This is a genomic window from Rathayibacter sp. VKM Ac-2856 (assembly GCF_013205055.1).
Lineage (GTDB): Bacteria > Actinomycetota > Actinomycetes > Actinomycetales > Microbacteriaceae > Rathayibacter.
Genome location: NZ_JABMLF010000004.1, coordinates 1 through 112,301, shown reverse-complemented (window position 1 = coordinate 112,301; position 112,301 = coordinate 1). Strand labels below are relative to the sequence as shown.

Below are 112,301 nucleotides of genomic sequence, written 5' to 3'. Positions count from 1 at the left end.
GTCGAGCGCGTCAGTAAATTGACTTCGGAATCGCGACTCGGCAGCTAACGCGCTAATCCATCGGTCGGCGTTCACTCTTCGCCAAAGGCCCCAGGATAGATCCCCCGCTTGCAGAAGAAGCAGGATTTCACTATCAGACGTTTCGGATATTGGCACGCCGACCAAAGCTGCCACGCCAACTCGCTCGAGTGTGCCCCGCAAGACCATCGAGTGATCGATGAAGTTTTCTCGATTCACGTCGGATGACAGAACACGCAATAGCCGCCACCATCGTGACGTGTCAGAAGCGATCAGAGCTGAAAGCGCATCAATCGACTTAGCGGCGGCGAGCGAAACTATAACCTCGATTTGATCCACTTCCGACTGTGCGGAAAAAAGGCTCACTAGCATTTCGGGTTCTAGTCCTGCCCAGACTTCCGTATAGCGCAGAAGTGTAGGGCGCCTTGAGACAATCAACAACCCTAGGTCGTCGTGCCCGACCGCCGCGACCACTGCGTGCTTATCCTCGAGCCCGCTAACCAGACCGTCCACGATCGAGTGAATCTGGTCGTCGGACATTGCTTCGACCTTGGCAGAATCGATTACGCCGCGCCCCTCTTGTCCATCGGCGATAAGCGTCGCAAGACGTGGCCCGACTTCAAGGTCGCCGTAGTCGAGGCATTCGGGATTTGCCAAGGCGACAGTCAGTCGTGTCGATTCCGGCCATTTCTGAGTTGTGAGTTCTCGCCCGGAGGCTCCGCGGCCAAATACTTCGCGCTTTAGCGACCGCATATCTCGCGCCAACGGATAGCGGCTTTTAATCAACTCGCCAACCAGTTCAGGCGCAGGCGGGTTGGCATGAAGCATCAGATGAAGCTCGGTAAGGACCCTCATTTCATTTCGGCCGCCCGGCGATTCGGCCCCAACTCGTGCAAGATAATCGCGGAACCCTGCATCGGGAATTCGTAAGTCACGAGCTAAAAATCGTGACCAATCTGTTGCCCGCTTCGGCGCACGTGGGATTCCCGATTCTACAATTTCGAGGTCGAACGGCAAGCTTGTCTCTTCAGATCGCTCACGTGAGCGAAAGGCAAAGCTTCTGCGAAGGCGGGCCCACTGTTGTTCGTATATTGCTGCGAGGGTTTCTTCGTATGCTTGCGATCCAGACGTGGGCCAGACGACGCGATGTGTCGAGCTATAAAGGTCAGCTAAAAGCGCAGCGTCCTCTATAAGGGACGTCGTCAACGGAGCCACAACCCGCGAGTCCTGGTCGAGTTCCAAACGGTCCGAATATTCGCTTGATGCTCTTCCGAGAGAGAAGTCCTTCGCTGAGGGGCGACGAAATGAGCGAATTATGCCGCTGAAGTTGCGTAAAGACCCAAGAGTAACAAAGTCTACGAGAAGGACATGCGACCATACGCTCCCCGGACGTGTCCATTCAGGCGCTAGCCAAGTGCGGGCTATCGCATATGCGCTGTCGTCTGGCAGCGGCAGGGCGGTTATGTAGCTGGCACGCTGATCTCGAAAGCTTACGTCTGTCGCTGCGCGCAGCCGCCTCACCGACCCTGGAGCCAAACCGATGGACGACGCAAGAAGACGATGACCATCTTTATATCCAAAAAGGGCCTGATTGACTGAGAAAGTCCTTCCCATCAGATCTCACCTAGCGCCCATAGCATAGGAGATTCAATGGCACAGGAGACCCCGTTGTCATCTTTGGCCCAGGCTCTCTCTGCGGGATTAACTGCTTCGAGCGCCTTACGAGTTACCGGATTGACCAGGCTTCCCCCCTGCGCGCTGACGCCGAAAACTCTCGAATGAAGTGTCGCGACATTCGACCGCAAGTACTGGTCAAGTAGAGGGATATTATCAGCTAGCCACCTGGCTGGTCCATGCGCGTCGACTGAGTCAAAGGCGGAGAGTACAATACTAATCCGAAACGTACTCGGATAACGCTTCGAAGCCAGTAGCTGCACCATCTCAGTAATCTTCACCTGCTCTGGATGCACTTTGTCGTCGACAATCGCGTTCGTCGAATCAGCTGAAGGGAACACATCCGATACTTGCGTTATATCAACGATCAGGGGATCATGCCTATAGGTCTCCGTATTGATGAAGACACAAATGCCCTCCGCTTCCGAGAGCATGTCGCTGATAGACGCCTCCAACGTGCGATCAATTACCAGCTGTTCCCAAATCTCGCCTGAACGATCGGGAACCACCAGGCGACCAGTCCTATGGCTTGGAGTCTCGACTGCGAGCGATAAAGACAAGTTGCGGTCTGCGCGCGTACGCTCGACTGGGGCAAGCGCAAAAACCTTATCGCTCAGATCATTCATGTACTCGCGATCGTCTGAATATCCACTCCGTGTCAACTTGGACTCGCCAGCCATCATTGACATATAGAGAGCGACAAGGTAAGTCGTTTTTCCTGCTGCCGGAAGCCCCGCCATCACGACGTTGAAGGTTTCCGTCACGATCTTGCATCTCCCGATCTAGGCTGCCAAAAATATCGATCCGATTGCTCGCCCCGTAGCAGCGGTGGGTCGGTGCGCTTCGGCTTCCCGACTTCCGCGAGCCACTCGACCGTCCCGTCTAAGCCGAAAAACGGTCCCGTTTTTGGTCGGGCGCCAATCAACTGTGTCGTTAGCGACACTCTTGACCCAAATTCGTATTCTAAAGCGTCGAGCATCTTTAGAGATTCCTCGCGGTCATTAACTTGGATGTGGTCGGCTTTGCTCCAAGCAAGTAGGACGGGTATGCCCTGTCTCAAGCCGCCGTCCACGGTGAGACCACCGAGTAATTGACGAACTCTAGTAATTGCACGGGCGCGGGCGCCAGTGTTGCCGAAACCCTCACTACTCATTAAGATGATGCAGCAATCTGCGCGACTCACAAGGGGAATGCTATCGCCAAGGAGCTGTCCGTTGATGACCGGCTCAAAGTATTCGCCGCGGACATCCGAGAAGAGAAATTCAACGTGCTGTGCGTCGTTTTCAACCGCTAAATGGATGAACTGCGGCTCTTCTGCTTGCGTCCTTGCTGTCTCCGGATCGGTTCGCCCAGATGATGACCTTGCCGTTGCGTGGAGGCTACTTAGGGCAAGGAGCGTGCGGGACGACGCAAATCTCCAGCCAGCGAATTCTCCCTGAAGAAACTGCGCCCAGATCTCAACGAACAATGTCGTCTTCCCCGCGTTGGCCTCACCCGCGACAAGAATGACGCTGCAATTTTGCTCCGACAAAAGCCGATTGGCTTCCTCCGCCCTTAACGGCTTGTCGCCAGCCAGGTACTCGTCGCTCGGTAGGTAGGCAGGCTCGGAGTTCTCTAGTCTACTATCGTTTCCTATGGTTTCATCGTTTGTTGGATGTGTCACCGCTGTGGAAGTGCTTGTGCTTGTGGCTAATATTGTGTCGCCTGTTACAACTTCCGCATGTGGGCAGTCGTTCGGCGGCAAAATGCCTTCTAGGCACCGACCATCGATCAGTAACGGACATCCTGACTGATCGCAGGTGAGCGTGGAACTCATTTGGAGAGGTGGCTGTAGGCGTATTCGCGCAAAAGTTGATCCGCCAAGTCTTTTGGTGAGACGAGGCGCGAAATATCGACCCCCTCCTTCGCAAGAATAGCTTGTGCAACGTCGGGCTGACCCTGGAAGGACCTTCCAACCTCGAGAATCTTGAGTATTGGGGTGGCCCCTGAGCTCGCGAGTGGAATGGCTTCTACAATAGAAGGGTCTACTGCTAGCAATGAAGAGAGCTCTACTTCAGCATCGCTGCCGGCGGAGATCTCATCGTGAAGGACCCGGCGAGTGACTGTCGTGATTGGCCAGCGATGAATAATATTGGAGAGATCTAGAGCGGCGGCGACGACGCGTTCTACTCCATCAGATTCTGTCCAACTCGGTTCGTCTTGGCGGGCCCACCATAGAACGTCGATCTCTTCGTCCATTAGGAGGATCCTCGTATCGAAGACTGCGATAACTTCCTCCAGGCGGCGGGCAAGCGATCGGACGCTCGTCGAGAGGTGAGCATTATCGTATTCGCCAGATTGAGTAACGAGAGTCTTGACGTTGTTCGAGGGAAGCTTAGTGCTCGGCCGAGCGCGGTTGTGCTTAGCATCGGAATGTGCCAAAAACTGAGCTTTGGTGATGATTTCAGGCCGAAGGATACGGTCGCCCATGAAGTCAGCGGTGAGCGCCCGTAGGGCACTAATGGTGATCTTGCGGTCGATCTGAGTCTCGAGTGCGATCGTTGCCACCAGGCGAGCGGTCTCGCCGCTTCGACCTCGAGCGTATGTCGGATCGTGTTTCACTATCAGGGACTCAACTTGCGAGACGTCAGTTTTCCGATTCCCCCCAAACGCGACAGATGAAAGCTCGTCAATATCCAACGTCTCTTCCGCCTCGACGACAGTTAGCTTCCGCGCCAGGAGTGTATCTGCGGAGAGGGTCAGGCTCGTGGACGCAAATGCGGTGGCCAAGTCGTTCAAGACTTCAATCATTTAGCAAGCTCCTTCATGAGATCTGAGATTGATCCTCGCTCGGCGATGCGACGAAGCAAAATTGGATATAGCTCGGTTGGGGGAATCGTAAGGTCTTCGTCATCTAGCGCCCCGATTCCGCGTGCTATTGAGATTCGACGATTTGTGGGTAGTGCCATGTACTGAATTGCAACTTTTCGTAGGTCGAGATTGTTCTCCGCAGGGGTGCTGGCTATGTCGGTACCTCCATCCTGCGGTTCGGCCGACAGGGATAGGGGGGAAGCCGACATTGATTCGTCGGAGGCGCTAGTTGAATCGGAAGCGACTATGTTTGTCTGGCCAAGTGGATCCAAACTTATTTCGTACAGGAGTGCATCCCTTGCGAGGAATCTAGTTCGCTCAATGTCCCAGACTCGGGCTTTAACGGTAACGCCGAGATGATCATCAACGCGGTGTAGATCGATGAAATTGAAGGCTGGTAAATATGGTGCGGATTCGCCGTGGGTATCGCGCTCTGGGGCGACGGCGCCTGCTCGAATTTCGACTGTGCCGTTTGCGGTGTCTTGGCGTGCACCGAAGGCGTGCTCGTGGCCGAACAGCCACAGGTGAGCCCGAGACAGGTGTGGACGCACTCTGTGCCAATCGCGAATCCACTCCGGCGGATGATGCATCATGACTATTGTGACATCCGCTTCATCTCGAGGCATCCGGCATTGTTGAGTCCCGAGTACAAGACTCTGTTGGCCCGGTTCTGCGGTCTCGTTTTCGGGACCACAATTTATAACAGATGTTAAGCCGACGAGGCGTACTCTCCATCCGTCGAGGGTGAAATCCGGGAAGGACCACGCTGGTTTGTTCGGTGTTACTCCACATACGAATTGTTCCGCAAAGGTGTTGTACGCTGCGAGGTGCGCAAATACAGGTGCGGCAGCGGGATCGGATGACATTCGAGTTCGGAGTGCCTCGTCGAGGGCCGGAGTTTTTGCGCTAGCGAGTGCTGTCCGAAAGTCTTGCAGCGATTGGCTCGCACGTATTATCTTGCGATCGACATCATGGTTGCCGGGCACTGTGAATACGCGGTGCCTGCCTTCTAGACCGCCTGCAGCAACAAGCTGGTCGAGCCATTGCGTTGCAAGTGAATACTCTTCTGGCAAAGCGCTGAAGGCAATGTCTCCGCCAAACAACAGAGCATCGAAGGCTCCGTTTGCTTCTGAGTCAGCCCGGACGTCCGCAACGAGTTGCGCTCGTTGATCGGCGTCCTCGTCCCACCCGTGGTCTGCAGCGTGAAAGTGTACGTCGCTTATGTGCAGGAGTCGCACGGTACCTCCGATCTCGACGAGGCCTCGACCGCGAGTCCTTGCTCACCCACCAACTTACTGGACCGAACGTAGCGTCGGTCGCCGGACCCGCGTGCATTTGACCATCACCGCAGGTTGTTTGCCCACGTCGTCGTTTCTCGTTGTGCATGCTTGCCGTCCTCAACTAGAGGGTTTGGGCTCACCTCCTCTTAGGAGCGCTTCGAGGCGTCACGCCAGTAGTCGAGTAACTCGAGATAGTTCTGCGGTTTGCACCCGTCGCCTCAGCAAGGCAGCAAGGACTGGGCGGATACCTCAGCCTGGGCATATGGCTCCGCTACCGGTGGCGGGAGGTCGGCGTTAGTTCTGGATGACCGACGGCGACCACGCGTGTTCGAGGTATAGCTCGGGGTCGCCCGCTCCGTCTCCCGCGACCGACCAGACGTCTGTATCGCCGGCCGCGCCTTCACGGGGGAGACCGTAGAGCAGGGTGCCGTCATCCAGCCACACCACCTGGTCGTCCACACTCCGCTCCTCCGGCAGCACCGTCTCCACCCCCGACGCCAGATCCAGCACCGCGATCCGCCAGTCCGGCACCCCGTCCCCGACATCCTTCTTGTACGCGACCCGCGTCTCGTCCGGCGACAGCGACGGGCACTCCGCCGTGTCGTGGATCGCCGTCATCGTCCGCGCCGACATGCTCCCGCGCACCAGCCACGTCCGCGACCCCGACGCCGCGGTCGCGTAGAACGTGTCCCCGTCGTCCGCGAAGGTGACTCCCCACAGATTCCGGTCCGCAGCCGTCAGCGGCGCCCCCGCGACGCTCAGCGCGAAGGACTCCAGATCCCCCGGGTCCGGAACGGCCGGGTCGAGCGAGCGGATGACGGTCTGCGTGGAGAAGGTGGTCGGCGCATACGAGTGCCCGGTGACGAACGCGGTGGTGCTCAGCATCCCGTCGCCGATCCGCGCGCGGCTGGGGATGCCCGGCAGCGGCCACGTCTGCAAAGTCTCGCCGTCGGCGCCGGTCAGCACCGCCTCGAAGGTGGTCAGCACGCCGCGGTCGGTGCGCAGGCAGAGCTCCATCGACTCGGTGGCGGCGACGCGGTCGCAGGCGCGGTCGGTGAGGATGCGTGCGGCGCCCGGGTCGGCCAGCGGCACGGAGGCGACCAGCCCGTAGCCCTGGCCGCTCGCGGTGTTGCGGAAGACGATCCGGTCGCCGTCCGCGGGGTCGCCGGTCGAGACGGCGACGGCGGAGTCGGCGGAGGCGCGCGCCTGGTACCGCGCCCAGGCGCCGGCTCCATAAACAGCCGCGCCGCCGAGCAGGGCGACGGCGGCCACGATGGCGATGATCCAGCGTGCGCGGTCCGAGAGGCGGCCCGCCTGCCCGGCCGTCATCCCTTCTTCTCCGCGAAGCGCTCGCGCAGCAGCAGCACCGCGACGGGGAGGGCCGCGGCGAGACCGACGGCGACGGCGATCATCGCGCCCTCGCGGCCGAGCCACAGCCACAGCGCTCCGAAGCCGACCGAGGCGAACAGCCGCGCGACCGCGACGACCGTCTGGGCCGCGGCGATCCCGCTCGCCCGGATCTCGGCGGGCACGCTCGCCCCGGCGACGGCCGCGAGCACTCCGTCGGTCGCGGCGTAGAAGGCGCCGAGCAGCAGCAGGCAGGCGATGGTCACCGCGAGGCCCGCGGCGGGTGACGCGGCGAGGACGTAGACGGCGAGCAGCAGCACGTGGCCGGCGGCGAACATCCGGGCGCGGCCCCAGCGGTCGGCGAGGCGGCCGAAAGGGATCGCGAGGGCGAGGTAGGCGGCGTTCGTCCCGACGTACAGCAGCGGGAACCACTGCGCCGCGAAGCCGCTGCGGCTCTGCAGCACCAGATACACGAAGCCGTCGCCGACCGTGAGGAGCCCGAGCAGGCCGGCGGCGAGCAGGAGGCGGCGCGGACGCCGGTCCCAGAGGCGGCGCCACGGGAGCCGCGGGCGGGCGGCGCCGCGGGCCGCGCCTCCGGTCAGCCGCGTCCGCACGTCGGGCACGAACAGCAGCAGCACGACCACGCCGAGCGTCGCGAAGGCGGCCGACAGCACGAAGACCGTCGAGTAGCCGTCCGGCACGAGCAGCAGGACGACGAACGCCAGGAGCGGGCCGATCGTCGCGCCGATGGTGTCGAGCATCCGGTGCACGCCGAACGAGCGGGCGAGCGACGCGGGCTCGGACGAGGCGGAGATCATCGCGTCGCGGGGCGCGGTGCGGATGCCCTTGCCGAGGCGGTCGACGGTGACGACCGCGGTGAGCGCACCGGCGCCGCTGCTCGCCAGCAGGCCCAGGCGGGCGAGCATCGACAGGCCGTAGCCGGCGAGGGCGACGAGCTTGGGGCGGTCGGTGCGGTCGGCGGTCCAGCCGGCGCCGATGCGGACGAAGGCGCTGACGCCCTGGTAGAGGCCGTCGAGGACGCCGTACGCGAGCGTCGACATGCCCAGCGCGGCGGTGATGTAGAAGGGGAGGATCGCGGCGGTCGACTCGGAGGAGACGTCGGTGAAGAGGCTGACGATGCCGAGCGCGATGACGGCCGGGGCGATGCGCGCGGGGCCGGTGGCGCGGGACGGCTGCTCGGCCGCGCCCTCGGGCCGGTCGGAGAGGGAGATGTACACGTCAGCCGCCGCTCGGGTGCAGGACGGCGATCAGCGAGTAGCTCATCCGCGGGGTGCCGGTGGGGGTGACGGAGAGGCTCACGGTGTCCTCGCCGGCGGTGAAGACCATCGCTGCGCCGTCGGCGGGGGCGTCGACGGCGGCGGAGGTGAAGCCCTGCGCGGCGAGCGAGCGGCGGTAGCTCTCGGTGATCTGCTCGGCGTCGAGGGCGACGGTCGCGGTGAGGCCCGAGCGCAGCGCGCCGCCGGCGGGCTCGACCGAGCTCGAGGCGACGATCGAGTCGGGCAGCGGAGCGACGACGGCGGAGGGGTAGCCCGCGACCAGCGCGCGGGTGGCGCTCGCGGCGGCCGGCAGCGGAAGGGCGATGAGGGCGGGGCGCGGGGTCGAGTCGGGGAGTCCGGTGTCGACGGGGGCGGGGCCGGAGACCTCGAGGGGGGCTGAGGGGTCGGCGACGGGGGCGGGATTCGACGGGTCCGGCGGCGTGACGGTGGCGGTGGAGGTGGCGCCGGGGGTCGCGGTGCCGGGGGATGTGGCGCCGGGGGTGGTGGTGCCGGGGGTCGCGGCGGTCGTGGTCGTTCCGGGGGAGGAGGTGCCCGCGGCTCCGGTCGTGCCGCTCGGGGTGCCTGGGCCAGCGGTGGCGTCGAGCACCAGGGCCCCCGCGACCAGCAGCAGTGCGGCCGCTCCGGCCACCACCAGCAGGCGTCGTCGAGCGTCCAAGGGGTCTCCGGATCCGGGCGCACCGACGATCGTGGTCGGCCAGGATCCGTCCATCCGCGTCGGGTCGCGTCTCGCGAACCTTAGCCCGCGCGGGCGCGGAGTGCACCTGTGACTACGGTGGACCGGTGGGATCGAGGCGGGCGCGGGTGGTCGCGGGCGTCGTGCTCCTCGGGCTGCTGACCGGTTGCGCGTCGGGGCCGACGGCGGGGATCGACGAGCAGATCCTCGCGGCGGAGGAGCTCGGTGACACTGCGGTGGCCGCCGCGGAGTCGCTGCACCCGGTGCTGATCGGCGCGGAGCTGCTCGTGTCGGCGCGGGGCGGCAAGCCGTCGGCGCGGCACGACGATGAGCGCTCGGTCGACCTGCTCCTGCGCCTGGTGCCGCAGGGGGCGGGTGCCGAGGCGAGCCGGGAGATCCAGGAGGCGATCGGCAGCGAGCTGCTGGGCGACGGCTGGGTCGCGGACGAGCTGACGCGGGACGCCGCGGAGACCGGCGAGGGCGCCGAGCTGTGGTTCACTCGGCCGGGCGCCGAGGGCACCGCGACCTGGGACGGCGACGCGCCCGGCGACTGGCACGTCTCGGTGTGGGACCGCCTCGACCACGTGCAGCTCGACGTCCGGAGCCCGTTCGCGCTCACCACTGCAACGCAGTACGAGACGACCGACGCCGTCGAGGCGCGGCACCCGGAGTGGCGGAGTGCGGCGGGGGTGCTGCCCTCCATGCTGATCGAGTAGCCCGCCTCGCGGGCGTATCGAGATCCACCGGTCTGCAGTGGTCGGGTTCAGACGCGCCCCCGCCCTGCCGAGGTCGATCGACCGCCCCGGACGCGTCCGTCAGCTCGCGCGACGCGCGATTCTCGAGCGGCGTTCCTCGCCCGACTCGCGGGAGACGTCGTCTTCGGTGACGACGGCGCCTCCGCCATGCGGGCCGACGACATACCGCCCGGTCACAGCGTCCTGGACGACGGACCGTCCGGAGCGCCGCAGATTGTCGGCCGCCTTCTCGGCGAGCTGTCGGGCGAGTCGTTGCGACTGCTCGCTGTAGCCACTCACTTCTGCCACCACCTCTTCTCGGGTGCCATCGCTTCAGTGATCACGGTGAAGACGTCGATCGCCACACGATCATGCTCGGCCCTCGCCCATGGTGCAGGCGCATGGCGCGGGAGCGCTGCGGCCCGCCTCCTTCTGGCGCGCCCAGCGACGGCAGAGCGAGTCGTGTCACTCCCCGATGGGGCTGCTCGAGGAGCAGGGCGTCCATGTTGATCGAGTAGCCCGCCTTGCGGCGTATCGAGATCCACCGTTCTGCAGGGGTGGGGTCTCGATACGCCCCTCCGGGGCTACTCGACCAGCATGGAGGGGGTGGCCCCATGGAGAGCATCGAGCGACGCGCTCGTCGATTCATGCTGATCGAATAGCGAGTAGCGCGGGCGCATCGGGATCCGCCGTCCGGCCGCTAGGTCAGGCGCTCGGTGAGGTGGACGGCGACCTCGTCGCCGAGGGCCTTGCCGAGCTTCCTGCGGAGCTTGGCGCTGATCGAGAGCATGTGGCCGCCGGCGCCGGTCGGCATCAGGCCCGCGGTCAGCGGCTCGCCGTCGACGGTCGCGACGACCTTCACGGCCTTGCCTGTGCCGAACAGCTCGACCGAGCCCGGCACCTCCACGCACGACCAGAGGTCGCCCTTCACGGTGACGCCGATCGGCGCGGTGAAGGCGACGTCGATCGGGCCGACGCCGGTCATGCGCGGTGCTCCGCTCGGCGGCTCGCGGGCTCGGGCGTTCGACTCGCTGCGGTCATGACGCAACGGAACCACACCTCGGCGCGCCTGTCAGCCCAGAACGGCTGCGACCGCGAGGCCGTTCACGATCGAGAGCGGGACGCGCGTGGTGGCGAGGCGCGCCGGCTGCGGACGAGGAGGGCGAGCACGGCGGCCAGCGAGACCGCGGGGCCGGTGACGAGCAGTGCGAGCGCCGTGTTCACGGCCACCAGGACACCGGGGGAGGGGGACTCGGGGCCGACCGCACCGCCCGCCTCGTGGAGGTTGTACTCGATGACCGACCAGGCGGTCGCGGCGCAGAAGGCGAGCACTCCGAGGACGAGGACGGCGAGGCCCGCGAGCGCGGTGCACCGGATCAGCCGGTCGGTCCGTGTCGCTGCCATGTGCTCGACGGTAGCCGTCGTCGTTCACCCGCTGCTGGTCGGGCGGCCCGGGGGCTGCGTCACGAGCGGCCCGCTGCAGAGTGGTCGACCGGCCTCCGGCCCGCCGGTCGAGCAGTCTCCAGCCTGGTGGTCGAGCAGCTTCCAGCCTCTGGTCGACCAGCTCCCGGCATGCTGGCCGAGTGGTCCCTGCCTCGCAGGTCGAGCGGCCCCCGCGCATGCTGGTCGAGTAGCCCGAAGGGCGTATCGAGACCCACCGGCGCCGGGCTTCCGGCTCCGTTCCTCCTCCACAGCCCCGATTCGACCCCCGATCGTCCCGTCGAGGCCGTGTGCCCGGTCGGGTGTCGGCCGTCCCTGATTCAATACGCGTATGACTGAGGACGGAACGGCTGACGCGGCACTCGCCGAGCTGCAGGGGCACGGCGATCGCGCCGCGGCCTTCGCTCGCGCGGCCGCTCAGCTGCGCCTCGCCGAGGCGGAGGAGCTCCACTCCTACTGCCGCAAGGCCCTCGCCCGCCCGGAGGCCTTCGCCCGCGGCGTGTCCCGGAGCGAGACCCGAGACCTCGTCGAGCGCTCGATCCGCGCCGATCTCGCCGTCGCCGAAGGCCTGCCGGAGCGGATGATCGCGCGCCGCGTCGAGAACGCGGAGCTGCTGATGGAGCACCTGCCGCTCACGCGCGCCCTGCTCGCCTCGGCGCGGATCCACTGGGAGGCCGGCGAGGCGATCTGCGCCGTCGCGGGCAGCCTGCCCGAGGACTCCCGCGCTCTCCTCGACCAGCGCGCGGCCGACGCGGCGCCCTCGATGGCGCTCACGCAGCTGCGCCGCGCCCTGCGCCGGTGGCGGGAGGAGCTGCACGAGCAGCCCCGCGCCGAGCGGCACGCCCGCGCCCGCGAGGACCGCGCGGTGTGGGTCACGCCCGACGTCGACGGGATGGCCACGCTCTGCCTCCACGCCGCGGCGCCGGTCGTGCTCGGCGCCTACGACCGCCTGCGCCGCATCGCCCGCACCCTCCGCGACGAGGGCGACCCGCGCACCCTGCAGCAGCTGAGCGCCGACGCCGCGGCCGACCTGCTCTGCGACGGCGACATCACCGGGACGACTCCGGCCGTGGACGGCGAGCGGCCGGACCCGACCTTCGTCCCCGGCGTCCGAGCGGAGGTGCGGCTCACCCTCGCGGCGTCCACGGCGGTCGGCCTCGACGACGCGCCCGCGGACGTCGACGGCTACGGCCCGGTCCCGGCGGAGATCGCCCGCGAGCTGATCCGCACCGCCGCCTCCTTCACCCGCGTGCTCACCGATCCGGACACCGGGGTCGTCGTCTCCGTCGGCCGCACCCAGCGCGTGCCTCCGGCGCGGATGCGCCTGCACCTCCAGCTGCGCGACCAGACCTGCCGCTTCCCCGGCTGCACCCGCAGTGCCGCCACCAGCGAGGCCGATCACACCCTCGAGTGGCGTCACGGCGGCGAGACGTCCCTCGAGAACCTCGTCTCCCTCTGCACCGCGCACCACCACGTCCGGCACGGGGACCGCTGGACCTACCGCCGGGAGGACGACGGGACGATCGCGTGGACCACGCCGACCGGGAGGCGCGTCAGCAGTCGGCCGCCGGTGCTCCCGGGGCGGCCGCCGGATCCGCCGCCGGGGCCGCGGTTCGTGGACGGGGCGGCGCCGCCGTTCTGAGGCGGGGGCCCTGCGTCGACGCGCGGGGATCTCGATGCGTCCGCTGTGCGGGCTGCTCGGTCAGCATGGTCGGGTGCGGTGCGCGCGCGGGGTCTCGGCGCGGCGCTCGCGGCCCTCGTTCGGGGTGCAGGATGGCGCAACGTGACGGGTCAGCGGGCCTTCGCGGCGCGGAAGTGATGGGCGGGTGCGGGGGTCGTCGCGGCTCCTCGGCGCGACTCCGGGCGCACGAGGGAGAGGTAGGCGTCCTGCAGCTGCTCGCGCTGGCGGGCGGGGATATGGGAGGCGAGGGCGGCGCGGGCCAGGTCGACGTTCCGCCGGCGGAGGTCGCAGTCCTCGAGGAGGAGGGCGATGCGGCCGGCGAGCTCGTGCTCCTCGACGAGCAGCTCGTCGGGGAGGGTCGCGGCGTAGGGGCGGCGGAGGACGACGATCGGCACTCCGATGGCCACGGCCTCGAGGAGGGAGACCGGGAAGCCCTCCCAGCGGGCCGTGTGCACGTAGACATCCGCGTCAGCCAGGGCATTGAGTCCGACTTCTTTGGGAAGCCATCCCGTGACCTCCACTCCCGAGTCCTCAAGATCTCTCGTGAGCTCTTCCGAGTTTCCGCGACCGATCCAGCGGAATCGCGCCAGAACTCCCTCGGCTATCAGAGTGCGCACGGCTTCCGAGAAGATGTCGGTGCCTTTCTGTGGAGCCACTCTGCCCACTCCCACGACCCGCGGAGGAGCATTCAGGTCCTTTATCGCAGTTATCGCGGAATAGCCGTTGCTGTCGCGGATGAACTGCTCCGGGACGTGATTCGCAGTGTTCACCACCCAGGCGGCCGGAGCGGCGCCCAGGTCGTGCGCGCGGGCCAGCTCGTTCTCCGAGCAGGTGACGAACAGCGAGGTGTTGCGCGCCAGGATCCACTCGATCAGGTGGAACGCGCGGAGCGTCGACGGGCCGCGATCGGCCCGCTCGAAGGGGAAGCAGTGCGGTGAGTGCACCTGGGCCGCGGAGTGCCGGGAGAGCGCGAGCCGCGCGTACAGACCCGCGAATGCGGAGTGCGAGTGCAGGATCGGGGCGCGTGTGCGGTGAACGGCGGCGCGCACCGCGAGCACGCGCGCGAGGTGGCCGGCGGGCAGCTCGATGATCTCGTCGAAGATCTCCTGCGCCGATGTCGGCAGCGGGACCTCGGGACTGGCCGCGTAGAGCAGCACGTGGCGGATGCCGGAGTCGGCCGCGGCGAAGCTCGAGATCGCGTCGGCGAGACCGCCGCCGAAGCGCTCGCAGACGTGCAGCACGGTCACGCGATCGGTCACCGGGTCAGTCACCGGTCTCTGGTCGGAATAGGTCGTCATGGTCGCCCGTCTCCTTCGAGGAAACATCTCCTGGCTCTTCATCGCCGGAGGGGACGGCGTAGTGAGCAATGGCGATGTTAGGCGCGGGAAAGGCCGCCGACTACAGTGATGCCGAAGTCGTCGTCGACAGCGAGAAACAGACATTCCGTCGGTGCGATCGGCGCGCCGAGAATGTCTTCCCGACCCCTATCGAGAATTCAGAGGTGCACGGTGAGCAGTCCCTCCGGCACCCCCCGTCGACCGGGTGGCTCGTCGTACAGAGCAGATCTCGAAGGACTCCGCGCGCCCGCGCTCCTGCTGATCCTCGCGACGCATCTCGTGGAGTACCCGGCCGGCGGCTACGTCGCACTCGACGCGTTCTTCGTGCTCTCCGGATTCCTCATCACGGGGATCCTGGTGAAGGAGTACACGCGCACCCGCCGCCTCTCGCTGCCGGCCTTCTACGTCCGGCGGCTGCGCCGTCTCGCCCCGGCGGCGACGGTCGTGATCGCGGTGACGGTGCTCGCCGGGTTCCTGGTCTTCGGGCGGGCCCGGGCGGAGTCGATCCTCGTCGACGGCGTGTGGGCCGCGCTGCTCAGCGCGAACTGGAACTTCATCCTCACCGGCACCGACTACTTCGCGACGTGGGCGCCGCAGTCGCCGCTGCTGCACTACTGGTCCCTCGCCGTCGAGGAGCAGTTCTACCTCGTCTGGCCGCTGCTGATCCTGCTGGGCTTCTCGATCGCGCGGTCCGTCGCGCGCCGCAGACGGGGCCCGACGGACCCGCGGATCTGGCCGCCGTCGACGCGGTGGGTCGTCGCGCTGGTCGCGCTCGTCCTGACCGTCTCGTTCAGCTGGGGCGTCGTGCAGGCGGCGCTCTCCCCCGGCGTCGCGTATCTGTCCACGCTCACCCGCGCGTGGGAGCTGGCACTCGGCGCGCTCCTCTTCCTCGGGTCGGCGCACTGGCGCCGGATCCCGGACGCGCTCCGACCGGTGCTGGGCTGGCTGGGCCTCGCGGTGCTCGTCGCGGGAGCGTTCGTGCTCACTCCGCAGACCCCCTATCCGGGCGTCGCGGCGCTGATCCCCACCCTCGCCACGGCGGCGATCATCGTCGCGGGGGAGGGCGGCCCGTCCCACCTCGTCCTGCTGACGAACCCCGTCGCGCGGTTCCTCGGGCGCATCTCCTACTCGGTCTACCTCTGGCACTGGCCGGTCTTCGTCTTCCTCGCGGCGCTGGTCGGGCACGACTCGCCCTGGTACCTCGTCGGAGCGATCCCGCTCGCCCTCGCCCTCGGCACCGCGAGCCACTACGGCATCGAGGAGCCCTTCCGCCGCAGCCGCCGGCTCGAGTTCCGCCCGCGCGGCGCGGACCGGCGCGGGAGCGAGGGCTGGCCCCGCTGGATCGCGCTCGGTCTCGGCGCCGCGGCGATCGTGACGACCGCGATCGTGGTGGTCGTGCCCCGCGAGAGCACGGCCGTCACCGGGGTCTCGGCGGCGGCCGTGTCCGAGGCCGGCTCGGACGCCGCGGTGCCCGAGGAGCTGCAGGGGCTGGACCGGCTCACCGCGGCGCTCGGCGACGCCTCGTCCGCGACGTCGTGGCCGGAGCCCGTCGCGGCGACGATCGACACGGGGGACGCGGCCTTCGGCGGCGGCCTCGCCGAGACGTGCCTGCCCGTCACCGCGGCGAACGAGGACGACTGCGTGATCGGCGACGCGTCGCTCCCGCGGACGGCCGTGCTCGTGGGCGACTCGGTCTCCCTCGCCTGGGCGCCCGCGCTCTCGGGCTCCCTCAACGAGCAGGGCTACCGCGTGCACCTGCTCACACGGGGGGTGTGCCCCTTCGCCGATGTGCCGGTCACCGGCAACCTCACCTCCGAGCCCGCCCCCGGCTGGCCGCAGACCTGCGACGACCACCGCCGCTGGACCATGGAGCGGATCGCGGCGCTGGAGCCCGCCGCCGTGATCGTCTCGGACGCCGAGGTGGAGCTGCTCCAGATGGTCCCGGAGGAGGGCGCCACCGCGGAGTCCCGCTGGACCGAGGGGCTGGAGCGGAGCCTCGCCGAGGTCGCCGACACGCGGACCGTCGTGCTCATGACGCCGCCGCGCGGGAAGGCGATGTCCTCCTGCTACACGCGCCTCTCCTCCCCGTCCGACTGCGCGGGGCCGGTGAACGACGCGTGGTTCTCCATGCTCGACGCCGTGACCGACGCCGTCGCCGCCTCCCCCTCCGCCCGCCTGGTGGAGACCCGCGACCTGTTCTGCGCCAGCGCCGAGCTGTGCCCCGCCTTCGCCGGCGGCACCCTCATCCGCGCCGACGAGCAGCACCTCACGAACGACTACGCCACTGTCATCGCACCGATCGTCTCCGAGCGCGTCCGCGCCGCTCTCGAGGGCTGACGCGCGTGCTCCGGGACACGACGAGAGAGACCACGAGAGAAGCCCCATGAACCTCCGAGAACTCGTGCAGATCTGGCAGCGCTACTGGGCCCTCGTGGTGAGCATGCTCGCCGTCGGGCTGCTCACCGGCTGCGGGGCGCTGCTGCTGACGGCGCCCGAGTACACGGCCACCGCGCGGCTGTTCGTGTCGAACCAGGCCTCGGGCTCGGCGACCGATCTGCTGCAGGGCTCGACCTACACGCAGAGCCGGGTGGAGTCGTACGCCGCGGTGGCGACGCTCCCGATCGTGCTCGACGCGGTCATCGAGGACCTCGATCTCGACACCACGTCGGCGGAGCTGGCGACGCGGGTGTCGTCGACGGTCGAGCTCGACAGCCTGATCATCAACCTCTCGGCGGAGGCGCCCTCGGCGGAGGAGTCGGCCGACCTCGTCAACGCGGTCGCGACCTCGCTCTCCAGCACGATCACGGGGACGCTCGAGCGGCCGCTGGCCGGGCGCGACCCGGTCGTGACCGTCACTCCGCTCGAGGAGGCCGCGCCGCCGGCGGCGCCGTCGTGGCCGTCGATCCCGCTCGTCCTCGTCGCGGGCGGCTTCGCGGGCATCCTGCTCGGCGTCGGGCTGGCGCTGATCCTCAACGCGCTCGATCAGCGGGTGCGGCAGGCGAGCCAGGCGGAGGCGCTGCTCGGGGTGCCGCTGCTCGGGACGATCCCGCGCACCCGCAACCTCGGCACCGTGCCGCTGATCGAGGAGGCGGCGCTGCGCTCGTCCTTCGGCGAGGCCGTGCGGGCGCTGCGCACCAACCTCACCTTCGTCGACATCGGCGGGTCGCCGCGGCGGATCATCCTGGTCACCTCCTCCGTGCCCGGGGAGGGGAAGTCGACGATCTCGCTGAGCCTCGCCGCGAGCCTCGCCGCGGCCGGCAAGTCCGTGATCCTCGTCGACGCGGACCTGCGCGTCTCGCGGCTGTCGGAGCGGCTGGGGCTCGAGACCGGCGTCGGCCTGACCGACGCGCTGCTCGGCCGGGCCGCCGCGAAGGACCTGCTGCAGCCGATCGGCGAGAGCGGCGCCCTGCGCGTGCTGGCGTCCGGGCGCACCCCGCCGAACCCGGCGGAACTGCTCGCCTCGCCCACCTTCGATCGGATCCTCCAGGAGCTGCACGCCGAGGCGGACTACGTCGTCCTCGACGCCCCGCCCGTGCTGCCCGTCGCGGACTCGCTCGTCCTGGCCCGGGCCGCCGACGCCGTGCTCTTCGTCGTCGGCTCGGCGCTGGTCAAGCGCCCGCAGCTGACGAACGCGAAGGACGCCCTGCTGCGCGTGCATGCGCCGCTGGTGGGAGTGGTGGTCAACCTGCTCGCCGCCTCCGACGACCGCGGGCGCGCGTACGGCTACGAGAGCCGGGCGTACGTCGAGGCGGTCGCGAAGACCGGGCCGGCGGAGCCGCTGGCGGAGGCACCTGCGGGGCCCGACGACGCGAAGCGGGAGCTGATGCGCTCGTGAGCGGGATCCTCGGCCGGGCGTGGCGCCAGCTCGGCATCGCCGCCTTCAACATCGTCGCGACCCACGTCCCCTCCCACCTGGTGCGCCTGGGGGTCCTGCGGCTGTGGGGCGCGCGGATCGGCGCGGGCACCTCGATCGGCCGCGGCACGTCGATCCTCGATATCGACCGCCTGGTGATCGGCGAGAACTGCTCGATCGGCTTCCGCTGCTTCTTCGATGCGCGCGGCGGGATCACCATCGGCGACGACGTCGCGATCGCGAGCGACACCCACATCATCACGGCGTACCACCTGCCGCAGTCCGACACCTTCGAGGCCGTCGAGGAGCCGGTGACCATCGGCGACCACGCCTGGCTGGCCTCGCGCACGACCGTGGTGGCGGGGGTCTCGATCGGGCGCGGCGCGGTCGTCGGCGCCTGCTCGCTGGTGCGGACGGACGTCGAGGAGATGACGATCGTCGCGGGCGTGCCCGCCGTCGTCCGCGGGCAGCGCACCTCCGCGCTGGACTACTCCACCCGCTTCCGCCGGCTGTTCTACTGATGCGGGAGGAGACGGCCGTGATCCGCGAGCCCGACAGCCACACCGGGACCTGGACCGACGTCACCCTGGTCTACGTGGCGCCGCGCTCCGGTTCGAGCGGAGTGAGCGACTACGCCGACGACCTGATCGCGCGGGCCCGCGAGGTCGCCGGCACCGTCGTCGAGGTGCGCCACGGCGGGGCCGGAGCGGACGGCGTCGCCGAGCTGCTCCGCGCACGCCGCGAGACGCTGCGCGCGATCGACGCGGCTCCGGGGCCCGTGATCGTGCACACCGAGCACAGCGGCGGCGTGATCGTGCCGTTCTGGCTGCTGGCCAGCCGGCGGCTGCGCTCGCGGGCGACCGTCGTCACCGCGACCCTGCACGACGCGCCGCTGGCGGTCTGGACCCCGTTCCGCACCGCGCTCGTCGGCCGCAGCCACTTCGCGACGCACGCGATCCACTACCCGCTGATGCGGCTGCACCGGCTGCTGGAGCGGCGCGTGCTGCGCGGCGTCTCGCTCTTCGCGCTGACCGCCTCGGGCGCGCAGGCGATCCGGGAGGAGCTGCGCGTCGGCGGGGTCGACGTCGCGTTCCTGCCCGCCCCGGTCCGCCCGGCCGTCGCGCCGGCGCCCGAGCGGCCGCTCGCGATCGGCCTCTTCGGCTACGTCTACCGCGGCAAGGGCTTCGATCAGCTCGCGGCGCTGCGGGACGCCGTCGACCCCGCGATCGAGATCGTGGTCGCCGGTCGCGGCACCGAGGCGCTGGAGCCGGTGCCCGGCGTGCGGGTGCTGGGCGGCGTCGAGGGCGAGGACGAGGACCGCTTCTTCGCGAGTGTCCGGGCGATCGTGCTGCCCTACAGCCGGCGCGGCGCGTACGGCCCGACGATCCACGTGGCGTCGAGCGTCGTCGCGCGGGCCCTCGCCTACCGCACGCCGATCATCGCCCTCAGCCACCCCGGTCTCAGCGACGAGGCGGACGTGGTCGAGGGCGGCGTGCGCGAGCTGGCCGACCGGATCAACGCCGTCGTCCCGGACGACGCGGCGATCGGCCGCCTCGCGGAGCACTCCTCCGCGCTCGCCGAGCGGCTGACCAGCGCGGAGGCGTTCGCGGTCTTCGCCCGCCGCTGGCGCGCACTGCTCGACGGAGCCCGGCTGTGACCGGGACTGCTGAGGCCCTGCTGCAGCGGCGTCGGCGGATCCTCGCCCTGGCCGGGGCGAGCGGCTGGATGGTGCTCGGCCGCGGCTCCGGACTCGCCTGGATGCTGTTCCTGGTGGCGAGCGTCGGCCTCGGCGACTACGGCCTCTACGCGATGGCCTTCGCGGCGGCGGCCCTGCTCGCGGCTCCGTCCGAGAACATCTTCCTGGTGCGCAGCGTCCGCGTGGACGCGGCGACCTACGCGGCCGAGCGCAGCGCCCGCACCCTGCTCGGACTCGCCCTGGTCGCGGTGGGCGCGGCGGTCTACGCCTGGTCGTTCGTCGCGGGCCTCGCCCTGCTGATCGCGGGCGGCGAGATGCTGTTCAACGCGGTGAAGAGCCGCGCGCTGCGGGCCGGCGAGCCGATGCTGCCGATGCGCTGGGACGCCGTCCGGCAGGTGAGCTCGATCGCCGCGGCCGTCGGCCTGTGGTTCCTCGCGGGGGAGCGGCTGCCGCTCGAGCTGCTGATGCTCGCCTACGTCCTGCCCTACCTCGTGGTCGCCGTCGTCGCCGTCCGCGGGATCCGCGGGGTCCGGCCGCGCTGGCCGCGGGGCGCCCGCGGGCAGCTGCTGCTCGTCGGCGACGCGGTGATCACCGCGCTCTACCTGCAGGGCGACATCCTCCTGCTGGGCCTGCTGCTGGGCGACGAGGTCGTCGGCGCCTACGCGATCGCCTCGCAGCTGGTGCTCGCGGCCTCGATCGTCGGGCAGCTGCTCGGCCAGCAGTACACGGCGTCGCTGCGCGAGGCGGGCGGACGTCGGCACGGCGGTCCGCCGCTGGGGCTCACGGTCGCGCTCGGCGCGGTGATGACCTCCGGGACCGCCGGCGTCGGCGGCGTCCTGCTGCTCGACCCCGGCACGGCGCAGGTCGGCGTGCTGCTGCTCATCCTCGCTCCCTTCGCCGGGCTGCGGTCGGTGTCGAACGCGTGGGTCACCGCGCTCTACGTGCTCGGCGTCGACCGGCGCCGCGTGCTCGGTGCGGGGGCGGCGCTGCTCCTGCGCGCCGTGTGCCTGGCGGTCGTGATCCTCGCGGGGGTCGCCGGAGGCCTGGCCGCGGCGATCGCGGCCGTGGCCGGCGAGGTGCTGCTCGTGGTGCTCTTCGCGGCGGTCCTGCGCGGCGCCTACGCCTCGGCCGGCACCACAGCCGATCACCCGGCCGGCACCGCGCCGGACGCCCTCGACGACGCGCCGGTGCCCGCACCGCTCCGCGGCACCGCGGGGGAGGGGCAGGCATGAGCGGCGTCACCGAGTTCCTCGTGGCCAAGGACCCCGAGCTCGACCGCACCGGCGACATGATGATGTTCTCGCTCGTCTACTCCCTCGCCCAGCAGCTCGGGCCGGTGCGCTACATCGCCCTCTCCCGCGAGGCGGGCGTCCGCGGCGGCAACACGCTGGTGAAGAAGTCGCCGCCCTCGCCGATGCGCCTGGTCGCCGGCGCGCTCGCGCACGGACGCAGCCTCGTGCACGAGCGGTTCGACCTGCCCGCCCTGCGCGCCGCGATCACGGCGAGCGACGCCGACCGGGTGGTCGCCGACCACACCTACCTCGCCGAGCCGTTCTTCCGCTCCGGCGTGCAGAAGAAGCTGTACATCAACACGGTCGTGTCGGAGTCGCTGGTCTGGGGCGCCGCGCGCGGCAGCCTCGGGCGCCTGCAGAGCGGCATGATCCTCCGCGACGAGCTCCGGGCGGTGCGCGAGGCGGTCGCGGTGGCGACCTACGACGCGGACGAGGCGGACGACTTCGCGCGCCGCGGCGCCCGGCGCACGCGCTGGCTCGACGTCACCCTCCCGCCCGTGCCGCCGCGCGAGCGCGATCTCGCCGCGCCCCGGGTCGCCTTCGTGGGCGACCGCCGCTGGCCGCCGAACGAGGAGGGCGCGCGCCTGCTGCTGCAGTGGTGGCCCGCGATCAGCGCCGGTGTCCCCGGCGCCGAGCTGCTCATCATCGGGCACGGCGATCGGCCGCTGCCGGTGGTGGCGGGCGTCCGCGAGCTCGGCTTCGTCGAGGACCTGGACGGCACCCTCGCGACCTGCCGCGGCATCCTCGCCTCGATCGCGACGGGCGGCGGCGTGCGGGTGAAGATCCTCGACGCCGTCGCGCGCGGCATGCCGGTCATCGGCACGCCCGCGGCGGTCGGCAGCCTCGACTCGCTCTTCGACCTGCCCGTCGAGACGTCGAAGGAGGGCTTCATCGACCAGGCGCGCCGCCTCCTCCTCGACGCCGACCGGGCCCGCCGGCTCGGCGAGGACGTCTACGAGCAGAACGTCGAGCACTGGCGGCAGGAGCGCCCCCTGCGGGCGGTCCAGGACTGGCTGGCGCCGTGAACCGGCGCTCGGCGCTCGTCGCCGCGGCCGTCGGCTACGGGCTCGTCGCTCTGGCGGCCCTGCTCGTCGCCGTCGTCCGCGGCGGCGTCGCGACGACCGCGGCGGCGATCCTGCTCTGCGCCGCCCCGCTGCTCCTGCACCTCGCCGTCCGCGTCCCCGCGCTCTCGGCCGTCGTGCTCGGCGGCGTGCTCGGCGCGGCTCCGTTCGCCACGATCCCCGGCACCGGCACCTACGCGGTGCTGGCGCTCGCCGTCTGGTTCGCCGTCACCGTGCTCTGCCTGCGGCCCCGCTCGAGCCGGCAGAACACCGCCGTGCTCGGGATGCTCGCGGCCTTCCTGATCGTCTCGGCCTTCTCGATGGTCGTGACCTTCGACGGGATCGGCGCCCTGCTCACCTACCTGCGCTGGGCGCTCGCCGCGGGGATCACGGTCCTCGCGCTGGTCGCCGACGAGCGGATGCGGCGGGCGGTGCTCCGCGCGTTCGTCGCGGGGGCGGTGCTCGGCGCGGCGACCGCGCTGGTGATGGTGCTGCTCGATCCGGACGGGCAGCTGCTCAACTCGCTCACCCTCTTCGGCTACGGCGACACCTCCGCGGTCGGCAACCTGCGGACCGTGTCGGTGGACGGCGCCTCGCTCACCCGCGCCAGCGGGCTGTACGTCGATCCGAACGTCGCCGGCCTCTTCTTCCTCTTCGCCTTCGGGATCGCCGGCGCGCAGCTGCGCGGCCGGCGGCGGCTGCTGGTGCTCGCCCTGCTCGCGGTGGCGATCGTCGGCACCTTCTCCCGCGGCGCGATGGGCGCGCTGGTGATCGGGCTCGCCGTGACGCTCGTCGTCTCGCGCAGCTCGGCCGGTGCCCGCGCGGCGTCGGTGGTGGCGGGGATCCTCGCGCTCGGCAGCCTCTACTGGGTGCCGGCGCTGCGCGACCGCTTCGTCGACTCCTTCGACAGCCGCACCGCGGGCGTCTCCGACCGGGTCGACGCGCTGGCGAACTACCCGGCGCAGATGGCCGGGCACTGGTGGTTCGGCCGGGGCTGGGATCTCCGCGAGTTCACCGACGCGGCCTACGGCTACTCGCTCAACCACGTCGCGAACACGCCGCTGCTGATCGTCTGGCGGGCCGGGATCCTCTCGGGGCTGCTGTTCGTCGCGCTGCTGCTGGTCGTGCTCGTGGTCGCGATCCGCCGGTCGCGGCGGGGCGCCGCCTCGGGCCGCTCCGGCGGCGGCTCGGCGAACCTGGCCCTCGCGGTCTACGCCGGCACGATCCTCTTCGCCTTCCAGGTCGACTTCCCGGTGGTCACGATGACGCCGCTCACGCTCGCCTTCGGGCTGCTGCTCGCCCAGCTGTGCAGCGTCGACGCCTCGCCGACCGACCCGGCGGGCTCGGCGGTCGGCGAGCGGGCCGCCGCCCCCGCCGCTGCCCTCGCCGCCTCCGCGACTCCACCGTCCTCCCCCCGACAGGAGCGTCAGCCATGACCGCCACCACCCAGCGGACCCCCGTCCGCCGCCCGCTGCGCGTCATCGGCCTCGACGGCTTCCGCGGCGCCCTGGCGATCTGCATCATCGTCGCCCACGTCGGCTCGCACTGGGCGCCCGGGGCCCTCCGCGGCACGGGACTCGAGGTCACCGCGCAGGCGGTCGTGTCCTTCTTCGTCCTCTCCGGCTTCCTCATCTACTGGCCGTTCGCCCGCGCGGTGATCGCGGGGACGAGCATGCGCGGCAAGCTCGCCGACTACGCGCTCTCCCGCGTCCTGCGCGTCTTCCCCGGGGCGACCGTCGCCTTCGTCCTCGCCTGGCTGAGCGGCACGCTCTACCTCGTCAACGCCTACGACGCCGAGGGCGCGGGCTCAGTCGGGGGCACAGCCGGGGGCGCCGGCGACTCGGCGATCGGCCGCTTCGGCGACCCGTGGCGGGTGCTGCTGCACCTCACCCTCCAGCAGTCCTACCTCCCCTCGCAGCTGCAGACCGGCATCGCGCCGGCCTGGACGCTGACGATCGAGCTCGCCTACTACCTGCTGCTGCCGCCGCTGGTCGCCGTCTGCGTGCTGGTGCTCGGCCGCGTCGCTCCGTCCCTCGGGCGCTACGCCGTCGCGGCGGCTCCGGGCGCGGTCCTCATCGCGGTGGGCCTGGCCTCGAAGACGGCCGGCACGCTCTGGCAGCAGGCCTCGGGGCTCGAGTACGGGTCGTCGGAGTGGGGGCCGAACACTCTCGCGGTGTTCAGCCGGAGCCTGCCGGTCTGGGCCGACGGGTTCGGCTGGGGGATGATCGCGATCGTCGTCTGGATCGCCGTCGAGCGCGAGGCGGTCGGGCCCCGCGGGCTGCGGACGGCCCGGCTCGCGGGCTGGATCGCGATGGCGGTCGGACTCGTCGCGGTCGTCGCCGCCTTCGTCCTGGTGCCGCGCTTCATCAGCGCGGGCGTGGCGATCGCGTCGCTCGGGGTGATCCTGCTGCTCGCGCTGCCGGTGAAGGACGGCCACTCCGTCTGGCGCGTCTCGCACCTGGTCGACAACCCGGTGCTGCTCTGGCTCGGCAAGACCTCGCTCAGCATCTACCTGCTGCACATGCCGGTGATCCTCTTCCTCGACCGCGCCGGGATCGACTGCCCGGACACCCCGCTCGGCCTGCTGACCGGCGCCGCCGTCGTCCTCGGCACGACGGTCGTGCTGGCGTCGGCGGTGTTCCTGGCGGTCGAGCGACCGGCGCTGCGGCTGCGGACCCTCGTCAAGCGCCGGTCGGCGTGAGCGCCGCGCGGAGGGCCTGGGCGGCGCGCTCGACGGCGCTGCGGATCGCGGCGGCCGACTGCTCGTAGGCGGGCTGCGACCGGCGGTACGGATCGGCGACGTCCTCCTCGGCGGCGGGCACCCGCTGCAGGGGTCGCCGGGCCTGCACGCTGCCGAGCAGCTGCCGCAGCCGGGCGCCCGGCTCGGCCGCGTCGCTCGGCGGCGCTCCGTCGGCCAGGCGGGCCAGCTCACCGAGGGTGAAGGCGCGGGACAGGAGCGACGGGGCGAGGCGCACGACGTCCGTGCGCTGCTCCCGGGTCATGGTGAGCACGAGATCGGCCCGCTCGAGCAGGTCGGGCGTGAGCGGACGGGCGCGGTGCTGGTCGACGGCGCGCGCGTCGAGGCCCCACGGCGCGATCGCCGCGCGCATCTCCTCGGGCATCGGCCGGCCGGTCGCGGCGCCGAGCCCGGCGCTCTCGATCCGCACGGGCACGCCGTCGAGCAGCGCGTCGAGCAGGAGCTCGGCGGCGGGCGAGCGGCAGAGATTCCCCTCGCACACCAGCAGGATCAGCGGGGAGCGTCGGCGGCGGGCCGGGGGCGCTGCGTCGGTCATGCGACGACTCCGGGACGTGCGCGGGCGACAGTGCGGCGCCGGAACCCGCCATTCTCGGCGGCCGCTGCGGGCTCTCCGGGGAGCGGGGAGGAGGAGTGCGGGGCGCGGTCTGCGGCGATTCCGGGGGTCCCTCTGCTGATTTCCGGTCCCTCGACGGTGATTCCCGGTCTCTCGGACACGGAACCTCCTCGCTTCGGGCCCGGTGAGGGTCCGCCCGCGTCGACCCGGATCGATGCTACCCACGCGGCCGCCCCTCGCCGGACGGCGCGCGGCCCGCGGCGAGCGGGGATGATCGGGGGTCACGGCCGGGGGAGAGCCCTCGGCGACCGGTGGAGGGGCCCCGACATGGCAGCGAGCAGCGACCCGGCATCGAGCAGCGACCCGGCATCGAGCAGCGACCCGGCATCGAGCAGCGACCCGGCATCGAGCAGCGACACAGCGGCGAGCAGACCGTCCGACGCACCGCGCTTCTCCCGTCGCGGGCTGATCTCCGCCGCGGGTCTGTCCTCGCTCGCCCTCGCGGCCGGCTCGCAGCCGAGCGCCGCGGTCGCCGCCGCCGCCCGGGTCGCCCCGCGCGCGGGAGCGGGCTTCTCGGTCAACTCCGGGATCCTCTGGGAGACGCCCGAGTCGCGCGCCCGCAGCCTCGACTGGATGGTGGCGGTCGGTGCGACCTCCCTCCGCTTCGACCTCTCCTGGTTCTGGGCGGAGCAGAAGAGCGGGACCTTCGACTGGTCGCTGTTCGACCCGATCATCGACGGAGCCCGGGCCCGCGGCCTGACGGTGCTGGCCGTGCTCGTCAGCGCCCCCTACTGGGCCGCGGCGCAGCGCACGGAGGGCCAGCCGCACAACCGGCCCGCGTCGCTCACCACCTGGCGCCGCTTCGTCCGAGCGGCGGCGACCCGCTACAAGGGCAAGGTCTTCGCCTACGAGATCTGGAACGAGCCCAACGGCAAGAGCTACTTCTGGCCGGCGCCCGATCCGGTGTTCTTCACCGCCCTCGTGAAGGCGGCTGTGGAGGAGATCCGCGCCGTCGCGCCCGGGACCCTCACCGTCTGCGGCGGGCTCGGCCCGGGCTCGACGGCCGCGGGCGACATGCTCGCGCCGGAGTTCGTCCGCCGGATGATCGCCGCCGGCATCGTGGCGACCAAGGTCGACCACTACGCCTTCCACCCCTACGACATGGACGGCACCCTCGCCGAGAGCGCCCGCTGGGACCTCACCCCCGTGCGCCAGGTGATCAACTTCGCCGCGTCGCTGCGGGCGGCGGGCGCCGGGTCGGCGCAGATCTGGGCGAGCGAGTACGGCTATCCGAGCGTCCTGGGCGTCGATGCGCAGGCGAGGTTCCTCTCCTCGGGCGTGACGCAGTGGGCCGAGGCGTCCTTCGCCGGGCCGATGTACCTGCACGAGCTCAAGGACCAGGGGCCCTCGGACACCTTCGGCGTCTTCGACACGGCGAACGCGCCCAAGCAGGCGGCCTTCGCGGTGCAGTGGATGCTGCAGAACGGCATCCCCGCGCGCGAGGAGGTCGTCCGCTTCGATGCGCACCCCGACTCCACCCTGGGCGCCGCGGTGAGCCCGGTCTTCGCCGTCGGCGCGACCGCGCTCGGGCGCGACCACGTGTCGGGGACGCGCTTCGAGACGCCGACCGGCTGGTGGAGCTCGCCGGTTGCCGCGGGCGCGCTCTGGCGGCAGGTGGCGCTGCCGCCGTCGGGTCCGTTCGCCGACGGGATGCAGAACGGCCCGACGGGCGTGCGCGTCTTCTCGAACGCCTCGACCGGGACCTGGCTGGTGCTCGGCGACATCCTCACCGCCTGGCGGCCGGCCTACGGCTTCCCGCTCGGAGGCCAGTACGTGAACGCCGCGGGGACGACGGTGCAGGACTTCCAGTACGGGACGATCTCGTGGAAGGCCGGACTCGTGTCGGGATCCCTCGGCGCGTGAGGCGGGGCCGCGCGGTCGGGGCGGTCGCGGTCGGGACGCTCCTGGCCTGCGCGGGCTGCGTGCCGGAGGCGCCGTCGCCCGTCGCGTCGCCCGGTCCCGACGCTCCGGGGACCGTCGTCGAGGTCCAGCCGTGGACCGGTGCGGCGCCGGCCGGGTCGGTCGTGCAGAGCGTCGCCTTCCTGACGCTTGACGTCCGGGAGCGTCCGGTCTCGTCGCGCGCGCTCGTGATCAGCCCGACGGCCGCGGCGAACGGGCGGATCCTGGTGTGGGAGCACGGGACGACCGGCGTGCGGTCGGCCTGCTCGCCGAGCGAGGTGCCCGGCTGGCTGACCGGCGGGGCGATCCCCGCGCTCGACGAGCTGGTGGGCGCGGGCTGGACCGTCGTCGCCCCGGACCTCGCCGATCCGAGCACCGACCGGCCGATGCCGTACCTCGTCGGCGAGGGCGAGGCGCGCGCGTCGCTGGACGCGGTGCGCGCCGCGCGGCAGCTGTCCGGCGGCGCCCTCGAGCCGGGCGTCGCCGTCTGGGGCCACTCGCAGGGCGGGCACGCGGCGCTCTGGACGGCGAGCACCGCCCCCTCGTACGCGCCGGAGCTGACGGTGCGCGCCGTGGCCGCCTTCGCCCCCGCGGTCGATCCGGGCGAGCTGATCGCGCCGACCGCGCCCCCGGTGCCGGCCGTGCTGCTCGGCGGCTGGATCGCCGCCGGCTACGACGCCTGGTACGGCGACGACGCCGCGACCGAGGGCTTCGGGCCGGCGCTCGCGCCCACGCTGGCGGCGGTGGCGGAGGGATGCCTCGGCGACGCGCCGACAGCCGAGCTCACCGCGGGCCTCGAGCAGGTGGCGTCCGGAGCGGTCCCGGTCGAGCTCGGCGACTCGGCCGACGTCCTGCGGGAGCGCCTCGCGGACAACACGGCGGCGACGGCGCCGGGCGTCCCGACGCTCGTCGTCTGGGGGGAGGGGGACGCGGTGATCGCGCCCGCGTCGCTCGAGCGCTGGGCCGCCGCGGTCGCGGACGACGACCTGCAGGCGCGGGCGTACCCGGGGCTCGACCACGGCACGGTCGTCGGGGCCGGCTCCGCCGCCGTCGCGGACGCGCTCGCCTGGACGAGCGCGGCCGTCGACTGAGCGGCCGGGCGCGCACTTCGTCGACGGGGCCCCTTTCGTCGACTGGACCCCTTTCGTCGACTGGACCCCTGCTGGGCCCTGACCCCGCCCCAGCGCCCGCTGCGCGTCCACTCGCGGCCGTCGTCCCCCGCGAGTGGACGCGAACGGGGGTCTGCGAGGCGTCCGGAGCCCGATGCGGGTCCAGTGGGCGAGTCAGCAGCTGCCGTCGCGCGGGCTGCGGTCGTGCGGGCTGCCGTCGCGGGCCTCGGCCTCGCGTCGGCTCAGCCAGCCCGGACCGTCGCGGCGCAGGCGCTCCATGTCGGGGCTCGGGGGAGGGGTCCGCCGCCGCTCCCGCCCGAGCCGGATCTGCTTCACCACGCCCACCACGACTCCGGTGCCGAAGAACGGCAGCCCGATCCCCGCCACCAGCCACAGCGGCGCGTGCCGGCGACCCCCGCCGACGACCGCCGCCGGATCCCAGCCCGCGTCCGCCGCGAGCACGAGGATCATCGCCACGAACACGCCGCTCAGCACCGCCAGCGTCCACGGCCGCCGCAGCAGCGCCGCCTGCGCCCGCTCCGTCACCCTCCGCCCCACCACCCCGCGAGCCTAAGCGCCCCCTCCCCATGCTGGTCGAGTAGCCCCGGAGGGGCGTATCGAGACCCACGTGTCCGTGCGTCGGGTGGATCTCGATACGCGCGCTGCGCGCGCTACTCGATCAGCATGAAGGGGGAGCAGCGCGCTCCCTGATCGGCACTAAGAGCGCGCAGCCCGCCCTGCGAGTGCTGCCGCCTGCGCCGCCGCTCCCTCTTGCATGCCGGTCGAGTAGCCCCGGAGGGGCGTATCGAGACCCAGGTGTCCGTGCGTCGGGAGGATCTCGATACGCGCGCTGCGCGCGCTACTCGATCAGCATGAAGAGCGTGCAGCGCGCTCCCTGATCGGCATGGAGGGCGTGCAGCGCGCTCCCTGATCGGCATGAGGGGCGCGCAACGCGCTCCGCGAGTGCTGCCGGCGGCGCCCCGCCAGCCCCGCGGTGAGCCGGGCTCGCCCCCAGGGGCCTCGAACGTGGCGCGAGACGACGGCTCGGGCCGGTTGTCGCGCGCGGGAGCCGGTGCCAGGGTCGGCACAGGGCCACCAGTGCAGGCGCCCGCCTCGCGCCGCCCCGAGAGGAACCCGCTGATGCGTTCCACGTTCGTCCGCAGTCTCGCCGTCGCCGTTCTGGCGCTGGCCCTCATCGTGTCCGGCGCTCCGGCCCCCGCGGCGCAGGCGGCGGTCGCGGCCGGCGCCCCGATCACCGGGGTCGCGTCGAAGCGGTGCCTCGACGTGCCGAACGGGTCGACCGCGAACCGCACGATCGTGGTCCTCTACGACTGCAACGGCGGCGCCAACCAGAGCTGGACGGTCGCGGCGAGCGGCGAGATCGCCGTCTACGGCGGCGCGAAGTGCCTGGAGGTGCGCGGTCGCGCGACGACGGCCGGCGCCGATGTGCAGATCTCCGACTGCATCGGCGGCGACTGGCAGAAGTGGCGGCTCGAGACCGACGGCACGATCCGCGGTGTCGCGTCCGGCCTCTGCCTGAGCGTCAAGGACCGGAAGACCGCGAACCGCTCCTCCGTGCAGATCGCCACCTGCGCCGGCGGCGACTGGCAGAAGTGGCGCACCACCGCCTCCGTCGCGGACACCACCGCCCCCACCGCTCCGACGAGCCCGCGCATCGCGAACCTCGCCTGCCGCACCGCCACGCTCTCCTGGGGCGCGTCCACCGACTCCATCGGAGTGACCGGCTACGACGTCTACCACGACGGCCAGTTCATGACGTCGGTCGCCGGCACCGTCCTCGCCACCGGCATCGACGTCGTCCCCGGCGCGCAGTGGGGGATCTACGTGAACGCCCGCGACGCCGCCGGCAACGTCTCGCAGGCCAGCCCCACCGTGGCCGTCACCGTGCCGCAGTGCTCCGTCGACACCCAGGCGCCCACCCGGCCGACCGGCCTCACCGCGCGGGCGTCCGGCACCGCCGTCACCCTCACCTGGACCGCGAGCACCGACGATGTCGGAGTGCGCAGCTACACCGTGTTCGGCGGCTCCAGCCAGGTCGGCACCGTCGCCGGCAGCGGCACGACCGCACCGGCCACCACCTTCACCGAGAGCGGCCTCGCCGCGAGCACCGCCTACTCCTACACCGTCGCGGCCGTCGACGCCCAGGGCAACACGTCCAGCCGCAGCGCCGCGGCCGCCGTGACCACCGGCGCCGCCTGCAGCACCGCCTTCTGCTCCGTCACGCAGACCGCCACCGACACCGACATCCCCTGGGGCCTCACCGCCGTCCCCGACGGGAGCGTCCTCTACTCCCGCCGCGACGCGCAGGACGTCCTCCGCCTGAACCCCGCCACCGGCGCCACGACCTCCCTCGGCACCGTCCCGAACGTGCAGAGCACGGACGGCGAGGGCGGCCTCCTCGGCATCGCGGTCTCGCCCGCCTTCGCGACCGACCAGTGGCTCTACGTCATGCACACCTCGCCCACCGACAACCGGGTGATCCGCCTCAAGCTCGTCGGCGATCGCCTCGACACGAGCACCGTGCAGGTCCTCGTCTCCGGGATCCTGCGGAACAAGTACCACAACGGCGGACGCCTGCGCTTCGGCCCCGACGGCAAGCTCTACATCAGCACCGGCGACGGCCAGAACACCGCCACCGCGCAGAACCTGAGCTCGCTGAGCGGCAAGATCCTGCGGATCAACGCCGACGGGTCGATCCCCGCCGACAACCCCTTCGGCACCGCCGTCTGGAGCTACGGGCACCGCAACCCGCAGGGCCTCGCCTTCGACTCGCAGGGCAGGCTCTGGGAGCAGGAGTTCGGCAACAGCGTGATGGACGAGACGAACCTCATCGTCCGCGGCGGCAACTACGGCTGGCCCGCCTGCGAGGGCACCTCGGGCAGCTGCGGCACCCCCGGCTTCATCGCCCCGAAGCAGACCTACCCGACCAGCGCGGGCTCCTGCTCCGGTCTCGCCGTGGTCCGCGACGTCGTCTACATCGCCTGCCTCCGCGGCGCCCGCCTCTACCGCGCGCCCATCGTCGGCGACGCGCTCGCGACCCCCACCGCGAACTTCGTCGGCACCTACGGCCGGCTGCGCACGGTCGAGCCCGACGGCCGCGGCGGCCTCTGGCTCACCACCTCGAACACCGGCGACAAGGACAGCATCCCGAACAACAGCAGCGAGAAGATCCTCCGGGTCGTCCTCGGCGGCTGACGGGCCGGGCGCAGCCGGCTCAGCTGTGCGTCGTGTTCTCGCGCATCTCCTCGATGCTCAGCTCCGGCGCACCGCCGGCCGCCGCGGCCGGGTCCATCCAGACGAAGTCCCAGTGGTGGCCGTCTGGGTCGTCGAAGCTCTTCGAGTACATGAAGCCGTGGTCCTGGGTGCCGGCGTCGACCGCGCCCGCGGCGAGGGCCTTCGCGTGCACGGCGTCGACCTCCTCCTTGCTCTCGGCGCTGAGGGCGAGCTGCACCTCGGTCGAGGTGGCGGCGTCGATGATCGTCTTGCTGGTGAACTCGGCGAAGAACTCGCGGGTGAGCAGCATCGCGGTGATCGTGTCGCTGATCACCACGCTGACGGCGTTGTCGTCGCTGAACCCCTCGTTGATGGAGTAGCCGAGCGACTCGAAGAACGCGCGCGACCGCCCGAGATCGCTGACGGCCAGGTTGACGAAGATCGTGGTGGGCATCGCTGCGCCCTCTCATCCGGGTGCCGACGGCCCGCGCCGCCGATCGTCCCTGAATGATGAGGAGCCCCGCCGCCCCTGTCAAGAGACCGGGTGCGGCGCCGGGACGAGCACCCGCGGTGCGCCCTGCCGATGATCAGCGCGGTGATCGACGTCGACGCCTGAATGCGCGAAACCCGAGCGCCGCGTCCCTTCCGGACGGGTCTCGGGTTCACTTCCCGGGGCTCAGCGACCCGGGCTGCCAGGAGTATACATCTCCGCGAAGGGCTACTCCGCGTCGGCCTGGTAGACCTTCCGGAACGCGTCCTTGCGGGCGATCCTGCCGCCGCGGAACTCGTAGATGTCGCAGCCCCGGGTGACCTGGGGCGCTCCGTCCGGGCCGGTGCCGGTGAAGGACCAGGTGGCGGCGCCGCGCGAGCCGGAGATGAGGGGCTGCCCCTCCTCGTGCCGCTCCTGGCCGGTGTCGAAGGCGAGCATGAGCGCGAAGCCCTCTCGGACCTGCTCCTTCCCGGTCCAGGTGCGGCCGGGCTCGGGGCCGACGGACGCGCCGTAGACGCAGTCGTCGGTGACGTGGCTCATCAGCGCCTCGAGGTCGTGCCGTGACCAGGCGTCGCTGAACGCGGCCAGCACCTCGGGCGTCATCTCGGAGTGGGGATCGTTCATGGGCGCACCGCGGTCCTTCGAATCGGCGGACCGTCGTCGGTCGCCCTGCGACCGTGGCAGCCGGCGGGGCGCGGGGCAACGCCCGCTAGCGGTCATGTCCGGAAGCGGGCGTCCGGCGGCGCTCGCCGGGGGCGGCTCCTACCCGCGGGTGCGCGTGAGCGCGAGGACCGTCGCGAGCCCGTCGTCGCTGCCGGTCCAGTGCCGGCGGACGGCCTCGGTGCCGGCGCGGCGGACGACGTAGCGCAGGACGAGGGCGACGAGGATCACGTCGTCCGCGAACCCGAGGACGGGGATGACGTCGGGAACGAGGTCGAGGGGGAGGAGCAGGTAGCCGAGCAGCGCCACGAGCGACCAGCGGGCGGCCCGCGGGACGTCCGGGTCGCGCAGGAGCGCGCGGATCAGGCGGACGAGGTCGGGCACGAGCCGGAGCGCCTCGCGCCAGTCGACGGCGCGCCCGGTGCGGCGCTGCTCGATCCAGAGGGCGGCGAGGAGCGCGCACCAGAGGAGGAGGAGCCCGCCGAGGACCGCGAGGGGCGGCCCCCACCACTCCGCGTTCATTCGGGGACGGTCGGCTCGGCGGGGAGGTTCACGGCGTAGACGCGCTCGGAGTAGCCCGCCAGCTTCTCCGCGCTCACCGCCAGGCGCTCGGTCGCCCGCTGCGCCTCCGGCTGGGCGAAGGCGTCCCGCCGCAGGAGGTCGCGGTGCCAGCGGCGCAGGCGGTCCAGGCTCTGCTCCTCCTCCTCCAGCTCGCCGAAGGTGAACTTCTCCTTCGCGAACTCGCGGTCGATCTCGGCGTCGAACTTCCCGCAGTCCGCGACGAACTCGTTCCACTCGTCCACGCGGGTGCTCGTGAAGGCGTCACGCAGCTCGGTCGCGTCGGCGTCGCCGTGCCCGGTCGCCCGGAACACGCTGAGGCCGCCGTCGCCGCGCTCGGCCAGCTCGCGGACGGCGGTCAGCCCCTCCGCGAACGCGGGCAGGTCGGGGACGGCCCACATCCCCGCGGCGGCCGGGACCGCTCCGAGGCGGCGCAGCTCCCGCCAGACGGCGACGCGGTGCCGCGAGGGCTGAGCGGGAACGCGCGGGACGACGAGGAGCCAAGTGGTTTCGGTCACTCGGAGAATGTAACACTTGTTACATCTTCACGCCGCCTCGACGGCTGCCGCAGCGCTTCCGCGCTCCGTCGGGCCGCCGCGTCAGCAGCAGCTGCAGGAGCGCGGGCTCTCGCTCGTGAGCGCGGAGATCGGCTGCGTGCAGGCGTCGCCGCGCCAGGCCTCCAGGCCCTCGCGGACGGCGACCGCGGCGATGACGAGGCCGGCGATCGGGTCGGCCCAGGTCCAGCCGAGGGTGCTGTTCAGCAGCAGGCCGACGAGGACGGCGGCGGAGAGGTAGGAGCAGATCAGGGTCTGCTTCGAGTCGGCCACCGCCGATGCGGAGCCGAGCTCCTGGCCGGTGCGGCGCTCGAGGAGCGAGAACGCCGGCATCACCAGCAGGCTGACGGCCGCGAGGGCGATCCCGACGGGGGAGTGCTGCGCCTCCGAGAAGCCGAGCAGCGCGCGGGCCGAGTCGACCGTGACGAACGCGGCCAGGCCGAAGAAGGACAGCGCGATCACCCGCAGCGCGACGCGCTCGCGCGCCTCCGGGTCGCGGCCGGCGAACTGCCACGCCACGGCCGCCGCGGACAGCACCTCCACGAGGGAGTCGAGCCCGAAGCCGATCAGGGCGCTGGAGGACGCGACCGTACCCGCCGCGAGGGCGACGACCGCCTCGATCGCGTTGTAGGCGATCGTCGCGGCGACGATCCAGCGGATGCGCCGCTGCAGCACGCGGCGGCGCGCCGGGTCGAGCGGGGCGCGGAGGGTGAGGGCGCTCATGCGCAGTGGCACTCCTCGCCCGAGCAGCAGTCCGGATCGACCACGAGGACCAGCCGCAGCAGGTCGTCGAGCGCGCCGGCGAGCCGCGTCTCTGCCAGGCGGTACCAGGTGTACCGGCCGTCCTTCACGGCCTCGACCAGCCCGCAGCCGCGCAGGCAGGCGAGCTGGTTCGACATCACCTGCCGCGACACCCCGAGCGCGTCGGCGAGATCGGACGGGACTGCCGGCGCCTCGCGCAGCGCGAGCAGGATCCGCGCCCGGGTCTCGTCCGCCAGGGAGGAGCCGAGGCGCGCGAGCGCGGCGGAGTGGGTCAGGGTCACGGTGTCGGCCACGCGCGCCACGGTACACGGGCGGCTGTATCGACGCCAGAGGCGGCGGGGCTCGCCGTTGTGCGGCCGGCGCGGGCGCTGTCACGATGGCCGGAGGCTCCCGGCCCCCGGGAGGCGCAGACGGAGGGACGGGCAGGCATGGCTCACGTGTACGACGAGATCGACGAGAGCCTGACCGCCTGGATCCGCGAGCAGCCGATGTGGTTCGTCGCCACCGCGCCCCTCGCCGCGGACGGGCACGTGAACATGTCGCCGCGCGGGCACGACTCGTTCTCGATCCTGGGCCCGCGCCGCGTCGGCTGGGTCGACTACACCGGCAGCGGAGTCGAGACGATCGCGCACCTGCGCGAGAACGGGCGCGTCTGCCTGATGTTCGCGTCGTTCGGTCCCCGTCCGCGCATCGTCCGGCTGCACGGCACGGGCGCGGTTCACCTGCCGGGGACGGACGCCTTCGCCGAGGTCGTGCAGCAGCACCCCGAGCACCCGAGCACCCGCGCGGTGGTCACCGTCGAGCTCACCCGCATCAGCGACGCCTGCGGCTGGGGCGTGCCCGTGATGGAGCCGGTCGGCGAGCGCGACCTGCTCCTCCTGCAGGCCGAGAAGAAGGGCCCGGACGGCATGGCCGAGTACCGCGCCGAGCGCAACGCGGTCAGCATCGACGGGCTGCCGGGCTACCCGCAGGCCTGAGTCCCGCCGCACCGCGCGGGCAGGGGGTCGCGCCCCCGGCCGCGTTCCCCCTCGACGACCGGGGGCACTCGGCACCGACGTCACTGTCGATCCACTTCACGGCGTCGTGGGAGCCCCCTGCTCCTCGACCGCCCCTCCACAGTAGGCACTTATGGCGATAATGGCCATTTGTCGGTTTACGCGCCGTCCGAGGGTGCGGTGCCGTCCCGCGGAGTGGGGACGGGGCGCCGCCGGGCGATGACGTCGCGGGCGAGGGCGGCGAGCTCGACGTCCGTGGCGCGGGCCTCGTCGAGGAGGACCGCCAGCGCGGCGTCGACCGGGACGTGGAGGGCGGCGCTGACGAAGCCGGCCGCCTGGTAGACCACGTTGGACTGCGAGGTCAGCTCGGTGAGCGACCCGCTGGTCGCGGGCGGTTCGCGGTGCTCGTCGTCACGACCAGTCATGGGGCTCCTCGTAGGTGAAGGGGGTCGGGTCGTCCTCGATCGCGGGGCGCTCGACGGGGCCGGCGGCGGCGGCGATCCGGCCGCGGAGGGCGGCGACCGCGTCGGTGGACGCCGCTGCGGTGGCGTCCTCGTCCGCGATCCGGGGCGCGTCGGCCGTCGCGACGGAGGCCAGCTCGGTGCCCGGGTGCAGGATCAGCCGCGCGTGCAGCAGCCGGCCGTCGTGGTCCAGGACCGGGATCGACACCGGCTCCGGCCGCTGCCCGGGCCGGAGCGCCGCCACCAGGTCGAACAGCGCATCGCTGACCGCGTCCGGCGTGAGAAGGCACCGGCACGCGTAGGACAACCGCTGCATGCCCTCCATGCTGACGGGCCCGCGAGCCGGGGGAGGAGGGGGTTGCCGGGGGGAGGGAGGAGAAGTTAGTGATCCGCGCTTCTGCGCCATCTGCTCTCAATCACCACCGAGACGACGGGTCTTTCCTACCGGTTCACCGCCGCTTTCCGCCAGCAGGACTTCAGCGGCGCTCTGGCGGCACCGCCTCCTCCGCCACCGGGAGGGGTGCCCGCAGAGACGTCCTGCACATCGGGAGACCCCGCCCGCTCCGAAGCACCCGGGACCAGGAAGGGAGAGCACATGATCTTCGCCAGCCCCCGATGGGACGTCAGCACGATCATCGCCCGGGTGCGCGCCTCGAACGCGATCCGCGCATCGCACGCCGACGCCGCCGAGCTCCGCCGCCGCGCCCGCGAGCTCCGCCACATCGCCCGAGCCGTCGACCGCGGCCGCCTCAGCAACCCCCGAGCCGCCGCCGCCTTCACCCGCATCGCCGACGACCTCGGCCCCCACGACCCCGCCCCCTGACCCGCCGCGCCCACCGCTCACCATGCTGGTCGGGCACCCGCGAAACCATGCTGGTCAGGGACCGGCGCTCACCATGCTGGTCGAGCCCCCGCGAAAGCATGCTGGTCGAGTAGCCGCGAAGCGGCGTATCGAGACCCACGCGTTCGTACTCGCGCACAACATCAGCTGAGAGGGGTGCCCCTCCCCTGACAGAGGAGGCCCACCACTCTCAGCTGATGTTGTGCGGCAGCGTTCGCCCCCGCCCCGCCGCGGCAGCCCTCACCCCTGCCCCTGCGGAGGCCGACCAGCCCCACCACCGCCCTCGCGCTTCTCGCGCCGGAGCTGCGCCCCGCCGCCCGCGATCAGCGCCAGCGCGAGGACGAGCGTCCCCACGCGCACCGGCCAGGGCATCTCCGGGAACATGATCATCGGGATGGCGGCGACGAACGTCGCCCCCACGAAGTACCAGACCGCGCCCGGCGCGGCGGATTTCTCATTCGAAGCCATCCCTCCACGCTAGGTGCGCCCCGCGGCCACGGCCTCCCCCTCGAGACGCACGCCCCTCGGTGGACCCCCGCGGCCGAGACCGTCACGATCCTCCCGGCCCCGCTGTCCCGTCGTCGACGACGAACAGGCAGAACGAATGCCCGGCCGGATCGGCGAGGACGTACAGCGCCTCCTCCGGGTCGCCGCTCCGATCGTCGAGGACCGTGGCGCCCGGCCGCACCCGCGGCACCCGGGCGAGCGGAACGGCCGTTTCGTAGAGTGCAGGCATGAGTGGGACGAGGGGGACCGGAGCCGTGCGACGGACGGGGCGACGGTGGACGCAGGCCGCGTTCGTGCTGGGCGTTCTCGCCGTTGCGGCGTACGGGGTGGGGTTCGCGGTGGTGAGCCGCGTCTGGCCGGGTGATCCGCTGGCGATCGGGATCGCGACGGCGCTGCAGTACCTCCTCCCCCTGGCCGGTGTCGTCGCCGGCCACCTGGCGCGCCGGCGCGAGGGTCCCCGACGGGAGTCGACCGTGGGGCTCGTGCTGTCCTACCTCTGCCTTGCCGCCGCCGTGATCCCCGTCCTCATCGGGACGACCGAGCTGCTGATGGGGCGCTGACGCCCCTCCACAGGTCGAGGCCCGCACGTCGACCGGCTGTGACGACTGCCGCTCTTCGCCCGCCGGCGGCCGGGTCGGGGAGACTGTCGGGATGAGAGCTCGTCCGGTGGTGCCGCTGTCCGCCCTCGCACTCGTGCTCGCGGGGTGCTCCTCCGCAGGGTCCGTCGCCGGCGCCGAGCCCGTCTTCGTGGCCGAGTTCAGCGAGCCGGCGTGCCTGGACTGGCGGGCGTACGACTCCCTGGAGGAGGTCGCCGGCTCGCACGACTTCATCGTGCGGGCGGAGCTCGAGCCGACCGGGACGACGGTGACGATGTACGGCGAGGAGGCGTCGCTCCATCGCGCGACCGTCACCGAGGTCTTCGGCGGCGAGGCGGAGGTGGGCGACGTCCTCGACGTGGTGTCGACGCCCGCGAGCTGCACCACCGGAGCGCCCTACCCGGACGGAGACCCGATGCTGCGGGACGAGGCGACCCTCGCGCTGAGCCCCGGCGGTCAGGCGCGCGGGAGCGCCGAGTTCGTGAAGACCATCACCCCCTACGACGGCGTGTTGGACGAGCGACCCGCGAGCTGATCGACGCCGTCACCAGTGGCAAGGTCGAGCGTCAGCCGGTCTGGAGCAGATCGCGGTCGGACGCCTCATCGATCGCATCGATGTAGCGGGAGATTGCGTCGCGGTTCTGGATCAGGAAGTCGATCTTCTCGCTCATCCGGTCGCGCTCGGTCGTGAGCAGCTCCCGCAGCCCCGGCTCCGCGTTCTCGACCACGATCGTCTGCGGCTTGTCGAGGCAGGGGAGGATGTCGACGATGATCCGGGTCGGGATCCCGGAGTCGACGAGGCCGCGGATCTTCTTCACCCGGTCGACCAGGTAGTCGTCGTAGTCGCGGTAGCCGTTCTCGAGCCGGGTGGGCCGGATCAGGTCGTGCTCCTCGTAGTAGCGGAGCATCCGCGCCGCGACGCCCGTCCTCTTCGACAGCTCACCGATCCGCACGACGCGTCCTCCCTCTCGTTCGACCTCCTTGCCGGTCGAGTGCAGGAGGTCCCGCACCCTCCGATCGAGGCGATGCTTGACATTACCACTAATGTCATGGTTGAGCATGGGTGCCATGACCACCTCCACCCGTGCGCTCGCGCAGCCCCCGCAGTCCGACCGCCTCCGGAAGGGGGACGGGCTCGTCATCGGCCTGCTGATGGCGTCCACGTTCCTCGTGCTGCTCAACGAGATGCTCCTCGGCGTCGCCCTGCCGACCCTCATCGCCGATCTCGCCATCAGCCCGGCGGCCGGCCAGTGGCTGACGACCGGCTACCTGCTCACCCTGGCGGTCCTCATCCCGGCGACCGGCTTCGTCATGCGGCGCTTCCCCCTCCGCACGATCTTCCTCACCGCGCTATCGGTCTTCATCGTCGGGACGGCTCTCGCCGCCGCCGCTCCGGGCTTCGAGCTCCTGCTCGTCGGACGCATCGTGCAGGCCGTCGGGACGGCGGTCTTCGTGCCCCTGCTGATGACCACCGCCATCCGGCTCATCCCCGAAGCGCGACGCGGCCGCATCATGGCGATCGTGACGGCGGTCCCGGCCATCGCCCCGGCCGTCGGCCCCGCCGTCTCGGGCCTCGTGCTGACCTACCTGCCCTGGCGCTGGCTCTTCCTCCTGGTGCTCCCGCTCGCGGTGCTCGCCCTCGTCGCGGGGGCGCTGAAGCTGCGGAACATCACGACTCCCGAGCGCGCCTCGCTGGATCTCCTGTCGCTGGCGCTGTCCGCGTTCGGCTTCGGCGGACTCGTGCTCGGGCTGTCCCTGATCGGCGAATCCGTCTCCGGTCACGCCCCGATGCCTCCGCTCGTCCCCCTCGTGATCGGCGTCGTCGGAGTCGCCGCCTTCGTCCTGCGCCAGGTGGCGCTCCGCCGGCGCGGGAACGCGCTCCTGGACATGCGCATCTTCCGCAGCAGGACCTTCGTGGTCGCGGTGGTGATCATGCTGTTCGTCGCGATGAACGGCTTCGGCGTCGCCCTCGTCCTCCCGTTCGTCCTCACCGGAGCGCTCGGGCTGAGCACCCTGTCGATCGGCCTGTTCCTCCTCCCGGGAGGCGTCATCATCTCGGTCGTGTCCGCGCTCGGCGGCCGCGTCTACGACCGCTTCGGCCCTCTGCCCCTGGCGATCCCCGGCGCGGTGATCTGGACGGCGAGCATCTGGTTCCTCAGCACCCTCAGCGACGCCGACAGCGTGTGGACGTACCTCGCGGGATACCTCGTGATGACGGCCGGGCAGGCGATGATCTGGGCACCGGTCACCACCCTCGCCCTGTCCTCCCTCCGCTCGGAGCTCTACCCGCACGGCAGCGCCGCCTTCACCACCGTGCAGCAGCTCGCCGGCGCCGCAGGGGGCGCGGTCCTGATCTCCGCCTACACGATCGGCGCGAACGCGGCGGATGCCGGCCAGCTGAGCGTCGCCGAGACGGTCTCGGCCGGCCAGGCCGCCTTCACGACGGGCGGGATCCTCGCGATCGCCGGACTCGTCGGGACGCTGTTCATCGGACGCCGACGCCGCGCCCTCGAGTCCGAGACGGCCTGACGCTCCGAAGCGGCGTCGCCCACGGGACGTGAGGAAGGTCGCATCCACCGACACTCCATGGCATGTCACGGATGCAGGCGGTCACTTCTCAAGGGGCTCCGCTCCTTCGAGCGGAGTCAGGGTGCTCCAGTGGTCCTCGTCGGGGTTCAGGTAGAGCCGGAGGTGCTGGCCGGCATCCATCGGGTCGCCCATCGGGTAGAGATCGTCCTCGTCGCAGGGGTCGGGCATCGAGACCACGCGGAGGGACTGTCCCGCCGCCGGCGAGCCCTTCTCCGTCCGGTCCACGACGACCGTGTAGGCGGACGCGGCGACGCCGAACACCTCCTGGGTGCCGGCGGGTGTCACGGAGGTGGTCGTGACGACCGCCTCCGCTCCCTCGGCGCGGGCCTCGGGTGACCCGAAGGACACCCAGCTCGGGCAGGCGTGCCCCTGAGTCGAGGACGCGCAGCCCGCGGTCGTGAGAGCGGCGGCGCCGATCGCGAGCACGGCGATGAGGCGGATGCGCCGGGGCGAGGCAGTGCTCATGACGCAGGACCCTACCGGCGGAGGCGCGACCCGTGATCGAGGTCGCGCCCCCGGCGCCGGCGTGGTGGTGCGGGATGCCGCGGTCAGCTGCAGAGCGCGGCGCGGACCTGACCGATCTGGGTCACGGAGACGCGGACGCCGAGGCGCTCGAGTCGGCGCTGCAGCGACGGGTCGGTCGTCGAGGCGCAGGCGGCGGCGATCCGGGGGTCGTCGGCGTCGAGGCCGAGGCGGTCGAGGAGCGCGGCGAGGCGCGGCGGGAGCGTCGGCGCCGGGGCGCCGGCGGCGCGGAGGGTGAAGTCGATGCCGCCGGTCGTCTGCTCGTCCACGGCGCTGACCGGGACGGCGCGCGCCTCGGTGTCCGCGTTCCGGTACCACTGGGGCTCGGTCAGCGCGGTGTCGGAGTCGTCGCGGAGGCCGGGGACGCTGAGGATGTACTCGCCCGGCGTGAGGTAGGGGATCGAGTACGAGCCGTCCGCGCCGATGAAGCCGCTGGTGATCGTGTCCGCCGTCGGGGGCGACCCGACGGGTGTCGCGGTCACCTGCAGCGTGAAGGGCTGCTGCGGGAGGGCCCCGCCGACGGTCCCGCTGATCGTCGCGCCGGGCAGTGCCGTGAAGTCGATGCCGCTCGTGGCGACGCCCGACTCGACGTGCAGGGGGACGGCTCCGGCGCGCGTCGGCGCGTCCGGGTACCACTGGTCGCGCGAGCCGGAGCTCGCGTCGAACCGCACGAGGTAGTCGCCCTCGGGGACGGCCGGCACGGTGTAGCCCTCGTCGTCGCTCACGGGCGTGCTCGCGACGACCAGGTCGGGCGCGCCCACCTCGTAGACGCTCACCTGGCCGTAGGTGCGCACGCCGGCGGAGGCGATGCTGCCGGTGATCGAGCCGCCGAGCTCGAGGTCGGCGTCGATGCCGTCGGTGCTCCCGTCGGCGCTCACCGGCACGCGGGTCGGCTCACCGCTGAGGGCGACGTCGTCCCAGAACTCGCCGATGCAGTCGCCGGAGCCGGAGAAGGCGACCTCGTACAGGCCGGGCACCAGTCCGGTGGCGCGGTAGGTGCCGTCCTCGGCCGTCGTCACCGTGTGGCCGCCCGCGTAGCCGCGCAGGATCGGGTCGACGAGGGCCCCGCCGAGGGGCTCGCCGCCGCAGGTCACCCGACCCGTGAGCGTGCCGCCGCCGATCAGCGCGGCGTCGGCGGTCGTCGAGGAGCCGGCCGACACGACGATCGGGGTGGCGTCGGAGCGCTTCACCGCGTCCTCCCACAGCTCGGCCGCCCAGGGGCTGCCCGCCGCCGGGGCGAACTCGACCGTGTAGCTGCCGGGCGCGAGGTCGAGCCGGTAGTCGCCCGCGGCGTCCGTGGTCACCCGCGTGTCCTCGTAGCCCCCGTCGCCGAAGGCGATCACGTCGACGGCGTCGAGCGGACCCGCGCCCTCCGCGGTGACCGTGCCCTCGATCGTGCCGAGCGCCGCGGCGGCGGGCGCCGGAGCGGCGGCTGCCGGAGCGGCGGAAGCGGGAGCGGCGGCGGTGAAGGCCAGCGGCACCGCTAGGAGCGCCGCCCCCGCGACCGCGACGCAGCGTCGGAACCGGATGGCTGTGCGATGGATCATGATTTCCCCCCAGAGAATCTGCGCGGCGCCCACGAGCCGCGTCCTCGCGAACAGTAGCGCGGGGCGGTGACATCGCGGGGGTCGCTCGTCACGGTCGCCGGTCGCGCGTCATTCCGTCGGACTCGCAACCGCGCTGCTCGTGACGAGCGGCGTCAGGCAGAACGGATGCCCCGCGGGATCCAGCAGGACCACCCAGCGGGCGTCCGGCTGGTCGTCGGCGAGCACCGCCCCGCACTCCAGGGCGTGCGCGCGGAACGCGTCCAGATCCTCCGGCTCGCAGGTCAGGTCCAGATGGACGACGGAGGTGCCCGGCCACTGGGGCCGCTCGTACGGCGACACGCGCTGAGCCACGAGGTGGTAGCCCGCGGCGGAGACACCGGCCGCGCCGTCGGTCGTCCAGATGACGCGGCCGCCGAGCAGCCGGGCGTAGAACTCCGAGAGGACGCGGTGGTCCTCGCAGTCGATCGAGACTCCCGCGACACGTGCGTTCCGGATGCGACCCGTCATGGGTCGAAGCGTACGAGGATCCGCGTGAGACGATTCCCCCGGATCCCTCCTCCTCCGCCGCATTCCCGACAGGACTCCCGCGATGACGCACCTCCCCTTCGGCCGCACGCTCGCCGCCTCCCTGGTCGCGGTCGTCGCGACCGGCGCCCTCCTGACGGGCTCGCTGCCCGCCGTCGCGGTCGAGACCGCGCTCTCCACCTCCTCGGTCGCGGCGGTCGCGGCCTCGGCGCGCGGCGTCCTCGCCCCCGGCGAGCAGCTCGGCCGCGGCGAGCGGCTCGACTCGCCCGACGGCGCCTCCTCGCTGGTGATGCAGACCGACGGCAACGCCGTGGTCTACGCGGCGGACGGGCGCCCCACCTGGGCCTCGGGCACCGAGGGGCGCGGCGCGACTCTGCGGATGCAGGCGGACGGCAACATCGTCGTCTACACCGCCGAGGGCGGCCCGGTCTGGGCCAGCGACACGTCCGGCACCCCCGGCGCCGAGCTGCGCATGCAGGACGACGGCAACCTCGTCCTCTACCGCCGCAGCGGCTCGCCGGCCTGGGCGAGCAGCGTCGGCGGGCGCATCGAGCAGCCGCGCATCGACACCCTCCGCCGCGGGAGCACCCTCTACCCGGGTGACCGGCTCATCTCGACCACCGGGCGGACGACGGCCGTCATGCAGATCGACGGCAACTTCGTCGTCTACGGGGCGGGCGGTCCGCTCTGGGCGAGCGGGACCCGCGGGGACGGCAACGTCCTCCGCCTGCAGGAGGACGGCAACGCGGTGGTCTCCAGCCCGACCGGCGCGCCGCTCTGGGCCTCCGACACCGCCGGCAAGCCGGGAGCGACGATGGTGCTGCGCGAGGGCGACCTCGTGATCGCCGACGACTACGGGGTGCTCTGGAGCAGCGCCGCCATCAGCCCGCGCGACTCCCTCTCGCCGAGCGGCTTCGTCCCCTCCGGCGGGCAGCTGCTGTCCGCGGACCGCCGCTGGCGCGCCGTGATGCAGCGCGACGGCAACTTCGTCGTCTACGGACCCGGCGGAGCCGACTGGGCGACGAACACCTCCTCGGCCTCCGGCGCCACGTTCTCGATGAGCGTCGAGGGCCGGCTCACCGTGGCCGACTCCCTCACCCTCTGGTCCCGGGGGCCGAAGCCGTACTTCGGTATCGGCCAGCCCGGCATCGTCACCCCCTACCGCCTCGTGCTGCAGAACGACGGCAACCTCGTCGAGTACGACGGCCTCGGCCGCCCCGTCTGGGCGAGCCGCGGCTGACGCGACCAGCTGCGTCGCGACCCGCTGCGGTCCGCTCCTTCGCGACTCCCGTCGAGCGGCAGGTCAGGGGACGAGTCGCTGGGTGATCGTGGCGGTCTCCGTGCTCAGCACGACGTCGGCGAGTGCGCCGTTCACGAGGGGCATCTGCGGGGGCTGGTGCCCGGTGTCGACGTCGAGGATCACGGGGACGTCGAGATCGCCGAGAGCGCGCCGCACCGCGTCGTCCTGGCTCAGTCCGGGGACGGCGCTGCCCTCGGTCCGCCCTATCAGGACGCCGTTCGCGTCGTCGAACCAGCCGGCCAGGCGGAGCGACGTGAGCATCCGGAGCACGGTGGCCGCGTCCGCCTCGGCCGCCTCGAGGTAGACGATCGTGCCCTCCGGTGCGTGGCGCTCTGCGAAGCCCGGGACGTCCCCGTACGGCGTGCCGGCCAGCAGGGAGACGGTCTCGAGGCAGCCGCCGATGAGCCGTCCGCGGATCGAGACGTCGGTCACCGCGTGCAGGGGCCGCCAGCGGGTGGGCGCCTCATAGGCCCGGTCGCGATCCAGCGGCTCGTCGGGCCAGGCTCCCCAGGGGCGGCTGCGGCGGTGCGGTGCGGCCCGCTGCGTGAACGCGCTTCCCGGAGCGAGGGCCGCGACGTCCGTCCAGCGGGTGAACTCGACCGGGAGCTCCCAGGGCTCGTCCATCAGGTTCGCGCCGTGCATGGTCGCGAGCCCGGTGAGGGTCGTCAGCGGCAGGAGCAGGGTCGAGACGTCCGACCAGCCGACGAACCAGGAGCGGGCGTCGGCCAGGGCCTGCCAGTCGATAGTGTCGAGCAGCTCGACGGCCAGCTCGCCGCCCCACGGCGGGAGGACCGCGTCGCCGGTCCGGAAGGCGTCGTGCAGATCGGCGACGCGCTCCGCCGCGGACGCCGGGACGAGACCGCCGATCCTCGCGTGCGGCCTGACGTGGACGTCGAAGCCGAGCGCGGCGAGCTGCCGGACGCCCGCGTGCAGCCGCTCGTGCAGGTGCTCGGGAACCCCCATCGACGGCGCGGGCACGTCGATGCGCCCGCCGGCGGGAAGCGGCGCGGGGTAGAGGATGCTCGCCATCCCTCGACGCTAGCAACGCGGCGGGCGGCCGCCCGGCGGGGTAGCCTCGCCCAGCGGTCCGCATCAGTCACTCGGCGTGAAGACCATCTCTCCCCAGGAGTTGCGGAAGGTCAGGTCTGCTCCCGATCGCGTGACGGTGAGCGGGTCGCTGAGGATGCTCCCGACCCACCCGTCGAGCGTGTCGCCGGGCGGCAGGCAGCCCACCAGCGTGGTCGCGACGTCGCTGATGGTCACGACGCTGTCGGAGAGGTCGAACGGGCCGCCCATCGTGTTGCAGGGGGCGTCGATGTACAGGCGGTCGCCGGCCTCGTCGTCGATCCACAGCGTGAGGGAGTCGCTCGGGTCGGTGAACTCGAACTCGGAGGTGCTCGTGAGGGAGGTGCTGCGGTATGTGCCGAGGTCCAGCTCCTGGACCGGGGTGGCGGTGGGGAGCGGCTTGTTCTCCTCGGCGGTGCAGGCGGCCAGGCCGACGGCGACCGCGGGGGCGAGCAGCAGCACGGCGAGGCGGCGACGATGAGACATGCGGGCTCCTCTGAGAGGGCGGCGCTCACCCTGTTGAACCGAGTGAAGCAGGAAGCTCGGGGCGATGCGACGTCCGCGGGCGGCGCGACCGCTGCCCGCGGACGTGGTCAGGACTGCGGGTAGGGCGCGGACTCCTGCTCGGTGTAGTGGATGTCGAAGGCCTTGTTGGTGATGAAGAGGAAGGTCGTGTCGGACTCGGCGGCGCCGTGCTCCATCCAGCCGCCCTCGGGGAACCAGACCCAGCTGCCGGGGCCGAAGTCGCCCTGGTGGGTCCGCAGCACGCCGTCGAGCACGTACATCCCGTGCGCCGCGGAGTGGGTGTGCCAGCGGTTCGTGAAGCCCGCGGGGTAGCGGATGAGCTGCACCGTCATTCCGGTGTCGGGATCCGAGAGCAGGGGCTTCACGGGGAGCCGGGCGTCGATCTGCTCGACGTGCAGCTCCTCCCACGGCAGGGTGCTCGCATCGATGGCGAGGACGTCGACGATGTTGCTCAGGCCTGCGGGACGTTCGGTCATCTCGGTGACTCTCTCTCGGCGGTGCACGGTGACGCTCGGTCCTCCGCACCGTAGCCGCGGAGCTGTTTCCGAGTGGTTTCGGCGGGATGACGTTCTCGCGGGGGCGCTGAAGGCCGGGGCGCTCGGCGCCTCAGTGCACCTGCGTATAGAGCAGGATCCGATCGGGGTGCCGCTTCCGCTCCCACTCCTCCGCGAGGATCGCGTAGACCGCGGAGTCGATCCAGGTGTCGCCGCGCTTCTCGCTCTGCAGGAACAGGGCCTCCTGCCGCGGCTCCCTGTCTCGTCCGCGAGGGGCTGCCGCAGCTCGGTCCGGTCCTGCTCGCGGTGTGAGGATCCGCTGCTCGCTTCAAAAATGTTCGCGGACGCGGCCCCGAGACGGACGAGGTGCCGCGCTCCTCACCCTCCCTGGGTGAGGCTGGTGATCAGGTTGATGGCGACGGCGACGACGAAGGTGCCGAAGAAGTAGGACAGCAGGGCGTGGGCCAGGGCGATGCGGCGTGAGGGCGTGGAGAACCGGGTGATGTTGCTCGCGCTGTACGCCATGCCGATCGAGAACGCGGTGTAGGCGAAGTCGCTGTAGGACGGGTCCTCGTCCTGGTCGAAGTCGAAGCGGTGGCGGTCGTCGAGGTAGTACATGCGCGCGTACTTGAGCTCATCCGGGGCGGGCTCATCCGGGGCGGGCTCATCCGGACCGGGCTCGCGAGAGGGGGACGTAGAGGCCGGCGCGCGCGGCGCGGACGGCCGCGAGCGTGCGCGACGTGGCGTCCAGCTTGACCAGGATGTGCTCGAGGTGAGTGGCGACCGTGCGGGGAGCGACTCTCAGCGCCCGGGCGATCTCGAGATTGGAGCACCCCTCGATCACGTGGCCCAGCACCTCGAGCTCCCGCGGTGTCAGGCCCCGCAGGCGCGTCGCGGGGGAGAGCACGACGACTCCGCGGGTCACCGCGGCGAGTTCTCGCTCGCAGGCCAGCACCGTCACCCGCACGTAGCCGTCCGGCGACTGCCGGGGTCCGCGGGGCCACAGGAACGAGGCGTGGTTCTGCCCCTCGGCGATGACGTTCCTCGCGGCGTCGATCAGGGCCGAATCGGCGGTGAGCAGCTCGTCCGCGGAGAGACCCGGGAGGGACGCGACGCCGTGGTCCGGGAGGAGGACCACGCCTGCCCCGGCTCCGCCGACGACCGAGGCCGACGCGGCGAGCGAGCGGACGGGGTCGATGCCCGAGGTGAGCGTCGGCACGAGTCGAGCGAGACGTCGGCGGACCGCAGGCGACGGCGGTTCCGCGCTTCGGAACAGCACCGTCATGAAGCCCACGTGCCGGCCCCCGTCCTCGAACAGGGCGACGGACAGGGTCTCGTGGAATCCCGCGGGGAGCAGGCACTCCGCCCAGGTCCGCAGGTCCCTCGGGGAGTGGGGGACGTCCGACAGGCTGATCGGGGGCCGTTCGCGATCCGCACCGGTCCTCTCGATGTCGAGCGCCATCTGCGGACCGCTGAGGTAGCGGACGCAGGACTCGTCGAGGTCGGTGCTCGCGACCGAGCGGTATCCCGTGCCGTTCGGCTCGGCCAGCGCCATCCACGCGCCGTCGAAGGGGATGTGGTGCTGCAGCTCGTCCAGCATCGCCTGCGCCCGCTCGCGGACCGGGCCCGGGCGCGCGGCCGTCTCGGCGAGGTGGAGCGCAGCAGTGCGTGACACGGGACTCGACCACCTCAGGACCGGGGGCAGGGGATGCGAAGGAAAGGGATTGTCCGAAGACCGGTGCTTACCGGGATAGCACTGCGAGCCCCGTCGGAGGGACCCCCTCGACGGCGGACCGCATCGGCAGTTCTGCCGATGGTGCCTCCCGTCCCGCGGGCGTGAGATCGACCTAGCGCCGGGTCGACCGACCCGCGGTGGCGTCGACCGAACGTCGCGCACGGAGGGGAACGAGCATGAGAGCAGTGGTGTACGAGGGGCCGCGCACAGTCGCGGTGAGAGACGTCCCGGATGCGCGGATCGAGCGCTCCACCGACGTGCTGGTGCGCATCACGACCACGAACATCTGCGGGTCCGACCTGCACATGTACGAGGGGCGCACCAGCTTCGAGACCGGGCGGTGGTTCGGTCACGAGAACATGGGCGAGGTGATCGAGGTCGGCGACGGCGTCGACAAGATCGCGGTGGGGGATCACGTCGTCCTGCCGTTCAACGTGGCGTGCGGGCACTGCAAGAACTGCGAGCGCGGGCTGACCAACTACTGCCTCACCGCTCAGCCCGTCCCCGAGTGGGCCGGTGCGGCGTACGGGTTCGCCGACATGGGACCGTGGGCCGGCGGCCAGGCCGAGCTGCTGCGGGTGCCGTGGGGCGATTTCAACTGCCTTCGGCTGGGAGAGGACGCGGAGGAGAAGTCCGCCGACTACGTGATGCTCGCCGACATCTTCCCGACCGGCTATCACGCGACGGAGATGGCGGGGGTGAAGCCCGGGGACCAGACCGTCATCTACGGTGCCGGCCCCGTCGGACTGATGGCCGCGCTGTCGGCCACCATCAAGGGTGCGAGCCGGGTGATGGTCGTCGATCGGCATCCGGATCGACTTCGACTGGCGGAGTCCATCGGTGCGATCGCGATCGACGACTCGAAGGTCGACCCCGTGCAGGCCGTGCTGGAGCACACCATGGGGCTCGGCGCCGACAACGGCTGCGAGTGCGTCGGCTATCAGGCGCACGACCCCGCCGGCGACGAGCAGCCGAACCTCACGCTGAACCGCCTGGTCCAGTCGGTGCGCTTCACCGGGCGGATCGGCACCGTCGGCGTCTTCGTGCCGCAGGACCCCGGTGGTGCCGACGAGCTCGCGAAGCAGGGGCGGATCGCCTTCGACATGGGCCTGCACTGGTTCAAGGGCCAGACCATGGGGACCGGGCAGGCGCCCGTCAAGAAGTACAACCGCCGGCTCCGCGACCTGATCGCCGCGGGAAAGGCGACTCCGTCGTTCCTCGTCAGTCACGAGCTGCCGCTCGAGCAGGCGCCGAACGCCTACGAGCACTTCGACAACCGGGACGACGGGTGGACCAAGGTCGTCCTCAAGCCGGGAAAGGCGGCGTGATCATGGCTGGAAGAGCGGCTGCGGCAGTCGGAGTCGGCATCGCAGGGGTCGCGGTGGGGCTCGTCGCCCGCTCCCTCGTCAAGAAGGAACGGGAGTCCGACGGGGACGGGGCGCACCCGGAAGGGTGGAAGGCGGTCACCGTCCTGGGCGAGGCCCGGGACTTCGAGAGCGGCGGGTATCCCGAGCCGCTGGCGCGTCTGGCGGAGTCGCTCGAGATCCGTATCGATCCGGCCCCCGGCGACAAGGGCTTCGAGGTCCACGCTCGGGTCCGCGAGGGTGCCGATGCCGGGTTGGGCGACGATCCCGGGAAGGCGCTGCGTGAGGCTCTGCGCGACGCCAAGCAGATCTTCGAGACGGGTGAGGTCCTGCGGGCGACCCCGAGACCGCACGGAGAGCGACCGCGCACCCTGCTCGGTGGCGCGGTGGACGAAGCAGAGGACGAGGCGAAAGGCGGAGGTGTGCTGTGAAGGCTCTGTGCTGGACCGGAGTGAACGAGCTCTCTGTGGAGACCGTCGAGGATCCCGGGATCCTCAATGCCCATGACGCGATCGTCAAGGTGACCCTGACCACGAGCTGCGGCTCGGATCTGCACCTCCTCGGCGGGTACGTCCCGACCATGCGAGCGGGCGACGTGCTCGGGCACGAGTTCATCGGCGAGATCGTCGAGGTCGGCTCGGCCGTCACGAAGCACAAGGTCGGCGACCGCGTGGTGGTCTGCTCGTTCATCAGCTGCGGGAAGTGCTGGTACTGCCGCAACGAGCTCTACTCCCTGTGCGACAACGGCAACCCGAACGCGGGGATCCCCGAGATGCTCTGGGGCCAGGCGCCCGGCGGCTGCTACGGCTACTCCCACGCGCTGGGCGGGTGGGCCGGCAGTCACGCCGAGTACATCCGCGTGCCGTACGCCGACCAGGGCGCCTTCGCCGTTCCCGAGGGGCTCAGCGACGAGCGGGCGCTCTTCGCCTCCGACGCCGCTCCGACCGGATGGATGGGAGCGGACCTCGGCGGGGTCCGGCCCGGAGACACCGTCGCGGTCTGGGGCGCCGGCGGTGTCGGCCAGATGGCGGCGCGCGCGTCGCTGCTGCTCGGCGCCGAGCGCGTCATCGTGATCGACCGCTTCCAGGAGCGGCTGGCCCAGGTCGAGCAGGTCATCGGCGCGGAGACCATGAACTACGAGACGAGCGAGGTGACGGCCGAGCTCCGCGAGCTGACGGGCGGACGCGGCCCCGACGTGTGCATCGAGGCGGTCGGCATGGAGGCGCACCGCGACGGACCCGACTTCGCCTACGACCAGGTGAAGCAGCAGCTGCGGCTGCAGACGGACAGGCCCACCGCCGTCCGCGAGGCGATCTTCGCCGCGCGCAAGGGCGGCAGCCTCTTCGTGCTGGGAGTCTTCGGCGGCTTCGTCGACAAGTTCCCCCTGGGGGCGGTGATGAACAAGGGCCTCACGCTCCGGTCCGCCCAGCAGCACGGGCACCGGTACATCCCGATGCTCCTCGAGAGGATGGCGCGAGACGAGATCGTCACCGAGCACCTCGCCACGCACGTGATGCCGCTCGAGGACGGCCCCGCCGGCTACGCCATGTTCAAGGAGAAGACCGACGGGTGCGTGCGGGCGGTCTTCCGACCCTGACCGTCGAGGGAGCCGCTCCTCCTCCGTCCCCACGGCCGGTGGTGGAGCGGCTCCTTCGAGCGGGGGCTCCGCCGCGTCCCGTGAGGTGCCCGGGCTCAGCCCGGTGCAGGGCTCCGATCGCGGCTGGTCGAGGGCTTCGTCGCCTCGATGTATTCCGGAGCATCATGTCGACGAGGTGAGCCGGAACACGGCGCATCGAGGGGCGGCCGCTGCGAAGTCGTCGGGGCCGGCGTTCTCTCCGGCCTCGAAGATGCGCGCGGCGACTCTGCGTCCCTGGCTGTGCTGGTGCCAGTAGGCGCGCAGCACGGGGCCGCGCTGCTCCTCGGGGAGCTCGGTGAACGTCACCCTCTCTCGTCGCCGGCCGTGCTGGATCTCGCCCTCGCCCGCCGCGCGGACGTTCTTCACCCACTCCATCCGCCGCCCGGCGACGACGTAGCGGGCGCCTTCGAGGGTGACGATCGAGACGGGCGTGGAACGGGCTTGCCCGCTGACGCGTCCGCGGACGGTGAGGATCCTCGGGGGCCCGGCCGGCACGCCGAGTCGATTGAGGAGTTTCACCGCCGCGTTGCCGTACTTCAGCAGGGGCGGGAGGTCCGGTCGGTCGTTCATTCGGTGTCCTTCGGGCGTGAGTCGGTGTCGTGGGCGTGGACCGCGGTGCCGATCGCGTGGAGCACGCGACGGGCGGTGTCGACGTCGGCCGGATCGAGCCCTGCGGCGGCGTTCTGTGCCCAGGGTGCTGCGCGGGCCGCCGCTGCGGCGAGCACGGTCTCGCCGTCCGATGTCAGGGTGACGAGCTGCGCGCGTCGGTGGTGCGGGTTCGGCTCAAAGGTCACGAAGCCGTCGCGCTCGAGGTCGTTCACGATCCGCTGGACGTTCTGCCGGGAGACGTCGAGGTCACGGGCGAGCCAGGCGACCGGTCGCGGCGCACCCGCGGCGAGGGCTCCGAGGATCTGCCAGCGCGCCGAGGTCAACCCGAGATCCGCGACGAGGCGATCCCCGGATGCGGAGAGGACGTTGCTGAGATGGAGGACGCTGAGCACCAGATCCTGAAAGGGCGGGTCGTGCTCAGCGAGCTGCGGAGGGTGCACCTGATCACGATATGTCATCATGCTGTCACAGCGTCACGGTAGTGACCGACAGGGGCTTCGTGCCCGTGCCGTAGAGGGATCGGCAAGCGCGCGTCGCGCTGAGGAATCGTCCCCGCCAGGTGCTCGCTGGGCTCGCAAATGCGTCGCGTGCCGGTGGCAGACCGTGTCAGGCATGGAGGCGCGGAACCGAAGGACCGCGGATGCGCGCATCCTCCTCCCTCGCGGTGCTCAGTGCCTCCGACGGCTTCCGCTCCTGATCGGCATGAGGTGCGTCGGGGTGTTTCACGACCTGCGGTCGCTGGACAGGCGCCTCGCCGTAGGAGAAGCTGACGTGCCGACCCGGACCCCGTTGGCGACAGGTCGGCCGTAGCGCTGCGGTGGGCCTGCTCGCAGGAACGCCCACGGGCGGTCGTCGGACTGCGGCTGCATCACAGCGCCGCGTTCGGGTCGCCGTGCGGTGATGCAGCCGCACGGACGACGTCGCCTCGTCGTCTCGGCATCCTCTGTCGGCCTCGCTGGAAGCGCGCGTCGGCCTGTGAGAGCTGCTGCCGATCTCCCTTCTGCGTTTCTCGGAGTCGTCCGCGGGCCGCTGTCCGTCACCCACGGCGTTCCGATAGGCGATCGTCCACCGCTGCACCGCCAGGCCCGAGCCCGGCCCGCGATGCGCCGCGGACGCCGGTGGTCCGTACGACCCGCCCGAGGAGATGCCCGATGGCGGGGCGCTCATCGGGACGGTGGAGGATGCGATCGCAGGGGCCGTTCGGCCGCGCGTCACACCGCCGCGAGCACCGCCCGGGCCGTCACGGCGTCCGTCACCAGTGCGTTGATCAGGGAGCCGCGGACCGCGCCGAGGATGCTCGGGGCCTTGTCGACGCCGACGGCGACGCCGACCGCGTGGGGGAGGGCGGCGAGGTCGGCGCGGGAGACGCGGACCATGCGCTCGCTGCCGGGGAACTCGACGGCCGAGCCGTCGGCGCGGAAGAAGTTGAGGCAGACGTCGCCGGCGGCCTCGTCGAAGAGGTGCTCGTCGCTGGGCAGGCCGGCGGAGAGCTCGTGGCGGGTGGCGGTCGGGGCGCCGATGCCGAGCAGGGCGCCCTTGGCGCTGCTCCAGAGGGCCCGCACCTGGAGGAACGCGGGATCGGCCTCGAGGCCGGAGCGCATGGCGGGGCTGGGGAGGGCCTGCGCGAAGAGGAAGCTGGAGCGGGCGCCGGTGGCCGCGGCGGCCATCCGGGTGATCTCGTTGGTCTGGAACCAGGACTGCGGCTCGGCCTGGCCGCCGACAGCGGGGACGATCGTCACGCCGGGGAGCGGGGGGAGCATGCCCGAGCTGGCGAGGTCGTGCACGGTGCGGCCGAGCGACATGAGGAGGGCGTCGCCGACGCCGAGCTGCATGTCGGCGATGGCGGCGGCGACCGGGACGGCGAGGTCGCGGCCGAGGGTGGCGGAGTGGGTCACGGGGGCGAGGTGCACGGCGTTCAGGCCGAGGGCCTCGCGGAGGGCGTCGGCGAGGCCGGTGTTCTCGTCGACGAAGGGGTCGATCACGCTGATCTGCACGAGGCCCAGGCGCCGCGCCTCGGCGATGAGGCGGCTGACGGTGGGGCGGGAGACGTCGAGCCGAGCGGCGATCTCGACCTGGGTGGCGTCCTCGAGGTAGTACATCCGCGCCGCCTGGTAGACGACGTCGAGGGGGAACCTGACGGTGTCGGAGCGCCGGGGGGCACTGGGCGGCGGAGTCACGTGCGTCATTGTGCCCTCTTCCTCGGCATCGTGCAGGTCCCTTCCCCTCCCGCGAGATGCCACTTATGAGCGCGACACGCCGTGGAAAGCGTGCGCAAGTGGCATCTCGCGGGGGAGGGGAGAGGGGGAGGGTCACTCGGAGAGAGTGAAGGGCTCCGTCATCTTGTCGACGTTGTCCTTGGTGATGAGGATGCAGTCGAACGCCTGCTTCTCCTCCGAGGCGCCGGTCTCGCCGGTGCGGATGAAGGAGTCGGCCTGCTTGACGGCCTCCTTCGCGAAGGTCGCGACGGGCTGGAGCACGGTGTACTGCAGCTCGCCGGCCTTGATGGCGTCGACCGCGTCGGGCGAGCCGTCGAAGCCGCCGACCTTGACCTGCTCGAGCTTGCCGGCCTCCTTCAGCGCCGCGATCGCGCCGAGCGCCATCTCGTCGTTGCCGGAGATCACGCCGGTGACGTCGGGGTTGGCCTGGAGGATCGACTGCATCTTGTCGTGGCCCTCCGTGCGGTCCCAGTTGCCGACCTGGTTCGCGACCTCGACGAGGCCGGGGTACTGCGAGATGACGGTCGCGTAGCCGTTGGAGCGGGTCTGCGCGTTGTTGTCGGAGGGGGATCCGAACAGCTCCGCGTAGTTCGCCGTGTCGCCGACGTCGGCGACCCACTGCTGCGCGCCGAGCGCCGCGCCCTGGGCGTTGTTCGAGACGAGCTGCGCCTTGGCGAGGCCGGTCTCGTTGATCTCGGCGTTGACGAGGATCACGGGGATGCCCGCCGCGTCGGCCTTCTTGACGGCGCCGACCGAGCCGGAGGCGTTGGCCGGGTCGAGGATGATCGCGACCGACTTGTTGGTGATGGCGGTGTCGATCAGGTTGCTCTCGGTGTTCGTGTCGCCCTTCGAGGCGCCCACGTTGGCCGTGTAGCCGAGCGACTCGGCCTCGGCCGCCGCGACGTCGCCCTCCGTCTGCCAGTAGGGGTTGGCCGGGTCGTTGACGATGATCGAGATGAGGCCGCCCTCGGAGGCGCCGGGGGTGCCGGCGGCCTCTCCTGCGGTCCCTGCATCGGAGGAGCATCCGGACAGGACGAGGGTGAGCCCCGCGCCCGCGGCGAGCACCGTTGCCAGCTTGCGGTTCATTGGTCGTTCCTTTCACTGTGGACCGGTCGGCGGTGGCCGACCGAGGTGTTCTCTCGGGTGGACCGGCCTAGGCGGCCGGGGTGCCCGATGTCTGGGGGACGGGGAGCGGCGCTCCCGAGTCGGAGGCGGGCCGCGGGCCGGAGCCGGCGCCGCCCTTGCGCGGCTTGCCGCGGTACTGCACCGCGTTCAGCAGGACCGCGAAGACGATCACCGCGCCGGTGAAGACGGTCTGCCAGTACGACGAGACGCCGATGATGACGAGGCCGTCGGAGAGGAAGCCGATGACGAACGCGCCGAGCAGCGTGCCGCGGACGGTGCCGACTCCGCCGGTGAGGGCCGCGCCGCCGATGACGACGGCGGCGATCGCGGTGAGCTCGTAGGAGTTTCCGGCGGTGGGGCTGGCGCTGGTGAGCTCGGAGGAGAGGATCAGGCCGGCGATCGCGGCGAACAGGCCCGAGAGCACGTAGACGCGGACCTTGACCCGCTTCACCGGCACGCCCGACAGCTCCGAGGCGCGCTCGTTGCCGCCCGAGGCGTAGAGCCAGCGGCCGAAGACCGTGCGGTTGAGCAGCAGGCTGACCGCGACGGCGACGACGATCATGATCACGACGCCGATCGGCAGGCCGAGCAGGCGGTTGAAGCCGAGCCAGTCGAAGCCGGTGTTGCCGAGCTCGGGCTGCCCGGCGAGGTCGTTGTAGGTGAGGCCGTTGGTCATCAGCAGGCCGACGCCGCGGACGACGTAGAGCATGCCGAGGGTGGCGACGAACGGGGCGACCTTGAAGCGCGCGACCAGGATGCCGTTGATCAGGCCGATCAGCGCGCCGGCGCCGCAGGAGAGCACGACGACCACCCAGAGCGCGGGGTAGAGGGTGACTCCGCCGATCTGCACGCCCTGCATCAGGAAGCCGGCGACGACGCCCGAGAAGCCCAGCGTGGAGCCGACCGAGAGGTCGATGCCGCCGTTGAGGATGACCAGCAGCATGCCGATCGCGAGGATCGCGTAGACCGCCACGTGCGAGGACATCGTGAGGATGTTGCCGACGGTGAAGTAGTTGGGCGAGAGGATCGAGAACACGACGATGATCGCGATCAGCGCGAAGAACGCGCGCCCCTGCAGCAGCAGGCGGCCGAGGTCGAAACCGTCCTTGAAGAGCGCGGGGCGTCGCTGCCCGGTCGCGGTGGAGGTCATTGAGGGCTTCCGTTCCGTAGTGGTCACGAGATCACGGCCTCACCGGAGGCGGCCATGATGTCTTCTTTGGAGACGTCCGAGCCGAACTCGGCCGCGATCCGGCCTCGGCTCATCACGATGATGCGGTGGGCGATGCTGAGGCACTCGCCGACCTCGGAGGTCGTGTAGACGACGGCGAGGCCGTCGCGGGCGCGCTCGGCGAGGAGCCGGAACACCTCGGCCTTGGCGCCGATGTCGATGCCGCGGCTGGGCTCGTCGAGGAGGATCACGTCGGGCTGCGTGGCCAGCATCTTGCCGATGACGACCTTCTGCTGGTTGCCGCCGGAGAGCGAGCCGATCATCGCCTCGCCGCCCGCGGTCTTCACGTGCACGGTGCGGATCGAGTCGGTGACGAGGTCGACCTCGCGGCGGGGGGAGAGGAACAGCCCCTTCACGAAGGAGCCGATGCTCGCGAGCGAGAGGTTCCGGCCGACGGTCATCGTCTGCACCAGGCCGTCGCGCTGGCGGTCCTCGGGGACGAGGCCGAGACCCGCGCCGATCCGCTGGGCGATCGACATCCCGGCCATGTCGCGGCCGTTCTTCGAGATCGTGCCGGCGGTGACGGCGTTGCGGCCGGCGATCGCCTCGAGCAGCTCGGTGCGACCGGCGCCCATCAGCCCGTAGAGGCAGACGATCTCGCCCTTCCGGACGTCGAGGTCGATGCGGTCGACCACGTCGCGGCCGGGGATGGCCGGGTCCGCGACGCTCACTCCGCGCACCGAGAGCGCGACGTCGCCGAACGCGTAGCCGGTGGGCGGGGAGCCGAGGTCGAAGCCCTCGCCGACCATCGCGCGGACGACCCAGGCGAGGTCGATGTCGGCGGCGACGGCGGTCGCGGTGACCGAGCCGTCGCGGAGGACGACGGCGTGGTCGGTGATCTCCAGCGCCTCCTCCAGGTGGTGCGAGATGTAGACGATGGAGACGCCGCGGGCGGTGAGGTCGTGGATGACGGTGAAGAGCACCTCGACTTCGGCGGCGCTGAGGGCGCTGGTCGGCTCGTCCATGATCAGGATCCGCGCGTCGACGGAGAGGGCGCGGGCGATCTCGATCAGCTGCTGCTGGCCGAGCCGCAGATCGGCGACGAGGGTGAGCGGATCGATGTCCTCGCCCAGCTCGTCGAGGACCGCCTTCGCCTGACGCGCCTCCTCGGCGTAGTCGACCCCGGACGGGCCGGTGATCTCGCGGCCGAGGAAGATGTTGTCGCGCACCGAGAGATTGGGGGCGAGGCTCAGCTCCTGGTGGATGATCGAGATGCCGTGCTCGCGGGCGTCGACCGTGTCCTCGAAGGCGACCGGGGTGCCGTTCAGGACGATCTCACCCGAGGTGGGCTGCTCGACGCCGGACAGGATCTTCATCAGCGTCGACTTGCCGGCGCCGTTCTCACCGAAGAGCGTGGTGACCTGGCCGCGGTGCGCCGAGAAGCCGACGCCCTTGAGCGCGCGGGTCGCGCCGTAGGTCTTGACCACGTCGACGGCCTCGAGGACGACCTCGCCGATGCCGGCGACCGGGGCGGCGGCGGCGGTGCTCACTGCACCACCAGCTCGGACGGCGTGACGAGCCATCCGGCGGGGTTGATCAGCTGGAACGCGCCGGTGACCTGGACCGTCTTCCCCTCGAGCGCCGTGGTGTCGAGCGCGCCGAGCACGTCGGTCTTCAGCTGCTCGTTGAGGGCGCTCGCCGCGTCCTGGTAGTCGATCTGGTTGGTGAACTGGCCGAACTGGACGGTGCCGGTGGCGTCGCGGAGGTCGGTGCCGTTGATCGCGGGGCCGGTCTGCACGCGGATGAGGACGTCGCCGGGGACGCCGTCGACCGTGACGGGGTAGATGCCGTTCTGGCCGGCGCCGACCGTGCCGGTGAAGGTGGTGGAGAACTCGGGGCCGGTGCCGCCGGGGACGCCGTACTCGGTGGCGGCGGCGGCGCTGTCGGCGGCGATCGCGGCGGCGAGGGTGGGGGCGTCGACGGCGCGCTCGGCGATGCCCTCCTGGATCACCGGGAAGTTCTCGGCGGCCCAAGACTCGGCGGAGAACTCGGCGGGGCCGGCGCCCAGGTCGGAGTCGGCGCCGACGACCTTGGTGCTGAACGCCATCGCGGCGACGACGACCACGACGACCGCGGCGAGGATCAGCCGGCGGCGGGACGTCGGGAGACGGCTCGAGGTGGGAGGGAGTGCACGCGTCATCGCGGGGTTCCGTTCACTGGGGGTGGAGTGCTTCGTGGAGCTGGTCTGGATCGCTCGGCCGACGGCGTCCCCCGGGGGCGGCTCCGTCGCTGCGGGAGGCCGGCGAACCCGCCTCCGAAGAAGAAATTATGTTCACCACAGAATTTCCGCAAGGCCTGAGACCGAATCGACACCGGATCGGCCGCGCGGCATCGGGTCGCCACCCTCTCTTCCGCGAGAACAGAAATTCTGTTCTTGACATATGTTCTGGAGGAGGTAGGTTCGGGAAGGGCCGCGATGAAGCGGCCCCGCGAACCGACGGAGGCTCCCCTCATGACCACCACCACCCCTTCCCCGCAGGCCGCCCCGCAGGCGCAGGCCACCGGCTCCGACGTGCCCGAGTCGATGCGCGCCGTCGTCGTGCACGGCCCGGAGGACTACCGCCTCGAGACCGTGCCCGTGCCGGTGCCCGCCGCCGGCGAGCTGCTGCTGCGCGTCGACGCGGTCGGCGTCTGCGCGAGCGACCTGAAGTGCTACCACGGCGCCGCCAAGTTCTGGGGCGACGAGAACCGCCCCGCCTGGGCCGAGCGCGACCGCATCGCGGGCCACGAGTTCGTCGGCACCGTCGTGGCCGGCGACGACGCGGCGCTGGCCAAGCGCGGCGTCGCCCTCGGCGACCGCATCGCCTGCGAGCAGATCGTGCCGTGCTGGGAGTGCCGCTACTGCCTGATGGGCGCCTACTGGATGTGCGGACCGCACGACATGTTCGGCTTCAAGGGCTTCGACGGCGCGATGGCCGAGTACGTGCTGGTGCCGACCCGCGCCCTCACCCACCCGGTCAGCCGCGACCTCGCCCCGCAGGTCGCCGCGTTCAGCGAGCCGCTGTCCTGCGCCATGCACGCGGTCGAGCGCGGCAGCATCCAGTTCGACGACGTCGTCGTCATCGCCGGTGCCGGCCCGATCGGCCTCGGCGCGATCGCGGGCACCCGCCAGAAGAACCCGAAGATGGTCATCGCGCTCGACATGAGCGACGAGAAGCTCGCGCTCGCCACCAAGGCCGGCGCCGACCTCGTCATCAACGTCACCAAGCAGGACGCGGTCGCCGTCGTCAAGGAGCTCACCGGCGGCTACGGCGCCGACGTCTACATCGAGGCCACCGGGCACCCCTCGGCCGTCTCGCAGGGCCTCAACATCCTGCGCAAGCTCGGCACCTACGTCGAGTACTCCGTCTTCGGCTCGAACGCGTCGGTCGACTGGTCGATCATCAGCGACGACAAGGAGCTCAACGTGCTCGGCGCCCACCTCGGCCCGAACTGCTGGCCCGCCGCCATCAAGCTGCTCGAGAGCGGCATCCTCCCGATGGACGAGATCTGCACGCACCAGTTCCCGCTCGAGCAGTTCCAGGAGGCGCTCGACCTCGTCGCCGACAGCCAGGGCGGCTCGGTCAAGGTCTCGATCGTCCCGTCGCTGACCGAGGCGGTCGTCGCGGCCGACGCCCGGAGCTGACCCGCATGACGACGATCTACGACGATCCCGACGAGTTCGCCGAGGACCAGCTCGCCGGCTTCCTCTCCCTCTACGCCGACCGCCTGCGCGGCGTGCCGGGCGGAGTGGTCGCGCACCGCACCGCCGGCGCCGAGCCGCAGGTCGCGGTCGTCATCGGCGGCGGCTCCGGGCACTACCCGGCGTTCAGCGGCACGGTCGGCCCGGGGCTGGCGACGGGAGCGGTGGTGGGCAACATCTTCACCTCGCCCTCGGCGGCGCAGGCCTACTCGGTCGCGAAGGCGGCCGATCAGGGGCGCGGAGTGGTGTTCAGCTTCGGCAACTACGCCGGCGACACGATGAACTTCGGCATCGCGGCCGAGCGGCTGCGCAAGGAGGGGATCGACACCCGGATCGTCGTCGTCACGGACGACATCGCCTCGGCCGAGGAGATCGGCAAGCGGCGCGGCATCGCGGGCGACTTCCCGGTGTTCAAGGCGATGGGGGCCGCGGCCGCCGAGGGCGCGTCCCTCGACGAGGTCGAGCGGGTGGGGAACGCGAGCAACGCGGCGACCCGCACGCTCGGCGTCGCGTTCTCGGGCTGCACGATGCCCGGCGCGAGCGAGCCGCTGTTCAGCGTGCCGGAGGGGCACCTCGGACTCGGGCTCGGGATCCACGGCGAGCCCGGCATCCGCGACATCGAGCTGATGCGGGCGGCCGAGCTGGCCGACCTCTTCGCCGACCGGCTGCTGGCCGACCGGCCCTCGGGCGCCGGCACGCGCGTCGCGCCGATCCTGAACGGGCTCGGCACCACGAAGTACGAGGAGCTCTTCCTGCTCTGGCGCCACCTCGCGCGCCGGCTCGAGGAGGCGGGGCTGCAGACGGTCGAGCCCGAGGTCGGCGAGCTGGTCACCAGCCTCGACATGGGCGGCGTCTCGCTGACGCTGCAGTGGCTCGACGACGAGCTCGAGCGCTACTGGCGCGCCGACGCCTACACGCCGGCCTACCGGCGGGTCGCGGCTCCGGTCGCGGCGCTGCTCGCGCCCTCGGGCGAGGACGCCGCGGCGGGCGTCGACGAGTCGGCACCGGCCGCCAGCGATGCGGCCGTGGCGCTCGGCGAGACGGTCCGCACCGCGCTCGGGCGGATGCACGAGCTGCTGACGCGCGAGGAGGAGGCGCTCGGGCGCATCGACGCGGTCGCCGGCGACGGCGATCACGGCCGCGGGATGCTCAAGGGCATCGGCGCGGCGACGCGGCGCCTCGACCGGATCGAGGAGCGCGCCGGCGGCGCCTGGCTGCTGTCCCGCGCGGGGCAGTCCTGGGCGGAGCAGGCGGGCGGCACCTCCGGGGTGCTCTGGGGCGCGGCGCTCGAGGCGCTCGGCGCCTCGCTGACCGACGGGCGCGACGAGTACTCGGCGGCGGACGTCGTGGACGGCGTCGACGCCTTCGCGGAGTCGATCGTCGACCTCGGGCGCGCGAGCGAGGGCGACAAGACCATGCTCGACGCGCTGCTGCCGTTCGCACGGGTGCTGCGCGAGCGGGTGTCCGGCGGGGCGCCGCTCGTCGAGGCGTGGCGGGAGGCGGCGGGTGTCGGCGTCGAGCGCGCCGCGGCGACCGCGGAGCTGCGGCCGAAGGTCGGCCGGGCGCGGCCGCTGGCCGAGAAGAGCCTCGGCACGCCGGACGCGGGCGCGACGTCGATGGGGATGATCCTGACCGCGGTCGGGGACGTCCTCGCGGAGCGGAGCGCGGCGGAGACCACCATCACGGACGCCACTGCAGAAGGAGGAGCGGAATGACCACCACCTATCGGGTCGTCGTCGGATCGGACGACGCGGGCTTCGAGTACAAGGAGGCGCTGAAGGCCGACCTGATGAAGGACGACCGCGTCTCGCTGGTGACGGACGTCGGCGTCGACGCCGACACGCACACCGACTACCCGGACGTCGCGGTCACGGCCGCGCGGATGATCGCCGACGGGTCCGCGGACCGCGCGATCCTGATCTGCGGCACGGGCCTCGGCGTCGCGATCGCGGCGAACAAGGTGCCGGGGGTGCGCGCGGTCACGGCGCACGACTCCTTCTCCATCGAGCGCTCGGTGCTCTCGAACAACGCGCAGGTGCTCTGCATGGGCCAGCGCGTGGTCGGGCTCGAGGTGGCGCGGCGGATGGCGCGGGAGTGGCTCGGCTACGAGTTCGACCCGTCGAGCGCGTCGGCCGGCAAGGTCGCGGCGATCTGCGGCTACGACGGCAGCGCGCCGAAGGGCGTGGACGCTCAGGCGTAGTTATCGGCCCCGCGGCTCCGCTGCGCCAGTCGGTGCACGGTGTCGCGGGTCTCGGGGTAGAGCCGGCGGTAGTCGTCGTACAGCTCGTCGTAGAGCGCGGCGACGGCCGGATCGGGCACGAGGGTCGTCGCGGCGGGGTTCCACTCCTCGATGTCGACCTCGGTGACCAGGCCCGCCGCGAGCACGGCCGAGCCGTAGGCCGCGCCGACCGAGACCGTGGGGATCACCTGCTCCAGGCCGCAGACGTCGCTGACGATCTGCGGCCAGAGCTCGGCCGCGACCCCGCCGCCGGCGCCGACCAGCGCGTCGACCGGGACGCCGTGCTCGCGCAGCACCTCGAGGTGGTGCCGCACGGCGAAGGCCGTGGCCTCGAGGACCGCGCGGTAGAGGTCGCCGCGGGTGGAGCCGACGCCGAGCCCGGCGATCACGCCGCGCGCGTCGGGGTCGGCGATCGGCGAGCGCTCGCCGGCGAAGTAGGGCAGCACGAGGAGTCCGCCGGCGCCCGGTCCGGAGCGCGCGGCCTCGTCGAGCAGCTCGGCCCAGCTGGCGCCGGTGAGTCGGCGCAGCCAGTCGGTGACCGCGCCCGAGGTGGCCATGCCGCCGGCCGCGGTCGGCTCGCCCGGGGCGGCGCCGACCGTCGTCCACATCCCGCCGAGCGGGGTCGGGGCGGCCATCGGCGCGACGAGGAACATGGTGGTGCCGTACTGGAGGAAGACCCGGCCGGGCCGGCGGCGGCCGGCGCTGAGGCTCTCGGCCCAGGCGTCGATGGTGCCGAAGATCACGGGGACGCCGCTCGGGAGTCCCGTCGCGGCGGCGGCCTCGGGGGTGATGCGGCCCGCGGTCTCGCCCGGCCAGCCGAGGCGGGGGAGTGCGAGGCCGGGGGCGAGGAGCGCGGCCCACTCGTCGATCCACTCGGCGCGGACCACGTCGTAGAGCGGGGTGCACTGGCTGGCGGAGTGGTGGTCGAGGACGTACTCGCCGGTGAGCAGCTCGACGAGCCGCGAGGACGGCATGGTGAAGCGCTCGGCGCGGCGCCAGAGCTCGGGCTCGTGGCGGGCGACCCAGGCGAGCTTGACGCCCGCGGCCTGCGCCGAGAGTCCGGAGCCGGTGCGGGCGCGCATCGCGTCCTCGCCGCCGAGGAGGGCGGTCACCTCGTCGAGCATGCCGACGCTGCGGGTGTCGACGCCGTAGAGGATCGCCGGGCGCAGCGGCTCGCCGGCCGCGTCGGTGAGGAGCACGCACGGGCCCATGCCGCTGACGCCGACCGCGACGACGACGCCGTGCGGGACGGCGGCGGTGAGCTCGGCGACGAGGCTGCGGAACTCGTCCCACCAGACCCCGGAGTCCATCTCGACCCAGCCCTGCCGCGGGCGGTCGACGACGTGCGCGCGGGCCGCCTCGGCGAGCACCCGGCCGTCGAGGCCGACGAGGATCGCCTTGGTGCTCGACGTGCCGATGTCGACTCCGAGAACCACGTCCACGTCTCGTCCTCCTGCTGGGCTGCACCGACCACCGGCGCCCTCGAGCTTAGGGCGGCGGCCTGCGGCCCCCGCATGCTGGTCGAGCAGCCCGGAGACGGCCGCCCCATGCTGGTCGAGTAGCCCGCAGGGCGTATCGAGACCGACGTGATCGTGCGGTGGATCTCGATACGCCCGCTGCGCGGGCTGCTCGATCAGCATGGAGTGCGCGCGTCCCGCGCGCACAAGGAGTGCATGGGCCTCTCGATGGGCGGGCCTGCGGCCCCGCCCCATGCTGGTCGAGCAGCCCGGAGGGCGTATCGAGACCGACGTGATCGTGCGAGGGATCTCTCGATACGCCCGCTGCGCGGGCTACTCGATCAGGATGGACGTGGGCCGCGCCGCCGAGGCGTCCTCGAGACGTCGAGGCGTCCCGCTGCTCCTGGACGTCTCGACCGTCCGGGGATGTCTCGGCCGGCCGGCCCGCAGGGTCGCCCCATGCTGGTCGAGTAGCCCGCAGGGCGTATCGAGACCGACGTGATCGTGCGGTGGATCTCGATACGCCCGCTCTGCGGGCTACTCGATCAGCATGGAGTGCGGACGGTCCCGCGGCCCCGCCTGCCGGGGGGCGCCGCGTCAGCGGGGGCGGCACTCCAGGCTGAGCCAGAGCTCGAAGCAGGCGCTGCGGGAGAGGGCGGTGGCGCCGATGGAGGCGCGGCCCATCCGGCCGGCGTCGGGGCCGAAGACGTCGAGGAGGAGGTCGCTCGCCGCGTTCGAGACCTCGTTGAGGCGCTCGAAGCCGGGTGGGCAGAGCACGAAGCAGAGCCCGCGGGAGAGGGCGACGACCTCGTCGAGCGAGCCGAGGGCCGCGCGGATCATCCCGAGCGCGTTCACCGCGGTGTAGCGCGCCGCCTCCCGCGCCTGCTCGAGCGTGATGTCGACGCCGACGGCCCCCGGATGCAGCAGGGCGCCGTCGCGCGACTCCGGGGTGATGCCGCTGAGCTCGAGCAGGTCGCCGGTGCGGTGGGACGCGCGCAGCGTGCTGCCGCCGTAGCGCCCGCCGTAGGGCGGGTCGAGGTAGTCGGGGATCGCGAGACCGAGCTCGCGGGCGCGCCGTTCTGCGGAATGCCCGTCGGCGGAGTGCGTGTCGGCGGAGTGGCTCATGCCGCCAGCGTATCCGGCGGTAGCCAGAATGGATACAACCTGCGTACGATGGGATCCATTCAGGGGTCGGCGGTACGGCGACCGCGAGAAGGGACCTGCAGATGACGATCGGCCTCACCGGTGGCGCCCCCGCCCGGACGTCCATCGATGTGGCCGCCGAGCGCGCGCGCACCGCGGGAACGGCCGGCCGGCACTACTTCAACGCCGCCGGCGCCGGCCTGATGAGCGACTCCGTCCTCGAGACCGTGATCGCGCACCTCCGCCTCGAGCAGCGGGTCGGCGGCTACGAGGCCGCGAACCTCGTCGTCGACCGGGTCGACGCCGCCTACGCCGCGGCGGCCGCTCTGCTCCGCGCCGACGCCGACGAGATCGCCTTCTTCGACAGCGCGACCACCGGCCTCCGCGCCGTCTTCGACGCGCTCCGCCTCGGCCCCGGCGACACCGTGCTCGCCCCGCGCTCGAGCTACGTCAGCCAGGCGCTGCGACTGCTCGCGCTCGAGCGCTACGACGGCGTCCGGCTGATCCTCCTCCCCAACGACTCCAGCGGCGGCCTCGACGTCGAGGCGCTCGAGAGCGCCCTCGCCACCGCGAGCGGCCGCACCGTGATCAGCGCCGTGCACGTGCCCACCTCCTCCGGACTCGTCGAGCCGGTCGCCGCGATCGGCGCCCTCGCCCGCCGCTACGGCGCGACCACCGTGCTCGACGCGACCCAGTCGGTCGGCCAGCTCGACATCGACGTGCGCGCGATCGGCTGCGACGCCCTCGTCACGACCGGCCGCAAGTTCCTCCGCGGGCCGCGCGGCACCGGGCTGGTCTTCCTCCGCCGCGGTCTGCTCGACGGCCTCGGGGCCTGGGCGCCCGACGTGCGAGGCTCGCAGTGGACGAGCGAGCAGGAGTGGACCATGGACGGGACGGCGAGAGCCCTCGAGACCTGGGAGTCGTCGGTGTCGCTGCGGCTCGGGCTCGGCGAGGCGCTGCGCGAGGCGCTCGAGCGCGGCACGGCGGCGACCGAGGCGCACCTGGTGGCGCTCGGCGCGCGGCTGCGCACCCGGCTGTCCGCGATCGGCGGCGTCACCGTGGCGGATCCGCCCGCGTCGCCCTCCGGCATCGTCACCTTCGTGCTCGACGGCGTGCCCGGCAAGGCGGTCTCGGCGCGGCTGCGGGAGGCGGGCGTCGACTCGCTCGCGGTGCCCGCCTCGCACGCGCAGTGGGACCTCGGTGCGCGCGGGCTCGCGAGCGTCGTCCGGGTGTCGCCGCACGTCTACACGGACGAGTCGGACGTCGAGGCGCTGCTCGCGGCGGTCGCGGGAGTCGCCGAGGGGGCGGACGCGTGACGGCGCCCGGCGCCGTGCCCGACGGCACCGTGCCCGACGGCACCGTGCACGACGCGATCGTCGTCGGCCTCGGCATCCACGGCTCCGCCGCCGTCCTCGAGCTCGCGCGGCGCGGGCGCGACGTGGTGGGGATCGAGCAGTTCGGCCCCGGGCACGTCCGCGGCTCGTCGCACGGCGCGACCCGGATGATCCGCCGCGCCTATCCGAGCCCCGTCTGGAACGACCTGGTCGACCGCGCCTTCCGCGGCTGGGACCGCTGGGCCGATCTGGCCGGCGCGCCGTTCGTGCACCCCACCGGCGGCCTCTACGCGCACCGCGGCGAGGCGGCGCTGCAGGGCGGGCGCAGCCGGCCGGTCGCCGTGCCCGACACGTCCTTCGCTCCGCCCGCCGACTACGGGGTCGTGCACGATCCCGACGCGGGAGTCGTCGAGGCCGCCCGCGCGCTGGCCTTCGCGCAGTCCGCCGCGACGGCCGCGGGCGCCGAGCTGCGCTTCGACGAGGAGGTGCTCGACTGGAGCGTCGACCGCGGGAGCCACGGGGCCGACAGCGCCGCCGACAGCACCGGCAGTGGCGCCGCCGGGATCGTCACCGTCCGCACCTCCGCCGGCGAGCTGCGCGCCCGCCGGCTCGTCGTCACCGGCGGCGCCTGGGTCGAGCGGCTGCTGCCCGAGACCGCGGGCTTCTTCGAGGTGCAGCGGATCCTGACCCTCACCGTCCCGGCCGGGCAGAGCGTCGCGCAGCCGCCGGCGCTCGGCTGCTTCTCGGTCGACCTGCCGGACGGGCTCGTCTTCGGCCTGCCCGAGGCGGCCGGCTCCGGCGCCAAGATCGGCGTCGACGCCGGACCGGTCTGGGACCCGGCGGTGCCCGTCGCCCCGCCGACCGAGGCCGAGATCGCGCACCTGGCCGGCCTGCTGCGCCGATTCGTCCCCGGGATCGAGACCGACGGCGGCGAGGCCACCGCCTGCCTCTACACGATGACCCCCGACAAGCGCTTCGTCGTCGGCGCGCTGCCCGGCCGCCCCGAGGTGCTGATCGGCGCGGCCTGCTCGGGCCACGGCTTCAAGTTCGGCCCGGCGATCGGCGAGGCGCTGGCCGACCTCGTCGACGGCGTCGCCCGCCCCGACCTCGACTTCCTCAGCCCGGACCGGACGGTGACCGCATGACCCTCTCCCCGCCTCCCGCCCGCGTCGCCGTCGCGGCGCCGCACCCCGCCGCCCTCGACGCGGCGGCCCGCGCCATCGCCGACGGCGGCGACGCGATCGACGCCGCCCTGGCCGCGGCCACCGCGCTCACCGTCGTCTACCCGCACCAGTGCGGTCTCGGCGGCGACCTGATCGCCCTCGTCCGCCGCCCCGGCGAGGACGTCGTCGCGGTGGTCTCGGCCGGAGCGGCGCCCGCCGGCATCGACGTCGCGGCGCTCGCTCGCGAGGAGCGGATGCCGCGCCAGGGCGCGCAGACCGTCACGATCCCCGGAGCGGTCGCCGGCTGGCGCGCGATCGCCGGTCTCGGCGGTCGCCTGGGCCTGGACACGCCGCTGCGCCGCGCTGCCGAGCTGGCCGCCGAGGGCGTCCCGGTCTCCGCGGGGCTCGGACGCGCCATCGCGCTCCGCCGCGAGGAGCTGCTGGCCGACGAGGGCATGCGCGGCGTCTTCGGCGACGGGGCCGGCGGGCTCCTCGGCGAGGGCGACCTGCTGGTGCAGCCGGCGCTCGCCGCCTCGCTGGCCGAGCTCGTCGACGATCCCGGAGCGTTCTACCGCGGCCGGATCGCCGACTCCCTCGCCGCGCGCCTGGCCGCGCTCGGCGGCGCGCACACTCCCGCCGACTTCGCCGCGCACGAGGCCGAGCTCGTCGAGCCGGCCGTCTCGCGCGAGGGCGGCGTGCGCTGGTGGGTCGCTCCGCCGCCGAGCCAGGGCGTGGTGCTGCTCGGCGTCCTGCCCGAGGCGCTCTCGGGCGACACGGCGGCGCTCGTCGGAGCCGTCCGCGACGCGGCGCTCGTGCGGCAGGCCGAGCTCGGCGACCCGCGCGGCGGCGCGATCGACGTCGAGGCGATGCTCGACCCGCGCCGGCTCTCGCGCGGCGCGCTGCCGCGGGCCGGCCGCGCGCTCGGCGACACGGTCGCGGTCACGGCCGCCGACACCGACGGCACCGTCGTCACGCTGATCCAGAGCGTGTACCAGCTCTTCGGCTCGGGCATCCTCGACCCCGGGACCGGCATCGTGCTGCACAACCGCGGCTCCGCCTTCAGCACCGACCCCGCGCACCCCGGCCGGGTGGGCCCGGGGCTGCGGCCGCCGCACACGCTGCTGCCGGTGATCGCGGAGCGCGCCGGGAGCGCCGATCGTTCCGGGAGCGCCGCAGATGCCGGGCTCGTGCTCGGGCTCGGCTGCCAGGGCGGCAGCGCCCAGCCGTGGATCCTCGCGCAGCTCGTCCGCGATCTGCTCGACCCCGCCGCGGACCCCGCCGCCGTACTCGAGCGCCCGCGCTTCGTCGTCGGAGCGCGCGACCTCGGCCACGAGGAGCTGACGCTCGTCGCCGAGCCGGGAGTGCCCGACGCGGTCGCGGCGGCGGAGGCGCTCGGACTGCCGGTCGCCGCGGTGTCCGGGCCGGTCGACGAGGCCGGCCACGTCCAGCTCGTGCGGCTGCACGCCGACGGCCGCCTCGACGCGGCCAGCGATCCGCGGGCCGACGGTCGCGCGCTCGTCGCGGGCGCGGGCTGACCCTCGCCCGGCGTCGCGGCTGTGAGCCGTGACCGCCTCGAGGAGCCGGCCCCGTCGCTCCGCTCCTCTCTCCTCTCTTATGAAGTCCCACGCCTGACGCCCCGAACCGAAGGACCGCCGCCGCCATGAGCGCCACCAGCACCGCCTCCGCCAGCACCAGCACCGCCGCCGCCACCGCCCACGTGCTCGACCCGCTCGCCGCCGCCGAGATCGCCTCCTTCGTCGCCGCCGTCCGCGCGAGCGATCGGATCGGCGCGCGCCCGCGGTTCTGGGGCATCAGCCTCGACGAGGAGAAGGCCCGCGGCGTCGAGCCCGGCGGCGCCCGCCCGGTGCGACTGGTCGTGCTCGACCCGGACGCCCGCGCGGCCTGGGAGGTGCGCGGCTGGACCGCCGGCCCCGACAGCCCCGCGATCGTCGAGGTCTGGACCGACGTCGACCACCGCCGCCCCGGCGTCTCCAGCGACGAGGCGCGGCTGATCGCGCAGGCCGCCCGCACCTCGCCGCTGCTGAAGGAGGCGCTCGCCCTCCGCGGCATCACCGACACCTCGCTGGTCTGGGTCGACCCGGAGTCGATCACCGGCTTCGTCCCCGAGGACCTCGCCGACCGCAGGCTCAGCTGGGGCACGGTCTGGTACCGCGAGTTCCCCGAGGACAACGGCTACGCCCGCCCGGTCGCCGGTCTCGTGCCGATCCTGGACCTCGACACGCTCGAGGTGATCCGGATCGAGGACCACGGCGTGATCCCGATGGCGAGCGAGACCGGCGTCTACACCGCGGGCACCTGGGGCCCCGACCGCGAGGTGTCGAAGCTCGACATCGTCCAGGCCGACGGCCCGGGCTTCGCGATCGAGGGGCACCGGGTGCAGTGGCAGAACTGGTCGTTCCGGGTCGGCTTCAGCCACCGCGAGGGGCTCGTGCTGCACGAGCTGACGTACCGCGACGGCGATGTCGAGCGCCCGGTGCTGGCGCGCGCCGCCGTCAACGAGATGTACGTGCCGTACCTCGACAGCGACCCCACCGCCTACCGCAAGAACTTCTTCGACTGGGGCGAGTACGGCGCCGGCCCGCTCACCGCGAGCCTCGAGCTCGGCTGCGACTGCCTCGGCGAGATCCGCTACTTCGACGTCGACTACCTCGACGGCCACGGCGAGCCGCAGACCATCGCGAACGGCATCTGCCTGCACGAGGAGGACGACTCGATCCTCTGGAAGCACGTGAACACCCGCACCGGCAGCGCCGAGGTGCGCCGCAGCCGCCGCCTGGTGATCTCGAGCTTCGCGACCGTCGCGAACTACGACTACGGCTTCTACTGGTCGCTCTACCAGGACGGCTCGGTCGAGCTCGAGGTGAAGCTGACCGGGCTGATGTCGGTGAGCGGCATCGCCGACGGCGAGGTGCCGCGCTCGGGGCGGAGGGTCGCGCCGAACGTGCAGGCGCCGATCCACCAGCACTACTTCGCGGTCCGCCTCGACACGGCGATCGACGGACCGCTGAACCGCCTGGTCGAGGTGCACGCCGAGGCCGACCCCGACGAGACGACCAACCCGCACGGCAACGCCTGCCTCGCGATCGAGACGCCGCTGGCCTCGGAGTCGGTGGCCGCCCGCCGCGCCGATCCGTCGCGGGCCCTGCACTGGCGGATCGAGAGCGAGTCCGCGCAGAACCGCTACGGCGAGGCGACCGCCTACCGCCTGGCGCTGCAGAACACCGCGCAGCTCTACGCCCGCCCGGGCAGCGTCGTCGAGCGGAAGGCGCCCTTCGTCGGGCAGCACCTCTGGGCCAGCGCCTTCGACCCGGAGGAGCGCTTCATCGCCGGCGAGTACCCCAACCAGGGCGAGCTCGGCGACGACGGCGTGCACGTCTGGCAGCGCGCCGACCGCTCGCTGGACAACGAGCGCCTCGTGCTCTGGCCGGTGCTCGGCGTGCACCACTTCCCGCGGCCGGAGCAGTGGCCGATCATGCCGGTCGACCGGATCAGCCTGCGGCTGGAGCCGGACGGGTTCTTCGACCGGAACCCGTCGCTCGACGTGCCGGCGTCTGAGTCGGCGCACTGCGCGCCGGGGATGCCGGCCGAGGCGCACGCGTGCCACCCTGCCGCCGCCGATGCCTCCGACGCCTCCGACGCTCACGCCGGGCACGAGCACGCCGAGCAGCAGCACGGCCACGAGGGCGGCCGCTGATGGCGGCGCCGCTCGCCGCCCACCTCGCCGACAGCTCGGCGGGGGCGCTCGCCGCGGCCGTCGCCTCCGGCGAGGTCTCGGCCGTCGAGGTGATGCGCGCGCACCTGGAGCGGATCGAGGAGCGGAACCCGTCGATCCGCGCCGTCGTCTCGCAGCAGCCCGACTCCGTGTCGCTCGCCGCCGCGTCGGACGCCGACCGCCGCACCGCCGAGGCCCGCGCGGCCGGCGAGCCGCTGCCGCCGCTGCACGGTCTGCCGACCGCGGTGAAGGACCTGATGGACGTCGCCGGCTTCCCGACGACGAACGGCTCCGCCGCCTTCGCCGACGCCGCGCCCGCCGCGCACGACAGCGTCCTCGCGACGCTGCTGCGCGAGTCCGGCGCCCTGATCATCGGCAAGACGAACACCCCCGAGATGGGCCAGGGCGTGCTGACCTTCAACCCGGTCTTCGGCACCACCGTGAACCCGTGGGACGTCTCGCGCCACGCGGGCGGGTCGAGCGGAGGCGCGGCCGCCGCCCTCGCCGCGCGGATGCTGCCGATCGCCGACGGCTCCGACAGCGGCGGGAGCCTGCGCTACCCGGCCGCGTTCTGCAACGTCGTCGGCGTGCGCCCGAGCCCCGGCCGCGTGGCGAGCGGGCGCACCGGCAACGCGTGGACCCCGCACGGCGTGACCGGGCCGATGGCGCGCGACTCCGCCGACGCCGCGCTCTTCCTCGACGCGCTCTCGGTCGAGAAGAGCGTCTGGCCGCTGTCGTCGCTGCCCGTGCACGCGGCGCGGCCCATCACCGTCGAGGGCCTGCGGATCGCCTGGAGCGACGATGCCGGCGGGCTGCCGATCGATCCCGACGTGCGCGCCGTGCACGCCGCGTTCGCCGCGCAGCTGGCCGGGCTCGGCGCCGTGCTCGAGGCCGACGAGCCCGACTTCGCGGGCGCCGACGAGGCGTGGGAGACCATCGAGACCTTCGAGTTCTTCCTCGGCGGCCGGCACGCCGTCGACGCGGGCGCCACCGGATTCCGCCCCGACTACGTCCGCAACGTCGAGCAGGGCCGCGCGACGACCGCGACGCAGCTCGCCGACGCCTACGAGCGCCGCACCCGCCTCTTCCGCGACACCGCCCGCGTCCTCGAGACGCACGACGTGCTGATCCTGCCCGCGACCCCCGTCGTCGCCCCGCCCGCCGACCTCGAGTGGGTGCCGTCCGTCGACGGCCACGACTTCGACCGCTACTTCACCTGGCAGATGCTCGCCAACCGCCTGACCCTGACGGCCCACCCCGTCGTCGTCACCTCCGCCGGCTTCACCCCCGAGGGCCTGCCCGTCGGCGTCCAGGTCGTCGGCCGCCACGGCCGCGAGGCCCAGCTGCTCGCCGTCACCCGCGCCCTGGAGGAGGCCACGGGCTGGATCGCCCGCACCCCGTCGCTCTGACGCGCGCGGCCGGCGTCGGCTTCCCGCTCGCCCCTCGCCCCCCTGCCTCCCCACCCTCCAAAAGTTGCGGTAGTCGCGCCCCACTACCGCAACTTCCGAAGACTCGCGGCGGTGCGCGGAGGCCGGTCCGGGCGGGTCGGCTCTCCACTCCTCAAAAGTTGCGGTAGTCGCGCCCGACTACCGCAACTTTCGAAGACTCGCTGCGGTGCCGGACGGTGCGCGACGGCCGATCCGGGCGGGTCGGCCCCCACCCTCCAGAAGTTGCGGTAGTCGTGCCCAAGTACCGCAACTTTTGGAGAGTGGAGGCGGTGCGCGGGGGCCGACCGGGACGGGGCGCGGGAGTGATCGCGCAGAACATCAGCCGGGAGGCGTGCTCATCGCCCATCGGCGATGAGCGGCACTCCTGGCTGATGTTCTGCATCGGTTGCCGGGCCGGCGCCGCCCGGGATGCCCCCGCCGGGGCCGATCCGGGGCGTGAGCCGCGCCCAACGTCAGCCAGGAGGCACCGGCCTCCTCTGACGGAGGAGGCCCCCCACTCTCCGCTGACGTTGTGCGGGCGCGGGGCCGAGCAGCGTTGCTCCCGCCGCCCGCCGCGCCCGTGATCGAATGGGAGGCGACCGAAGGAGGTGCCGTGCGCCAGATCCCCCGCATCCGGCTCGACCCTCGCATCCCCGCGCCGCCGTTCGCCGACGCGGAGGCGTCGGCCGCGTTCCACCGGTCCCTCGCGATCCACGTGGCCGAGCTCGGCCGCGCCGCGGGCGGGCCGTTCGTGGAGACGCTCGCGGTGTGCGCCCTCGTGGAATCCGGGCGTGGGCAGGCGACTCCGCTGCCGACCCAGCCCGTGCTCGCCACGGCGCTGCGCACCTTCTTCCCCGCCGCCTGGACGCCCGCCTCCCTCGTCACCGTCGCGCGCGAGGTGCTGCCGTCGCGGGACGCCCCCGGCTGGCAGGCGGGCGCGGACCGCCTCTCCCACGACGGCGATCCGCTGTGGCGGGCCCGGCGCGACTCCGCCGGCCGCTGGAGCGCGCAGTGGATCGAGCGCGGAGTCGCCCGCCCCGACGTGACCGCCGAGGACGACGACGAGATGGTGCTCCACCTGATGGCGCACCTCACCGATCCGTTCCCCTATCCCTACGCCTGGTCGGGCACGGAGGAGGAGTCGGCCCGGCGCCGCGCCGACGCGGCTGAGATCGCGCGGGTCTTCGCGCTCGAGCGTCGGCTGCCGTACCTCGAGCGCTGGTCGCAGCACTGAACTAGGCGATCGGCCGCCGCGCCGCGATGTCCGCCGCCTGCGCGACTCCCGACCGCCACGGCACCCCGTGCCCCGGAAGCAGCACCGCCGCCCCGGTCGCCGCCAGCACCTCGAGCGACGCGAGCGACACCCGGGTGTCCGCGGTCGCCGCACGGGCCACGAGATGAGGGCCGGTCCGGGCGGAGTACGGATCGAGCGTCACCAGGGCGTCCCCGCCGATCACCGCGCCGCGCTCGGGCAGGTGCAGCGAGACGTGCCCGTCGGTGTGACCGGGCGTCGCCAGCACGACGGGGGAGCCGGGCACGTCGAGCACGGCGCCCGGCTCGAGGGCGGTCGTGCCGGTGAGCGGCGGCACCCGCAGCGCTCCCGCCCGCGCCATCGCGCCCAGCACGGGGATCGCCGACGGGTGGCGCAGCGGGTACAGCAGCGGCGTGCGCTGACGGCGGTAGGAGTAGGGGTGCGCGGCGAGCCGGGCGTCGGCGGCGTGCAGCCACACCGGCACACCGCGCTCGCGCAGCCGCCCGGCGAAGCCGAGGTGGTCGAAGTGCGCGTGCGTGAGGACGAGCGCGTCGATGTCGGCGAGCCCTCGGCCGAGGACGTGAAGGGCGCGCAGCAGGTGCGGCCAGGTCCCCGGCAGCCCCGCGTCGACGACGGTCAGCCGCCCGCCTTCCTCGACGATCAGCACGTTGGTGTATGCGTGCTCGATCCGGTGCACCCCCTCGACCTCGTGCCGGTGGAGACTCGCGCCCCCGCGCCGCCGCCCGCCCGTGTCCGCGCTCATGCCGCCTCCTGCTCGTCCCGCCGGGCGCTCACCCGGGTCCGACGACGCTAGGCCGCCCCGCCCGGCCCGCGTCAGGGCGTTGACAGTCCCTGCTGATCGAGTAGCCCGCCGCAGCGGGCGTATCGAGATCGCCCCCGTCGGAAACGGGGTCTGCAGGACTGGGGTTCGGGCGGTCCTCTTGCGCCGTGTAGATGCTTCGCCCGCGTGCTGGCGCACGCAACGGGTTCCGGCGACGGGGGCAGGGACCGCCGGGACGGCTGATGAGCGTTCCGAGCTTCTGACGCGCCGCGTCCTCGGGAGTCCGGAGCCGGGTAGCGTGACCGCGTGACCGCCGTGTGGGACTCGATCGACATCGAGCGGCCGCTCGATGTCTCCGATGAGCCGCTCGGCACGAAGGAGAAGTTCTGGCTGGTCTCCGAGGGCGACCTGTGGCTGTTCAAACTGGCCCGTCAGCGCGGTGGAGTGACCCGGGGCGAGGACTGGGCGGAGTGGATCTCGTGCCACCTCGCGAAGGAGCTCTCGATTCCGTGCGCCGAGATCCGACCCGCTCGCGTGGGAGGACGGCGGGGCATCATGTCGCGCACTGTTGTCGAGAGAGAGCTCAGCCAGCAGCTCGAGCACGGCAACAGTCTGCTCGTGGAGAAGGACCGCTTCTACGAGCTGTCTCGAACGCGCTACAACGAGCGCTACACCGTACCCGCGGTGCACACCGCCCTGGACGGTGTCGACGCGCCGTCGACGTTCTCCGGGCCTGCCAACCTCTCGGGATTCGATGTCTGGGCGGGGTACCTGCTCTTCGACGCTTGGATCGCGGGACGAGACCGTCATCACGAGAACTGGGCGGTGATCAGCGGCAGAGGTCACAGCAGGCTGGCCCCGTCGTACGACCACGGCAACGCCCTCGGTTTCCAGGAGACGGATGCGAAGCGGCTGGCGTGCCTCGCCGACCCGCAGGCGCTCGACCGGTGGGCGCGACGGGGACGGAGCCACCACTTCGCGGACCGGCCCCTGCTCTCCGAGCTGGCACGAGAGGCGCTCAATCACGCGAGCCCCGCTGCGCGTGCTTTCTGGATCGAGCGGCTCGCGGCGGTGCGGCCGGATCAGGTGAGGGCGATCATCGCGGCGGTGCCCTCGGACCTGATGTCAGCGGCGTGCGCTAGTTTCACAGAAGAGTTGCTCGCGGCGAATCGGAGGAGGCTGCTCGATGACCTTGCTCACTGATCGACCGTCGGCCGCTGTCGAGCACTCGAGTCGCGAACTGCTTCTCATCTGGCAGAACCCGGGAACGCGGCGGTTCGTGAAGGCGGGTCTTCTGTCGGTCGCGGCCGAGGGCTATCGCTTCTGCTATGCGGAGGAGGCGAGAGCGGATCCGGAGTTCTTCCCGCTGGGCGAGTTCCCGCAGCTGGAGGGCGAGTACCGGTCGTCGTCCCTGCCGCCGTTCTTCGCCAACCGTGTCATGTCCTCGGCGAGGACCTCCTACGACGACTACCTCCGGTGGCTGGGCCTCGAGGCCGAGTCTCCGGATCTCCCTGTCGAGATCCTCGTCCGGACCGGCGCCTCGCGAGCGACCGACACCTTCCACGTCGTCGAGAAGCCGACGCGGGGCGCGCGGAGCTTCGTCAGTCGCTTCTTCGTCTCAGGTATCGGCCATGTGCCTACTTCTGCGGGCCCCGACGGAGCGCTCGGAACCGGCGATCGCGTGCTCCTCGAACAGGAGGGCGACAACGTCGTCAACGCGGACGCTCACCGCGTCGTGTCGCTGCGAGGCGTGCAGATCGGCTGGGTGCCGGACTGGCTCTGCGGAGAGGTCGCCGAGCTGGCGGACGCCGGATGGCGCTTCGAGGCGATCGCCGAGAAGGTCAGTCCTGAAGCGCCTTCACACGTGCGAGTCCTCTGTCGCGTGACGGCTCACCGCGACGCCTGAGAGCGGAGGCGCGGACCTGCCCTGGTGGGTCTCGATACGCCCCTCCGGGGCTCCTCGACCAGCATGCAGGTGGGCCGCGGACGGCGCTGATCGACCAGCAGGGGAGCGGGGTGCTCGACCGGCGGGGAGGGGGTGTGGTCGACTCGGGGAGGTGGCGCGCTGGGTGGCGGGTGCTCAGGAGGGGGAGCGGTGGCGGAGTCGAGGCGAGGCGGGGGTGCGCCGGGGACGGTGCTGCTGCTGCGGGGGGACGGGCGGTACGCCGATCCGTGGCATCCGTTCGGGGAGACAGCGGCGGCGCTCGCCGGGGTGCTGGCGGCGCGCGGGCTCGAGGTGGAGGTGCGCGGGGACGTGGACCGGGCGCTCGCCGAGCTCGGGGCGGGGCGGGTGGCGCTGCCGGGGCTGCTCGTCGTCGACGTCGGGCAGCCGCGGGACGGCGGGGCGAGTCCGCTGACCGAGGGGGCAGCGGCGCTCGCGCTGATCGACCGGGCGGCGGTGCCGGTGCTCGGCGTGCACGTCAGCTCGACGAGCTTCGGCGACTCGCCGGAGTGGGCGGCGCTGCTCGGCGGCCGCTGGGTGCGGGGGAGGACCATGCATCCGGAGTACGGAACCGCGCGCATCGCGATCGAGGTCGGGCATCCGATCACCGACGGGCTGGACGACGCCGACGGGCTGGACGACACCGGCGGGCTGGACGACACCGGCGGGCTGGACGACTTCGACGTGGAGGACGAGCGGTACTCGTGGCTCGAGGTCGCGCCGACCGCGCGGATCCTCGCGACGCACGAGCACGAGGGCGAGCGGCATCCGGTCGCCTGGGCGCTCATGCGCGAGGGCGGCGGCCGGACCGTGTACGACGCGCTCGGGCACGACGCGGCGTCCTACTCCTCGGCGGGGCACCTGCGGCTGCTCGGGCGGGCGCTGGACTGGCTCGGGGTCTGAGCCGACGAGCGGCGCCGCGCGCGCACGCGACGCCGCCTGGGCATCAGGCGAGGGCGGCGATCAGGCGATCGCGCCGTGCTTCTTCTCACCGGTGATGGTGCGGCGACGCCGAGGATGGTGTCGAGGTCGGAGCCCGCGGTGAAGGCCATGTCGGCTTCGGGCTCGCGGGTGTCCAGGGATCGCAAATGAGGAATCATCAATAGTCCCACAAGCTGTGGGACTGTTCGGTCGCAGCCCCGCTGACGTCGATCGCGGCGATGATGCGCCGCTCGTCGGGAAGCGCGAGGCGCTCAGCGCAAGAACGGCTCGTAGCCGGTCGGCAGCTCGATGTCGCGTCCAGTCATCCCGCAATTGTCCCGGACCGGCGACCCGGCACCGGCCTCCTCTGGGGTGGTGGACTCATATCGGAGGGACGGCAGGAGGAAGGGCGGCGCTGCGCAGGTGCGCGGCGCCGCCCCGGGTAGTCAGGCGATGGCGGCGATCAGGCGATCGCGGCGCGCAGCGCGGCGGCGGCAGCGCCGACGTCCGGCGCACCGTAGATGGCGCCGCCCGCGACGGCGACCACGGCGCCCGCGCGCTGCACGGACTCGATGGTGGCGGTGCTCACGCCGCCCGCGACCGAGAACGGGACGCCCGAGGCCTCGCCGTCGTGCAGCAGCGTCTCGAAGGTGAAGCCCTCCTCGGCCTGCTCGTCGAGGCCGGCGTGCATCTCGACGAACTCGGCGCCGAGGGCGACGACCTCGCGGGCGCGGGCGGCCTTGTCGGGGACGCCGATGAGGTCGACGACCACGCCCTTGCCGTGCTTCTTGCCGGCGGCGATCGCGCCGGCGATGGTGCTGTCGCCGGCGACGCCGAGGACGGTCACCAGGTCGGCTCCTGCTGTGAAGGCCATGTCGGCCTCGAGCTCGCCGGCGTCCATGGTCTTGAGGTCGGCGAAGACCGTCTTGTCGGGGTGCGCCTCCTTGATGGCGGTGATGGCCGAGAGGCCGGCGCTCTTGATCAGCGGGGTGCCGAGCTCGAGGATGTCGACGTGCGGGGCGGCCGCGGCGGCGAGCTCGAGGGCGGCGTCGGTGCTGAGGGTGTCCATGGCGAACTGGAGCTTCACGGGGTTCTTCTTCCTGTCGAGGTGGGGTGGTGGAGAGGGGGGGGGGGTGCGTCACTCGAGGTTTGCGTGGCGCGGCCAGAGCTCGTCCGCGCTCGCGCCGCCGCGCTTCCAGAGCGCGTGGAACAGCGCGTCGCCGGTGAGCACGACGACCTGCTCGAAGAGCCCGCCCGAGTACTGCGCCGAGGCGGCGCCCGAGCGGTCGAGCTTGTCGGCGGCCGGCACGATCACGACGGCGGCGGCCAGCTCGGCCAGCGGGGAGCCGGCGGCGGTGGTGATCGCGGCGACCCGCGCGCCGGCGTCGACGGCGGACTGCGCGGCGCGCACGATGCCGCCGGTGGTGCCGGAGCCGCTCGCGGTGAGCAGCACGTCGCCCTCGCGGATCGCGGGGGTGGTGACGTCGCCGACCACGTGCACGACGAGACCGAGGTGCATCAGCCGCATGGCTGTCATCCGCAGGGCGAGCCCGGAGCGGCCGGCGCCGTGCACGAAGACGCGCTCGGCGCCCGCGAGCAGCTCGGCGACCGGCTCGAGACGGTCGGTCGTGAGCGCGGCGGTCGCGGTGGACACCTCGGCGGTGATGGCGGCGAGGGCCTGCGCGGGGTCGGTGGTGGGGTCGTCGGATGCGGGCATGCGGCCAGCCTGCGCGCGAGGAGCCGCGCCCGCCGCCACCCGATGGGACGGGTGGGCCTACCCGATCGGGTGGGTCGGCGCACGGACGGGTAGTCCGGGTAGGTTCGAGGGATGGAGCCCGCCGAGATCTCGACCGCGACGCCCGCTGCGACGCCCGCCGAGCCGTCCGCCGCGACCCCCGCCGCAACCCCCGCCGAGACCCCCGCCTCGCGCGCGCTGCTGCAGCAGCACGCCCGCACCGTCGCCGAGCAGGCCGACCGGCACGCGGTCGCGCTGGAGTCGGTGCTCGCCGCCCTGCGCGCCGAGCGCCTCGACGACCGCGCGGCCCGCACCGTCGCGATCGACATCGCCGCGAACGCGCTGGTCGAGCTGCGCACCGCCTCCGACGAGCAGCGCAGCGCCATGCTCGAGCCCGTCGTCGGCGCCTTCGCGCGGCTGCGGCGCGACCTGAGCCCGCTGGTGCGGTTCGGCGACCTCGACGTGCAGTTCGTCGAGCCGCCGGCGACCGGCCGCGCCCTGCCCGGCGAGGTCGCGCACGCGGCCCGCGCGATCGTCCGCAGCGCCGTGCTGGCGTTCGTGGAGTCGGAGCAGACGCGGCGCGTGCGGATCCAGTGGGACTGCGACGGGCTGAATCTGCTGGTCGAGATCCGCGACGACGGCCGCGGCGAGCTGACCACCCGCGACGAGGCGCTGCGTCCGATCGCGGAGCGCGTGCGCGGGCTCGACGGCGACCTCTCGATCGCGTCGACCGCGGGCTGGGGCTCGACCCTGTCGATCCGTCTGCCGCTCGACCCGCCGGCGCAGCCGGACGGCCTCGACCTCGCCGACCTCAGCGCCCGCGAGCGCGAGGTGCTCAACCTGATCACGCTCGGCGCGAGCAATCAGCGGATCGCGGACGACCTCGGCATCAGCGGCAACACCGCGAAGTTCCACGTCTCCAACCTGCTGCGCAAGGCGGGCGCCCGCACGAGAGCCGAGCTCGCCGCCCTCGCCCGGTGACGCGCGCCGGCCGCGCAGGACCGTCGGCGGGTCAGCCGATCAGCTCGGCGACCGTGTAGCCGAAGAGGGCGCCGTCGGCGTCCCCCTCCTCGACGCCCGCGTAGACGAAGCCGAACGGGTTGTCGCCGCCGACGATGGCGTTGTAGACGCCGCGGACCTCGAAGCGGCCCGTCGCCGGGTCGACCGCGGCGTACCGGCCGGCGTCGCGGCGGAGGTCGACGCGCCCGGCGCTGACCTCGGAGAAGTTGAGGAACACCTTCGACGGCAGTGGGCCGCGCGAGATCGTGACGACACCGGTGATCACCGGGAACTCGACCCGGTCGCCGACCCGCGTGCCGCGGTACTGCACCGGGACGAAGGCGATGGTGCCGGTGATCGGGCCGCGGCCGGCCTCGGTGGAGGCGGCGGCGGCCGGCGTGGCGATCGCGACGGCGATCACGGGGACCGACCAGGCGGCGCCGGAGAGCACGGAGCGGCGGGGCAGGGTGGGCAGGGTGGTGCGCAGGCGGGTGTCGTTCATCAGGGTGTCCTAGGGGTGAGGAGCGCGGGCCCGGGCGCTCCGCGAGGAGGGCCGGGACGGCGCCGGGTGGAGGAGCGGCGGGGCAGCGCCGCACGCGTGAGGTGCGCCGCTCGGGATGCCCGTGCCGCTCGGTCGTCGTCGCGACGGCAGCTTCGGGTTGCCGGTCGCGACACCCGACCCTCTCACACCCTCCATGCATATGCATAGACCCTCCCCGACAATCGTCGGGTTCCGACCCATCCTGCTGTCGACGCCGGGTGTCGACACACCCCTGCGGGGCTGCTCGACCAGCACGGCCGCGCAGGCGAGTGGACCCGGAACGGGGTCCGGCCAAAGCGCGGGCCCCGATGCGCGTCCACTCGCGCGAGTCGGCCCTCGTGAGTGGACGCGAACGGGGGTCTGCTCGCGGCTCGGACCCCATCGCGGGTCCGTCGGCGGAAGCACCTGCTGATCGAGTGGGCGCGCAGCGGGCCCCCTGCTGATCGAGGTGCCCGCGGGGCGGGCTCCGTGCTGATCGAGTAGGCCGCGCAGCGGCCGTATCGAGATCCCGTCCGCAGTCCCACGACGCAGAAGTTGCGGTAGTCGAGAGCGACTACCGCAACTTCTGAGGGATTGGTGGGGGAGGGGAGGGAGGAGCGTCAGCGGGTGCGGTGCAGGGTCTTCGATGCGAGGCCGGCGATCGCCGCGCCGAGCACGGGGGCCAGGAGGAAGACCCAGACCTGGCCGAGGGCGTCGGGGCCGGCGAAGACCGCCGCGGCGATCGAGCGGGCCGGGTTCACGGAGGTGTTGCTGATCGGGATGCTGATCAGGTGCACGAGGGTCAGGGTGAGGCCGATCGCGAGCGGGGCGACGGACTTGTACTCGCTCTTCGAGGTGACGGAGAGGATCACGCCGACGAAGACGGCCGTCAGCACGACCTCGGCGAGGATCACGGCGCCGAGTCCGAAGCCGCCGGGGGAGGCGGCGCCGAAGCCGTTCGAGGCGAAGCCGGACTCGCGGGCGGCGTCGAAGTAGCCGGCCGGGCCGTCGGCGGCGATCAGCGCGACGACTCCGGCGCCGGCGACGCCGCCGACGATCTGGGCGACGATGTAGCCGGGGATGTGCCGCCACTCCGTCCGCCCGGCGAGGGCGAAGCCGATCGAGACGGCCGGGTTGAAGTGGCCGCCCGAGATGTGGCCGACGGCGTAGATCCCGGCGACCAGCGTGAGGCCGAACGCGAGCGCGACGCCGAGGAAGCCGACGCCGAGCGCGTTGCCGTCGTCCGGGAACGCCGAGGCGAAGATCGCGGTGCCCACGCCTCCCGCGACGAGGAGGAACGTGCCGAACGCCTCGGACGCGTAGCGCGCGCCGGCGGAGTACTGCTCGGCGTGCTCCTTCCGCTGCTCGCTGGTCGTGCGGCTGGCGGGCGTGGATGACGGCATGGGGGTTCCTCCGCGGGTCGTGGACGGCCCCGCGGCGCGCGAGGGCAACGGCCACTCCAGCACCCGCGGGCCCCTGCCGCTCCGCCCGCCCAGTCCCCTCCCGGCCGCGCGCCTCCGGAGGCGCCCTGCGCGGCCAACCGCTGCTCGCTCAGCGGCCACCCCCCCCTGGCAGCCACCCTTCTGCACTCGGGTGGATCTCGATACGCCCGCTGCGCGGGCTACTCGATCAGCATCGGCGAGCGAGCCCGCCCTGCCCCCGCCGCATGCCGGTCGAGCAGCCCCGGAGGGGCGTATCGAGACCCGCCCTCCGAACAACGGTGGATCTCGATGCGTCCGCCGCGCGGGCTGCTCGATCAGCATGAGCCGGCGAGCCCGCCCCCTTCCCGCTGCATGCTCATCGAGCGGCCCCGCCCCGGCCCCGCATGCCGGTCGAGTAGCCGCGCAGCGGCGTATCGAGACCCGCCCTCCGAGCTCCGGCACGCGGAACGACCTCCGGCTCGTCGTTCCGCCCCGTTTCCGCGTGCCGAGGCGCGTTCCCCGTGCCCGAGGTGGCCCGGCCGCCCGCCCCCGACGGGCGGCTCCCGCACAACATCAGCTGAGAGTGACCGCCGTCCCCCCAGGAGCGATGGCGCCCACTCTCAGCTGATGTTGTGCGCGCACCGCCGGCTCTCACCGCCGGCCACACCGGATGCACCTCTAAAGAGAGCGCTCTCACAAAAGTCTTGACCTCTGCGCGACCCGCTCCGTATGCTCGCCTCACACCCCGTGAGAGCGCTCTCACACACGACAGCACAGCACGTGAGAGCGCCCCCCGGAGTGCCCTGACACCCATCACGAAGGAGTGACCGTGCTCGAATCACGACGCGCCAGGATCGCCACGGCGATCGCCGGCGCCGCCACCCTCGCCCTGCTCGTCTCCGGATGCTCGTCCGGATCCGGCGCGGCCGAGGACGGGGAGATCGAACTGACCGTGACCACGTTCGGCGCCATGGGGTTCGACGACCTCTACGCCGAGTACGAGGAGGCCCACCCGGGCGTCACGATCGTCCCGAACAACATCGACACCGGCGGCAACGCGCGGACCGACGCGTTCACCAAGCTCGCCGCGGGCTCCGGCCTCTCCGACGTCGTCGCGATCGAGGAGGGCTGGCTCGGCTCGATCATGGAGGTCTCCGACCAGTTCGTCGACCTGCGCGACCACGGCATCGAGGACCGCAAGGCCGACTGGGTCGACTGGAAGTACGAGCAGGCCGTCGACCCCGACGGCCGCGTCATCGGCTACGGCACCGACATCGGCCCCGAGGGCCTCTGCTACAGCACCGCCGCCTTCGAGGCCGCGGGCCTGCCCACCGATCGGGCCGCCGTCGCGGAGCTGCTCGGCGGCGCCGACGCGACCTGGGAGGACTACCTCGCCGCCGGCAAGCAGTACCACGACGCCACCGGCAAGGCCTGGTACGACCAGTCCGGCTTCGTCTGGAACGCCATGGTCAACCAGCTCCCCGAGGGGTACTACACCGCCGACGGCGAGCTGAACATCGACGGCAACGCCGAGCTGCAGGAGCGCTGGGGCTGGATCACCGACGGCGCCGCCTCCGGACTCTCCGCCGCCCAGAAGGCCTGGGACTGGAACAAGGGCAAGTCGTTCAACGACGGCACCTTCGCGACCTTCGTCTGCCCGGGCTGGATGCTCGGCCAGGTGAAGGCGCAGGTCGAGGCCGGCGGCGGCGACCCCGAGGCCACCGGCTGGGACTTCGCCGACGTCTTCCCCGGCGGCGCGGCCAACTGGGGCGGCTCGTTCCTCTCCGTGCCCACGCAGTCGAAGCACCCCGCTGAGGCCGCGGAGCTCGCCTCGTGGCTGAGCGAGCCGGAGCAGCAGATCGCCGCGTTCGACGCGACCGGTCCGTTCCCGAGCACCGTCGCCGCCCAGGAGGAGCTCGCCTCCGCCGCCGCGCCCGACCCGGCGCTGAACGGCGCCCCGACCGGCGCGATCCTCGCCGAGCGCGCCCAGGGCGTCGTCGCCCAGTACAAGGGCCCGGACGACTCGCTGATCCAGGAGAACGTCTTCGGACCGGTCCTGCAGAAGGTCGACCGCGGCGAGCTCGACGGCGACAAGGGCTGGGACGAGGCGCTCTCGCTCCTCGACGAGCTGGTCGACTGACCCGCTCCCCTCAGTCGGGGCTCCCGTCCGGTGCAGGCCGGGCGGGAGCCCCTCCCCTCCTTCCCACGAACGAGTCCCACGACACGAGCGACCGACGAGAGCGACCCATGACGAGCACCCTGACCCCGCCGACCGCGCCGCCTCCCGGCCGCCGCCCCGCGCCCCGCCTGCCACTCACCGCGCGCCAGCGGATGAGCCGCTTCGACGTCAAGGCGTCGCCGTACCTCTACATCTCGCCGTTCTTCCTGCTGTTCGCGATCACGGGAGCCTTCCCGCTCGTCTACACGCTGGTGGTCTCGCTCTACGACTGGCAGCTGCTGCAGGGCCAGGGCGACTTCGTCGGGCTCGGCAACTTCGCCGCGGTGCTCGGCGACCGCTTCTTCTGGAACTCGATCGGCAACACGCTGAGCATCTTCCTGCTCTCCACGATCCCGCAGCTCGCCGTCGCCCTGGTGCTCGCCGCGGTGCTCGACCAGTCGCTGCGCGCCCGCACCTTCTGGCGGATGAGCGTGCTGCTGCCCTACGTCGTGTCGCCCGTCGCCGTGGCCCTGATCTTCTCGAGCATCTTCGGCGACCAGGAGGGCCTCGCGAACAACCTGCTCGGCCTGGTCGGCATCGCCCCGATCGACTGGACGAACGACCGCCTCGCCAGCCACATCGCGATCGCCTCGATGGTCAACTGGCGCTGGACCGGCTACAACGCCCTCATCCTCCTCGCCGCGATGCAGGCCGTGCCGCGCGATCTGCACGAGTCGGCCGCGCTGGACGGGGCGGGCTCGTTCCGCCGGTTCACCTCGATCACGATCCCCAGCATCCGCCCGACCCTGATCTTCGTGATCATCACCGCCACCATCGGCGGACTGCAGATCTTCGCCGAGCCGCGCCTCTTCGACGTCTCGAACGCGGGCGGCATCGGCGGCTCGGACCGCCAGTTCCAGACCACCGTCCTCTACCTCTGGGAGATGGCGTTCTTCCGCCAGAACTTCGGCGAGGCGGCGGCGGTCGCCTGGCTGCTCTTCCTCCTGATCGTGCTGATCGGACTGGTGAACTTCGCGATCTCGCGGCGGATCGCCTCCGTCGAGAACCGGGTCGCCTCGCGCCGGCGCCGGCCGCTGACGACCGGCGCCGAGAAGAAGGAGAGTGCCCGATGACCGCCACGGTCCCCACCCTGCCCGCCACCGCGCCCGTCGCGGACGAGCCCGCGCGCCGCCCCGGGCGTTCGCGCTCCTCGGGAGCCGGCCGCGTCGACCGCCCCGGCTTCCTCACCTACGGCCTGCTCAGCGCCTTCATCCTCGGCTCGACCTACCCGCTGTGGTGGTCGTTCGTGGTGGCCAGCGGGAGCAACGCGACCCGCGGCGAGACGCTGCCGCTGATCCCGGGCGGCAACTTCCTGGCCAACGCGGCGCAGGTGTTCACGGCGATCCCGTTCTGGACGGCGCTGCTGAACAGCGTGATCGTCTCGGGCGTCATCACGCTCTCGGTCGTCTCGTTCTCGACGCTGGCCGGCTACGCCTTCGCGAAGCTGCGCTTCCGCGGGCGGGACGGACTGATGATCACCGTGATCGCGACCATGGCGATCCCGACCCAGCTGGGCATCATCCCGCTGTTCATCCTGATGCGGCAGCTCGGCTGGACCGGCACCCTCGGCGCCGTCATCGTGCCGACCCTGGTGACCGCCTTCGGCGTGTTCTTCATGCGGCAGTACCTCGTCGACGTGATCCCGGACGAGCTGATCGAGGCGGCGCGGGTCGACGGAGCGAACCAGTTCCGCACCTTCCTGACCGTCGCCGTCCCGGCCGCGCGCCCCGCGATGGCGATCCTCGCGCTGTTCACGTTCATGATGGCGTGGACCGACTTCCTCTGGCCGCTGATCGTGCTGAGCCCGACGAACCCGACGCTGCAGACCGCGCTGTCGCAGCTGCAGTCCGGCTACTACGTCGACTACTCGATCGTGCTGGCCGGCGCGGTGCTCTCGATCATCCCGCTGCTGGTGCTGTTCGTGCTGGCCGGCAAGCAGCTGATCGCCGGCATCATGGGCGGCGCCGTCAAGGGCTGAGCGGCGGCGCGTCCGCGGGCCGGCCGCATCGTTGCGGCGCGCGGAAACAGCTCCGGCACGGGGAATCGGTGGATTCCCGCGTGCCGGAGCTGTTCTCGCGTGCCGGAGGTGGTCGGGGTGGACGTTCGGCTCGCGATTCCACCTCGGGCTCGTGGAATCGGCCGGTTCCCGCGTGCCGGGGCGGAGGTTCGGCTCGTGATTTCGAGTCGGGCTCGTGGAATCGGTCGGTTTTCGCGTGCCGGAGCTGTTTCGGCGTGCCGGAGGTGGTGGGGGTGGAGCTTCGGCTCGTGGTTCCGCGTCGGGCTCGTGGAATCGGCCGGTTTCCTCGTGCCGGAGCTGTTTCGGCGTGCCGGAGGTGGTGGGGGTGGAGGTTCGGCTCGTGATTCCGCGTCGGGCTCGTGGAATCGGCCGGTTTCCGCGTGCCGGAGCTGTTTCCGCGTGCCGGAGGTGGCGGGGCGGAGGTTCGGCTCGTGATTTCGAGTCGGGCTCGTGGAATCGGTGGATTCCCGCGTGCCGGAGCTGTTCTCGCGTGCCGGAGGTGGTGGGGGTGGAGCTTCGGCTCGTGATTCCGCGTCGGGCTCGTGGAATCGGCCGCGTTCCGCGTGCCGAGGCCGGTTCCGCGAGCCGGAGGTGGAGCTCGGCGCGCAGGGGAGGCCGTTTCGCGAGTCGGGGGGTGACGCGGCGGGACGATTCTGCTGGGCTACTCTCGGGCCCGGGGGTCCACCGCTCGAGAGGCACGCATGAGTCACGACACCGCACCCGCCGCACCCACGCTCGAGGCCGTCGCGGCTCTCGCGGGAGTGTCGCGGGCCACGGTCAGCCGGGTCGTCAACGACTCGCCGAAGGTGAAGGCCGAGGCGCAGGCCGCGGTCCGTCTCGCGATCGAGCAGCTCGGCTACGTGCCCAACCGGGCGGCGCGCTCGCTCGCGAGCCGACGGACGCAGGTCCTCGCCCTCCTGGTGCCCGAGTCGATCGGCAAGGTGTTCGGCGACCCGTTCCTCGCCTCCGTCGTGCAGGGAGCGGCCTCCCGCCTCGCCACGACCGAGTACATGCTCAACATCGTCATCGCCTCCGAGGCGACCCCCGACAAGACCCGCCGCTACCTGCTCGGCGGCAACGTCGACGGCGCCCTCGTCGTGTCGCACCACAGCGGCGACCACTCCTACGCCCGCATCGGCGCGAGCGTCCCCCTCGTCTTCGGCGGCCGGCCGCTCAGCCCCGACGACCACGACAGCCACTACGTCGACGTGGACAACGTCGGCGCGGCGCGCTCCGTCGCGGAGCACCTGCTCGGCCTGGGGCGGCGCGCCCCGGCGATGATCGCGAGCCGCCAGGACATGCCCGGCGCGATCGACCGGCTGACGGGCTGGCGCACGTGCGTCGAGGCGGCGGGCCTGGACGCGTCGCTGGTCGAGATCGGCGACTACTCGCCGCGCGACGGCGCCGAGGCGATGCGGCGCCTGCTCGACTCCGGACGTCCCATCGACGCGGTCTTCGCCTCGAACGACCAGATGGCGTCCGGCGCGCTGGCGGTGCTGCGCGAGCGCGGGCTGAGCGTTCCCGGCGACGTGGCGCTCGCCGGCTTCGACGGCGACTACTCCTCGGAGGCGAGCGAGCCGCCGATCACGACCGTCCGCCAGCCGGCCGCGGGCCTCGGCGACGCGATGGCGGAGGTCCTGGTGCGGCTGCTGGCCGGCGACGACGTCCCGCGGGCGACGCTGCTGCCGACGGAGCTGCTGATCCGCGGCTCGACGGTGCCGCGGGGCTGACTCCGCCGCACAACGTCAGCTGAGAGCACCCGGCCTCCTCTGTGGGGGGAGGCCCACCCTTCTCAGCTGACGTTGTGCGGCCGGCAGCGTCCCTCAGCCCGTGAAGACCGTCGAGGACCGGCGCTCGTACCAGTGCGCGAGGTGCTCGCCGGCGCGCAGGACGTGCTCGCGCATGATCGAGGCCGCGCGCTCGCGGTCGCCGGCGACGAAGGCCTCGACGATCTGCTCGTGCTCGCGGAAGTTCTCCTCGCGGTGGCGCGAGTTCTCGCGCAGGACCAGGCCCGAGACGTTGCGGGGGAAGGCGTCGTTGATCTCGATCAGCATCCGGCTCAGGCGGGTGTTGCCGGACGCCTGGTAGATCAGCCCGTGGAACTGGTCGTTGGCGCTGCCGTCGCGCTCGGTCTCGCTGCCGGCGGCGACGGCGAGCGAGCGCTCGTACATCGCGGTGTTGACGGCGCGGAGCTCGGCGATCGTCGCGTCGTCGAGGCGGTCGACCGCTCGGCGGGCGGCGAGCGACTCGAGCTCGGCGCGCACCTCGTAGGCCTCGCGCACCTCCCACGGCACGGGGACGCGGACGACGGCGCCGCGGTTCGGGACGACCTCGATCAGTCCGCCGGTCTGCAGCTGCCGCAGCGCCTCGCGCACCGGGGTGCGGCTGATGCCGAACTGCGTCGCGAGCTCGGCCTGGCGCAGCGGAGCGCCGATCGGGATCTCGCCGGACATGATCTTCGCCCGGATGCGGGCGGCCAGATCGTCCACGAGTGCGTTGTCGCCCTGGGTCGTCACGCGATGATCCCCTCCGATCAGCGGCCACAGGTCGGCCGGGATCCAATCATGGCAGCGATTGGATCCCACGCGGCGGTTCGATCGTCGGTCGTCGGGTGCCCGCGCGCTTCCCGGCTTGACCCGTGGATCCGCACGGCCCTACATTGGATCCAATGTTGCCCGCTCTGGCGACCGAGCGAGATCTGGAGGCCGGCGTGGACGTGCTGCTGGTCGTGATGGTGGCGGGCGCCGCCGCCTCGCTCGCGCTCGGGCTCGCGGGCTGGCGCCGGGTCGGCCGCGGCTGGCTCGTCGCCGAGGCGGCCATGCTCGCCGCGATGCTCGACGTGCACCTGCCCGCGCTCCACCTCCTGCCGGCGCCGCTCTGGTCCGCGCTGCTCGCGGGCTGCGCGCTCGTCGCGGCGCTCGTCGACCGGCTGCGGCGTGGCCGGGGCGTGCGGCGGCACGGCGCCGACGCGCTGCACGCCGTCGGGATGCTGCTCGCCGCGGTCCTCGTGCTCGTCGCCGACGCCGCGCCCGCCGCTCCCACCGCGGGCGCCGGGCACGCGCACGGCGGCGTCGGGCTCGCGCTGCCGCTCGGCGCGGCCGTCGCCGTCTACGCGGCGTGCACGCTGCACGCGGCCCTCGCCGGGCGCCCGGGCCGCCTCGACACCACCCGGAGGCTCGCCTCCCTCGCCGCGCTCGTCGCCATGGGCGCGATGGCCGCGGTGGGCTGACGCCGGCCGTCCCGCCCCCGCCGTCCCTGCCGTCCCTGCCATCCCTGCCATCCCCGCCGCTCCGCTCCGCACCCCGCCCCCCCCCGACACCCACCCGCCGCACGACACTGGAAAGAAGGAGACGCCGCATGATCATCGACGCGTACAACACCACGCAGGACCGCCGAGGCCGCAGCGACTACCTCAGCGGGGTCCGCCCCGGCGAGAAGCCCCCGGCCTACACGCCGTTCGACCCGAAGCGCATCCTCGACCGGATGGACGCCGCCGGCGTCGACCGCGCGATGGTCTGCTCGCTCGCGCAGGGCATCGAGAACGACTTCCTGATCGACCTCGTGAAGGCCCACCCCGACCGCCTCTTCGGCTTCGGTCAGGTGATGCCGCAGTGGGAGAACGCGACCGACGAGATCCGCCGCTTCGCCGACGCGGGCCTGGTCGGCCTCAAGCTGCACCCGAGCCTGCACGGCTACCACGTCGCCGACCACGGGCTGCTCGATCCGCTGTTCGAGGTCTGCGACGAGCTCGGGCTGCCCGTGCTGATCAACGCGCTCGACGACGCGTTCTGCGCGCCGTTCGCCATCGAGGAGATCGCGAAGGGCTTCCCCGGAGTGCCGACGATCATCGCCCACATGGGCGCAGTCTGGAACGTGCCCGAGGCGATCATCGTCGCCGAGCGCAACCCGCACATCTATCTGGAGACCTCGGCGACGCTGATGTCGGACGTCAAGCGCGCCTACGCGCGCCTCGGCGCCGAGAAGATCCTGCTCGGCTCGGAGTGGCCGGGCAGCGACTTCGATCTCGAGCGGATGAAGATCGCGAAGGCGATCCCGGACGAGGCCGACCGTGCGCTGGTCGAGGGCGGCAACATGGCGCGGATCCTGGGCTGGTCGTGACCGAGCGGCCGGTGCTCGAGCGGCCGGTGCTCGACGGTGCTCCGGTGGGGATGTCCGCGCCGGACCGCGAGCTGCTCCAGGCCGCGTCGGCGATCCTGGACGCGCGCTACCGGGAGGCCGTGCACGAGGTCGCAGCCGCGCTCCGGCTCGCGGACGGGCGGGTCGTGATCGGGCTGCACGTCGAGGCGAGCGCGGGGCGGGCCTCCGTCTGCGCCGAGTCCGCGGCCCTCAGCGCCGCGGTCGTCGCCGGCTCGCCAGTGGTCTCGATCGTCGGAGTGCTGCAGCGCCCGGGCGGCTCGCGGCACCTGATCGAGCCGTGCGGCGTCTGCGCCGAGCTGCTCGGCGACCACGCCCCCGACGCGTCCGTCTGGGTCGCCGTCGATACGGCCTTCGCCCCGGTCCCCGTCGCCACCCTCCTCCCGCACCGCCGCCGCCGCGCCGCCCGCCCGGTCTGACCGGCGGCGTCCCCGCGCCCCTGTGCTGCTCGCGTGCTTCTCCCGCCGCTGTCCAGAAGTTGTCGTAGTGGACGCGCGAGTACGACAACTTCTGCGCACTGGGCGGGCTCGACTCTCCTCCACAAGCCGAGCAGACCGAGGTTTTACCCCGGGGAAACACCGGCGACCCCCGCCCGAACGATCGCGTGGCCAGACTGGCCGCGCGGACGACGGGCCTCGCCCCTCGACCGCCGGGGTCGTGGGGGCACCTCACCCGACTCGCGCACCACCGGAAGGATCCACCCGCATGCTCGCCGTCTCCGGCACTCCCGTCCTGCTCGTCGTCGACATCCAGGGCGGCGCCGCCTCGGGTCTGCCGACCCCCGGCATCCCCGTGATGAGCGGCCGGGAGGAGCGAGCGCCCCGCGTGCGCGACCTGATCGCGCACTGCCGCGCCGCGTCCGTCCCGGTCGTCTTCGTCCAGGAGGTGCACAAGCGCGACCTGATCGACATCGGCCGCGAGCTCGACGGCGCCGAGGGCCCGCACTGCCTCGAGGGCGACCCGGGCACCGAGCTGGCCTCGTGGCTGGAGCCGCGGCCCGAGGAGTTCGTGATCCGCAAGCGCCGCTACTCCGCCTTCTTCGGCACCGAGCTCGAGATCGTGCTGAAGGCGTACCGCGCGGGCACGCTGCTGCTGGTCGGCGGGCTCACCGACGTCTGCATCCACTACACGGCGGCGGACGCGCACCAGCACGACTACGCGGTCCGGGTGATCGCGGACTGCGTCGCCGGCTCGAGCGAGCGCGCGCACGCCGCCGCCCTCGAGGCGATCGAGTACCTGCAGCGCGACGCCCTCGTCACGGCCGCCGACGTGCACGACTGGCTCGACCGCCGCCCCGTCGCCGTCGAGCACGCGGTCGGAGCGTCGGCCGATGCCTGAGCGCGAGCAGACCCCCGCCGCCCACCTCCCCGCCACCCGTCTCCCCGACACCAGCACCCCCGCCGCCCGCCTCCTCGTCGCCCGCGTCCGCACGATGGACCCCGACCGTCCGCTCGCCGAGGCGCTCCTGATCCGCGGCGACCGGATCGCCGCCGTCGGCACGCTCGCCGAGGTGCGCGCCGCGGCCGGGCCCGGGACGCCGGAGGAGCACCTCGACGCCACCCTCCTCCCCGGCTTCATCGACGCGCACTCGCACGCCCAGCGCGCCGGGCTGAAGGCCCTGCAGCTGCTCGACGCGGGTGCCGGCGCCGACGCCTTCTCGGCTGCGATGCTCGCCGACGCGGACGCCGACTCGGACGCGCCGGACTGGCTCGGCGACGCTCCGCCCACCCCCGAGGACCGCCGCGCGGCCCTGCTCCGCATCCAGCCCCTGCTGCACGAGCTGGGCTTCACCGGGGTGATCGACCCGGCGGTCACGCTCGACGAGCTCGCCGCCTACCGCGCCGCCCACGAGCGGGGCGAGCTGTCGCTGCGCGTCGTCGCGATGCCGTACCCCGAGCTCGGCTCCGCCGCGGTCCCGGGCGTCGACGAGGCGCTCGCCCTGCTCGACGGGATCGCCCGGTCGGTCGGCACCACCGGCGACGGCGACGAGCTGCTCCGCCTCGGCCCGATCAAGGTCTACTACGACGGCGAGGGGATGAAGGGGCAGGCGCTGCTCGAGCAGCCCTGGCCCGACGGGAGCCACGGGGTGCAGCGGATCGCGACCGCGGAGTTCGCGCGGCTCGCCGCCGCCTGCGTCGAGCGGGGCTGGGGCCTGGGCGTGCACGCGGTCGGCAGCCGCGCGGTCGCCGAGGTGCTCGACGCGCTGGAGGCGGCCGGCCCGCCCGAGCGGATCGCCGCCCTGCGCTGCCAGCTGATCCACGCCTACCTCGAGCCGTCCGCCGAGAGCCGCGAGCGCGCGGCCCGCCTCGGCGTGGTCGCCTCGCTGCAGCCCTCGATCGCCTGGAGCAACGCGGCGGGGCTCACGGCCCGGCTCGGCGCGCGGGCCGAGGCGGTGAACCCGCTGCGCGACTGGCGCGAGTCCGGCGCCGTGATCGCGCTCGGCTCCGACGCCCCCTACTTCCCCTTCGATCCGCGGGCGGTCGTGGCCACCGCGGTGAGCCGCCGGATGCGCCGCACGGCCGAGCCGCTCGGCGCGGAGCAGGCGCTCACCGTGCTCGAGGCCGTCGAGGGGTACACGCGGGGGGCGGCGCACGCCGCGTTCGCAGAAGAGCAAAGGGGGATGCTCCGCGCCGGGCGCCTGGCCGACCTCGTAGTGCTCTCGGTCGACCCGGGGGAGTGCTCGGCAGAGGAGTTCGCCCGGGCGCGCGTGCTCCGGACGGTCGTCGGCGGGCGGACGGTGCACGAGCGGGACCCTGCGCAGATGTAATCCTGACGAAACACAATGGGATCCGCATTGCCTTAGATTGGATCCAAGTTGAGAGCAGCACCCGGTGCCCCTCCGGGAGCAGCCCCCGCCTCGACGCAGGCCGCCGCCGATGCCCGCGGCCCCGCTCCGCCCCCGATGCACCACCCGTACCCCTTGGAGGACAGCACCATGGTCAGGAAGAGCTTGCTCGCCGGCGTCGCACTGGCGGCCGTCGCGAGCCTCGCGCTCACGGCCTGCGGGACCACCAGCGCCCCGCAGAGCGCCACCGGCACCACCGGCACCACCGACACCATCAACGCGGAGCTCTGGTACGCGCCGTCCACCTTCGACCCCGCGAAGGCCTCCGCCGACGCCGACGTCACCGTCGCGCGCCTCGGCTTCGACACCCTGCTGCGCCAGGGCGAGACCGAGGGCTACATCGGCGGCCTCGCCTCCGAGTGGAGCGCCGTCTCGGCCTCCGAGTACGAGTTCACCCTCCGCGAGGGCGCCACCTGCGCCGACGGCACCGCGATCACCCCGACCGTCGTCGCCGACTCCTTCAGCTACCTCACGGGCCTCGAGGACTCGGGCGCGGTGACCTGGAAGAACCAGGCCTTCGGCTCCGGCGAGCCCACCTTCACCCCCGACGACGCGGCCGGCACGCTGACGATCTCGCTCAGCCAGCCGTACTCGCAGCTGCTCGGCGGCGTCACCCGCCCGGGCACCGGCATCATCTGCCCGGCGGGCCTGGCCGACACCGAGGGCCTCGCCGCGGGCACCGTCGACGGCGCCTGGTCCGGCCCGTACACGCTGTCGAACCTCTCGGCCGGCGTCAGCGCCGCCTACACGCTGCGCGACGATTACGACGCCTGGCCCGACTGGCAGGACGTCGAGGGCGTGCCCGCGAAGACGATCAACCTGACGGTCCAGTCCGACTCGAACACGAGCGCCAACCTGCTCGAGTCCGGCGGAGTCGACCTCGCCCGCTTCTACGACTCCAACGCGCTGCGCTTCGAGGAGGACCCGGCCTACACGACCGTCACCTTCGCGAGCTCCGCCTACAACCTCGTCTTCAACGAGGCGCCCGGCTCCGGCTCGATCTTCGAGGGGAAGCAGGACCTCCGCGCCGCGGTCGCCCAGGCCATCGACCCGCAGGGCTTCAACTCCGCGGGCCTCGACGGGCTCGGCGTGCCGCAGTACACCGTCAACGCCGCCAGCTACCGCTGCGCCCTGGACGACGAGTCGCTCGTGCAGGAGTACGACCCCGCCGCCGCGACGCCCGAGCTCACCGGCCAGTCGATCCGCCTGCTGATGATGTCGAACTGGGACCCGGCCGCCGACTACCTGGCCGAGTCGCTGCGCGCCGCGGGCGCCACCGTCACCGTCTCGGCGCTCGACCCGGCCGACTGGTCGAAGGCCATGCGCACCGAGCCCAGCACCTGGGACGTCGCGATCGCGGCGGAGAACGCCGGCCCCGGTCTCATCCACACCACGATCGCCCGCTACCTCGGCCCGACCTACGCCGACGGCGGCACCAACGTCGCCTCCAGCGACAACCCCGAGGGAGTCGCCTACTACGAGGCAGCGATGGCCGCCTCGGACCCCGAGACGCAGTGCGAGAACCTGCTCGCCGCCCAGAAGACGATCCTCGAGCGCGTCGACATGACGCCGCTGATCACCGACACGCACCGCTACGTGGCCCGCTCCGGCTTCGCCACCTCGGTGTTCTCGGGCTACTGGGACATCTCGGCCATGCGGATCCTGTCCTGATCCGCTGAGCACGCACCCGAGCCGGACGATCTGAGGAGATGAAGCGATGAGCACCACGACCGCCACCACTCTCGCGTCGTCCGGCGCGGGGGCGTCCGGCCCCGGCGCCGTCCGGGCCGGCACCCTCGGCGGCGCGTGGCGGAGGTTCCTCCTCCGCCGCGCGCTCGGCCTGATCGTCAACCTCGCGCTGCTCGTGCTGGTCACCTTCCTGATCGTGCAGCTCATCCCCGGCGACCCGGCCATCGCCATCGCGGGGGAGGCGGCCTCGCTCGACCAGGTCGAGCTCGTCCGCACCCAGCTCGGCCTCGACCAGCCGCTGCCCGCACAGCTCTGGACCTACCTCGCCGGCGTGCTGCAGGGCGACTTCGGCGCCTCCTACCGCTACTCCATCCCCGCGATGGACCTCGTGATGACGGCCGTGCCGTACACGCTGACCATCACGATCTCGGCCGTGCTGCTCCTGCTCGTGCTCGGCATCGCGCTCGGCACGGCCGTCGGAGTCGCGACCCGCGGCGACCGCCGCCGCTGGCTCGACGCGGTGTTCAGCACGGTCACCGGGCTGATCTCCTCGATCCCGACGTACGTGCTCGCGACCGGCTTCGTCGTCGTCTTCGCGGTGCTGCTGAAGGTGCTGCCGCCCGCGTACTCGCCGGCCTACGACTTCGGCACCGCCGCGATCCTCCCGATCGCCTCGCTCACCGTCGGCGGCACCTGCTCCGTCGCCCGCATCGTCCGCCGCGAGACCGCGGTGATCCTCGAGCAGGACTACATGCGCACCGCCCGCGGCTGGCGGCTGCCCGCGCTCACCCTCTACGCGAAGCACATGCTGCCCAACCTGCTGACCACGGCTCTGACGCTCTCGGGCATCATCCTCACCGCCCTGCTCGGCTCGGCGCTGATCACCGAGGCGGTCTTCGCCTGGCCCGGACTCGGCGGCGTGATCGTGCAGGCCATCGCGATCGACAAGGACTACCCGGTGATCCGCGCGGCCGTCTTCGTGATCGGGCTCATCTCCCTCGTGATCACGCTCGTGATCGACGTCGTCCTGGGTCTGATCGACCCGCGAACCCTCGGAGAGCAGCGTGGCTGAGTCCCCCACCGCCGTCCGCGGCCTCGCCCCGCCCCGCGCCCGCACCTTCGCCTGGAACCCCGGGCTGGTCATCGGCCTCGCGCTGCTCGGCGTCATCGCCCTCACCGCGCTGATCGCCCCGATCGCGCTCGAGGGCCAGGCCACCGGACTCGGCGGCAGCCCCAGCCTCGGCTCGACCCCCGAGCACCCGCTCGGCACCGACACCCTCGGCCGCGACATGCTCGCGCGCACCCTCGTCGCCACCCGCTCGACCGTGCTGATGGCGCTCGCCGCGACCGTGCTCTCGGCGATCATCGGCATCGCGATCGGCATCGGCGTCTGGCTCGCCCCGCGCCGGATCCGCGAGCTCGGGCTGCGCGCGATCGAGCTGGCCGTCAGCTACCCGACGATGCTCGTCGCGATCATCGTCGCCGCGATCCTCGGCCAGGGCGTGGTGCAGGTGGTGGTCGCGATCGCGGTCGCCAACATCGCCGGATTCGCGCGGCTCACGGCCAATCTCGCGTCGAAGATCGCCGCGAGCGAGTACGTCACCACCGCCCGTCTGACCGGCGTCCCGACCCACCTCGTCGCCCTGCGCCACGTGCTGCCGAACATGGCCGAGCCGACGCTGATCCTCGTCGCCGGCGCCTTCTCCGGCGCGCTCGTCGAGATCTCCGGCCTCTCCTTCATCGGCCTCGGCGCGCAGACGCCCGCCTTCGACTGGGGCACGCTCCTGAACGACGGGCTGAGCCGGATCTCGGTGAACCCGGTCGTCATCCTCGGCCCGGCCCTCGCGCTCACGGTCGCCTCCTTCGCGGCGCTGCTCGTCGGCGACGGGCTGGCGGCGGCGGCGAACCCCCGCTCGAACACGACCCGGGCCCGGATGACGCGGGCGAGCGGCGAGTCCGCGATCGCCGTTCCCGCCGACGCCGTGCTCGTCGCCGACGGCATCACGGTGCGCCACGGCGCGACCGGTCGCGAGCTCGTCTCCGACCTCTCCTTCACGATCCGCCGCGGCGAGGTGCTCGGCATCGTCGGCGAGTCCGGCTCGGGCAAGTCGCTGACCGCCTCGGTGGTCGCGAAGCTGCTCGGCGAGGGCCTCGAGGCCTCCGCGCGCCGGCTCGAGCTCGGCGGCACCGACCTGCTCGGCCCCGTCCCGGACCGGGTGCTCGCCGCGAAGATCGGCCTGATCTACCAGGACCCGGGCACCGCGCTGAACCCGGCGATGGTCCTCGGCACCCAGCTCTCGGACGTGCTGCGGATCCGCCTGCGCCACTCGCGCCGGGCCGCGCTCGACCTGCTGCTGCGCGGCTTCCGCTCGGTGATGCTCTCCGACCCCGAGGGGCGGCTGCGGCAGTACCCGCACCAGCTCTCCGGCGGCATGAAGCAGCGCGCGATGATCGCTTCGGCGATGAGCGCGAAGCCCGACCTGCTGATCGCCGACGAGCCCACCACGGCGCTCGACGTGACGGTGCAGCGCGAGGTGCTGTCGGTGCTCAAGCGGATGAACGAGGACTCCGGCACCGCCGTGCTCTTCATCTCGCACGACCTCGGCGTAGTCCGGGCGCTCTGCGACCGCGTCCTCGTGATGAAGGACGGCCGCGTCGTCGAGCGGATCGAGGACATCGCCCATCTCTCGGAGGAGACCGTGACGCATCCCTACACGAGGCAGCTGCTCGCCGCGACGCCGGTCGTGACCGTGCCGACGCCGCCGGAGGTGCGCTCGTGAGCGCCGCCGCCGGGATCCCCTCCGCCGCAATCCCCGCCGCCGCGATCCCCGCCGCGGAGCCGACCGCGATGGTCGACGTCCGCGGTCTCGACGTGGTGTTCGGGCACGCGAAGGTGCTGCACGGCGTCGACCTGCGGGTCGAGCGCGGGCGGACGGTCGGCGTGGTCGGCGAGTCCGGCTCCGGCAAGTCGACCCTCGCGAAGGTGCTGGTCGGCTCGGTCCGCGCCGCAGCCGGCACGGCGAGCGTGGACGGCGTCGACCTCGTCGCCGCGAACCGCGCGGCGATGCGCGACTACCGCCGGCGCACGCAGATGATCCCGCAGGACCCGTACTCCTCCCTCTCGCCGCGGCGGACCATCGCGCAGACCCTCGCGGAGGCGATCGACCCGGTCCGCGCCCGCGTCGGCCGCCACGAGGAGCTGATCGTCGCCTGGCTCGAGCGCGTCGGGCTCAGCGCCGACATGCGGCACCGGTTCCCGCACGAGTTCTCCGGCGGGCAGCGCCAGCGCGTCGCGATCGCGCGCGGGCTGATCATCGACCCGACCTTCGTCATCGCCGACGAGATCACCTCGGCCCTCGACGTCTCGGTCCAGGGCCAGATCCTCGATCTGCTCGCGGGCATCAAGGAGTCGCTCGGCCTGACGATGATGTTCATCTCGCACAACCTGGCCGTCGTCCAGCGGGTCAGCGACGAGGTCGTGGTGCTCTACCGCGGCGAGGTCGTCGAGGCCGGCCCGGTCGAGCGGATCTACGCCGACCCCCAGCACTGGTACACCCGCCGCCTCCTCGACGCCGACCCCGGCTCGCCGGGCTTCAGCCTCACCGGCACCGCGGCGGTGCCCTCGAAGGAGACCGCATGACCCCCCGCCTGCCGACCACCCCCGTCGCCGAGGGCGTCCTCCGCCTCGTCGGCGCGACGCTCGTCGACGGCACCGGCGCCCCCGCGCTCGAGGACTCCGAGGTCGAGATCCGCGACGGCGTGATCGCCTACGCCGGACCGCGCCGGACGGCCGGTGACACCGCGCCCGAGGGCCGCACGGTCGACGTGACCGGCGCGTTCCTGCTGCCGGGCTTCGTCGACGTGCACGTCCACCTCGCGATGGTGCCGGTCGCTCCGGAGACGGCGCGCCAGCGCTTCCCGGAGGAGGACGTCCTCGAGATCGCCGGTCTTCTCCGCCGCACGCTCGACGCGGGAGTGACCACCGCGCGCGACCTCGACGGGCTGTCGCCGGGCTACCGCGAGGCCGTGGCGCGCGGCGCCGTGGCGGGCCCGCGCCTGCACCTCGCGATCGCGATGCTCTCGCCGACGGGCGGCCACGCCGATCCGCACCACCGCAACGGCTCGCTGCCGGCCTGGGCCGTGCGGCCGGGCATGCCCGCGCCGGGGCTCGTGGACACGGACGAGGACGTCGTGCGGATGGTCCGGACGCTCGTGCGCACCGGTGCCGACGTGATCAAGGTCGCCACCTCGGGCGGCCTCGGCTCGCCCAACGACGACGCGCGCGACGTCGGCATCACGCAGGAGCAGGTCGGCCTGATCGCGAGCCTGCTCGCCGAGCGCGGCGGCCGGCCGATCACGGCGCACGCGCTGTCGGACGACGCCGCGCGCGCCGCCGTGCTGGGCGGGGCGACGAGCATCGAGCACGGCTACGACCTCGGCGACGAGACGATCGCGCTGATGATCGAGCGCGGGACGACGCTCGTTCCGACGTTGAGCATCCTGGTCCGCGAGTTCGACCCCGCGACGACCACGGCCGAGCGGATGCGGCAGCGCGAGCTGCTGCGCGAGCGCGGCCTCGACTCGGTCCGCCGGGCCGTCGCGGCGGGAGTCCCGCTCGCGCTCGGCACGGACGCGGGCGTGCACCCGCACGGCCGCAACCTCACCGAGCTGGCGCAGCTGGTGGCGGTGGGACTCACGCCGCTCGAGGCCCTGCGCGCCGGGACCCTCGGCGGCGCGCAGCTGCTCGGGCTCGACGAGCACCTCGGCTCGGTCGAGCCGGGCAAGCTGGCCGATCTGGTGCTGACCGACGCGGATCCGCTGGCCGACGTCACCGCGCTCGCCGACCCGTCAGCGGTGCGGGCGGTGCTGCAGTCCGGCCGCGTGGTGAAGGACCTCGACGGGCGACTGGGCTAGGAGCTGCGCCGCGGGCTCAGGGCTCAGAACTCCTCGTAGTCGTAGGGCTCCGGCTCCGGCTCGACGACGGGTCGCGCGATGGTGCGGCGGTTGTCCTTGATCCGCGAGCGGATGTCCTCGACGGCCTTGGCGACCGCCTCGTCCGCCGCGGCGCTGTCGCCGATGGTCTGCTCGACCGGCACGACCACGAGCTCGCTGCTCGCGTCGAGCGTCATCTTCGCCTCGATGAGCACGCCCTCGTCGGTGAAGGCGGGCACGCACACCGCCTCCGAGTGCTCCTGCCGGTCGATCGCGGTCACGAGGTCGAGGAGCGCCTCGGTGACCGCATCGGTGGTGACGATGCTCTTGGAGGCGTAGGTCAGCTGCTGCATCTCCTCAGTCTGACGACGGCGGGCGGTCTTCTCTCGGGCTTGCGGGGAGCGGCCCGGGCGTCTAGCGCTCGTCCTCCGTTCACCCGGGACGCCTTGCGGCCGTCGCGCCCGCGGCGCATCCTGGGGGCATGCGGGACGTGCTGAGGCGGTCGAGCGGGGGCGAGATCGCCGGCGCGGTCCTGGTGGTGCTGGCGGCGATCGCGCTCGTCGTGTCGGCGTTCGCCTACGGCGCGGGAGTCGAGATCGCCTTCCTCGGCCTGCTCGCCGCGTTCGCCGCGGGCACGACCGGCCTCGGCGTGCACATCGCCGGCCGCGAGGCCCGCCTCCGCCGCGACGGCGACTGACGCCCCGGCGGCAGGGAGCGCGTGCGCCCGCCGATGCAGGGGGCGCGTCGGCCCACGCTGATCGAGTAGCCCTCGCAGAGGGCGTATCGAGATCCACCGTTCTGCAGCGGGCGGGTCTCGATACGCCGCTCCGCGGCTACTCGACCAGCATGGAGCGCGTCCACGTCCGCGTGCAGCGGCTGCGCCCGCGGTCAGCGGTCGACGAGGGTGATCTCGAAGGAGTAGAGGTCGGGGCGGTAGCAGTGGCGGCCATACTCGACGGCGCGGCCGGAGTTGTCGAAGGCGGTGCGGGTCATCGTGAGGACCGCGGCGCCCTTGCGCAGGTCGAGCAGCTGCGCCTCGCGGGGCGTGGTGGCGCGGGCGCCGATCCGCTGCTTCGCGACGCGCATCGCCACTCCGCGGGCACGGAGCAGCTGGTAGAGCCCGTGCGTCTCGAGGGCGCCGAGGTCGAGGTCGACGAAGTCGGCCGGCAGCGTGTTGTCGAGCACGGCGAGCGGCACGCCGTCGGCGGAGCGCAGCCGCACGAGGTGCAGGACGGGTGAGCCGACGTCGACGCCGAGCGCCTCGGCCGTCCTGTCGTCGGCCTCGCCGACCGTGGAGGAGAGGGTGCTGGTCGTGGGGCTCTGGCCCGAGCGCTGGAGGTCCTCGAACAGGCTGGTCAGCTCGACGTTCCGGGTGACCCTGCCGTGCACGACCTGGGTGCCGATGCCGCGGCGGCGGACGAGGAGGCCCTTGTCGACGAGGTCCTGGATGGCGCGGCGGATGGTCGGCCGGGACATGCCCAGCCGGTTGCCGAGCGACACCTCGTTCTCGAGCCGGGAGCCGGCCGGGAGGATCTCGTCGAGGATGGCCCGCTCGAGCCGCGTCGCGATCTGGTGGTAGAGGGGGATCGGTCCGGAGCGGTCGAGGTCCATGAACAGGTCCATCGGGAGCGCGTGCTCCTCCTGCAGCGCCATCCCGTGCCCTCCGTCGGCCGACTCGACCCCCGTCGGCGTCACTACATTATGCAGCGCACGTCAGCCGCACGGCAGTCGGTGCCATTGTCCGGACAACAGCCCCGGATCGCGGAAGCGCTTGTGCTATTGTAACGACATTACAAGGCCGTTTCCCCGAGGAGTTGTACACCGTCGTATGGTCCAGATGATCCCCCGCGCCGCCGTGCGCTCCGCGTCCCCAGGGGCGCGATGAAGGCCGCGGTCGCGGGCGCTCCCGTCAGCTTCGGCGTCTTCGAGCTCACCCCGGCGGGCTCCGACGTGGTCTCGCCCGACGACCTCATCGACGTGCTCGCCGAGGCGGGCTACACCGGCGTCGATCTCGGGCCGGCCGGCTACCTGGGTCGCGGTTCCGCCCTGCGGACGCGACTCGAGCGCTCGGGCCTCGACATCGCCGGCGGCTGGATCCAGCTGCCCTTCTCGGACGACGAGGCCTTCGAGGCGTCGCTCCCCGAGCTCGACGCCGCGCTCCGCCTCTTCTCCGAGGCGTCCGAGCACGGCCCCGCGCGACTCCCGCTGCCGACCCTGGCCGACGACGGCTCCGGCGTCCGGCGCTCCTCGCCCGGCCGCGGAGCGAGCGCCGACCCGCTCGACGACGCCCGCTGGTCGCGGCTGGTCGCGAACGCGGGGCGCGCCGCCGCCGCCGTCCGCGCCGCCGGCTTCGAGCCCACCTTCCACCACCACGCCGGCACGTACATCGAGTCGCCCGAGGAGATCGACCGGTTCCTCGGCGCCGTCGACATCGGCCTCACCCTCGACACCGGTCACCTGCTGATCGGCGGCGGCGACCCGGTCGCGGCCGTCGAGCGCTGGGGCTCGCGGATCAACCACCTGCACCTGAAGGACGTCGACGTCGCCGAGCTGCGCCGGGTCCTGGCGGCCGGCGGCGGGATGCGCGAGGTCTGGTCCTCCGGATCCTTCGTCGCCTTCGGCCGCGGCGACATCGACCTCGACGCGGTGATGACCGCGATCGACGCCCAGGGCTACGACGGCTGGGTCGTCGTCGAGCAGGACGTCCTCAACGCGCCCGACGCCGACATCGCCGCGTTCCGCGACGAGCGCCGCGACGACCAGGCCGTCAACCGCGAGGCGCTGCGCGCCTGGGCGTGACCCGCCGACCCCTCCTCCCACCCACAGAGCGCCCCCGGGCAGCAAGGACAGCGACGTGACCGACTCCCCTCTCCGCTTCGGACTCATCGGCACCGGCCGCATCGGCCAGGTGCACGCGGCCAACATCGCCGCGGATCCGGAGGCGACGCTCGCCTGGGTCTGCGACCCCTTCATCGACGGCGCGAACGCCGTCTCGGCCCGCTACGGCGGCACCGTGACGACCGACGCCGCCGAGATGCTCTCCTCGGGCGAGATCGACGCGGTGCTGATCGCCTCGCCGACCGCGACGCACGTCGATCTGCTCGAGGCCGCGATCTCGGCCGGGATCCCCGCGCTCTGCGAGAAGCCGATCGACCTCGACATCGCGCGCGTCGACGCCCTGCTGCCCCGCGTCGAGTCCTCCGGGGTGCCGATCGCCCTCGGCTTCAACCGCCGCTTCGACCCGGCCTTCGCCGAGGCGCGGGCCCGAGTCGCGGCCGGCGAGATCGGCGCGCTCGAGCAGCTCTCGATCATCAGCCGCGACCCGGCCGCCCCGCCCGCGGCCTACATCGGCGTCTCGGGCGGCATCTTCCGCGACATGACGATCCACGACTTCGACATGGCGCGCTTCTTCCTGCCCGACATCGTCGAGGTCACCGCCACCGGCACGACCACGTTCGACCCGGGTGCGCGCGAGCACGGCGACTTCGACACCGCGGTCGTCACCCTCCGCTCCGCCTCCGGTGCGCTCGTCTCGATCACCAACTCGCGGCACAGCTCGGTCGGCTACGACCAGCGGATCGAGGCCTTCGGCGCCGACGGATCGATCGAGGTCGCCAACGCGCTCACCAGCCTGGTCAGCGTCTCGAACGGCACGAGCGTGCAGGCGAAGCCGCCCTACCAGGACTTCTTCCTCGAGCGCTACGCCGTGGCCTACCGGGCCGAGCTGAGCGAGTTCATCAAGCTGGCCCGCGGCGAGGAGTCGACGAGCCCCACGTTCGCCGACGGCCGCGCCGCGCTCGTCCTCGCCGACGCCGCCGCCCGCTCCGCGGTCGAGCGCGTCTCGGTGAGCGTCGAGCTCTAGGGGCGCCGGCCGTGACCGACCGCCTCGCCGCCTCCGCGGAGATGCTCTTCCCGGAGCTCGAGTTCGTCGACCGGGTGCGCCGCCTGCACGAGCGCGGCTTCGAGGTCGAGATCTGGGACTGGTCGACCAAGGACCTGCCCGCGCTCGCGGCGACCGGCGCCGTCTTCTCCTCGATGACGGGCTACCTCACCGGCGACCTGATCACGCCGGACGGCATCGCCGAGACGCTCCGCACCGCCGAGCTCTCGCTCGCGGCGGCCGAGATCATCGACAGCCCGCGGCTGAACCTGCACGGCACCGGCCTCGCGCCGGGCGGTCTGCCCGTCCGGCCCGGAACCGACGTGACGGCCGCGGACCGCGAGCGCGCCGAGGACACGCTGCGCCGGCTCGCCGCGCTCGGCGAGGAGCGCGGCCGGGTCTTCACCCTCGAGAACCTCAACACGGCGGTCGATCACCCGGGCACGCCGTTCGCCCGCGCCGAGGACACCCTCGCGCTGGTGAGCGCCGTCGACCGCCCGGGCCTCCGGCTGAACCTCGACCTGTACCACGCGCAGATCGGCGAGGGGAACCTGATCGAGCTGGTGCGCCGCTGCCTGCCCTGGATCGGCGAGATCCAGGTCGCGGACGTGCCCGGCCGCTGCGAGCCGGGGACGGGCGAGATCCGCTACCCCGCCGTGGCCGAGGAGCTGCGGGCGCTCGGCTACGACGGCGTCGTCGGTCTCGAGGCGTGGCCGTCGACCGACTCCGAGGCGGCGCTCGACGCCTTCGAGGCGGCCTTCCGGGGCTGAGGGCGGCCTCGTCGATCGAGGCCGCCCCGCGCTCGGGCGCCCGGGCCACGCGCCCAGGCGCCCCTCGCTCAGGCGTCGTACGTGGTGTCCCCGCTCACGTCCGCGACGCTCTCCCACGCCCGAGAGCGGTCGCTGCGAAGCGCGGCCTCGACGATCTCGGCGGCCGACCAGGCGTCCGCGGCCGACGGGGCGAGCTGGCGCCCCTCCAGCACCGAGGCGAGGAAGAGCGACGCCTCGATCGTCTTGAGGTCGTCGAAGCCCATGCTCGTGCCGGCGCCCGGCTGGAAGCGGGAGAAGTCGCCGAAGCCCGGCTGGGCCATGATCGTGCGGTAGCCGCTCGGGTCGTCGGCGAGCTGCAGCTCGTTCAGGCGCTGGAAGTCCCAGCGCAGCGACCCCTTCGTGCCGTACACCTCGAGCGTGTACTCGGCGCGGGGCCCGACCGCGACGCGGCTCGCCTCCAGCACCGCGACCGCGCCGGACTCGAAGCGGCCGAGGACCGCCGCGTAGTCCTCGTTCTCGACCGCGCCGCGCTCACCTCCCTCGGAGCCCTTGCTGAAGTGGCCGGCCGCGGCGGAGCCGGGCAGCGGGCGCTCGCGCACGAAGGTCTCGGTCAGCGCCGAGACCGACTCGATCCGCCCGACCAGGTGCTGCGCCAGGTCGGCGCCGTGCGAGAGCAGATCGCCGAGCACGCCCGAGCCGGCGCGCGCCTGCAGGAAGCGCCAGGTCAGGGCGCCGAGCGGATCCGCGGAGTAGTCGGCCAGCAGCCGGACGCTCACGTTCGTCACCCGGCCGATCGCCCCGTCGCGGATCAGGGCTCGGGCCTGCGCGAGGGCCGGCGCGTGCCGGTAGTTGAAGCCGACCGAGGTGACGACGCCGGCCTCGGCCGCGGCGCGCGCGATCTCGGAGGACTCGGCCGCCGAGCGGCCCATCGGCTTCTCGATCCAGAAGGGCTTGCCGGCCGCCGCCGCGGCGAGGGCGACCTCGCGGTGCAGGAAGTTCGGCGCGCAGATCGAGACGATGTCGACCTCGGGGTCCTCGAGCACCTCGCGGTAGTCGGCGGTCGTCCGGCGATAGCCCAGGACGTCCTCGGCCGTCGATCGCGTGCCAGGATCGGTATCGGCCGCCGCCACCAGGTCCACGGCGACGCCGAGGTCCGGATAGTGCTCCGGGACCGCGCGGTACGCGCGCGTGTGCAGGCGTCCCATCCAGCCGACCGACACCAGACCGACTCCGAAACGGTGCACCATTGCGCGCTCCTCCTTGACCGACACCGATGCCTCTCACCGGTGAGCGGCTTCGAGCGTAGCGCAATGACACTATGTATTGACATTCGCACGCGGTGATTCCATACTCGACCCCACAACGACGTTCCGGACCGTCAGAGACGACGCCGTCCGCAGAGAAGGAGCCCTCATGAAGAAGCGTTTCCTGGCCGGCCTCGGCCTCAGCGCCGCCGCCGCCCTGCTGCTCAGCGGGTGCACCGGCACCGGTCAGGAGCCCGCCGCGGACTCGGGCGGCGGCGCCACCGGCGGCGGCGAGTACACCTACGCGGTCGTCACCCACTCCGGCCCGGGCGACGCCTTCTGGGACCGCGTGAAGTCGGGCGCCGAGGCGGCCGGCGCCGACTACGACGCGACCATCACCTACAATGCCGACCCCGACCCGGCGAAGCAGTCGCAGCTGATCGACAACGCGGTCGCCCAGCAGGTCGACGGCATCGTCGTCTCGATGGCCAACCCCGACGGCGTGAAGGACAGCGTCGAGAAGGCGGTCGCGGCCGGCATCCCCGTGGTCACCATCAACTCCGGCATCGAGCGCTCCGCCGAGTTCGGCGCGCTGACCCACATCGGCCAGAGCGAGACGGTCGCGGGTGAGGCCGTCGGCACGAAGCTCGCCGAGGCCGGCGCCACCAACGCGCTCTGCGTCATCCAGGAGGCGGGCAACGTCGGTCTCGAGGAGCGCTGCAAGGCGGCGGCCTCGACCTTCGGCGGCAGCATGAGCAACCTGCAGGTGGACGGCACGAACGACGCGGACGTCAAGGCGACGATCAAGTCCAAGCTCCAGGCCGACCCGTCCATCGACGGCGTGCTCACCCTCGGCGGCCAGTACGCGATCGACGCGGTCGGCGCGGTCTCGGAGTCCGGCAGCTCGGCCCAGGTCGGCACCTTCGACCTCTCGGAGGACGTCGTCACCGCCGTCGAGGACGGCTCCATCGTCTTCGCCGTCGACCAGCAGCCCTACGTCCAGGGCTTCCTCGGCGTCACGGCCCTGTCGCTCTACTCCACCAACGGCAACGTGATCGGCGGCGGCCAGCCCGTCTACTCCGGTCCCGCCTTCGTCACGAAGGAGAACGCGGCCGAGGTCGCGGAGTTCGCCGCGAACGGCACCCGCTAGCGGTCCCCGCTGATCCCCCGCTCGTCCCCCGACAGGAGTCATCAGTGACGACCACAGACATCGTGACGATCGCGACGAGGCCTCGCCTCGAGCGCCGTCCGCTCCGGAAGATCCTGGCTCGGCCCGAGACCGGTGCGGCCGTCGCCGCCCTCGCCGTGCTCGTCTTCTTCTCCCTCTACACGCCGCAGTTCCTGAGCTTCGCCGGCGCCGGGGTCTGGCTGGAGTCGGCCTCGACCTTCGGGATCATGGCCGTCGCCGTGGCGCTGCTGATGATCGGCGGCGAGTTCGACCTCTCGGCCGGCGTGATGACGGGCTTCTCCGCCCTCATCGTCGGCATCCTGACCACCCACTACGGGCTCAGCATCTGGGTGGCGGTCCTCGTCTCGCTCGTCGTCTGCCTCGGCGTCGGCGCCCTGAACGGGATCCTGGTGATGAAGACGGGCCTGCCCAGCTTCATCGTCACGCTCGGCACGTTCTTCGCCCTCGCCGGGATCGACCTGGCGGTGACGAAGATCATCACCGGCCAGGTCGCCATCCAGGGAATGACGAAGGTCCCCGGCTACGACGGCATCCAGCCGCTCTTCGGCTCGTCCGCGGGGATCGGCGGCGGCACCTTCTACGTCTCGGTGCTGTGGTGGTTCGCGGTGGCGGCGGTCGCCACCTGGATCCTGCTGCGCACCCGCGCCGGCAACTGGATCTTCGCCGTCGGCGGGGCGCAGACCGCGTCGCGCCAGGTCGGCGTCCCCGTGCTGAAGACCAAGATCGGCCTCTTCATGGGGACCGCCGGCGCCGCCTGGCTCGTCGGGATGATCTCGCTCTTCCGCACCTCGACGGTGCAGGCGAACACCGGCGTCGGCCAGGAGTTCATCTACATCATCTGCGCGGTCGTCGGCGGCTGCCTGATGACCGGCGGCTACGGCTCGGCGATCGGCGCCGCTCTCGGCGCGCTGATCTACGGGATGGTCTTCCAGGGCATCACCTTCGCCCAGTGGGACACCAACTGGCTGCGCACCGTCCTCGGCGGCATGCTGCTCGCCGCGGTGCTCCTCAACAACTTCGTCCGCACACGAGCAGGAGGCGGGCGATGAGCGCCGAGCCGATGGGCACCGATCCGAGGGGCACCGACAGCACGGCCGCCGGCGCCGCCGCGCGCACCCCGGTGGGCACGACGATCGTCGAGGTCCGCGACATCGGCAAGAGCTACGGCGCCGTCAACGCGCTCGCCGGAGTGTCCACCACGGTCAAGGCCGGCCAGGTCACCTGCGTTCTCGGCGACAACGGCGCCGGCAAGTCGACGTTCATCAAGATGCTCGCCGGCGCGCACACCCCCTCCGAGGGCGAGCTGCTCCTGGACGGGGCGCCGGTCACCTTCTCGTCGCCGCGCGCCGCGCTGCAGGCGGGGATCGCGACGGTCTACCAGGACCTCGCTGTCGTGCCGCTGATGCCGGTCTGGCGCAACTTCTTCCTCGGCTCCGAGATCACGAAGGGGCGCGGGCCGCTGCGCCGCCTCGACGTGAAGCGGATGAAGGAGATCACGCAGAACGAGCTGGCGAGCATGGGCATCGACCTGCGCGACGTCGACCAGCCGATCGGCACGCTCTCGGGCGGCGAGCGCCAGTGCGTCGCCATCGCCCGCGCGGTGTACTTCGGCGCCCGCGTGCTCATCCTCGACGAGCCGACCGCGGCGCTGGGCGTCAAGCAGTCGGGCGTGGTGCTCAAGTACATCGCCCGCTCCCGCGACGCCGGGCTCGGCGTGGTCTTCATCACCCACAACCCGCACCACGCCTACCCGGTCGGCGACCGCTTCCTGCTGCTCAACCGCGGCACCAGCCTCGGGAACTTCGAGAAGAGCGAGATCAGCCTCGGCGAGCTGACCAGCCTGATGGCCGGCGGCGCCGAGCTGGCCTCCCTCGCGCACGAGCTCGAGCGCTCGATGCCGGCGTCCCCGGTCACCGCCGAGCTCGCCCACGAGGCCGCGGCGGCGCCGGAGCGACGCGAGTGACTCCGTCCGCCACCACCTACGACGTGCTGACGATCGGCCGGGTCGGCGTCGACATCTACCCGCTGCAGGACGGACTGGGCCTCGAGGACGTCGAGACCTTCGGCAAGTACCTCGGCGGGAGCGCCGCGAACGTCGCGATCGCGGCCGCCCGGCACGGCCACTCCGCCGCCCTGATCTCGCGGGCCGGCGAGGACCCGTTCGGCCGGTACGTGAAGCGCGAGCTGGTACGGCTCGGCGTCTCGGACGAGTTCGTCGGCACCGAGCCGGAGCTGGCCACCCCGGTGACGTTCTGCGAGATCTTCCCGCCGGACGACTTCCCGCTGTACTTCTACCGCAAGCCCAAGGCGCCCGACCTCGCGATCACCGCGCAGTCGCTCGACCTCGACGCGATCCTCCGCGCCACGGTCTACTGGTCGACCGTCACGGGGCTCACCGAGGAGCCCAGCCGGTCGGCGCACTTCGTCGCCTGGCAGGCGCGCGCCCGCCGGCCCTTCACGGTGCTCGACCTCGACTACCGGCCGATGTTCTGGCACTCGCCCGAGCGGGCCTCGCAGGAGATCGCGAAGGCCCTGGAGTGGGTGACCGTCGCGGTCGGCAACCGCGAGGAGTGCGAGATCGCGGTCGGCGAGACCGACCCGTCGCGGGCGGCCGACGCGCTGCTCGACCGCGGGGTCGAGCTGGCGATCGTCAAGCAGGGGCCGCGCGGCGTGCTCGTGAAGACCCGCACCGAGACGGTCGAGGTCGCGCCCTTCCCGGTCGAGGTCGTCAACGGCCTCGGCGCCGGCGACAGCTTCGGCGGCGCGCTCATCCACGGGCTCGTCGAGGGCTGGGACCTCGAGCGGATCCTCCGCTTCGCGAACGTCGCCGGCGCGATCGTCGCCTCGCGCCGCGAGTGCTCGACGGCGATGCCCACGACGGCCGAGGTCGAGGCCTTCCTGAGGGAGCGCACCGATGTCGTCGTCTGACGCGCACGCCCGGCTCCGCCGTCTGCGCGCCGAGGACCCGGCCGCCGTCGCCCGATCGCTCGCCGCCCGCCGCCGCCGCCCGCTGCTGAACGAGAACGGCCGGCTCTTCATCGTCGCCGCCGACCACCCCGCCCGCGGGGCGCTGGGCGTGCGGTCCGACGCCCTGGCGATGGCGGACCGCTACGACCTGCTCGACCGCCTCGCCGTCGCGCTCTCGCGGCCCGGCGTCGACGGGGTGCTCGGCACGCCGGACATCATCGACGACCTCGCCCTGCTCGGTCTGCTCGACGACAAGATCGTCGTCGGGTCGATGAACCGGGGCGGTCTGCGCGGGGCGTCGTTCGAGATGGACGACCGCTTCACCGGCTACGACATCGACGGGATCGTCCGCGACGGCCTCGACTTCGCCAAGACCCTGCTCCGGATCAACCTCGCCGACGCCGGGTCGGCCGCGACCCTGGAGGCCACCGCGGCGGCCGTCACCGCGGCCGCGGCGGCGCGCGTGCCGATCATGCTCGAGCCGTTCCTCAGCGAGTGGATCGACGGCGCCGTCGTCAACGACCTCTCGACCGAGGCCGTCATCACCTCCGTCGCCATCGCCTCCGGGCTCGGCTCGTCCTCGGCCTACACCTGGATGAAGCTGCCCGTCGTCGAGGGGATGGAGCGGGTGATGGCCGCCACCACCCTGCCGACGCTGCTGCTCGGCGGCGACCCGCAGGACGGCCCCGAGAGCACCTACGCCCGCTGGCGGCACGCGCTCACGCTGCCCGGAGTCCGCGGACTCGTCGCCGGCCGCACCCTGATCTACCCGGCCGACGGCGACGTCGCGGCCGCCGTCGACACCGCCGCCGCCCTCGTGCACGGCTGACCACTCCCCGCCCGAAGAGAGAAGCAGGAACCATGTCCGAGACCATCGGCACCGCCCCCCTCCACCAGCTCGCCGTCGTTCCGCACTGGATCGACGGGCGCGAGTCGCCCTCGACCTCCGGGCGCACGGCCCCGGTCTACGACCCGGCGCTCGGCGTCGCGACCAAGGAGGTCGCCCTCGCCGACGCGGCCGAGATCGCCGCCGCGATCGCCTCGGCGAAGGCGGCCTTCCCGGCCTGGCGCGACCTGTCGCTGGCGAAGCGGCAGCAGATCCTCTTCTCCTTCCGCGAGCTGCTGGAGAGGAAGAAGGGCGAGCTGGCCGAGATCATCACCTCCGAGCACGGCAAGGTGATCTCCGACGCGCTCGGCGAGATCACCCGCGGCCAGGAGGTCGTGGAGTTCTCGACCGGGCTCGCGCACCACCTGAAGGGCGAGTACTCCGAGCAGGTCTCGACCGGGGTCGACGTGTACTCGACCAAGCAGCCGCTCGGCGTCGTCGGGATCATCTCGCCGTTCAACTTCCCCGCGATGGTGCCGATGTGGTTCTTCCCGATCGCGATCGCGGCCGGCAACACCGTCATCCTCAAGCCCAGCGAGAAGGATCCGACCGCGGCGATCTGGCTCGCGAAGCTGTGGAAGGAGGCCGGCCTGCCCGACGGCGTCTTCACCGTGCTGAACGGCGACAAGGAGGCCGTCGACGGGCTGCTGACCTCGCCCGACGTCCGCTCGATCTCGTTCGTGGGCTCGACGCCCATCGCGCAGTACGTCTACGAGACGGGCACGAAGCACGGCAAGCGCGTGCAGGCCCTGGGCGGGGCGAAGAACCACATGCTCGTGCTGCCGGATGCGGACCTCGACCTGGTGGCCGACTCGGCGATCAACGCGGGCTTCGGCTCCGCGGGCGAGCGCTGCATGGCGATCTCGGTCGTCGTCGCGGTCGAGCCGGTCGCGGACGAGCTGATCGGGAAGATCCAGGACCGCGCCGCGCAGCTGCGCATCGGCGACGGGCGCCGCGGCTGCGACATGGGACCGCTGGTGACCCAGGCGCACCGCGACAAGGTCGCCTC

The 112,301-nt window shown here is 72.4% G+C and carries 108 protein-coding genes and 3 pseudogenes (1 of these 111 running past the window's edge); 59 read left to right on the top strand and 52 right to left on the bottom strand.

The genetic code is table 11. The features are described from left to right. From HQQ82_RS13535 to HQQ82_RS13500, 9 genes and pseudogenes are all read right to left on the bottom strand, one after another. Nucleotides 1–1,035, bottom strand: the 5' portion of a protein-coding gene (locus HQQ82_RS13535; protein ID WP_173234071.1) for a hypothetical protein. Its footprint begins 363 nt before the window's first position; the window shows 1,035 of its 1,398 coding nt (coding positions 1–1,035); the start codon lies at nt 1,033–1,035; its stop codon lies off the left edge, out of view. Between the two features lie 303 nt (nt 1,036–1,338). After that, a pseudogene (locus tag HQQ82_RS20645) lies at nt 1,339–1,632 on the bottom strand (hypothetical protein); the annotation flags it as partial. After that, nucleotides 1,632–2,456, bottom strand: a complete 825-nt coding sequence (locus HQQ82_RS13530; RefSeq protein WP_173234069.1) for a hypothetical protein — start codon at nt 2,454–2,456, stop codon at nt 1,632–1,634. The pseudogene HQQ82_RS20645 and the gene HQQ82_RS13530, both read right to left, overlap by 1 nt. Further along, nucleotides 2,453–3,508 carry a hypothetical protein gene (locus HQQ82_RS13525; RefSeq protein ID WP_173234067.1) on the bottom strand — a complete coding sequence of 352 codons (1,056 nt, stop codon included), beginning with the start codon at nt 3,506–3,508 and terminating at the stop codon, nt 2,453–2,455. Before HQQ82_RS13525 ends, HQQ82_RS13530 begins: the two co-directional genes overlap by 4 nt. Then, the gene (locus HQQ82_RS13520; RefSeq protein WP_173234065.1) at nt 3,505–4,482 is read right to left on the bottom strand and encodes a GTPase-associated system all-helical protein GASH; all 978 of its coding nucleotides are present in this window, start codon (nt 4,480–4,482) and stop codon (nt 3,505–3,507) included. The genes HQQ82_RS13525 and HQQ82_RS13520 overlap by 4 nt, the downstream gene beginning before the upstream one ends. Then, the gene (locus HQQ82_RS13515; protein ID WP_173234063.1) at nt 4,479–5,780 is read right to left on the bottom strand and encodes a metallophosphoesterase; all 1,302 of its coding nucleotides are present in this window, start codon (nt 5,778–5,780) and stop codon (nt 4,479–4,481) included. The genes HQQ82_RS13520 and HQQ82_RS13515 overlap by 4 nt, the downstream gene beginning before the upstream one ends. A 336-nt stretch (nt 5,781–6,116) precedes the next feature. Continuing rightward, entirely contained in the window at nt 6,117–7,151 is a 1,035-nt protein-coding gene (locus HQQ82_RS13510) for a hypothetical protein (protein ID WP_173234061.1), read from the bottom strand. Next, the gene (locus HQQ82_RS13505) at nt 7,148–8,401 is read right to left on the bottom strand and encodes an MFS transporter (protein WP_367947964.1); all 1,254 of its coding nucleotides are present in this window, start codon (nt 8,399–8,401) and stop codon (nt 7,148–7,150) included. Before HQQ82_RS13505 ends, HQQ82_RS13510 begins: the two co-directional genes overlap by 4 nt. Before the next feature lie 7 nt (nt 8,402–8,408). Then, nucleotides 8,409–9,122 (bottom strand): hypothetical protein, encoded by a 714-nt coding sequence (locus HQQ82_RS13500; protein ID WP_173234058.1) that lies wholly within the window; start codon nt 9,120–9,122, stop codon nt 8,409–8,411. A 125-nt stretch (nt 9,123–9,247) separates the two neighbouring features. On the opposite strand from HQQ82_RS13500, the gene HQQ82_RS13495 reads away from it, so the two are divergent. Next, nucleotides 9,248–9,856, top strand: coding sequence for a hypothetical protein (locus HQQ82_RS13495; protein WP_173234056.1), 609 nt, complete (start codon nt 9,248–9,250; stop codon nt 9,854–9,856). A 99-nt stretch (nt 9,857–9,955) separates the two neighbouring features. On the opposite strand, the gene HQQ82_RS13490 is transcribed toward HQQ82_RS13495, so the two are convergent. From HQQ82_RS13490 to HQQ82_RS13480, 3 genes are all read right to left on the bottom strand, one after another. After that, nucleotides 9,956–10,186 carry a hypothetical protein gene (locus HQQ82_RS13490; RefSeq protein WP_173234054.1) on the bottom strand — a complete coding sequence of 77 codons (231 nt, stop codon included), beginning with the start codon at nt 10,184–10,186 and terminating at the stop codon, nt 9,956–9,958. 388 nt (nt 10,187–10,574) lie between these two features. After that, nucleotides 10,575–10,859: a DUF1905 domain-containing protein gene (locus tag HQQ82_RS13485; RefSeq protein WP_173234052.1), complete on the bottom strand. Its 285-nt coding sequence runs from the start codon at nt 10,857–10,859 to the stop codon at nt 10,575–10,577. Between the two features lie 119 nt (nt 10,860–10,978). Beyond that, the gene (locus HQQ82_RS13480) at nt 10,979–11,278 is read right to left on the bottom strand and encodes a hypothetical protein (protein ID WP_173234050.1); all 300 of its coding nucleotides are present in this window, start codon (nt 11,276–11,278) and stop codon (nt 10,979–10,981) included. A 367-nt stretch (nt 11,279–11,645) separates the two neighbouring features. On the opposite strand from HQQ82_RS13480, the gene HQQ82_RS13475 reads away from it, so the two are divergent. Next, the gene (locus HQQ82_RS13475; protein ID WP_173234048.1) at nt 11,646–12,956 is read left to right on the top strand and encodes an HNH endonuclease signature motif containing protein; all 1,311 of its coding nucleotides are present in this window, start codon (nt 11,646–11,648) and stop codon (nt 12,954–12,956) included. Between the two features lie 149 nt (nt 12,957–13,105). On the opposite strand, the gene HQQ82_RS13470 is transcribed toward HQQ82_RS13475, so the two are convergent. Further along, complete coding sequence (locus HQQ82_RS13470) at nt 13,106–14,293, bottom strand: glycosyltransferase (protein WP_173234046.1); 1,188 nt, start codon at nt 14,291–14,293, stop codon at nt 13,106–13,108. A 210-nt stretch (nt 14,294–14,503) separates the two neighbouring features. Between HQQ82_RS13470 and HQQ82_RS13465 the strand changes: the two genes are divergently transcribed. Genes HQQ82_RS13465 through HQQ82_RS13430 form a run of 8 tightly spaced genes read left to right on the top strand, consistent with a single transcriptional unit; the run spans nt 14,504 to nt 24,935 of the window. Beyond that, entirely contained in the window at nt 14,504–16,669 is a 2,166-nt protein-coding gene (locus HQQ82_RS13465; protein ID WP_173234044.1) for an acyltransferase family protein, read from the top strand. 46 nt (nt 16,670–16,715) lie between these two features. Next, on the top strand, nt 16,716–18,167 hold the full coding sequence (locus tag HQQ82_RS13460; protein WP_173234042.1) for a polysaccharide biosynthesis tyrosine autokinase: 1,452 nt from the start codon (nt 16,716–16,718) through the stop codon (nt 18,165–18,167). After that, entirely contained in the window at nt 18,164–18,706 is a 543-nt protein-coding gene (locus tag HQQ82_RS13455; RefSeq protein WP_173234040.1) for an acyltransferase, read from the top strand. Before HQQ82_RS13460 ends, HQQ82_RS13455 begins: the two co-directional genes overlap by 4 nt. Before the next feature lie 17 nt (nt 18,707–18,723). Then, nucleotides 18,724–19,842: a glycosyltransferase family 1 protein gene (locus HQQ82_RS13450; protein ID WP_173234039.1), complete on the top strand. Its 1,119-nt coding sequence runs from the start codon at nt 18,724–18,726 to the stop codon at nt 19,840–19,842. Next, entirely contained in the window at nt 19,839–21,113 is a 1,275-nt protein-coding gene (locus HQQ82_RS13445; protein ID WP_173234037.1) for a hypothetical protein, read from the top strand. Before HQQ82_RS13450 ends, HQQ82_RS13445 begins: the two co-directional genes overlap by 4 nt. Beyond that, nucleotides 21,110–22,198: a glycosyltransferase family 4 protein gene (locus HQQ82_RS13440; protein WP_173234035.1), complete on the top strand. Its 1,089-nt coding sequence runs from the start codon at nt 21,110–21,112 to the stop codon at nt 22,196–22,198. Before HQQ82_RS13445 ends, HQQ82_RS13440 begins: the two co-directional genes overlap by 4 nt. Further along, nucleotides 22,195–23,670 (top strand): hypothetical protein, encoded by a 1,476-nt coding sequence (locus HQQ82_RS13435; protein WP_173234033.1) that lies wholly within the window; start codon nt 22,195–22,197, stop codon nt 23,668–23,670. Before HQQ82_RS13440 ends, HQQ82_RS13435 begins: the two co-directional genes overlap by 4 nt. Further along, nucleotides 23,667–24,935 carry an acyltransferase gene (locus HQQ82_RS13430; protein ID WP_173234032.1) on the top strand — a complete coding sequence of 423 codons (1,269 nt, stop codon included), beginning with the start codon at nt 23,667–23,669 and terminating at the stop codon, nt 24,933–24,935. Before HQQ82_RS13435 ends, HQQ82_RS13430 begins: the two co-directional genes overlap by 4 nt. On the opposite strand, the gene HQQ82_RS13425 is transcribed toward HQQ82_RS13430, so the two are convergent. Continuing rightward, a complete protein-coding gene (locus HQQ82_RS13425) occupies nt 24,916–25,527 on the bottom strand; it encodes a low molecular weight phosphatase family protein (protein WP_173234030.1) in 612 nt (203 codons plus the stop codon). The genes HQQ82_RS13430 and HQQ82_RS13425 overlap by 20 nt on opposite strands. Nucleotides 25,528–25,872: 345 nt before the next feature. Here HQQ82_RS13425 and HQQ82_RS13420 point away from each other — a divergent pair, with 345 nt between their 5' ends. Both HQQ82_RS13420 and HQQ82_RS13415 read left to right on the top strand, forming a co-directional pair. Beyond that, nucleotides 25,873–27,468, top strand: a complete 1,596-nt coding sequence (locus tag HQQ82_RS13420; RefSeq protein WP_173234028.1) for a cellulase family glycosylhydrolase — start codon at nt 25,873–25,875, stop codon at nt 27,466–27,468. Next, nucleotides 27,465–28,595: an alpha/beta fold hydrolase gene (locus HQQ82_RS13415; RefSeq protein WP_173234025.1), complete on the top strand. Its 1,131-nt coding sequence runs from the start codon at nt 27,465–27,467 to the stop codon at nt 28,593–28,595. Before HQQ82_RS13420 ends, HQQ82_RS13415 begins: the two co-directional genes overlap by 4 nt. 192 nt (nt 28,596–28,787) lie before the next feature. Here HQQ82_RS13415 and HQQ82_RS13410 read toward each other — a convergent pair whose 3' ends face one another. Further along, nucleotides 28,788–29,174, bottom strand: coding sequence for a hypothetical protein (locus HQQ82_RS13410; protein WP_173234023.1), 387 nt, complete (start codon nt 29,172–29,174; stop codon nt 28,788–28,790). Between the two features lie 579 nt (nt 29,175–29,753). Here HQQ82_RS13410 and HQQ82_RS13405 point away from each other — a divergent pair. Further along, on the top strand, nt 29,754–31,829 hold the full coding sequence (locus tag HQQ82_RS13405) for a PQQ-dependent sugar dehydrogenase (protein WP_173234021.1): 2,076 nt from the start codon (nt 29,754–29,756) through the stop codon (nt 31,827–31,829). Nucleotides 31,830–31,848: 19 nt separating this feature from the next. Here HQQ82_RS13405 and HQQ82_RS13400 read toward each other — a convergent pair whose 3' ends face one another. The 6 genes from HQQ82_RS13400 to HQQ82_RS13375 all read right to left on the bottom strand — a co-directional run bounded on the left by HQQ82_RS13400 (nt 31,849) and on the right by HQQ82_RS13375 (nt 35,164). Then, nucleotides 31,849–32,301: a VOC family protein gene (locus HQQ82_RS13400; RefSeq protein WP_173234019.1), complete on the bottom strand. Its 453-nt coding sequence runs from the start codon at nt 32,299–32,301 to the stop codon at nt 31,849–31,851. A gap of 264 nt (nt 32,302–32,565) precedes the next feature. Next, a complete protein-coding gene (locus HQQ82_RS13395) occupies nt 32,566–32,961 on the bottom strand; it encodes a nuclear transport factor 2 family protein (protein WP_173234017.1) in 396 nt (131 codons plus the stop codon). Nucleotides 32,962–33,099: 138 nt separating this feature from the next. After that, the gene (locus tag HQQ82_RS13390) at nt 33,100–33,519 is read right to left on the bottom strand and encodes a DUF1232 domain-containing protein (protein ID WP_173234015.1); all 420 of its coding nucleotides are present in this window, start codon (nt 33,517–33,519) and stop codon (nt 33,100–33,102) included. Then, nucleotides 33,516–34,073, bottom strand: coding sequence for a Chromate resistance protein ChrB (locus HQQ82_RS13385; RefSeq protein WP_173234013.1), 558 nt, complete (start codon nt 34,071–34,073; stop codon nt 33,516–33,518). The genes HQQ82_RS13390 and HQQ82_RS13385 overlap by 4 nt, the downstream gene beginning before the upstream one ends. 81 nt (nt 34,074–34,154) lie before the next feature. Continuing rightward, on the bottom strand, nt 34,155–34,832 hold the full coding sequence (locus tag HQQ82_RS13380) for a cation diffusion facilitator family transporter (protein WP_173234011.1): 678 nt from the start codon (nt 34,830–34,832) through the stop codon (nt 34,155–34,157). Next, nucleotides 34,829–35,164: an ArsR/SmtB family transcription factor gene (locus HQQ82_RS13375; protein WP_367947958.1), complete on the bottom strand. Its 336-nt coding sequence runs from the start codon at nt 35,162–35,164 to the stop codon at nt 34,829–34,831. The genes HQQ82_RS13380 and HQQ82_RS13375 overlap by 4 nt, the downstream gene beginning before the upstream one ends. 135 nt (nt 35,165–35,299) lie before the next feature. Between HQQ82_RS13375 and HQQ82_RS13370 the strand changes: the two genes are divergently transcribed. Beyond that, a complete protein-coding gene (locus tag HQQ82_RS13370) occupies nt 35,300–35,848 on the top strand; it encodes a pyridoxamine 5'-phosphate oxidase family protein (protein WP_173234009.1) in 549 nt (182 codons plus the stop codon). Nucleotides 35,849–36,024: 176 nt separating this feature from the next. Here HQQ82_RS13370 and HQQ82_RS13365 read toward each other — a convergent pair whose 3' ends face one another. Together HQQ82_RS13365 and HQQ82_RS13360 are read right to left on the bottom strand one after the other, a co-directional pair. Next, nucleotides 36,025–36,291 carry a hypothetical protein gene (locus tag HQQ82_RS13365; RefSeq protein ID WP_173234007.1) on the bottom strand — a complete coding sequence of 89 codons (267 nt, stop codon included), beginning with the start codon at nt 36,289–36,291 and terminating at the stop codon, nt 36,025–36,027. Continuing rightward, complete coding sequence (locus HQQ82_RS13360) at nt 36,278–36,643, bottom strand: hypothetical protein (protein ID WP_173234005.1); 366 nt, start codon at nt 36,641–36,643, stop codon at nt 36,278–36,280. The genes HQQ82_RS13365 and HQQ82_RS13360 overlap by 14 nt, the downstream gene beginning before the upstream one ends. A 279-nt stretch (nt 36,644–36,922) precedes the next feature. Between HQQ82_RS13360 and HQQ82_RS13355 the strand changes: the two genes are divergently transcribed. Next, nucleotides 36,923–37,150 (top strand): hypothetical protein, encoded by a 228-nt coding sequence (locus tag HQQ82_RS13355; protein ID WP_173234004.1) that lies wholly within the window; start codon nt 36,923–36,925, stop codon nt 37,148–37,150. Between the two features lie 258 nt (nt 37,151–37,408). Here the strand turns inward: HQQ82_RS13355 and HQQ82_RS13350 are convergent, their stop codons facing one another. Beyond that, on the bottom strand, nt 37,409–37,636 hold the full coding sequence (locus HQQ82_RS13350) for a hypothetical protein (protein ID WP_173234002.1): 228 nt from the start codon (nt 37,634–37,636) through the stop codon (nt 37,409–37,411). 82 nt (nt 37,637–37,718) lie between these two features. Beyond that, nucleotides 37,719–37,847 (bottom strand): annotated as a pseudogene (locus HQQ82_RS13345) (VOC family protein); the annotation flags it as partial. Nucleotides 37,848–37,902: 55 nt separating this feature from the next. Between HQQ82_RS13345 and HQQ82_RS13340 the strand changes: the two are divergent. Continuing rightward, entirely contained in the window at nt 37,903–38,235 is a 333-nt protein-coding gene (locus tag HQQ82_RS13340) for a hypothetical protein (RefSeq protein ID WP_173233998.1), read from the top strand. A 91-nt stretch (nt 38,236–38,326) separates the two neighbouring features. Then, nucleotides 38,327–38,806 carry a hypothetical protein gene (locus HQQ82_RS13335; RefSeq protein ID WP_173233996.1) on the top strand — a complete coding sequence of 160 codons (480 nt, stop codon included), beginning with the start codon at nt 38,327–38,329 and terminating at the stop codon, nt 38,804–38,806. A gap of 31 nt (nt 38,807–38,837) precedes the next feature. On the opposite strand, the gene HQQ82_RS13330 is transcribed toward HQQ82_RS13335, so the two are convergent. Next, nucleotides 38,838–39,224 (bottom strand): MerR family transcriptional regulator, encoded by a 387-nt coding sequence (locus tag HQQ82_RS13330; protein WP_173233994.1) that lies wholly within the window; start codon nt 39,222–39,224, stop codon nt 38,838–38,840. A gap of 115 nt (nt 39,225–39,339) precedes the next feature. Here HQQ82_RS13330 and HQQ82_RS13325 point away from each other — a divergent pair, with 115 nt between their 5' ends. Further along, the gene (locus HQQ82_RS13325) at nt 39,340–40,800 is read left to right on the top strand and encodes a DHA2 family efflux MFS transporter permease subunit (protein ID WP_173233992.1); all 1,461 of its coding nucleotides are present in this window, start codon (nt 39,340–39,342) and stop codon (nt 40,798–40,800) included. A gap of 81 nt (nt 40,801–40,881) precedes the next feature. Here HQQ82_RS13325 and HQQ82_RS13320 read toward each other — a convergent pair whose 3' ends face one another. The 3 genes from HQQ82_RS13320 to HQQ82_RS13310 form a co-directional block, all read right to left on the bottom strand. Further along, the gene (locus HQQ82_RS13320; protein ID WP_173233990.1) at nt 40,882–41,325 is read right to left on the bottom strand and encodes a hypothetical protein; all 444 of its coding nucleotides are present in this window, start codon (nt 41,323–41,325) and stop codon (nt 40,882–40,884) included. Between the two features lie 83 nt (nt 41,326–41,408). After that, nucleotides 41,409–42,929, bottom strand: a complete 1,521-nt coding sequence (locus tag HQQ82_RS13315) for a carboxypeptidase-like regulatory domain-containing protein (protein WP_173233988.1) — start codon at nt 42,927–42,929, stop codon at nt 41,409–41,411. A gap of 108 nt (nt 42,930–43,037) precedes the next feature. Continuing rightward, entirely contained in the window at nt 43,038–43,436 is a 399-nt protein-coding gene (locus HQQ82_RS13310) for a VOC family protein (RefSeq protein ID WP_173233986.1), read from the bottom strand. An 82-nt stretch (nt 43,437–43,518) separates the two neighbouring features. On the opposite strand from HQQ82_RS13310, the gene HQQ82_RS13305 reads away from it, so the two are divergent. Further along, nucleotides 43,519–44,694, top strand: coding sequence for a hypothetical protein (locus HQQ82_RS13305; RefSeq protein WP_173233984.1), 1,176 nt, complete (start codon nt 43,519–43,521; stop codon nt 44,692–44,694). Between the two features lie 63 nt (nt 44,695–44,757). Here the strand turns inward: HQQ82_RS13305 and HQQ82_RS13300 are convergent, their stop codons facing one another. The 5 genes and pseudogenes from HQQ82_RS13300 to HQQ82_RS20640 form a co-directional block, all read right to left on the bottom strand. Next, nucleotides 44,758–45,783: a S66 peptidase family protein gene (locus HQQ82_RS13300; protein ID WP_173233982.1), complete on the bottom strand. Its 1,026-nt coding sequence runs from the start codon at nt 45,781–45,783 to the stop codon at nt 44,758–44,760. A gap of 63 nt (nt 45,784–45,846) precedes the next feature. Further along, nucleotides 45,847–46,305 carry an META domain-containing protein gene (locus tag HQQ82_RS13295; protein ID WP_173233980.1) on the bottom strand — a complete coding sequence of 153 codons (459 nt, stop codon included), beginning with the start codon at nt 46,303–46,305 and terminating at the stop codon, nt 45,847–45,849. Between the two features lie 107 nt (nt 46,306–46,412). Continuing rightward, nucleotides 46,413–46,820: a cupin domain-containing protein gene (locus HQQ82_RS13290; protein WP_159984737.1), complete on the bottom strand. Its 408-nt coding sequence runs from the start codon at nt 46,818–46,820 to the stop codon at nt 46,413–46,415. 396 nt (nt 46,821–47,216) lie between these two features. Continuing rightward, nucleotides 47,217–47,459: pseudogene (locus HQQ82_RS13285) on the bottom strand (DUF1345 domain-containing protein); the annotation flags it as partial. A gap of 43 nt (nt 47,460–47,502) precedes the next feature. Beyond that, a complete protein-coding gene (locus HQQ82_RS20640; protein WP_173233976.1) occupies nt 47,503–48,513 on the bottom strand; it encodes a LuxR C-terminal-related transcriptional regulator in 1,011 nt (336 codons plus the stop codon). A gap of 236 nt (nt 48,514–48,749) precedes the next feature. On the opposite strand from HQQ82_RS20640, the gene HQQ82_RS13275 reads away from it, so the two are divergent. From HQQ82_RS13275 to HQQ82_RS13265, 3 genes are read left to right on the top strand one after another with little or no spacing between them, the layout of a single operon-like run. Then, nucleotides 48,750–49,901: a glutathione-independent formaldehyde dehydrogenase gene (locus HQQ82_RS13275; protein WP_173233974.1), complete on the top strand. Its 1,152-nt coding sequence runs from the start codon at nt 48,750–48,752 to the stop codon at nt 49,899–49,901. A 53-nt stretch (nt 49,902–49,954) separates the two neighbouring features. After that, nucleotides 49,955–50,368, top strand: coding sequence for a hypothetical protein (locus HQQ82_RS13270; RefSeq protein ID WP_173233972.1), 414 nt, complete (start codon nt 49,955–49,957; stop codon nt 50,366–50,368). Between the two features lie 35 nt (nt 50,369–50,403). Beyond that, complete coding sequence (locus tag HQQ82_RS13265; protein WP_367947959.1) at nt 50,404–51,534, top strand: zinc-dependent alcohol dehydrogenase; 1,131 nt, start codon at nt 50,404–50,406, stop codon at nt 51,532–51,534. A 162-nt stretch (nt 51,535–51,696) separates the two neighbouring features. Here the strand turns inward: HQQ82_RS13265 and HQQ82_RS13260 are convergent, their stop codons facing one another. The 7 genes from HQQ82_RS13260 to HQQ82_RS13230 form a co-directional block, all read right to left on the bottom strand. After that, entirely contained in the window at nt 51,697–52,143 is a 447-nt protein-coding gene (locus HQQ82_RS13260) for a nitroreductase family deazaflavin-dependent oxidoreductase (RefSeq protein WP_173233968.1), read from the bottom strand. Beyond that, the gene (locus tag HQQ82_RS13255) at nt 52,140–52,505 is read right to left on the bottom strand and encodes a MarR family winged helix-turn-helix transcriptional regulator (protein WP_216848608.1); all 366 of its coding nucleotides are present in this window, start codon (nt 52,503–52,505) and stop codon (nt 52,140–52,142) included. Before HQQ82_RS13255 ends, HQQ82_RS13260 begins: the two co-directional genes overlap by 4 nt. Before the next feature lie 888 nt (nt 52,506–53,393). Continuing rightward, on the bottom strand, nt 53,394–54,359 hold the full coding sequence (locus HQQ82_RS13250) for a sugar-binding domain-containing protein (protein ID WP_216848607.1): 966 nt from the start codon (nt 54,357–54,359) through the stop codon (nt 53,394–53,396). Between the two features lie 132 nt (nt 54,360–54,491). Further along, complete coding sequence (locus tag HQQ82_RS13245) at nt 54,492–55,484, bottom strand: D-ribose ABC transporter substrate-binding protein (RefSeq protein ID WP_173233958.1); 993 nt, start codon at nt 55,482–55,484, stop codon at nt 54,492–54,494. Between the two features lie 67 nt (nt 55,485–55,551). Continuing rightward, entirely contained in the window at nt 55,552–56,673 is a 1,122-nt protein-coding gene (locus HQQ82_RS13240; protein ID WP_173233956.1) for an ABC transporter permease, read from the bottom strand. Nucleotides 56,674–56,696: 23 nt separating this feature from the next. Further along, the gene (locus HQQ82_RS13235) at nt 56,697–58,241 is read right to left on the bottom strand and encodes a sugar ABC transporter ATP-binding protein (protein WP_367947960.1); all 1,545 of its coding nucleotides are present in this window, start codon (nt 58,239–58,241) and stop codon (nt 56,697–56,699) included. Next, nucleotides 58,238–58,891 carry a DUF2291 family protein gene (locus tag HQQ82_RS13230; protein WP_173233952.1) on the bottom strand — a complete coding sequence of 218 codons (654 nt, stop codon included), beginning with the start codon at nt 58,889–58,891 and terminating at the stop codon, nt 58,238–58,240. The genes HQQ82_RS13235 and HQQ82_RS13230 overlap by 4 nt, the downstream gene beginning before the upstream one ends. A gap of 312 nt (nt 58,892–59,203) precedes the next feature. On the opposite strand from HQQ82_RS13230, the gene HQQ82_RS13225 reads away from it, so the two are divergent. The 3 genes from HQQ82_RS13225 to HQQ82_RS13215 are packed head-to-tail and all read left to right on the top strand — an operon-like array spanning nt 59,204 to nt 62,633. After that, a complete protein-coding gene (locus HQQ82_RS13225; protein WP_173233950.1) occupies nt 59,204–60,376 on the top strand; it encodes a zinc-binding dehydrogenase in 1,173 nt (390 codons plus the stop codon). Nucleotides 60,377–60,381: 5 nt separating this feature from the next. Continuing rightward, nucleotides 60,382–62,148, top strand: coding sequence for a dihydroxyacetone kinase family protein (locus HQQ82_RS13220; protein WP_173233948.1), 1,767 nt, complete (start codon nt 60,382–60,384; stop codon nt 62,146–62,148). After that, entirely contained in the window at nt 62,145–62,633 is a 489-nt protein-coding gene (locus HQQ82_RS13215) for a ribose-5-phosphate isomerase (protein WP_173233946.1), read from the top strand. The genes HQQ82_RS13220 and HQQ82_RS13215 overlap by 4 nt, the downstream gene beginning before the upstream one ends. Here HQQ82_RS13215 and HQQ82_RS13210 read toward each other — a convergent pair. Together HQQ82_RS13210 and HQQ82_RS13205 are read right to left on the bottom strand one after the other, a co-directional pair. After that, a complete protein-coding gene (locus HQQ82_RS13210) occupies nt 62,624–64,114 on the bottom strand; it encodes an FGGY family carbohydrate kinase (RefSeq protein WP_173233944.1) in 1,491 nt (496 codons plus the stop codon). The two genes, HQQ82_RS13215 and HQQ82_RS13210, sit on opposite strands and share 10 nt — an antisense overlap. Before the next feature lie 612 nt (nt 64,115–64,726). Further along, entirely contained in the window at nt 64,727–65,254 is a 528-nt protein-coding gene (locus tag HQQ82_RS13205) for a RidA family protein (RefSeq protein WP_173233942.1), read from the bottom strand. A gap of 101 nt (nt 65,255–65,355) precedes the next feature. Between HQQ82_RS13205 and HQQ82_RS19590 the strand changes: the two genes are divergently transcribed. The 6 genes from HQQ82_RS19590 to HQQ82_RS13180 all read left to right on the top strand — a co-directional run bounded on the left by HQQ82_RS19590 (nt 65,356) and on the right by HQQ82_RS13180 (nt 74,163). Beyond that, nucleotides 65,356–66,588, top strand: coding sequence for an aminotransferase class V-fold PLP-dependent enzyme (locus HQQ82_RS19590; protein ID WP_216848605.1), 1,233 nt, complete (start codon nt 65,356–65,358; stop codon nt 66,586–66,588). After that, complete coding sequence (locus HQQ82_RS19585; RefSeq protein WP_216848604.1) at nt 66,585–67,751, top strand: FAD-dependent oxidoreductase; 1,167 nt, start codon at nt 66,585–66,587, stop codon at nt 67,749–67,751. Before HQQ82_RS19590 ends, HQQ82_RS19585 begins: the two co-directional genes overlap by 4 nt. Continuing rightward, nucleotides 67,748–69,304 carry a gamma-glutamyltransferase gene (locus HQQ82_RS13195; RefSeq protein WP_173233940.1) on the top strand — a complete coding sequence of 519 codons (1,557 nt, stop codon included), beginning with the start codon at nt 67,748–67,750 and terminating at the stop codon, nt 69,302–69,304. Before HQQ82_RS19585 ends, HQQ82_RS13195 begins: the two co-directional genes overlap by 4 nt. 125 nt (nt 69,305–69,429) lie before the next feature. Next, nucleotides 69,430–71,484, top strand: a complete 2,055-nt coding sequence (locus HQQ82_RS13190; RefSeq protein ID WP_173233938.1) for a primary-amine oxidase — start codon at nt 69,430–69,432, stop codon at nt 71,482–71,484. Continuing rightward, entirely contained in the window at nt 71,484–72,911 is a 1,428-nt protein-coding gene (locus HQQ82_RS13185; RefSeq protein ID WP_173233936.1) for an amidase, read from the top strand. Before HQQ82_RS13190 ends, HQQ82_RS13185 begins: the two co-directional genes overlap by 1 nt. A 631-nt stretch (nt 72,912–73,542) precedes the next feature. Beyond that, nucleotides 73,543–74,163, top strand: coding sequence for a hypothetical protein (locus HQQ82_RS13180; RefSeq protein ID WP_173233934.1), 621 nt, complete (start codon nt 73,543–73,545; stop codon nt 74,161–74,163). 1 nt (nt 74,164) lies between these two features. Here HQQ82_RS13180 and HQQ82_RS13175 read toward each other — a convergent pair whose 3' ends face one another. Next, a complete protein-coding gene (locus HQQ82_RS13175) occupies nt 74,165–74,944 on the bottom strand; it encodes an MBL fold metallo-hydrolase (protein ID WP_173233932.1) in 780 nt (259 codons plus the stop codon). A 324-nt stretch (nt 74,945–75,268) separates the two neighbouring features. On the opposite strand from HQQ82_RS13175, the gene HQQ82_RS13170 reads away from it, so the two are divergent. From HQQ82_RS13170 to HQQ82_RS13160, 3 genes are all read left to right on the top strand, one after another. Then, entirely contained in the window at nt 75,269–76,165 is an 897-nt protein-coding gene (locus tag HQQ82_RS13170; protein ID WP_173233930.1) for a HipA domain-containing protein, read from the top strand. A gap of 76 nt (nt 76,166–76,241) precedes the next feature. Continuing rightward, the gene (locus tag HQQ82_RS13165) at nt 76,242–76,868 is read left to right on the top strand and encodes an HIRAN domain-containing protein (RefSeq protein ID WP_173233928.1); all 627 of its coding nucleotides are present in this window, start codon (nt 76,242–76,244) and stop codon (nt 76,866–76,868) included. Nucleotides 76,869–77,057: 189 nt separating this feature from the next. Continuing rightward, nucleotides 77,058–77,807: a ThuA domain-containing protein gene (locus HQQ82_RS13160; protein WP_367947961.1), complete on the top strand. Its 750-nt coding sequence runs from the start codon at nt 77,058–77,060 to the stop codon at nt 77,805–77,807. A gap of 481 nt (nt 77,808–78,288) precedes the next feature. Here HQQ82_RS13160 and hxlA read toward each other — a convergent pair whose 3' ends face one another. Continuing rightward, the gene (hxlA, locus tag HQQ82_RS13155; protein ID WP_173233926.1) at nt 78,289–78,912 is read right to left on the bottom strand and encodes a 3-hexulose-6-phosphate synthase; all 624 of its coding nucleotides are present in this window, start codon (nt 78,910–78,912) and stop codon (nt 78,289–78,291) included. Between the two features lie 51 nt (nt 78,913–78,963). Then, complete coding sequence (hxlB, locus tag HQQ82_RS13150) at nt 78,964–79,542, bottom strand: 6-phospho-3-hexuloisomerase (RefSeq protein WP_173233925.1); 579 nt, start codon at nt 79,540–79,542, stop codon at nt 78,964–78,966. A 111-nt stretch (nt 79,543–79,653) separates the two neighbouring features. On the opposite strand from hxlB, the gene HQQ82_RS13145 reads away from it, so the two are divergent. Continuing rightward, nucleotides 79,654–80,541: a LuxR C-terminal-related transcriptional regulator gene (locus HQQ82_RS13145; protein ID WP_173233923.1), complete on the top strand. Its 888-nt coding sequence runs from the start codon at nt 79,654–79,656 to the stop codon at nt 80,539–80,541. Nucleotides 80,542–80,572: 31 nt separating this feature from the next. On the opposite strand, the gene HQQ82_RS19580 is transcribed toward HQQ82_RS13145, so the two are convergent. Both HQQ82_RS19580 and aqpZ read right to left on the bottom strand, forming a co-directional pair. Then, a complete protein-coding gene (locus HQQ82_RS19580) occupies nt 80,573–81,061 on the bottom strand; it encodes a hypothetical protein (protein WP_216848603.1) in 489 nt (162 codons plus the stop codon). A gap of 638 nt (nt 81,062–81,699) precedes the next feature. Next, the gene (aqpZ, locus tag HQQ82_RS13135; RefSeq protein ID WP_173233921.1) at nt 81,700–82,482 is read right to left on the bottom strand and encodes an aquaporin Z; all 783 of its coding nucleotides are present in this window, start codon (nt 82,480–82,482) and stop codon (nt 81,700–81,702) included. An 847-nt stretch (nt 82,483–83,329) separates the two neighbouring features. On the opposite strand from aqpZ, the gene HQQ82_RS13130 reads away from it, so the two are divergent. The 4 genes from HQQ82_RS13130 to HQQ82_RS13115 all read left to right on the top strand — a co-directional run bounded on the left by HQQ82_RS13130 (nt 83,330) and on the right by HQQ82_RS13115 (nt 88,465). Further along, nucleotides 83,330–84,640, top strand: a complete 1,311-nt coding sequence (locus HQQ82_RS13130; protein WP_173233919.1) for an extracellular solute-binding protein — start codon at nt 83,330–83,332, stop codon at nt 84,638–84,640. 107 nt (nt 84,641–84,747) lie between these two features. Then, nucleotides 84,748–85,791: a carbohydrate ABC transporter permease gene (locus tag HQQ82_RS13125; protein WP_173233918.1), complete on the top strand. Its 1,044-nt coding sequence runs from the start codon at nt 84,748–84,750 to the stop codon at nt 85,789–85,791. Continuing rightward, nucleotides 85,788–86,696, top strand: a complete 909-nt coding sequence (locus tag HQQ82_RS13120; RefSeq protein ID WP_173233916.1) for a carbohydrate ABC transporter permease — start codon at nt 85,788–85,790, stop codon at nt 86,694–86,696. Before HQQ82_RS13125 ends, HQQ82_RS13120 begins: the two co-directional genes overlap by 4 nt. Before the next feature lie 740 nt (nt 86,697–87,436). After that, complete coding sequence (locus HQQ82_RS13115; protein ID WP_173233914.1) at nt 87,437–88,465, top strand: LacI family DNA-binding transcriptional regulator; 1,029 nt, start codon at nt 87,437–87,439, stop codon at nt 88,463–88,465. Nucleotides 88,466–88,558: 93 nt separating this feature from the next. Here HQQ82_RS13115 and HQQ82_RS13110 read toward each other — a convergent pair whose 3' ends face one another. Further along, nucleotides 88,559–89,251 (bottom strand): GntR family transcriptional regulator, encoded by a 693-nt coding sequence (locus tag HQQ82_RS13110; RefSeq protein WP_216848602.1) that lies wholly within the window; start codon nt 89,249–89,251, stop codon nt 88,559–88,561. 152 nt (nt 89,252–89,403) lie between these two features. Here HQQ82_RS13110 and HQQ82_RS13105 point away from each other — a divergent pair, with 152 nt between their 5' ends. The 10 genes from HQQ82_RS13105 to HQQ82_RS13060 all read left to right on the top strand — a co-directional run bounded on the left by HQQ82_RS13105 (nt 89,404) and on the right by HQQ82_RS13060 (nt 100,338). Continuing rightward, nucleotides 89,404–89,964: a hypothetical protein gene (locus HQQ82_RS13105; RefSeq protein WP_173233912.1), complete on the top strand. Its 561-nt coding sequence runs from the start codon at nt 89,404–89,406 to the stop codon at nt 89,962–89,964. Between the two features lie 128 nt (nt 89,965–90,092). Further along, nucleotides 90,093–90,854, top strand: a complete 762-nt coding sequence (locus HQQ82_RS13100; RefSeq protein ID WP_173233910.1) for an amidohydrolase family protein — start codon at nt 90,093–90,095, stop codon at nt 90,852–90,854. Further along, nucleotides 90,851–91,309: a cytidine deaminase gene (locus HQQ82_RS13095; RefSeq protein WP_216848601.1), complete on the top strand. Its 459-nt coding sequence runs from the start codon at nt 90,851–90,853 to the stop codon at nt 91,307–91,309. Before HQQ82_RS13100 ends, HQQ82_RS13095 begins: the two co-directional genes overlap by 4 nt. Nucleotides 91,310–91,595: 286 nt before the next feature. Next, entirely contained in the window at nt 91,596–92,228 is a 633-nt protein-coding gene (locus HQQ82_RS13090) for a cysteine hydrolase family protein (RefSeq protein ID WP_173233908.1), read from the top strand. Beyond that, a complete protein-coding gene (locus HQQ82_RS13085; RefSeq protein WP_173233906.1) occupies nt 92,221–93,657 on the top strand; it encodes an amidohydrolase in 1,437 nt (478 codons plus the stop codon). Before HQQ82_RS13090 ends, HQQ82_RS13085 begins: the two co-directional genes overlap by 8 nt. A gap of 168 nt (nt 93,658–93,825) precedes the next feature. Next, entirely contained in the window at nt 93,826–95,406 is a 1,581-nt protein-coding gene (locus HQQ82_RS13080) for an ABC transporter substrate-binding protein (protein WP_173233904.1), read from the top strand. Nucleotides 95,407–95,452: 46 nt separating this feature from the next. Continuing rightward, on the top strand, nt 95,453–96,496 hold the full coding sequence (locus tag HQQ82_RS13075; protein ID WP_173233902.1) for an ABC transporter permease: 1,044 nt from the start codon (nt 95,453–95,455) through the stop codon (nt 96,494–96,496). Continuing rightward, nucleotides 96,489–98,204: a dipeptide/oligopeptide/nickel ABC transporter permease/ATP-binding protein gene (locus tag HQQ82_RS13070; RefSeq protein WP_173233901.1), complete on the top strand. Its 1,716-nt coding sequence runs from the start codon at nt 96,489–96,491 to the stop codon at nt 98,202–98,204. Before HQQ82_RS13075 ends, HQQ82_RS13070 begins: the two co-directional genes overlap by 8 nt. Beyond that, on the top strand, nt 98,201–99,064 hold the full coding sequence (locus tag HQQ82_RS13065) for an ABC transporter ATP-binding protein (RefSeq protein WP_367947962.1): 864 nt from the start codon (nt 98,201–98,203) through the stop codon (nt 99,062–99,064). The genes HQQ82_RS13070 and HQQ82_RS13065 overlap by 4 nt, the downstream gene beginning before the upstream one ends. Then, entirely contained in the window at nt 99,061–100,338 is a 1,278-nt protein-coding gene (locus HQQ82_RS13060) for an amidohydrolase family protein (protein WP_173233899.1), read from the top strand. The genes HQQ82_RS13065 and HQQ82_RS13060 overlap by 4 nt, the downstream gene beginning before the upstream one ends. 23 nt (nt 100,339–100,361) lie before the next feature. Here HQQ82_RS13060 and HQQ82_RS13055 read toward each other — a convergent pair whose 3' ends face one another. Next, entirely contained in the window at nt 100,362–100,709 is a 348-nt protein-coding gene (locus HQQ82_RS13055; protein ID WP_173233897.1) for a hypothetical protein, read from the bottom strand. 128 nt (nt 100,710–100,837) lie between these two features. Between HQQ82_RS13055 and HQQ82_RS13050 the strand changes: the two genes are divergently transcribed. Next, a complete protein-coding gene (locus HQQ82_RS13050) occupies nt 100,838–101,053 on the top strand; it encodes a hypothetical protein (protein ID WP_173233895.1) in 216 nt (71 codons plus the stop codon). A gap of 191 nt (nt 101,054–101,244) precedes the next feature. Here the strand turns inward: HQQ82_RS13050 and HQQ82_RS13045 are convergent, their stop codons facing one another. Next, the gene (locus tag HQQ82_RS13045; protein WP_301952481.1) at nt 101,245–102,009 is read right to left on the bottom strand and encodes a GntR family transcriptional regulator; all 765 of its coding nucleotides are present in this window, start codon (nt 102,007–102,009) and stop codon (nt 101,245–101,247) included. Nucleotides 102,010–102,237: 228 nt separating this feature from the next. Here HQQ82_RS13045 and HQQ82_RS13040 point away from each other — a divergent pair, with 228 nt between their 5' ends. The 3 genes from HQQ82_RS13040 to HQQ82_RS13030 are packed head-to-tail and all read left to right on the top strand — an operon-like array spanning nt 102,238 to nt 105,006. Beyond that, complete coding sequence (locus HQQ82_RS13040) at nt 102,238–103,155, top strand: sugar phosphate isomerase/epimerase (protein WP_173233894.1); 918 nt, start codon at nt 102,238–102,240, stop codon at nt 103,153–103,155. Nucleotides 103,156–103,210: 55 nt separating this feature from the next. Then, nucleotides 103,211–104,218: an inositol 2-dehydrogenase gene (gene iolG / locus HQQ82_RS13035; RefSeq protein WP_173233892.1), complete on the top strand. Its 1,008-nt coding sequence runs from the start codon at nt 103,211–103,213 to the stop codon at nt 104,216–104,218. A gap of 41 nt (nt 104,219–104,259) precedes the next feature. Next, nucleotides 104,260–105,006, top strand: a complete 747-nt coding sequence (locus HQQ82_RS13030) for a TIM barrel protein (RefSeq protein WP_173234649.1) — start codon at nt 104,260–104,262, stop codon at nt 105,004–105,006. Between the two features lie 68 nt (nt 105,007–105,074). Here HQQ82_RS13030 and HQQ82_RS13025 read toward each other — a convergent pair whose 3' ends face one another. Further along, entirely contained in the window at nt 105,075–106,253 is a 1,179-nt protein-coding gene (locus HQQ82_RS13025) for a Gfo/Idh/MocA family protein (protein ID WP_173233890.1), read from the bottom strand. A gap of 166 nt (nt 106,254–106,419) precedes the next feature. Between HQQ82_RS13025 and HQQ82_RS13020 the strand changes: the two genes are divergently transcribed. The 6 genes from HQQ82_RS13020 to HQQ82_RS12995 all read left to right on the top strand — a co-directional run. Continuing rightward, nucleotides 106,420–107,400 (top strand): sugar ABC transporter substrate-binding protein, encoded by a 981-nt coding sequence (locus tag HQQ82_RS13020; RefSeq protein ID WP_173233888.1) that lies wholly within the window; start codon nt 106,420–106,422, stop codon nt 107,398–107,400. A 44-nt stretch (nt 107,401–107,444) separates the two neighbouring features. Continuing rightward, nucleotides 107,445–108,488, top strand: coding sequence for an ABC transporter permease (locus tag HQQ82_RS13015; RefSeq protein ID WP_173233886.1), 1,044 nt, complete (start codon nt 107,445–107,447; stop codon nt 108,486–108,488). Between the two features lie 11 nt (nt 108,489–108,499). Continuing rightward, nucleotides 108,500–109,402 (top strand): ATP-binding cassette domain-containing protein, encoded by a 903-nt coding sequence (locus tag HQQ82_RS13010; RefSeq protein WP_173234648.1) that lies wholly within the window; start codon nt 108,500–108,502, stop codon nt 109,400–109,402. Next, nucleotides 109,399–110,367: a 5-dehydro-2-deoxygluconokinase gene (iolC, locus tag HQQ82_RS13005; protein WP_173233884.1), complete on the top strand. Its 969-nt coding sequence runs from the start codon at nt 109,399–109,401 to the stop codon at nt 110,365–110,367. The genes HQQ82_RS13010 and iolC overlap by 4 nt, the downstream gene beginning before the upstream one ends. Beyond that, the gene (locus tag HQQ82_RS13000) at nt 110,354–111,235 is read left to right on the top strand and encodes a deoxyribose-phosphate aldolase (RefSeq protein WP_173233882.1); all 882 of its coding nucleotides are present in this window, start codon (nt 110,354–110,356) and stop codon (nt 111,233–111,235) included. The genes iolC and HQQ82_RS13000 overlap by 14 nt, the downstream gene beginning before the upstream one ends. Nucleotides 111,236–111,267: 32 nt before the next feature. Then, the coding region (locus tag HQQ82_RS12995; RefSeq protein ID WP_173233880.1) for an aldehyde dehydrogenase family protein at nt 111,268–112,301 on the top strand (1,034 nt) is incomplete at its 3' end.

Bases quoted from the DNA above. Each gene is read 5' to 3' on its own strand.
- HQQ82_RS13525 (WP_173234067.1), bottom strand. From the start codon at position 3,508: ATGAGTTCCACGCTCACCTGCGATCAGTCAGGATGTCCGTTACTGATC.
- HQQ82_RS13520 (WP_173234065.1), bottom strand. From the start codon at position 4,482: ATGATTGAAGTCTTGAACGACTTGGCCACCGCATTTGCGTCCACGAGC.
- HQQ82_RS13510 (WP_173234061.1), bottom strand. From the start codon at position 7,151: ATGACGGCCGGGCAGGCGGGCCGCCTCTCGGACCGCGCACGCTGGATC.
- HQQ82_RS13485 (WP_173234052.1), bottom strand. From the start codon at position 10,859: ATGACCGGCGTCGGCCCGATCGACGTCGCCTTCACCGCGCCGATCGGC.
- HQQ82_RS13480 (WP_173234050.1), bottom strand. From the start codon at position 11,278: ATGGCAGCGACACGGACCGACCGGCTGATCCGGTGCACCGCGCTCGCG.
- HQQ82_RS13475 (WP_173234048.1), top strand. From the start codon at position 11,646: ATGACTGAGGACGGAACGGCTGACGCGGCACTCGCCGAGCTGCAGGGG.
- HQQ82_RS13470 (WP_173234046.1), bottom strand. From the start codon at position 14,293: ATGACGACCTATTCCGACCAGAGACCGGTGACTGACCCGGTGACCGAT.
- HQQ82_RS13460 (WP_173234042.1), top strand. From the start codon at position 16,716: ATGAACCTCCGAGAACTCGTGCAGATCTGGCAGCGCTACTGGGCCCTC.
- HQQ82_RS13440 (WP_173234035.1), top strand. From the start codon at position 21,110: ATGAGCGGCGTCACCGAGTTCCTCGTGGCCAAGGACCCCGAGCTCGAC.
- HQQ82_RS13430 (WP_173234032.1), top strand. From the start codon at position 23,667: ATGACCGCCACCACCCAGCGGACCCCCGTCCGCCGCCCGCTGCGCGTC.
- HQQ82_RS13425 (WP_173234030.1), bottom strand. From the start codon at position 25,527: ATGACCGACGCAGCGCCCCCGGCCCGCCGCCGACGCTCCCCGCTGATC.
- HQQ82_RS13420 (WP_173234028.1), top strand. From the start codon at position 25,873: ATGGCAGCGAGCAGCGACCCGGCATCGAGCAGCGACCCGGCATCGAGC.
- HQQ82_RS13405 (WP_173234021.1), top strand. From the start codon at position 29,754: ATGCGTTCCACGTTCGTCCGCAGTCTCGCCGTCGCCGTTCTGGCGCTG.
- HQQ82_RS13400 (WP_173234019.1), bottom strand. From the start codon at position 32,301: ATGCCCACCACGATCTTCGTCAACCTGGCCGTCAGCGATCTCGGGCGG.
- HQQ82_RS13395 (WP_173234017.1), bottom strand. From the start codon at position 32,961: ATGAACGATCCCCACTCCGAGATGACGCCCGAGGTGCTGGCCGCGTTC.
- HQQ82_RS13390 (WP_173234015.1), bottom strand. From the start codon at position 33,519: ATGAACGCGGAGTGGTGGGGGCCGCCCCTCGCGGTCCTCGGCGGGCTC.
- HQQ82_RS13380 (WP_173234011.1), bottom strand. From the start codon at position 34,832: ATGAGCGCCCTCACCCTCCGCGCCCCGCTCGACCCGGCGCGCCGCCGC.
- HQQ82_RS13370 (WP_173234009.1), top strand. From the start codon at position 35,300: ATGGCTCACGTGTACGACGAGATCGACGAGAGCCTGACCGCCTGGATC.
- HQQ82_RS13365 (WP_173234007.1), bottom strand. From the start codon at position 36,291: ATGACTGGTCGTGACGACGAGCACCGCGAACCGCCCGCGACCAGCGGG.
- HQQ82_RS13360 (WP_173234005.1), bottom strand. From the start codon at position 36,643: ATGCAGCGGTTGTCCTACGCGTGCCGGTGCCTTCTCACGCCGGACGCG.
- HQQ82_RS13355 (WP_173234004.1), top strand. From the start codon at position 36,923: ATGATCTTCGCCAGCCCCCGATGGGACGTCAGCACGATCATCGCCCGG.
- HQQ82_RS13350 (WP_173234002.1), bottom strand. From the start codon at position 37,636: ATGGCTTCGAATGAGAAATCCGCCGCGCCGGGCGCGGTCTGGTACTTC.
- HQQ82_RS13340 (WP_173233998.1), top strand. From the start codon at position 37,903: ATGAGTGGGACGAGGGGGACCGGAGCCGTGCGACGGACGGGGCGACGG.
- HQQ82_RS13335 (WP_173233996.1), top strand. From the start codon at position 38,327: ATGAGAGCTCGTCCGGTGGTGCCGCTGTCCGCCCTCGCACTCGTGCTC.
- HQQ82_RS13325 (WP_173233992.1), top strand. From the start codon at position 39,340: ATGACCACCTCCACCCGTGCGCTCGCGCAGCCCCCGCAGTCCGACCGC.
- HQQ82_RS13320 (WP_173233990.1), bottom strand. From the start codon at position 41,325: ATGAGCACTGCCTCGCCCCGGCGCATCCGCCTCATCGCCGTGCTCGCG.
- HQQ82_RS13315 (WP_173233988.1), bottom strand. From the start codon at position 42,929: ATGATCCATCGCACAGCCATCCGGTTCCGACGCTGCGTCGCGGTCGCG.
- HQQ82_RS13310 (WP_173233986.1), bottom strand. From the start codon at position 43,436: ATGACGGGTCGCATCCGGAACGCACGTGTCGCGGGAGTCTCGATCGAC.
- HQQ82_RS13305 (WP_173233984.1), top strand. From the start codon at position 43,519: ATGACGCACCTCCCCTTCGGCCGCACGCTCGCCGCCTCCCTGGTCGCG.
- HQQ82_RS13300 (WP_173233982.1), bottom strand. From the start codon at position 45,783: ATGGCGAGCATCCTCTACCCCGCGCCGCTTCCCGCCGGCGGGCGCATC.
- HQQ82_RS13295 (WP_173233980.1), bottom strand. From the start codon at position 46,305: ATGTCTCATCGTCGCCGCCTCGCCGTGCTGCTGCTCGCCCCCGCGGTC.
- HQQ82_RS13290 (WP_159984737.1), bottom strand. From the start codon at position 46,820: ATGACCGAACGTCCCGCAGGCCTGAGCAACATCGTCGACGTCCTCGCC.
- HQQ82_RS13275 (WP_173233974.1), top strand. From the start codon at position 48,750: ATGAGAGCAGTGGTGTACGAGGGGCCGCGCACAGTCGCGGTGAGAGAC.
- HQQ82_RS13260 (WP_173233968.1), bottom strand. From the start codon at position 52,143: ATGAACGACCGACCGGACCTCCCGCCCCTGCTGAAGTACGGCAACGCG.
- HQQ82_RS13245 (WP_173233958.1), bottom strand. From the start codon at position 55,484: ATGAACCGCAAGCTGGCAACGGTGCTCGCCGCGGGCGCGGGGCTCACC.
- HQQ82_RS13240 (WP_173233956.1), bottom strand. From the start codon at position 56,673: ATGACCTCCACCGCGACCGGGCAGCGACGCCCCGCGCTCTTCAAGGAC.
- HQQ82_RS13230 (WP_173233952.1), bottom strand. From the start codon at position 58,891: ATGACGCGTGCACTCCCTCCCACCTCGAGCCGTCTCCCGACGTCCCGC.
- HQQ82_RS13225 (WP_173233950.1), top strand. From the start codon at position 59,204: ATGACCACCACCACCCCTTCCCCGCAGGCCGCCCCGCAGGCGCAGGCC.
- HQQ82_RS13220 (WP_173233948.1), top strand. From the start codon at position 60,382: ATGACGACGATCTACGACGATCCCGACGAGTTCGCCGAGGACCAGCTC.
- HQQ82_RS13215 (WP_173233946.1), top strand. From the start codon at position 62,145: ATGACCACCACCTATCGGGTCGTCGTCGGATCGGACGACGCGGGCTTC.
- HQQ82_RS13205 (WP_173233942.1), bottom strand. From the start codon at position 65,254: ATGAGCCACTCCGCCGACACGCACTCCGCCGACGGGCATTCCGCAGAA.
- HQQ82_RS19590 (WP_216848605.1), top strand. From the start codon at position 65,356: ATGACGATCGGCCTCACCGGTGGCGCCCCCGCCCGGACGTCCATCGAT.
- HQQ82_RS13195 (WP_173233940.1), top strand. From the start codon at position 67,748: ATGACCCTCTCCCCGCCTCCCGCCCGCGTCGCCGTCGCGGCGCCGCAC.
- HQQ82_RS13190 (WP_173233938.1), top strand. From the start codon at position 69,430: ATGAGCGCCACCAGCACCGCCTCCGCCAGCACCAGCACCGCCGCCGCC.
- HQQ82_RS13185 (WP_173233936.1), top strand. From the start codon at position 71,484: ATGGCGGCGCCGCTCGCCGCCCACCTCGCCGACAGCTCGGCGGGGGCG.
- HQQ82_RS13175 (WP_173233932.1), bottom strand. From the start codon at position 74,944: ATGAGCGCGGACACGGGCGGGCGGCGGCGCGGGGGCGCGAGTCTCCAC.
- hxlB (WP_173233925.1), bottom strand. From the start codon at position 79,542: ATGCCCGCATCCGACGACCCCACCACCGACCCCGCGCAGGCCCTCGCC.
- HQQ82_RS13145 (WP_173233923.1), top strand. From the start codon at position 79,654: ATGGAGCCCGCCGAGATCTCGACCGCGACGCCCGCTGCGACGCCCGCC.
- HQQ82_RS19580 (WP_216848603.1), bottom strand. From the start codon at position 81,061: ATGAACGACACCCGCCTGCGCACCACCCTGCCCACCCTGCCCCGCCGC.
- aqpZ (WP_173233921.1), bottom strand. From the start codon at position 82,482: ATGCCGTCATCCACGCCCGCCAGCCGCACGACCAGCGAGCAGCGGAAG.
- HQQ82_RS13125 (WP_173233918.1), top strand. From the start codon at position 84,748: ATGACGAGCACCCTGACCCCGCCGACCGCGCCGCCTCCCGGCCGCCGC.
- HQQ82_RS13120 (WP_173233916.1), top strand. From the start codon at position 85,788: ATGACCGCCACGGTCCCCACCCTGCCCGCCACCGCGCCCGTCGCGGAC.
- HQQ82_RS13115 (WP_173233914.1), top strand. From the start codon at position 87,437: ATGAGTCACGACACCGCACCCGCCGCACCCACGCTCGAGGCCGTCGCG.
- HQQ82_RS13105 (WP_173233912.1), top strand. From the start codon at position 89,404: ATGTTGCCCGCTCTGGCGACCGAGCGAGATCTGGAGGCCGGCGTGGAC.
- HQQ82_RS13100 (WP_173233910.1), top strand. From the start codon at position 90,093: ATGATCATCGACGCGTACAACACCACGCAGGACCGCCGAGGCCGCAGC.
- HQQ82_RS13090 (WP_173233908.1), top strand. From the start codon at position 91,596: ATGCTCGCCGTCTCCGGCACTCCCGTCCTGCTCGTCGTCGACATCCAG.
- HQQ82_RS13085 (WP_173233906.1), top strand. From the start codon at position 92,221: ATGCCTGAGCGCGAGCAGACCCCCGCCGCCCACCTCCCCGCCACCCGT.
- HQQ82_RS13080 (WP_173233904.1), top strand. From the start codon at position 93,826: ATGGTCAGGAAGAGCTTGCTCGCCGGCGTCGCACTGGCGGCCGTCGCG.
- HQQ82_RS13075 (WP_173233902.1), top strand. From the start codon at position 95,453: ATGAGCACCACGACCGCCACCACTCTCGCGTCGTCCGGCGCGGGGGCG.
- HQQ82_RS13060 (WP_173233899.1), top strand. From the start codon at position 99,061: ATGACCCCCCGCCTGCCGACCACCCCCGTCGCCGAGGGCGTCCTCCGC.
- HQQ82_RS13055 (WP_173233897.1), bottom strand. From the start codon at position 100,709: ATGCAGCAGCTGACCTACGCCTCCAAGAGCATCGTCACCACCGATGCG.
- HQQ82_RS13050 (WP_173233895.1), top strand. From the start codon at position 100,838: ATGCGGGACGTGCTGAGGCGGTCGAGCGGGGGCGAGATCGCCGGCGCG.
- HQQ82_RS13045 (WP_301952481.1), bottom strand. From the start codon at position 102,009: ATGGCGCTGCAGGAGGAGCACGCGCTCCCGATGGACCTGTTCATGGAC.
- HQQ82_RS13040 (WP_173233894.1), top strand. From the start codon at position 102,238: ATGAAGGCCGCGGTCGCGGGCGCTCCCGTCAGCTTCGGCGTCTTCGAG.
- HQQ82_RS13030 (WP_173234649.1), top strand. From the start codon at position 104,260: ATGCTCTTCCCGGAGCTCGAGTTCGTCGACCGGGTGCGCCGCCTGCAC.
- HQQ82_RS13025 (WP_173233890.1), bottom strand. From the start codon at position 106,253: ATGGTGCACCGTTTCGGAGTCGGTCTGGTGTCGGTCGGCTGGATGGGA.
- HQQ82_RS13020 (WP_173233888.1), top strand. From the start codon at position 106,420: ATGAAGAAGCGTTTCCTGGCCGGCCTCGGCCTCAGCGCCGCCGCCGCC.
- HQQ82_RS13010 (WP_173234648.1), top strand. From the start codon at position 108,500: ATGGGCACCGATCCGAGGGGCACCGACAGCACGGCCGCCGGCGCCGCC.
- HQQ82_RS13000 (WP_173233882.1), top strand. From the start codon at position 110,354: ATGTCGTCGTCTGACGCGCACGCCCGGCTCCGCCGTCTGCGCGCCGAG.